The following is a 115343-nucleotide window of genomic DNA, read 5'->3' on the forward strand; positions in this document are numbered from 1 at the left end:
ATAATATGTAAACCGCCGGCCGCTAACACCGCGTCATGACGAACCTGCCAATCAGCTTTGATCTGGGCGATCTGTTCCGGAGTTGGGTCTTGCAGCTCGGCAACTTCCGCCTGCCAGCTACCACCCAGCACGATATCGGTACCACGACCCGCCATGTTTGTCGCAATAGTGACGGCTGACGGATAACCCGCCTGGGCGACGATATCCGCTTCGCTGGCGTGGAACTTGGCGTTCAGCACGTTGTGCTTAATGCCTGCTTTGGTCAGCTCGTTAGAGACCACTTCCGATTTTTCAATGGAGATAGTACCCACCAGCACCGGCTGGCCATTAGCGGTACGCTCTTTAATATCTTCAATAATCGCCTGAATTTTTTCCGCTTCGGTCATGTACACCAGATCCGGTAAATCCTTACGGATCATCGGACGGTTGGTCGGAACGACCACGGTATCCAGTTTGTAGATGGAGCTGAATTCAAACGCTTCAGTGTCTGCAGTACCGGTCATACCGGCCAGTTTTTCGTACAAACGGAAGTAGTTCTGGAAGGTAATGGATGCCAGCGTCTGGTTTTCGTTCTGGATCTCCACGCCTTCTTTCGCTTCAACAGCCTGGTGCAGGCCATCGGACCAGCGACGCCCCTGCATCGTACGACCAGTGTGTTCGTCGACGATGATAACTTCGCCATCTTTCACGATGTAGTCGACGTCACGGGTAAACAGCACGTGCGCGCGCAGTGCGGCAGTCACGTGGTGCATCAGCATAATGTTGCCCGGAGAGTACAGCGACTCGCCCTCATCCATAATGCCTTCGTTCACCAGCAGTTCTTCAATCAGCACCAGACCACGTTCGGTCAGGTTAACCTGGCGCGCTTTCTCATCAACGGAGAAGTGGCCTTCCCCCTGGAAAGTGTCGGAATCTTCCTTCTCCTGACGGATCAGGTGCGGAATGATTTTGTTCACTTTTTTATACATTTCCGAGCTGTCTTCAGCCGGACCGGAAATGATTAGCGGCGTACGCGCTTCATCGATCAAGATGGAGTCGACTTCATCGACCAACGCATAGTGCAGTTTACGCTGAACACGCTCTTCCGGGCTAAACGCCATGTTGTCACGCAAGTAGTCAAAGCCGTATTCGTTGTTGGTGCCGTAGGTAATATCGGCATTATAAGCTTCACGCTTAGCTGGCGCTGGCAGGCCAGACATGTTGATACCGACAGTCATACCGAGGAATTCAAACAGCGGGCGGTTATTTTCGGCGTCACGCTGGGCCAGGTAGTCGTTCACGGTAACCACGTGTACGCCTTTCCCGCTTAACGCGTTCAGGTACGCCGGCAGCGTTGCGGTCAGGGTTTTACCTTCACCGGTACGCATTTCCGCGATGCAGCGATCGTTAAGCACCATACCGCCCAGCAGTTGAACGTCGAAGTGGCGCATGCCGAACACACGCTTACTCGCTTCGCGAACCACCGCGAACGCTTCCGGGATCAGGCTCTCAACGCTGGCGCCTTTTTCCAGACGGGCGCGGAATTCCGCGGTCTTTGCTTTCAGCTCATCATCGGAGAGTTTTTCCATCTCCGGTTCCATGGCGTTGATGACATTGACCACTTTACGCATACGACGCAGCGTACGTTCGTTACGGCTACCGAATACTTTTGTTAATAATTTGATTAGCATAATAAAATCTCAAACGCCCCGCGGTGCGGAGTCAAAAATTATAAGTTGGAAGGTTCTTTTTTAGCTGAGGCGTTGAGGGCCAGCGCGGATACCCTGCAGCTGGCTGATCCAGACCGGAACGCTAAACGCGGCCTGAGAGGTAAAGTGGGAGTATGTCACGCGACTCACGGTCGCTGGCGGTCTGCCTTCTTGCGTCAGCATCGCGCTGAGCGTATTCAATAACGCAAGATGGTGCGCCTGGATTGGCAACGGCTCTTCGGCAACGGGCAGCGCCTGAGGAGCCATAGCAAAAGAAAGATGGCGAATAACCGTACGAATAGCATGCTGATGCCAGTAGTCGACGGTAAAATTCGGGCGGCGATTGGTCGCTTCCAGCAAAGCAAGCTGGTTAAAGTTAACTTTAGCGCCTTGATCGTGATTGCTGGCGGTCGCCTTCGCGGGGGTATTAGGTTCAGCAGCATTATCGAGCGCGGGCAGGCCAAAACTAGCCGCGACCATCCCCAACAGGAGATGCGGCCAGAAGTACCGTCTGCCTAACTGTCGCCAGCGCGTCAGTATTCCACTCACGTTATTGCCACCTGATATACCCTGCGTTTGGGGTTACATATGCAAAACCATTTTTTGCGCACAAATATTACCATTAATGCGTTCGCACCACAGCAGTAATGACGCAAGTCGCGGGTAAATATGCTTAAGAAAGCAGCGATCGAACGCTATTTTACTCTACCGGTGGGGAGAAAGTCGCTTCAGGGAAGGTGGTTTGCAATCGGAAAATAAAAAAACGACTGGTTCACCTGGCCGGAGAGAGTGCCAGATTAACCAGTCGAATTTATGCGACAGCGTATGTCGTTATGCCAGTACGGTCGAAGGTGCTTTGAACGCCAACGGCAGTTCTGCATCGTCCTGGAAGGTCACATATTCCCAGGCTTCCTGTTTCGCCAGGACCGCCTGCAATAGTTTATTATTCAATGCATGACCGGATTTATACGCGGTGAATGCACCAATAATGTTGTGACCACACATGAACAAGTCACCAATCGCGTCGAGCATTTTGTGACGAACGAATTCGTCTTCAAAACGCAGGCCGTCTTCGTTCAATACGCGATAATCGTCAACAACGATGGCACAATCGAAGCTGCCGCCCAGGCACAGGCCGCGGGACTGCAGATATTCGATATCACGCATGAAGCCGAAAGTACGCGCGCGGCTGATCTGGCGCATGAACGCATCCGCAGAGAAGTTCATCGCGTAGCGCTGCGTGCTGGAGTCGATTGCCGGATGGTTAAAGTCGATGGTGAAATCCAACGTGAAACCATTGTACGGCTTAAACTCAGCCCACTTATCGCCATCTTCGACACGAACGGTCTCTTTGATGCGAACAAATTTTTTGGCGCTGCTCAGTTCTTCAATACCCGCATCAAGCAGCAGATAAACGAACGGAGCGGCACTGCCATCCATAATCGGGATTTCCGGGGCGTTAACTTCAATAACGATGTTATCGATACCTAAGCCCGCCAGAGCAGCGTTAAGGTGCTCAACGGTTGAAATCCGTACATCATGCTCGTTGACCAGACACGTACAGAGCATGGTATCACGCACAGATTTGGCATCGGCCGGGAAATCTACCGGAGGATTCAAGTCGGTGCGACGATAGATGACCCCGGTGTTGGCCGGCGCAGGGCGTAATGTCAGGGTGACTTTTTTGCCGGTATGCAAACCGACGCCAGTCGCCTGAACGATACGTTTAAGAGTCCTTTGTTTGATCATCGTATAATCTCGCCAAATTACCTATCCAACCGAAGTGTACTATACATTCGGTGGGCCAGTTTAGCACAAAGAGCCACAATTCCCAAATTCCAGCTAATTCTTAATCAGCTTGCTTACGCAGGAACGCAGGGATATCCAGATAATCCGGCTCTTTGGTGGTTTGCGGCGTATTGTCGTTAACCACTTTCGCAACCGGTTTTTGCTCTTGCGTCAACGGCGCCATACCGTGCTGCTGGTAACGATCCATTACCGGCTGCTGGACCTGCTTGTTGGTTACCAGAGTGATTTCAGGACGCTTGTCCATACCAATTCCAGTCGCAACAACGGTCACGCGCAGTTCGTCGTTCATATCCGGGTCCAGAGAGGTACCGATAACCACGGTCGCGTTATCCGATGCAAAGGCACGGATGGTGTTACCGACGGTTTCGAATTCATCCAGACGCAGGTCGAAGCCCGCAGTAATGTTGACCAGCACGCCGCGCGCGCCAGACAGATCGATATCTTCCAGCAGCGGGGAAGAGATAGCCATTTCAGCCGCTTCTTCCGCACGGTCTTCACCGCTTGCCACGCCGGAGCCCATCATCGCATAGCCCATTTCGGACATCACGGTGCGCACGTCTGCAAAGTCGACGTTCATCAGGCCCGGACGCGTGATCAGTTCAGCGATACCCTGGACTGCGCCTTTCAGCACGTCGTTCGCTGCGCCAAACGCATCCAGCAGGGAGATACCACGGCCCAGCACTTTCAGCAGTTTATCGTTCGGGATAGTGATCAGAGAGTCCACGTGTTTGGACAGTTCGGTGATGCCCTGCTCCGCGAATGCCATACGCTTCTTGCCTTCAAAGTTGAAAGGCTTAGTCACGACAGCAACGGTCAGGATACCTAAATCTTTTGCCACTTCAGCAACCACTGGCGCTGCACCGGTTCCGGTACCGCCGCCCATACCTGCTGCGATAAACACCATGTCTGCACCGTCAAGCGCTGCACGCAGAGCTTCACGATCTTCGTCTGCCGCATTACGACCGACTTCCGGGTTTGCACCCGCGCCCAGACCTTTGGTGATGCCGCTACCAATTTGAATGGTCTGTCCAACCGCCGTTTTACGCAACGCCTGAGCGTCGGTATTCACCGCAAAGAATTCAACACCTTCGATGCGCTCGCGCACCATGTGTTCAACGGCATTACCGCCGCCGCCGCCGACGCCGATGACTTTAATCACCGCGTCATTGGTTAGTTCCATAGGTTCAAACATAGTTTCTCTCTCCGTTGTGCCTGTCGCCTGAGACCTTTAATGTGCGTCGGTCTCTTTAAAAATTAAAACTCTTTTCTCAGCCAGCTATTGAGTCGTTTAATCCACGAGCCAACTGACGCCGTTACGCGTTTTTCAACTTCAGCCTCACCACTCAAATGGGATTCTTTCCCGTAATGAAGCAGCCCCACTGCCGTTGAATAATACGGCTCCTGGGCATAATCCGTCAGACCGGTAATATTCAGCGGTGCGCCAATACGGACTTGCGTATGGAACACGCGCTGTGCGCAGGCTGCAAGACCTTCAATTTGCGCTGCGCCACCGGTTAACACAATCCCCGCCGCCAGATGATGTTTCACCCCCTGCTGGCGAAGCTGTTCTTGTAATTGCAAAATTTCTTCGTTGACCAGGTTGAGCAGCTCGGTATAACGCGGCTCAATGACCTCTGCCAAAGTCTGACGCTGCAGGCTACGCGGCGGACGACCGCCCACGCTTGGCACCTCAACGCTCTCGTCTTTACCGACGATGGAGCCCAGCGCGCAGCCATGACGTACTTTGATGGCTTCAGCATCGCTCGGCGGCGTACCAAAGGCATACGCGATATCGCTGGTCACCACATTCCCTGCATAAGGGATCACTTTGGTATGGCGCAACGCCCCGCCAGTATAAACGGCGATATCCATTGTACCACCACCAATATCTACCACGCAGACACCCAGTTCACGTTCATCTTCCGTCAACACGGAATAACTGGCTGCCAGTCCGGCGAAAATCAGTTGGTCAACTTTCAGACCACAACGTTCAACGGCTTTGACAATATTCTTCGCCATGTCGTTGTGGCAGGTAATAAGATGCACTTTTGCCTGCATACGTACGCCGGAAAGACCTACCGGATTTTTGATACCTTCCTGGTAGTCAATGGCGTATTCCTGCGGAATAACGTGCAGAACACGATGTTCATCGCGCACGCGTACGGATTTTGCCGTATGTACGACGTTTTCCACATCTTCTTGCGTCACTTCCTCTTCGGAAATGGGCACCATACCAATTTCATTCTGACAGCTAATGTGTTTGCCGGAAAGCGCCAGATACACCGAGGATATCTGGCAATCTGCCATCAGCTCAGCCTGGTCAATGGCGCGCTGTACGCATTTCACCACTGACTCAAGGTCATTCACCCCGCCTTTATCCATACCTCGCGATGGGCAACTGCCCACGCCAATGATATTGACCATACCGTCGGGCAGAACTTCCCCTACTAAAGCGGCTACCTTCGCGGTGCCAATCTCCAGTCCAACTACCAGTTTTCTGTCCGTCGCCTTGATCATTGTTGTTCTGCCTGTGCCTGATTCTGTTGCTGATTAGATTCCTCAGGAGGCAAGGGAACCCAGCCTACTGCCGCTCCTGAGTCATAACGCAAATCAACGTAGCTAATCCGTTTGCCATCGGTTTGCGCCTGCTGCTGTAAAACCGGGTAGAGTTCCACAAAGCGAGCCAAACGTTTTATCGTATCGCCCCTGCCCAGATTGAGCTTAATATCGTTATTTAGCGTCAACTGCCAGGAACGACGCGCGGTCATCGCCGCTTCCTTCAGGGTGAATCTATCCTTAGCCAGCACCTGCCCCATATCGCGGAACCCTTGCAGCACTTCACTTGCGCTGCCTTCCGGTCCATACAACATGGGTAATACCTGCTTATTGGCCCGACCGGATGGGACGCTGAACGTATTGCCTTCAGCATCCACCATGTGCTGGTCATTCCAACGCGCAATTGGCACATATTCAACCAGATGAATCTTCAATTCATCAGGCCATTGCTTTCTGACGCTCGCCTGTTTAATCCACGGGAGGCGTTCAATCTGACTCTGGATGATGTTCACATCCTGGGTCATAAAGGTTCCCGGCGCGCCCAGCGCCAGAATGGACTGACGGATATCATCATTGCGCGTGTAATGCCGTTCGCCGGTTAACACCAGTTTTGACAACGGCAAACGCTGCGCATCTTCCATCCATCCCAACACGACCCAGCCGCTAACAAACACGGTGCACAGCACTGTCAGCAGGAACAGTATTCCTGCAAGACGCGTTCCATTATTGCGGCGTGAGGAATTTACGTCTTCTTCATCACCGTTTCGCGTGTTCAGCGCAGCCTGCGACATATCAGTCCGCCAACTCCAGAATTCTTACCACCAACTGCGAGAAGCTCAGACCCGCCTGACGCGCCGCCATCGGCACCAGGCTGTGGCTGGTCATACCCGGAGAGGTATTGGCTTCCAGCAGATAAAACTGGCCATCGCTGTCCAGCATGACGTCAATGCGCCCCCAACCTTTACAGCCTAAGGCGGTCCACGCTTTCAGGACTAAATCCTGTAATTGGGCCTCTTGCTCGACTTCCAGACCTGCAGGGCAGAAATATTGTGTCTCATCAGAGAGATACTTCGCCTCATAATCATAGAAGGTTCCCGCGGGTTGGATACGTATTGACGGTAAAATTTCTTCGCCGAGTATCGCAACGGTAAATTCCGGGCCACTGAGCCATTTTTCAATCAGTACTTCTTCATCATGCTGAAAAGCCAATGCTAATGCACCCTGCAAAGCATTTTCTTCTTCAACTTTTGACATCCCTACGCTGGAACCTTCACGGCTTGGCTTAACAATCAGCGGCAAACCTAACGCAGAAATTTTTGCAACTACCTCATCGCTAAGACCTTTTTCGAACTCAGCGCGGGTCAACGCAACCCATGGCGCGACGGGTAAACCTGCGCCCTGCCACAGCAGCTTGCTGCGCAGTTTGTCCATCGAAATCGCGGAAGCCATGACGCCGCTGCCGGTATAAGGCAGGCCAATTTGCTCCAGCATGCCCTGCAACGTGCCATCTTCACCGCCACGGCCGTGCAGCGCAATAAACACCTTCTGAAAACCCATTGATTTCAGAAGAGTGACATCAACCTCTTTAGGGTCAACCGGATGGGCATCCACGCCGCCTTCACGCAACCCGGCGAGCACAGCCGCGCCAGAGTTCAGCGACACTTCTCGTTCTGCGGAGGTGCCCCCTAACAGGACCGCGATTTTATCAGCCATGTTGTTCTTCCTCCGGATTTTGCGGCTTCAGTTTGATTTCAGCTAAGGAACGCGCAATTTTGCCGATATTTCCAGCACCTTGCACCAAAATCAGATCATTGCCGGTTAATACCGGTGCCAACATTTCTGCCACCTGGGCCGGATCGGATACCAGAATAGGATCGATCTTACCGCGACCACGAATAGTACGGCACAGCGAGCGGCTGTCAGCGCCTGGAATGGCGGCTTCGCCCGCGGCGTATACATCCAGCATCAACAGCGCATCAACCTGAGTCAGCACGTTGGCAAAGTCATCGTACAAATCGCGCGTACGCGTATACCGATGCGGCTGGAACAGCATCACCAGATTTTTGTCCGGCCAGCCCGCGCGCGCGGCTTTAATCGTGGCATCCACTTCCGTTGGGTGATGGCCGTAATCATCAACCAGCATCGCGGTCCCAGCTTTACCGTTAACCGGCTCAAGCGGGAATTCGCCGAGGAAGTCAAAACGGCGTCCGGTACCCTGGAAACTTTCCAGCGCGCGCAGGATCGCGTCGTCTTCAATACCTTCTTCCGTTGCGACCGCTACCGCGGCAGCCGCGTTCAGCGCATTGTGGCGGCCCGGCGCGTTCAACGTTACGCGTAGTTCGGCCATCCCCTGACGCACCAGGGTGAAGTGACCCTGCGGGCCGATCTGCTGGTAATCTTCAACGCGCACATCGGCATCATCACTGAAACCATAGGTTGTGGTTTGACGGCCAACTCGCGGTAGCAGTTCGCGGATCACCGGATCGTCAACGCACATCACCGCACGACCATAAAACGGCAAGTTATGCAGGAAATTAATAAACGTCTGCTTTAAATTTTCGAAGTCGCCATGGTAGGTATCCATATGGTCGGCTTCGATATTGGTGACAATCGCCACCATCGGCTGCAAATGCAGGAACGACGCATCGCTCTCGTCCGCTTCGGCAATCAAATAACGGCTATGACCCAGACGTGCATGAACGCCTGCGGCCTTCACCAGACCACCGTTAACAAAGGTCGGATCCAGCCCCGCTTCCGCGTAAATACTGGAGACCATCGCCGTGGTCGTGGTTTTACCATGCGTCCCGGCAATGGCGATGCCGTGACGAAAACGCATTAACTCCGCCAGCATTTCAGCGCGACGGATCACAGGAATGCGCGCTTCATGCGCCGCAACAATTTCCGGGTTATCCGCAGAAATGGCGCTGGAGACCACTACCACGCTCGCATCGCGTACGTTTTCCGGACGATGGTTGAAGAAAATCGTGGCACCGAGATTCGTCAACTGCTGCGTCACCGGATTTGGCGCTAAGTCAGAACCGCTGATCTGATAACCTTCATTGGCCAAAACTTCGGCAATACCGCCCATACCAGCACCACCGATGCCGACAAAGTGAATGTGCCGAACGCGACGCATTTCGGGCACGATGGAACGCAGTTTTGCCAGTTGTTGTGTATTCATTCTTTAGCCATTAACTTCTTAGTTCATGCGATGCAAAAGGCATCACCACAATTACGCCCGGGCAGCCCGGCTCACTTCATTTGCAACGCGTTCGGTGGCATCCGGTATGGATGCGGCGCGCGCACGTTCTGCCATGGTTAATAAAGTTTCTCGCGACCACCCGGCAAGGGTGCTGGCGACGGCATCCACAGTAAACTGTGGTTGCTCTAAAATTTTGGCGGCGCCCGCTTTTTCCAGCGGCAACGCATTCCAATACTGCTGTCTGTCTTTGTGCTGGAACGGCACAAACAGCGCAGTTAAGCCTGCGGCGGCAATCTCACTCACCGTCAGCGCGCCGGAACGGCACACTACAACATCCGCCCATGCATAAGCGGCGGCCATATCATCAATAAACTCAGTGACCTTGTGCTGCGGTTGTCCGACCTCGGCATAAGCGTGTTCAACGGTTTGTTGCGCACCTTTACCGCTCTGGTGCCAGATAGTCACCGCCTCGCCAAGCTTTGCGGCAACCTGCGGCATCGTCTGGTTGAGAACGCGCGCGCCCTGAGAACCACCGACCACCAGCACACGAACCGGGCCTTCACGTCCAGCCAGACGCGCTTCGGGTAATGGCAGCGCCAGCACGTCCGTGCGTACCGGGTTCCCGACCACTTCCGCATTCGGGAAAGCGCCGGGGAAAGCCTGCATAACCTTCGTTGCAATTTTTGCCAGCCATTTATTGGTTAATCCCGCAATGCCGTTCTGCTCATGCAGTACGACCGGAATACCTAATGACCATGCGGCCAAGCCGCCAGGACCTGACACGTAGCCGCCCATACCGAGCACCACATCAGGCTTGAATTGCTTCATGATGGCGCGCGCCTGACGCCAGGCGTTAAAAATACGCACGGGTGCGGCAAGCAGTGCGTTAACGCCTTTGCCACGCAGACCGGAGATGCGAATAAAGTCAATTTCAATGCCATGCTTCGGCACTAAGTCCGCTTCCATACGATCGGCGGTGCCCAGCCAACGAACCTGCCAGCCCTGGGCCATTAAATGGTGCGCGACCGCCAGTCCCGGGAACACATGCCCGCCGGTACCGCCTGCCATCACCATTAACCGCTTCGGTTGACCACTCATCGTGCACCTCGTGTAAACGCCTGGGCTTTTTCCAGACGCGTTTCATAATCAATACGTAACAAAAACATGATGGCCGTCGACATTATCAACAAACTGGAACCACCATAACTAATAAGCGGCAGCGTCAGGCCTTTGGTTGGCAGCATACCTGCCGCCGCGCCGACGTTTACTAACGCCTGGAAGCTAAACCAGATCCCGATGGAGCAGGCTAAAAAGCCTGAAAAACGGTGGTCAATTTCCAGCGCTTTACGGCCAATCGACATCGCGCGAAAAGCGACGAAGAATACCATTAAAAGTGCCAATACCACACCGATATAACCCAGTTCTTCCCCAATGATGGCGAAGATGAAGTCGGTGTGCGCTTCCGGTAAATACTCCAGTTTTTGGACTGAGTTGCCTAACCCTTGCCCCCAAACCTCACCACGGCCAAACGCCATTAGCGATTGCGTCAACTGGTATCCGCTGCCGAACGGATCTTCCCATGGATTCCAGAAAGAGGTTACGCGACGAATACGATACGGTTCGGCAAGGATCAGCAGCACGACCGCCGATATCCCCATGCCGATAATCGCAATGAACTGCCACAATTTAGCCCCGGCAAGAAACAGCATCGCCAGCGTGGTGACAAACAGCACCACTACCGTACCGAGGTCAGGCTGCGCCAGCAGTAATACGGCCAGCACCAGGATCACGCCCATCGGTTTCAGGAAGCCGCGCAGGTTGTTTCGCACTTCATCCACCTTGCGTACCAGGTAGTTGGCGAGATAACAAAACAGCGACAGCTTGGTAAATTCCGCAGGCTGAATACGCAGCGGCCCCAGAGCAATCCAGCGCGATGCCCCGTTAACGGAGCTCCCCACCACCAACACGATCAGCAGCATGATGATCGAGGCGATGAGCATTGTAGTGCTGTACTTCTGCCAGAACGCCATCGGCAGACGCAGCGTGACCATCGCCAAACAGAACGCCAGGAAGATGTACAGCGCGTCACGTTTAGCAAACAGGAAGGGGTCGCCCGCCAGACGTTGTCCTACCGGCATTGATGCCGATGTCACCATGATGAAACCAATTGCCGCCAGACCGAAGGTCAGCCACAGCAGCATGCGGTCATACATGATCAGGCTGTCCGCGTCTTTATCGCGCGAAGCCATCACCCAGCCTTTGAGTGCCGCGAAGATCCACGCCAGGACACCCAGTCCCGGTAAGCGCGGCATTCTCAGACGAGGGAGAGATAAACGCATCAACCCAACTCCTTCGCCAGACGCGTAAAGACGTCACCGCGTTGCTCAAAGTTCTTGAACTGATCGAGGCTGGCACACGCTGGCGACAGCAGCACCATATCACCCGGCTTCACGCGCGGCGCGAGCAGACGCATTGCCTGCTCCATGGTTTCGGTTTGTTCGGCAACCTCAGGTCGCAGTGCCGCAAGCTGCGCGCCATCACGGCCAAAGCAGTACAGACGGATGTTGTCGCCGGTGAGGTAACGTTGCAGCGGCATAAAGTCAGCGGATTTCCCGTCGCCGCCCAGCAGCAGGTGCAGCGTACCTTCAACATGCAGGCCATTCAGCGCCGCTTCAGTACTGCCGACGTTGGTCGCTTTTGAATCGTTGATCCAACGCACACCGTTATGATTCAGTACCAACTGGAAACGATGCGCCAGTCCGGTAAAGGTGGTCAGCGCTTTCAGGCTTGACGCCCGCGGCAGACCCGCTGCATCAGCCAGCGCCAGCGCTGCCAGAGCGTTGGTATAGTTATGCTGGCCGGTAAGCATCATCTCTTTCACGTTGAGAACTTTTTCCCCCTTCACCCGCAGCCAGGTTTCGCCCTGCTGACGATTAAGGTGATAGTCCCCCATGTTGACACCGAAGCTCACGCAACGCTCATCTGCGCCACGAACCGGCATGGTCAGCGCATCATCCGCATTGACCACGCAGACTTTCGCATTCTCATAAACGCGCAGTTTGGCCGCACGATACTGCTGCAAACCAAACGGATACCGGTCCATATGATCTTCGGTGACATTCAAAATGGTGGCGGCTACGGCCTGTAAGCTGGAGGTCGTTTCAAGCTGAAAGCTGGATAGCTCAAGCACATATAGCTCACGCTCGGCGTCCAGTAACATCAGTGCTGGCAGGCCAATGTTACCGCCTACGCCGACGTTAGCGCCTGCTGCTTTTGCCATTTCGCCAACCAGTGTCGTAACCGTGCTCTTACCGTTAGAGCCGGTGATCGCGACGATCGGCGCCTGTGCTTCGCGACAGAACAGCTCGATGTCACCGACAATTTCAATCCCCGCATCGGCGGCGGCGCTCAGTGAAGGGTGCGCCAGGGCAATACCAGGGCTGGCGACGATGAGATCGGCGTCCAGCAGCCAGTCATCATTCAGGCTGCCAACATGACGCTCAACCGCTTCCGGTAATTTATCCAGGCCCGGCGGCGTCGCGCGGGTATCCATCACGCGCGGCGTCACGCCACGCGCCAGGAAGAAATCCACGCAGGATAGCCCGGTCAAACCCAGACCGATAATGACGACTTTTTTACCCTGGTAATCAGCCATGATTAACGTACCTTCAGCGTTGCCAGGCCAATCAGCACCAGCATCAGCGAAATAATCCAGAAGCGCACAATCACGCGCGGTTCCGGCCAGCCTTTCAGTTCATAGTGGTGGTGAATCGGCGCCATACGGAAGATGCGCTGTCCGCGCAGCTTAAAGGAACCGACCTGCAGAATGACCGACAGCGTTTCTACGACGAATACGCCGCCCATGATCACCAGCAGGAACTCCTGACGCAGCAGCACGGCAATAATGCCCAGCGCGCCGCCCAGCGCCAGCGATCCGACGTCGCCCATAAAGACCTGCGCCGGATAGGTGTTAAACCAAAGGAAGCCTAACCCCGCGCCGACAATCGCCGTACAGACGATCACCAGTTCGCCGGCATGGCGTAAATACGGAATGTGCAGATAGTTAGCGAAGTTCATGTTCCCGGTCGCCCATGCCACCAGCGCAAAACCCGCAGCCACGAACACGGTCGGCATAATCGCCAGGCCATCCAGACCATCGGTGAGATTGACCGCGTTACCGGTACCCACAATGACGAAGTACGCCAGCAGGACGTAGAACAGTCCCAGTTGCGGCATCACGTCTTTAAAGAACGGCACGACCAGTTCGGTCGCCGGGGTATCTTTCCCCGCCAGGTACAGCGCAAAGGCTACGCCCAGCGCAATCACCGACATCCAAAAATATTTCCAGCGCGCGATCAGACCTTTAGTGTCTTTGCGTACCACTTTGCGGTAGTCATCGACAAAACCAATAATCCCGTAACCGACCAATACCACCAGCACGCACCAGACGTACGGGTTCGACGGGTATGCCCACAGGAGCACGGAGATAACAATCGCGGTGAGGATCATGATCCCGCCCATGGTCGGCGTACCGCGTTTACTAAAGTGTGATTCCGGGCCGTCGTTACGTACGACCTGTCCAAAGGACATTTTTTGCAGGCGGGCGATCATGCGCGGGCCCATCCACAAAGAGATGAACAGCGCGGTCAGCAGGCTGACGATGGCGCGAAACGTCAGATAGGAAAAGACGTTAAAGCCGGAATAATATTTGACCAAATGTTCGGCCAGCCAAACTAACATGTCCCATTCTCCTGTAATGCGCGTACTACCTCTTCCATGGCGGCACTACGTGAACCCTTCACTAAAATCGTCATGATCTGATGTTCCGCAATCAGCGCCTTGAGATGAGCGACCAGCGCGGTTTTATCCGCAAAATGCTCGCCAACGCCGCTGGCGTCGCTAATTGCCTGACTCAGTTTCCCTGTACTCAGTACACGGTCGATGCCCGCGTTTTTCGCAGCAACACCTACCTGTACGTGACATGCTTCGCTTTCCGCGCCAAGCTCTGCCATATCGCCCACCACCAGCACACGGTAGCCCGGCATTTCGGACAGCACCTGTACCGCTGCGGTCATCGAGCCGACGTTAGCGTTGTAGGAGTCGTCCAGCAGCAGCTGATTTTCTGCCAGTTGAATCGGGAACAGACGCCCCGGTACCGCTTGCAGATCCTTCAGGCCCGCTTTGATCGCCTCAGGCGTCGCGCCTACCGCCATAGAGAGCGCAGCCGCCGCCAGGGCGTTGGCAATGTTGTGACGACCCGGCAACGGCAGCAGAACATCAATGCTTCCGGTTGGCGTGCGCAGCGAAAACTCCGTACCGTGCGAGGTCACGTGAACGTTAGCCGCCGAAAAATCGCTGTTGGCCGCATTCGGGGAGAAGCGCCAGACTTTGCGATCGCCAATGATGCTCTGCCAGTTCAGCCAGTCGTTGTTATCAGCGTTCATGATGGCGATGCCATTCGCTGACAGACCGCCAAAAATCTCACCTTTAGCCTTCGCAACGCCCGCAAGAGAGCCGAAACCCTCCAGATGCGCAGCAGCAAGATTGTTCACCAGCGCCGCTTCCGGACGCGTCAGGCCAACGGTCCAGGCGATTTCGCCCTGATGATTGGCGCCGAGCTCGATCACGGCATAGTCGTAATCGTTGTTTAAGCGCAGCAACGTCATCGGTACACCGATGTCGTTGTTCAGATTGCCCGCGGTGTATAGGGTGTTGCCACACTTGCTCAGAATGGATGCCGTCATCTCTTTAACAGACGTTTTGCCGGATGAGCCGGTCAGCGCGACCACGCGCGCCGGAACCTGGGCGCGAACCCACGCTGCCAGTTCGCCGAACGCCAGACGGGTGTCTTTTACAATAACCTGCGGTAAATCAATATTGAGTGGACGGCTGACTAACAGCGCGCCTGCTCCCCCGTCTTTCGCCTTGTCGGCAAAATCGTGGGCATCAAAGCGTTCGCCTTTCAGCGCCACAAACAGGCAGCCCGGCGTCACTTTACGCGTATCGGTTGTCACTGCATCGAGGGTCAGGTCGCCCCCTTTTAGTTCGCCACAGAGGATTTCCGCCAGTTGGCTGAGCGTTACGCTAATCATGCGATCACCCCCAGCAGACGCGCTGCCGTGACGCGGTCAGAATAGTCGAGACGCTGTGAACCAACGATCTGGTAGTCTTCGTGCCCTTTCCCGGCCACCAGCACCACGTCGTTTTCTTTCGCCTGCATGATGGCGTTAGTCACTGCTTCGGCGCGACCTTCCATCACCTTCGCCTGTCCGGCATCCAGCATCCCCGCCAGAATGTCGTTGATGATGGCGCGCGGTTCTTCGGTACGCGGGTTGTCATCGGTCACCACGACCACATCAGCAAATTGTTCGGCAATCGCGCCCATCAGCGGACGTTTGCCTTTGTCGCGATCGCCACCGCAGCCAAAGACGCACCACAGTTTGCCGGTACAGTGCAGACGCGCCGCCTGCAGCGCTTTTTCCAGCGCATCCGGCGTATGGGCATAATCAACCACCACGGTGGTTTTGCCCGGCGCGCTGAACACTTCCATGCGCCCGCAAACCGGTTGCAATTGTGTCGCTGTTTTTAGTAAATCAGCTAACGGATATCCCAGCGCCAGCAGCGTTGCCAGCGCCAGCAGCAGATTGCTGACGTTAAACGCGCCCATCAGGCAGCTTTCAATTTCGCCCTCCCCCCATGAGGAGGTAAAGCGAATCGTTGCCCCGCTGTCGTGATACTTCACCTCAACGGCTTTTAACCAACGACCATGACAGTTTGGGTTGATGTGGTCTTCCATCGAAACGGCCACCGCATCCGGAAGTTTGGCCAGCCAGCGACGACCGACCTCATCATCCGCATTGACGATGGCCTGACCGCAATGGTGCGTAGAGTACAGCAGCCATTTCGCGGCTTCGTAATGTTCCATGTCACCGTGGTAGTCGAGATGGTCACGGCTTAAGTTAGTAAACACTGATGCGGCAAACTTCAGCGCCGCGACGCGATGCTGAACCAGACCGTGGGAAGAGACTTCCATCGCGCCAACCGTGGCGCCCTGTGCAACCAGTCCCGCCAGCACATGCTGGACATCAACGGCTGAACCGGTGGTATTTTCCGTCGGGATCACTTTGCCCAACAGACCATTGCCAACGGTTCCCATCACCGCGCTGGTTTCACCCAGCAGTTGGCTCCACTGCGCCAGCAATTGAGTAGTGGTCGTTTTACCGTTGGTCCCGGTCACGCCAACCAGACGCATTTTTTCAGAAGGCTCGTGGTAAAAACGGCCCGCCAGTGCAGATAAACGCTCATTAAGCTGGCTGAGATAGATAACCGGAACGCCGTGCATTTCACGGATTTCACCATCAGTCGCTTCATCTTTTGCTTCTGCAATAATGGCAGCCACACCTTGCGCTATCGCCTGCGGGATATACCGACGCCCGTCCGCCTGATGACCCAATACTGCGACAAAGAGATCGCCCGATGCAGCCACACGGCTGTCGAGCGTCATCTCCCGCAGTGCTCGCTCCGGTGCACCCGGCACCCATGGAGCAAGAAGGTCGCGCAAATTACGATCTGCCACCTGTTGCCTCGCCTTGATTATTCACAAATTCACTTTTATCGCCCGTTGCCAGCGCATCCGGTTCGATGTTCATGGTGCGCAGTACGCCGCCCATGATGGCACCGAAGACCGGCGCGGAAACGGCGCCACCGTAGTATTTACCCGCCTGCGGATCGTTGATAACAACAACCAGCGCGAAGCGCGGCTGACTCGCAGGCGCAACGCCTGCGGTATAAGCAATGTATTTGTTGATGTAGCGACCATCCGGCCCTACTTTTTTCGCCGTACCGGTTTTGATGGCGATGCGATAGCCTTTAATCGCCGCCTTCACGCCGCCGCCTCCGGGCAGCGCTACGCTTTCCATCATGTGCACCACGGTACGAACGGTCGCTTCCGGGAAAATACGCTCGCCCGGAACAGGAGGGTCAACTTTGGTAATCGACAGCGGGCGATAAACGCCATAGCTGCCGATCGTTGCATAGACTCGCGCTAACTGTAACGGGGTTACCATTAGCCCATAGCCGAAAGAGAAGGTGGCCCTCTCTATGTCAGACCACCGTTGTTTTTGAGGATATAAGCCACTGCGTTCTCCGACCAACCCCAAATTGGTCGCTTTTCCCAGCCCAAAACGTGAGTAAGTATCTACTAACGCTGAGGACGGCATCGCTAACGCCAGCTTAGAAACACCGACGTTACTCGACTTCTGCAAAACCCCAGTAAGGGTCAATTCGCTATAACGCGCCACGTCTTTGATTTCGTGACCATTAATTCGGTAAGGAATCGTATTGAGTACGGTATTTTCGCGTACCACTCCACGCTGCAGCGCCGTCATTACCACCATTGGTTTGACGGTAGAACCCGGTTCAAACACGTCGGTAATGGTACGGTTACGCATGACATCTTTTTGCGTACCGGAGAGATTATTGGGGTTGTAGGACGGGCTGTTCGCCATCGCCAGCACTTCACCGGTGTTGACATCCACCAGCACGGCGCTGCCGGATTCCGCTTTGTTGAACGCGACGGCATTATTCAGTTCACGGTAGACCAACGCCTGTAAACGCTCATCAATGCTCAGCGCAAGGTTGTGCGCCGCCTGGCTGTCGGTAGAGGAGATATCTTCAATTACGCGGCCATAGCGGTCTTTACGTACGATACGTTCGCCCGGCTGTCCGGTGAGCCACTTATCGAAGCTCTTCTCAACGCCTTCAATCCCCTGGCTGTCAACGTTAGTAAAGCCAATGAGGTGAGCGGTCACTTCTCCGGAAGGATAGTAACGACGGGATTCTTCACGCAGGTGAATACCTGGCAGCTTGAGTTTTTTGATGTAGTCGGCCATGTCAGGGTTAACCTGACGCGCCAGATAGATAAAGCGCCCTTTCGGGTTGGCGTTAATACGGGAAGCCAGCTGGTCGAGCGGGAGATTAAGCGCGGTCGACAGCGCTCTCCAGCGTTCACCAACGCTCACGCCGCCTGCGTCATGCACCTCTTTCGGGTCGGCCCAAATCGCCTTCACCGGAACACTCACCGCCAGCGGACGGCCCGAACGGTCGGTAATCATCCCGCGCGATGTAGAGACTTCCTGTACGCGCAGGGAGCGCATGTCGCCCTGACGCACCAGCATATCCGGCGCGATGATTTGCAGCCAGGCGACGCGTCCCAGCAGGAAACCCAGTGCCAGCAAAATACAGCCGCACAGTAACGCAAAACGCCAACTGACAAAGTTGGCTTGTTCTTCCTGGCGTTTTGGTTTGTGCGTTTTTGCCGCTGCTTTCATGCGTCGCGTTTATCCTTATTTTTGTACTACAATATTTTCTTGTGAGGGATCAACATGCTGCATTTGCAGCTTTTCCGTTGCGATCCGTTCAACACGGCTATGGTCGCCGAGCGCGTTCTCCTCAAGGATCAAGTTGCGCCATTCGATATCCAACGCATCTCGCTCCAGAACCAACTGCTCACGCTGCGCGGTCAGTAACCGCGTATGGTGTGCGGTTGTCACGACGGTAACCGCCGTCAAAATAATGCAAATGAACAGGCAGAGTGGCAGCTTCCCATACCGCAAAAGATCGTCACCGATCACGCCAGGCAAGGCATGGCGCTCGTTGCTTCCTATCGATCCTTTAACTTTGCTAAGGGCTTCTGTCACTCTGCTGATCATGCGTTCGTCCTCTCTGCAATACGCAGAACTGAACTACGGGCACGAGGATTTTCAGCTACCTCTTCTTCACCCGGCATCATCTTGCCTAGTGCTCTTAACTCACGGCCGCCCAGCTTTTTGATCTGCGCTTCCGTCATCGGTATTCCAGCCGGAACCTGAGGACCACGGCTTTGTTCGCGCATAAAGCGTTTCACAATACGGTCTTCAAGCGAATGGAAACTGATAATCGAAAGGCGACCACCTGGTGCCAGCACGCTGAGCGAGCTTTTTAGCGCCTGCTCTATCTCCTCCAGTTCACTGTTCACCCAGATGCGCACCGCCTGGAAGGTACGGGTCGCGGGATGTTTGAATTTGTCTTTCACCGGCATTGCCGCCGCAATCACTTCCGCCAGCTCTTTGGTGCGGGTCATCGGTTCGATGCGATTGCGCTCGACGATGGCGCGAGCAATGCGTTTACCAAAGCGCTCCTCGCCAAAGGTTTTAATCACCCAGGCAATGTCCGCTTCATCGGCGGTTTGCAGCCATTCGGCTGCGGACTGACCGCGTGTTGGATCCATACGCATATCCAACGGACCGTCACGCATAAACGAGAAACCGCGCTCCGCATCATCAAGCTGCGGGGAAGAAACGCCAAGATCGAGAAGAATCCCGTCGATCTTACCGGTAAGTCCGCGCTCGGCGACATAGTCAGCCAGCGCAGAGAATGGTCCATGAACGATGGAGAAACGGGGATCGGTAATCGTCTGTGCAACGGCAATAGCCTGCGGATCGCGATCGATAGCCAGTAAACGTCCCTCTTCGCCAAGCTGGGAGAGGATCAGACGTGAATGACCACCGCGACCAAATGTCCCGTCAATGTAGATGCCGTCTGGACGAATATTCAGGCCGTTGACGGCTTCATCCAGCAACACCGTTGTATGTTTATAATTTTCCATCATTTTATAGAGACAAATCCTGCAATCGTTCCGACAGCGCGCCGGTAACAGACTGCTCAGCGTCGATATCTTCCTTGACCTGTTGATACCAGGTCGTTTCATCCCACAGCTCAAACTTATTGAACTGCCCAACCAGCATCACTTCTTTCGTTAGCCCCGCGTGTTGCCGCAGAATCGGCGCTATCAATAATCGGCCAGCGCTATCCATCTGACATTCGCTGGCATGCCCCAACAACAGGCGCTGTACGCGACGCTCAACTGGATTCATGCTCGACAGACGCGATAACTTCTGCTCGATAATTTCCCATTCAGGCAGGGGGTACAGCAGCAGGCACGGGTGATGGATGTCAATGGTGCAAACCATTTGACCGGTAGCGCACTCGAGCAGTTGATCCCGATAACGGGTGGGCACCGATAAGCGCCCTTTACTGTCGAGATTAACTAACGTTGCTCCCCGGAACATGCCAGTCTCACCCCCGATTACCACTTTATCCCACAAAATCCCACTTAAAGGAGTTTACGGAGCGGAGGAAAACCTTGTCAAGCAAGTCACGGCGCTAAGCGGAGCAAAAAACACATTGTTTACAGCTAATATCAGCGTTGAACAAATTCCGTACAGCAAACGAAGCAAATTAACGTCATGAATATTTGTAAGAAAAAAATCCAACAACTCATGATTGTTTAAAACAACCGAATATCATCAAAAGAAAATATAAAGTGTCAGTTTGCGACGCGAGCGGCATTTTAGGACAATATGCAGCGAGATAACAGTACCAGTTAATCAGTCTGTATGCCGTGCAGGAGCGAGGTAAGCGTGAGGTTGTCGGCATAGGGCAGCAAAGTGTTTGTTAATTCGGCAAATCCCTACAAGCATGTAACAAAATAATACAACCGTAACGCATCTTTACGCTTCAATAACCCAAAAATGGAGAGTTGCATTTTTAATTCGGCATAATTCAAGAATCAATTTCAGATAATTCTAAAGAATATTCTTAATTATAATGAGGTTATTTCTGAGAATAGAATATTTGATGACGTCAGAGGCTTATCCCGTTGACGTCACCAAATGAGGCAACTTAGTTACGGCTCAGAATACCGCGACGGTACAGATTACGCCGTATACGCGTTAACCCAGGTTTGGGTTTACGCGGCTCATCCAGACTTGCCAGCACAATCTCCAGCACACGTTCAGCTACATCACGATGGCGTTGCGCCACCGCGAGCACCGGACACTGCAGGAAGTCGAGCAGTTCGTGATCGCCAAAAGTCGCTATCGCCAAATCAGACGGCAACTGCCCATCGCGACGCAGGGTCACATCCATCACTCCCTGCAACAGAGCAAACGACGTGGTAAAAAGCGCCTGAGGCATGGGATGCGTTTCCAGCCATTTATCAAAGAGCTGCGCGGCCGCTTCCCGCTCATAACTGTTGGCGTAAAGGAAATGAACGTCACGCGGATCGTCTTTCCACGCGGTACGGAAGCCCTGCTCACGCAGGAAGCTGACGGATAATTCAGGCAGCGCGCCCAGATAAAGTACGGTTTCTGCAGGGAATTTACGTAACTCCTGCGCCAGCATTTCCGCATCATCCTGGTCCGCGCCCACGACGCTGGTGAAATGTTCGCGATCCAGCGCACGGTCCAGCGCCACAATCGGGAATGAACTGTTTGCCCAGCGCTGATAGAACGGATGTTCTGGCGGCAAGGAAGTCGACACAATGATGGCATCAACCTGGCGTTGTAAAAGATGCTCAATACAGCGCATTTCGTTATCAGGCTGATCTTCAGAGCAGGCAATCAACAGTTGATACCCGCGCTGACGCGCCTGGCGCTCCAGATAGTTTGCAATCCGGGTATAGCTTGTGTTCTCAAGATCCGGGATCACCAGCCCGATAGAGCGTGTGCGTCCAGCACGCAGCCCGGCCGCCACGGCATTCGGGTGGTAATTATGCTCACGCACCACCGCCATGACTTTTTCAACCGTTTTGTCGCTTACGCGATATTGCTTTGCTTTGCCATTAATAACGTAGCTTGCAGTCGTTCGCGAAACGCCGGCCAACCGAGCGATTTCATCCAGTTTCACAATTGCCCCTTGCGTAAAATGTACAAACCATAACCTTTGTGATGGCATGGGTTAAGTTTCTTAACATCTAAGCGCAGAATAATGACTGCGGCAACCGCTTTTGTCTCTGGTTACTGCTGATTTCGCAAAAAAAAGCGCAACAGATAGCATCAGCGAAAACCCTCCAGGCCGGATAAGGCATTTACGCCGTCATCCGGCATGGCCTCCGCGATGATGCCTGATGGCGCTGTGCTTATCAGGCCTACAGTCGACTATTAGCGCATGATTTTATCGCCGCGAGAAAGCCCCACCACGCCAGAACGGGCTACCTCTACAATTTTGGCGACTTCACGTAATGTTGCCAGGAACGCATCCAGCTTATCACTGGTGCCCGCCAACTGTACGGTGTAGATGGACGGCGTGACGTCGATGATTTGCCCGCGGAAAATCTCCGTGTTGCGTTTCACCTCCTCCCGACCATAGCCGCTGGCCTGGATTTTCACCAACATGATCTCGCGTTCAACATGGGCGCCCTGCCCCAGTTCGCTCACGCGCAGAACATCCACCAGTTTGTGTAGCTGCTTTTCGATCTGCTCCAGGACTTTCTCATCCCCTACCGTTTGAATCGTCATTCGCGATAAGGTTGGATCGTCAGTGGGCGCGACGGTCAGGCTTTCAATATTGTATCCACGCTGGGCGAAAAGGCCTATCACACGCGACAAGGCACCCGACTCATTTTCCAGCAATACCGATAATATCCGGCGCATAATCAGGTCCTCTCCGTTTTACTTAACCACATTTCATCCATACCGCCCCCACGAATCTGCATCGGGTAGACATGCTCGCTGCCATCAACGGTGACATCGACAAACACCAGACGACGGTTGCGCACATGCTCCAGCGCTTCACTCAGTTTGCTTTCCAGTTCTTCAGGATGGTTAATCTGGATACCAATATGCCCATAAGCCTCGGCAAGGCGCACAAAATCGGGCAGCGACTGCATATAAGATTGTGAATGACGTCCAGAGTAGATCATGTCCTGCCACTGTTTGACCATGCCGAGATAGCGGTTGTTCAGGTTGAGCACCAGTACCGGCAGCTCGTACTGCAGCGCCGTCGACAGTTCCTGGATGTTCATCTGAATGCTGCCATCCCCGGTCACGCACACCACCGTTTCCTCAGGCAATGCCATTTTTACGCCTAGCGCCGCAGGTAAACCAAATCCCATGGTGCCGAGGCCGCCAGAGTTAATCCAACGGCGTGGTTTATCGAACGGGTAGTAGAGTGCGGCAAACATCTGATGCTGACCAACGTCAGAGGTCACATACGCATCCCCTTTCGTCAGACGCCAGATGGTTTCAATCACCGCCTGTGGCTTAATGCTTTCACTTTGCGTGTCATATTTCAGGCACTGCCGGGCGCGCCAGTGTTCAATCTGTTGCCACCAGTCACGGTTATCATCCAGCGGCTGCTGAGATTTCTCCTGCTCCAGCAGTTCGAGCATCTGATCAAGTACCAGACGAGCATCGCCGACAATCGGAATATCCGCAGTGACGGTTTTCGAAATAGAGGTCGGATCGATGTCGATATGCAGCACGGTCGCATTTGGACAATATTTTGCCAGATTATTGGTTGTTCGATCGTCAAAGCGCACGCCGACGGCAAAGATCACATCGGAATGATGCATGGTCATGTTTGCTTCGTAAGTTCCATGCATGCCCAGCATTCCCAACGCCTGGCGATGTGTTGCCGGAAACGCGCCTAACCCCATCAGCGAGGAAACAACGGGCAGATTAAGAGCTTCAGCGATCTGGCCCAACTGCTCATGGCAGGCGGCATTAACGGCGCCACCACCCACGTACACAACCGGTTTTTTAGCCGCGACTAACGTCTGCAGAGCGCGTTTTATCTGCCCTTTATGTCCGGTAGTCGTCGGATTATACGAACGCATACTCACCGACTCCGGCCAGCTGTAAGGCAGTTTCCTGGCGGGATTCAGAATATCCTTCGGCAAATCGACCACAACAGGCCCCGGACGACCGCTTGCCGCCAACCAGAAGGCCTTTTTTAGCACCTGTGGGATGTCTTCTGTTTGTTTGACCAGGAAGCTGTGCTTCACCACCGGGCGGGATATGCCCACCATGTCGCACTCCTGGAAGGCATCGTAGCCAATCAGCGACGTTGCGACCTGCCCGGAGAGGATCACCAGCGGAATGGAATCCATGTAAGCCGTTGCAATCCCGGTAATCGCGTTGGTAGCGCCGGGTCCTGAAGTGACTAATACGACGCCCACCTCCCCCGTGGCGCGCGCAAGGCCATCAGCCATGTGTACCGCGGCCTGCTCATGACGAACCAGCACATGATCAATACCACCGACCGTATGCAACGCATCATAAATATCGAGGACGGCCCCCCCGGGATAACCGAATACCTGCTTTACACCCTGATCGATGAGCGATCGGACGACCATCTCGGCTCCAGACAACATCTCCATGGCTTGCCTCACTCTTATAATGAATAACGGTTTAACAACACATTAACCGCTGACGATGACGCATGGCAATTGACTCCGCTGGAGTAGCCTCAGAGCAAATAAGAATAAAACGGAGGAAAGCGTCGATTTAATGGAGAATTAAACCAGGATAAGTAAATGATATGATAAATAATCGCTTAAAAAGGGGGACTTACAGCTATTACTCTATTTTTTTACACTGTTAGCTAATCCTGGAAAGTGGATTTCAGCATAAAATTTTACATACAAATAAAAAAGCAGAACAAACCAGATGTATTATCCGGCTTGTTCTGCTGAATGCTATTGCTTACAGATGGAGACTAACAGCTCTTCCATCCATTGATGTCCTTTATCCCGGCCTGCAGCTTCATGCCAGGAAAGATAACATGTACGGCTGTTCAATTTTAAAGGTAAAGGTAATATCTGAAGTTCTAAAGAATCAGCGAACTCTTCTGCCAACCAACGTGGCGCAATAGCGACCAGATGCGTTTGCGACACAATATTAAGAACGCTAATTAATGCCATGCCCTGGTAAGCGACGCAGGATTGTTTATCCGGCGTGTCATACCACGGCTGACTGAAAGATGCGAAGCGATCCAGCGAAACCACCGCGTGTTGCTCATTATAAACATCGTTTTCCAATAATGGACTACTAATGCGCGGATGCTTTTTGCTTACCACTAATACCATTTCATCATTGAATAACGGAATACTTGAGAATTCTGGACGACGGAATTCTTCATAGCTAATAACAAACTCTGTTTCCTGATAACGCAGCTGATGCTCGGTATTTTGATTAAGTGAAGATTTAAATATGACATTAATGTTTGGCGCGACCTGTTCAACCCGATTATAAATCAACGATGTCAGGATATTATCTAATGGGCTGCATACGCAGAGATTGAAAACACGTTCACTGCTGGCTGGTTCAAAACCCGATCCAGGCAGTTCGTTTTGCACTAATTGCAATGCCTGACGAATGGAACCAAATAGCTGGAAAGCTCTTGCTGTCGGCTGGATCCCCCGACCATAACGAACAAAAAGCTCATCATTAAACATGACCTTGAGGCGCGCTACCGCATTACTGACCGCTGGTTGCGACATCCCCAGGGTATGCGCAGCGCGGGTAATATTCTGTTCCTGCATTACCGCATCAAAAACGGTTAAAAGATTAAGGTCAACCATGCGAAGTTGCGGTTTTCCTGGCTCTAAAAGATTGGGTTTATCTATTATTTTTACTTCTGGCATAGTTAACTCCACTGTCACTCTAAACTCCCTTTTCCCAGACGGAGTAAAGAAATAACCTCCGCTAATATGATTTACCATGCATATAAAATAAGAAAAAGGAAAAACATTAAAATTAGGAAAACATAAAGGTACAAACCTAAATGAACAAAACAGCAATGCGAGCGCAGTGTGGCAGAGGTCACTGCACGATGATTCATATGTTTAAATTTCAAAAACAATATAACCATAAGCATGGCGAATATACAATCATACACATCATGAATGTATATTTAAGTTTTAATTAAATGTTTATATTATTAATACATTAAAAGTTAACATTAATTTATCAATCATGTCCTTCCGCTGTGCCCCGATCTATTCAGTATTGCTATAAAAACAGACAAATCATAAAGATATAAAATCTTAATCGCGCCATCGACTTCAACGAACCGTTACAATAAATGCGAATAAATATGCTTAAATATGTCAAACCATGAAAATTATGTACAAGCATCAGCAGATTAATTTTATATACGCCAACAAATTCAGCACAATTCGCTTAAGTTTTGCCTAAACTTTTATCTGCTACAGGGGCATTTACAAGGGATGGGGTTGACATCGGAGTTCATATCCAGTACCACTAAAAGCATATCGCATTCGCCTGGAGCTTAATTGATGACTTACATTGCTCGTTTCAACGGTCTACTACTACTAAACGCATCTTCGTTGCGCGGTAGACTGGTGGACGACATTCAGCATTAAGTCAGCTCCAGTTAAGACAGAAACCCGCGCCGTTGCGCGGGTTTTTTTATGCTCGAAGCAAGGCGCCCTAAAGACCAAGGACCTAAACCATGAGCCAGCAAGTCATTATTTTCGATACCACCTTACGCGACGGAGAACAGGCGTTACAGGCAAGCCTGAGTGTGAAAGAAAAACTGCAGATTGCGCTGGCCCTTGAGCGCATGGGCGTTGACGTGATGGAAGTGGGTTTCCCGGTCTCTTCACCAGGTGACTTTGAATCAGTACAGACCATTGCTCGTCAGGTTAAGAACAGCCGTGTTTGCGCCTTAGCGCGCTGCGTTGAAAAAGATATCGATGTTGCAGCTGAATCCCTGAAGGTCGCTGAAGCTTTCCGCATTCATACGTTTATCGCCACCTCGCCGATGCATATCGCAACAAAATTACGCAGCACGCTGGATGAGGTGATCGAGCGAGCTGTCTATATGGTTAAGCGAGCGCGTAATTACACGGATGACGTGGAATTCTCCTGCGAAGACGCTGGCCGTACTCCTATCGCAGACCTGGCTCGCGTAGTAGAAGCCGCCATTAATGCGGGTGCCAAAACCATTAATATTCCCGATACCGTCGGTTACACCATGCCTTTCGAATTTGGCGCAATCATTTCCGGTCTGTATGAACGCGTACCGAATATCGATAAAGCCATCATCTCCGTACACACCCATGATGATTTAGGCCTGGGCGTCGGCAACGCGCTGGCTGCCGTTCACGCCGGAGCGCGCCAGGTGGAAGGCGCGATGAACGGTATCGGCGAACGCGCTGGTAACTGCTCCCTGGAAGAAGTGATCATGGCGATCAAAGTGCGCAAAGATATCCTGAACGTACAGACCCGCATTAATCATCAGGAGATCTGGCGTACCAGCCAGTTAGTGAGCCAAATCTGTAACATGCCCATTCCGGCTAACAAAGCGATTGTCGGTAGCGGCGCCTTTGCTCACTCCTCCGGCATTCATCAGGACGGCGTACTGAAAAATCGTGAAAACTACGAAATCATGACGCCTGAATCCATCGGCCTGAATCAGGTACAGTTGAACCTGACCTCCCGTTCCGGACGCGCCGCGGTGAAACACCGTATGGATGAGATGGGCTATAAAGAGAGTGAATATAATCTGGACAACCTGTACGACGCTTTCCTGAAGCTGGCGGATAAAAAAGGTCAGGTATTTGATTATGACCTGGAAGCGCTGGCCTTTATTAACAAACAGCAGGAGGAGCCAGAACATTACCGTCTGGATTACTTCAGCGTGCAATCCGGCTCAAATGACATTGCTACTGCCTCCGTCAAGCTGGCCTGCGGTGAAGACGTCAAAGCCGAAGCGGCGAACGGTAACGGCCCGGTTGATGCCATTTATCAGGCCATCAACCGCGTGACGGAATACAACGTTGAACTGGTGAAATACAGCCTGACCGCCAAAGGGCACGGTAAAGATGCGCTGGGTCAGGTGGATATCGTCGCCAACTATAACGGTCGCCGCTTCCACGGCGTCGGTCTGGCAACGGATATCGTCGAGTCTTCCGCCAAAGCGATGGTCCATGTGCTGAACAATATCTGGCGCGCCGAAGAAGTCGAAAAAGAATTGCAACGCAAAGCTCAGAACAACGAGAACAACAAGGAAACCGTGTGATGTCGAAGAATTACCATATTGCTGTTTTGCCGGGTGACGGTATTGGCCCGGAAGTGATGGCGCAAGCCTTGAAAGTACTGGACGCAATTCGCCACCGTTTTAACATGCGCATTACCACCAGCCACTACGACGTGGGTGGCGCCGCCATTGATAACCACGGTCAGCCGCTGCCGCCGGCTACGGTTGAAGGCTGTGAGCAAGCTGACGCCATTCTGTTTGGCTCCGTTGGCGGTCCGAAATGGGAAAACCTGCCGCCAAACCAGCAGCCTGAACGCGGTGCGCTGCTGCCATTGCGTAAGCACTTCAAATTATTCAGCAACCTGCGTCCGGCAAAGCTGTATCAGGGGCTGGAAGCGTTTTGTCCTCTGCGCGCCGATATCGCCGCTAACGGTTTCGACATCCTGTGCGTGCGTGAACTGACCGGCGGGATCTACTTCGGTCAGCCAAAAGGCCGCGAAGGCAGCGGGCAACATGAAAAAGCATTTGATACCGAGGTATATCACCGTTTCGAGATCGAACGTATTGCCCGTATCGCGTTTGAGTCAGCTCGCCAGCGTCGCCGTAAAGTCACGTCGATTGATAAAGCTAACGTGCTGCAAACCTCTATTCTGTGGCGTGAAATCGTCAATGAAATTGCCAATGAATACCCGGACGTTGAACTGGCGCATATGTACATCGACAACGCGACAATGCAGTTGATCAAAGATCCTTCCCAGTTCGACGTCCTGCTGTGCTCCAACCTGTTTGGCGACATTCTGTCTGACGAGTGCGCCATGATCACCGGTTCAATGGGGATGTTGCCATCCGCCAGCCTGAACGAGCAAGGTTTTGGTCTGTACGAGCCTGCTGGCGGCTCCGCCCCGGATATCGCCGGGAAAAACATTGCTAACCCTATCGCCCAGATCCTGTCGCTGGCGCTGCTGCTGCGCTACAGCCTGGATGCCAACGATGCGGCAACCGCAATTGAGAGCGCCATTAACCGCGCATTAGAAGAAGGCATTCGCACTGGTGATTTGGCCCGTGGCGCTGCCGCAGTCGGTACCGATGAAATGGGCGACATCATTGCCCGTTACGTCGCAGAAGGGGTGTAATCATGGCCAAAACGTTATACGAAAAATTATTTGATGCGCACGTAGTCTTTGAGGCGCAAAACGAAACCCCGCTGCTGTATATCGACCGCCATCTGGTGCATGAAGTCACCTCCCCGCAGGCGTTTGATGGTCTGCGCGCGCATGGCCGTCAGGTGCGCCAGCCGGGTAAAACCTTCGCCACCATGGACCACAACGTCTCAACGCAGACCAAAGACATTAACGCCTCCGGCGAAATGGCGCGTATTCAGATGCAGGAACTGATCAAAAACTGCAATGAATTTGGCGTTGAACTGTACGACCTGAATCACCCGTATCAGGGTATTGTCCACGTGATGGGGCCTGAGCAAGGCGTGACCTTGCCGGGAATGACCATCGTCTGTGGCGACTCCCACACCGCCACCCACGGCGCATTCGGCGCGCTGGCGTTCGGTATTGGCACTTCAGAAGTTGAACACGTGCTGGCAACGCAAACCCTGAAACAGGGTCGCGCCAAAACCATGAAGATTGAAGTCAACGGCCAGGCCGCGCCGGGCATCACGGCGAAAGATATCGTGCTGGCGATTATCGGTAAAACCGGTAGCGCGGGCGGTACCGGGCACGTGGTTGAATTTTGCGGCGAAGCCATCCGTGCGCTGAGCATGGAAGGCCGCATGACCCTGTGTAACATGGCCATTGAAATGGGGGCCAAAGCGGGTCTGGTCGCACCGGATGAAACCACCTTTAACTATGTGCAAGGTCGTTTACACGCACCGAAGGGCGAGGATTTTGCCCACGCGGTTGAGTACTGGAAAACGCTGCAAACCGACGACGGCGCAACGTTTGATACCGTCGTCACCTTGCAAGCAGAAGAGATCGCGCCGCAGGTAACCTGGGGAACGAATCCGGGTCAGGTGATCTCGGTGAACGATTATATTCCCGATCCGGCATCATTTACCGATCCCGTTGAGCGCGCATCGGCGGAAAAAGCGCTGGCGTATATGGGGCTGAAACCGGGCATTCCGTTAACAGAAGTGGCTATCGATAAAGTGTTTATCGGTTCCTGCACCAACTCGCGCATTGAAGATTTACGCGCCGCGGCGGAAATCGCCAAAGGGCGCAAAGTCGCGCCGGGCGTACAGGCACTGGTGGTGCCGGGTTCTGGTCCGGTGAAAGCGCAGGCGGAAGCGGAAGGTCTGGACAAGATCTTTATCGAAGCAGGATTTGAATGGCGCTTACCGGGCTGTTCCATGTGCCTGGCCATGAATAATGACCGCCTGAACCCAGGCGAGCGCTGCGCATCCACCAGCAACCGTAACTTTGAAGGTCGTCAGGGCCGCGGTGGCCGCACGCATTTAGTCAGCCCGGCGATGGCCGCCGCCGCCGCCGTTACCGGCCACTTCGCCGACATTCGCAGCATCAAATAAGGAAACTACCATGGCAGAGAAATTTACCCAGCATACCGGCCTGGTTGTCCCACTGGATGCCGCCAACGTCGATACCGATGCAATTATCCCGAAACAGTTTTTGCAGAAGGTCACACGCACCGGTTTTGGCGCCCATCTGTTTAACGACTGGCGTTTCCTGGACGAAAAGGGTCAACAGCCAAATCCAGAGTTTGTGCTGAACTTTCCGGAATATAAAGGCGCGTCGATTCTGCTGGCGCGGGAAAACTTTGGCTGCGGCTCTTCACGTGAACATGCGCCGTGGGCGCTGACCGACTACGGCTTTAAAGTAGTGATCGCGCCAAGCTTCGCCGACATCTTCTACGGCAACAGTTTCAACAACCAACTGCTGCCGGTAACCCTGAGCGACGCGCAGGTCGATGAAATGTTTACCCTGGTGAAAGCCAATCCGGGGATTACATTTGAAGTGGATCTGGTAGCGCAGGTCGTCAAAGCGGGCGATAAGTCCTACAGCTTTAAGATCGATGACTTCCGCCGCCACTGCATGCTGAACGGTCTGGACAGCATCGGGCTGACGCTGCAGCACGAAGCCGCCATCACCGAATACGAAGACAGGCAACCCGCGTTTATGCGCTAGTCATTGTGACGCCGGATGCGTTGCGCATCCGGCAACATGATTAGACGTCCTTCACCCGCCCGGTCATCACCAGCGTGACCACCGAAATCGCCGCAATCACCCAGTAAACGGCAAAATGCCCGTAGCTCTGCGCCACCGCTCCCTGAATCACTCCCGCCAGAATCACGCCCGTTGAAATACTGTTGGTAAACAATGTGGTCGCCGATCCCGCACGCCCCGGCATCAGATCCTGAAACCACAGCATTCCTATTCCGGCGATAATGCCGATAAATACCGCGTTAAACAGTTGCAGGACCAGCAGCGCCGTGCGGCTGTGAAAGAAGATCAGACCAAGATAAAACAGTACACCCGCCGCCACGGCCGCGATCATCATGCGCCGCTTACCAAAGCGTTTCACGTAGTAGCCCGCCAGAATCATCGCCGGAATTTCCAGCCCGGCCGCGGTGCCCATCAGGATCCCGGCCAGCTTGTCCGGCAAGCCTAGCTCAAGGCTAATCCACAGCGGCATATCGATGATGTACATGGTATTGCAGGTCCACATCAGCGTAGAGGCAATAAACAGCATGCGTACATTTTTGTCCTGCCAACCGCTGGCCTGTTCCAGCGGCACATCGACAGGTTGCTCCACCCGAGCCACAGATGGCAGTATCAGCGCGATCAGCACCAGGCTAATGGCAAAAATGCCTGCGGCAATGGAAAACATCGCCGTGAAGCCGTAATTCAGCGCCAGCATAAAAGCCAGCGGCGGCCCAATCACCCACGCCAACGAAAGCTGCGCACGCATCACCGAGCTAAACATCACCACTTCACGCGCCGAGCTATCGGCATATTCCCGCGCCAGCGCAAACAGCTGCGGCATGGCGGTATTTGCCAGCGAAGCCAGCAGCACACCGCAGGTGATCAGCGTGAGATAGTGGCGATTAAAGGCAAACAGCAGCGCGTTGCCGATTGCCATCAGACAACAGAACATGATCAGTTTTCGCCGATCGCCCTGACTATCGGATCGTTTCGCCAGACCAAGGCTGACCCCGATCCCGGCAATAGCGTTGACGGTATAAAACAGCCCGACCCAAAATGGCTGCGCCCCGACTTCACGGCTCAGAAACAGGCTCAGCGTGGGTGCCTGCAACGCCCCGGCCACACCCATCATAAAAGCGACCAGCATAAATGCCGCGTAAACGCCGTTAAGGCGCCGTCCCATGGTCATAATCCAGAGCATATCTTTCCTTTTAAGCGCAGCTGAAACGAAAAAAGCCAGCAGATAATACCTGCTGGCGCGGCGATTAACACCAATACTCAGTCACACATGATGTCTGCAACTCGCAATTCGGAGGTCAGGCTGTCACCTCCCACTGCATCAGTTCTTCAAGCATCTTTAAGCGCTGCGGTGCGCTCAGGCAAGCCAACCAGGACGATTTTTCCGTCGCAGTAAAGTACTTCAACCAGAACTGACGCATAGATGACCCCTTCGTTGTCTCATCGCTTCATCGGAATCTATTATTGGCTTAATATAGGGATAATAAAATTGCTGAGTTTTCCGCAGGAGTTCCCCTTTTATGTCTTCTGGTCGTTTGCAACAACAGTTCATCCGTCTGTGGCAATGCTGTGACGGCAAAACGCAAGACACGACGCTAAACGAACTGGCGGAGCTGCTGAGCTGCTCGCGCCGTCATATGCGCACCCTGCTTAATACCATGCAGGATCGCGGCTGGTTAACGTGGGAAGCCGAAGTTGGGCGGGGTAAACGCTCGCGCCTGACATTTCTCTATACCGGGCTGGCGCTTCAGCAGCAGCGGGCAGAAGACCTGCTGGAACAGGATCGTATCGATCAACTGGTGCAACTGGTCGGTGATAAAACGGCCGTCAGACAAATGCTGGTTTCCCACCTGGGACGCAGTTTTCGCCAGGGGCGGCACATCATGCGCGTCCTCTATTATCGCCCTATGCGCAATCTGCTCCCCGGCACGGCGTTACGCCGCTCCGAAACCCATATTGCCCGACAAATCTTCAGTTCCTTAATTCTGGTAAATGAGGAAAATGGGGAACTGGAAGCCGACATTGCGCATCATTGGCAGCAGATTTCGCCTTTACACTGGCGATTCTTCCTGCGCCCGGGGATCCATTTTCATCATGGCCGTGAGCTGGAAATGGAGGATGTCATTACCTCGCTACAGCGCATCAACGCGCTGCCGCTGTACTCGCACATTACGCAAATCGTCTCGCCCACCGCCTGGACGCTGGATATCCATCTTGCCCAACCGGACCGCTGGCTTCCCTGGCTACTGGGGCAAGTCCCCGCCATGATTCTGCCGCGAGAATGGGAAACGCTAAATAACTTTTCCAGCCATCCGATTGGCACCGGCCCATATGCCGTGATGCGCAATACTAATAACCAACTGAAAATTCGCGCATTTGATGATTACTTCGGCTACCGGGCGCTGATCGATGAAGTTAACGTTTGGGTATTACCTGACATCGGCGAAGAGCCGGGCGGCGGGTTGACGCTAAAAGGTCCCACGGAGGATGAAAAGGCGATTGAAAGTCGACTGGAAGAAGGCTGCTACTACCTGTTATTTGATACACGCGCCCACCGTGGTGCTAATCAGGAGGTTCGCGAGTGGGCAAGCCGCGTTCTCTCGCCAACCAATTTAATCTGTCACGCCGACGAACAGTACCAGAGACTGTGGTTTCCCGCCTATGGGTTACTCCCCCGCTGGCACCACGCCAAACCCGGGCATGGTGAAAAACCGGCCGGGCTGGAAACGCTAACGCTCACCTACTATCGCGATCACATCGAACATCGGATTATCGCGCAGATCATGAAAACGTTGCTGGCGCAGCATCAGGTACAGCTAAACATTCAGGAGATCGACTACGATCAGTGGCATGCAGGTGAAATAGTCAGTGATATCTGGCTCAACAGCGCCAACTTTACCCTCCCGCTGGATTTCTCGCTGTTCGCTCATTTGTGCGAAGTCCCGCTGCTGCAAAACTGTATCTCGCGCGACTGGGAAAACGATGCGGCCCGCTGGCGAACCGGTGAAATGAGCCTGGCGGCATGGTGCCAACAGCTGCTCGCCACAAAGGCCATTGTGCCGTTGATCCACCACTGGCTGATCATTCAGGGCCAGCGTAGTATGCGCGGGCTACGCATGAATACCCTCGGCTGGTTTGATTTTAAATCGGCATGGTTTGCGCCGCCGGATCCCTAAGAGCCAGCTCTTAATTGCTGCCCGGCAACAAAATCACTACACTAACGCCGTTCTCAACGGGGTGCTAAATAAAAAACATACACAAAATCATTCATGATGCCTCAAGGCGGCAAGCGAGTGAATCCCCAGGAGCATAGATAACTATGTGACTGGGGTGAGTGAGCGCAGCCCACACAGAGGCAGCGTGAATGATGAAGTGTATGGGCTGAGAGATACCCGTCGAACCTGATCCGGATAATGCCGGCGAAGGGATTTGAGGCTTATCTCAAGTCCTTTGCCACCCAACTCTTGAGGTGCAAAGTGTTTAAAAAATGTCTTCCGCTTTTGCTGCTGTGCGCAGCGCCTGCCTTCGCCAAACCGGTGCTGACCGTCTATACCTACGATTCGTTCGCTGCGGACTGGGGGCCTGGCCCGACAATCAAAAAAGCCTTTGAAGCTGACTGCAACTGCGAACTGAAGCTGGTCGCGTTGGAAGATGGCGTCTCGCTGCTTAACCGCCTGCGCATGGAAGGAAAAAACAGCAAAGCCGACGTCGTGCTGGGACTGGATAACAACCTGCTGGAAGCCGCCACGCAAACCAAACTGTTCGCCAAGAGCAATGTCGCAAACGACGCCGTTGACGTACCCGGCGGCTGGAAAAATGACACCTTTGTCCCGTTTGATTACGGCTACTTCGCTTTTGTCTATGATAAAAACAAGCTGAAAAATCCGCCAAAGAGCCTGAAAGAACTGGTCGAAAGCGATCAGAAATGGCGCGTCATTTATCAGGATCCACGCACCAGCACGCCAGGGCTGGGCCTGCTGTTATGGATGCAAAAAGTCTATGGCGACAAAGCACCGGAGGCGTGGCAGAAACTGGCAGCCAAAACCGTCACCGTCACCAAGGGCTGGAGCGAAGCCTACGGCCTGTTCCTGAAAGGTGAAAGCGATCTGGTACTGAGCTACACCACCTCTCCGGCCTATCACATCATTGACGAGAAAAAAGATAACTACGCCGCCGCCAACTTTAGTGAAGGTCACTATTTGCAGGTGGAAGTCGCCGCCCGCACCGCGGCCAGCAAGCAGCCGGAACTGGCTGAAAAGTTCCTCAAGTTTATGGTTTCTCCGGCATTCCAGAATGCCATTCCGACCGGCAACTGGATGTATCCGGTGACGCAGGTTGCTCTCCCATCAGGATTTGAGCAACTGAAGAAACCGGCCACCGCGCTGGAATTTACCCCGCAGCAGGTTGCGGCTCAGCGTCAGACATGGATTAGCGAATGGCAACGCGCCGTCAGCCGTTAATTCCCGGCTGGCTGGTTCCAGGGCTTTCTGCCGCCACGCTGATGGTCGCAGTAGCCCTGGCCGCGTTTCTGGCGCTATGGTTTAACGCCCCACAAGGAGAATGGCTCTCGCTGTGGCGAGACGACTACCTGTGGCACGTGGTGCGTTTTTCTTTCTGGCAGGCTTTTTTATCCGCAGTGTTGTCGGTTGTCCCGGCAATTTTCCTTGCCAGAGCACTTTATCGCCGCCGTTTCCCCGGACGTCTGGCGCTGCTACGCCTGTGCGCGATGACGTTAATCCTGCCGGTGTTGGTCGCGGTCTTTGGCATTCTCAGCGTGTATGGCCGTCAGGGCTGGTTAGCCTCACTCTGGCAGATATTCGGGCCGGAGTGGACGTTTTCGCCGTACGGTTTGCAGGGTATTCTGCTGGCGCACGTTTTTTTCAATCTGCCGATGGCCAGCCGTCTGCTGTTGCAGTCGCTGGAAAATATTCCCGGTGAACAGCGACAGTTAGCCGCTCAGTTGGGTATTCGCGGCTGGCATTTCTTCCGCTTTGTCGAATGGCCATGGTTACGCCGTCAGATCCTTCCCGTCGCCGCGCTCATCTTTATGCTGTGCTTCGCCAGCTTCGCCACCGTTTTGTCGCTGGGTGGCGGGCCGCAGGCCACCACCATTGAGCTGGCTATCTATCAGGCGCTGAATTTCGATTACGATCCCGCCCGTGCCGCTATGCTGGCGTTGATCCAGATGCTGTGTTGTTTAGCGCTGGTGCTCCTCAGTCAACGCCTGAGCCGCGCTATTGCGCCCGGCACCACGCTGGTTCAGGGCTGGCGCGATCCCGACGATCGTCTGCACAGCCGTCTGGCAGACTCGTTGCTGATTTTCCTGGCCCTGTTGTTGTTGCTGCCGCCGCTGTTGGCAGTGATTGTCGATGGTCTTAACCGCCAGGTTCTGGATGTGCTTATGCAGCCGGTTCTGTGGCAGGCGTTGGGAACTTCACTGCGCATCGCGCTGGCGGCAGGGGCATTGTGCGTGATACTCACCATGATGCTGTTATGGAGCAGTCGCGAACTGCGCGCCCGACAGCAGGTGCTGGCAGGCCAGGTACTGGAGCTTAGCGGCATGATGATCCTCGCCATGCCGGGCATCGTGTTGGCAACCGGCTTCTTTCTGCTGCTCAATAACACCGTTGGTCTCCCCGAATCCGCCGACGGCATTGTGATTTTCACCAACGCGCTGATGGCGATCCCTTACGCGCTGAAGGTACTGGAAAACCCAATGCGTGACGTGACCGCACGCTACAGTATGTTGTGCCAGTCGTTGGGAATTGAGGGATGGTCGCGGCTGAAAGTGGTTGAACTGCGGGCACTGAAACGTCCGCTGGCGCAGGCTATGGCTTTTGCCTGCGTACTGTCGATTGGCGATTTTGGCGTGGTGGCGTTATTTGGCAATGAGGATTTCCGCACCTTGCCGTTTTATCTATATCAGCAGATTGGATCTTATCGCAGTCAGGATGGCGCGGTTACGGCGCTCTTGCTGCTGATCCTGTGTTTTACGCTGTTTACCGTTATTGAGAAATTGCCGGGTAGAAATGTTAAAACTGATTGATATCACATGGCTTTATCACCATTTGCCCATGCGCTTTACGCTGTCGGTCTCGCGCGGTGAGCAGGTCGCAATACTCGGGCCCAGCGGCGCCGGGAAAAGTACGCTATTGAATCTGATTGCCGGCTTTCTTGCGCCTGCCAGCGGCACAATGATGATTGAAGGTGAAGATCACACCGCAACCCCCCCTTCGCGTCGTCCCGTCTCCATGCTGTTTCAGGAAAACAACCTGTTCAGCCATCTGAGCGTGTGGCAAAACATCGGTCTGGGTCTTAATCCGGGGTTGAAACTGAACGCATCGCAGCGGGAAAAAATGCGCCACATCGCCCGGCAAATGGGGCTCGATTCACTGCTGGAGCGACTCCCCGGTGAGCTTTCCGGCGGCCAGCGACAACGTGTGGCGCTGGCGCGTTGTCTGGTGCGCGAGCAACCCATTTTGCTGCTCGATGAACCGTTCTCTGCGCTCGATCCCGCGCTGCGTCAGGAGATGTTAACCCTGGTCGCCGAGGTCTGCCGTGATAAGCAGCTTACGCTGCTGATGGTTTCCCACAGCGTCGAAGATGCGGCGCGAATTGCGCCCCGGTCAATCGTGGTCGCCGACGGACGCATTGCGTGGCAAGGCAAAACAGACGAGCTACTAAGCGGTCAAGCCAGCGCCTCAGCGCTGTTAGGCATCAAGCCTCATATTTCGTAGGCCGGATAAGGCGAAGCCGTCATCCGGCAAGGGAATCGTTAGTAACCCACAACTTTGCGCAGAATATCGATATACACCGGCATCAGCGGGTGACGCAACAGCGCCGCCAGCGCGACCACGCCGATCCCGAGCGTCAACGGCGCCAGATACAGTAAACGGCTGCGGGGGAAATACGCGGTTAAACGATCGACTGCCGCTTTGCCGCTGCGCCACAGCCGCCAGCATAACCAGCCTCCAACCCACAGCAGCAACGCCGTCGCCAGCAGCAGCCATTTGAAATCTCCGCTCTGCATATCGGAAGGAATATCGATTGCCGCGCCCGCCAAAATACCCGGCAGGAAATAGAACGGCGGCCACAGCACGCAGCCAATAATATTCGGGACTATAAATTTTGCGACAGGCAGATCCAGCATACCCGCCACCATCGGCACCAGCGGACGCGTTGGGCCGACAAAACGGCCCACCAGAATGGTAAACATGCTGTGCTGATGCAGCGCATGCTCGGTTTTATCCAGCAGCGCCTTGTTCTTTTTCATGAACGACCAACGGTGCAGCGGCTTTTTAAAGCGCCAGCCCAACCAAAAGGAGATCCAATCCCCCAACAGGCAACCGACGATGCCCGCAAGCCAGGCATGCCAGAAATTCAGTTCGCCACTGCCAATCAGCGCCCCCAGCCCCGCCATCATCACGGTGCCAGGCAGAATCAGACCAACCAGCGCCAGCGACTCCAGAAAAGCCACCAAAAGTACGGCGATCAGAGAGTACAGGGCGGACTGGAGGATAAAGTGTTCCAGCAATGCTTGCATAATGTGTCCGTCAGATTTACGAAGCAGGGATTTTGATAACCCTTCTCAACTTCGTCAAGCCATCAATTGTCTGAATAGATTGCCAGTTATGACAACTTTCAGGACACATCATTCACTTTTTATTCACATCCAGCACGGAACTCGCTCGGACTGGCGCCGGTACATTTTTTGAAAACGCGAGAGAAATAGAGCTGGTCATCAAAGCCGACGTTGCGACCCACCGTGGCGATAGGCATTCGTGTGGTACTCAGCAGTAGCTTCGCCTGACTGATTCGCTGATCCTCACGCCAGCTTAATACGCTGATGCCCAATTGCTGGCGGAACAGGTGTGACAAACGGGAAGGCGACAGGCAGACATGCTGTGCGACGCTGGCAATATCAAAATTGCTGTCCGCCAGATGATCGCTAATGTACTGACAGGCATCACGAACGCGGTTGTCCATTGGCGGGTGCAGCGACTCATTAATGGCTTCCATACGTCGGAGTAACAATTGCTCCAGCAAATTAATCGCCAGCAGTTCGGAATAGCGTCCCTCTCCCTGCCCGGCATTGATGATCTGCCCAAACAGTTCGTTGAAATGCGGTTGATGCGCTTCATCAGGGCGAAAGAAACCGGTCTGGGCAAAAATGGCCGGCCAGGCCAGCCACTCCTGCCAGTAAGCGCGTGGCCGGAAGTAGACCCACTGGTGATACCACTCGCTGGCGTCCGGGTGGCGTCCGTAGTGGTGAATTTCGCCAGGCGGAAACAGCAAAATATCGCCAGGTCGGCAGACAAACTGCTTGCCCTGATTATTAATGACCCCTTCCCCACGAATAGTGAGATTGAGGATATAGCCTTTCATCCCCAGCGGCCTGTCGATAAAAAAATCCAGGTATCCGTTCGCCTCAATGGGGGTCAATCCAGCCACCAAATGTGCGTTAAACGAATAGCCCGGCAGGAGGGGATCGTTTTGCGTTTCAGCCATAATTTCAATACTCCCTGGGTTCTGCTAAGAAACAATTTGTCCATATTACGCCAGACATCATCGCCGTCGTCCCGGCGGGCCACAGTTGTTTGCGGTAATGGACCATCAACCCCGCTTGTGAAAAGCAATTTGTAAAAAACATGTACCACGACAACGTCAAAATCGGCTAACAAAAGTGTCTATAACTACGGCAGAAATGTCCACATTGATTATTTGCACGGCGTCACACTTTGTGATGCCACAGCATTTTAGTCCATAAGATTAGCGAATCCTGCCTGACGGTTTTTATCCCTGGTCACTACTGTTTATCCATACCCGTATTTTTGGATGGAGTAAGACGATGGCGATTGCAATTGGCCTCGATTTTGGTAGTGATTCGGTACGCGCTTTGGCGGTGGAATGTGCCACTGGTGAAGAAATCGCCACCAGCGTTGAGTGGTACCCACGTTGGCAGGAAGGGCAGTTTTGCGACGGCCCAAACAACCAGTTTCGCCATCATCCGCGCGACTACATTGAATCCATGGAAGCGGCGCTGAAAACCGTACTCGCCGAACTGAGCGCGGAACAACGCGCAGAAGTGGTCGGGATTGGCGTTGACAGTACCGGCTCAACCCCGGCGCCTATCGATGCCGACGGCAACGTACTGGCGCTGCGCCCGGAGTTCGCGGAAAACCCGAATGCGATGTTTGTTCTGTGGAAAGATCACACTGCGGTAGAAGAAGCCGAAGAAATTACTCGCCTGTGCCACACGCCAGGCAAGATCGATTACTCCCGCTATATTGGCGGTATTTATTCCAGCGAATGGTTCTGGGCAAAAATCCTGCACGTGACTCGCCAGGACCACGCGGTCGCCGAGGCGGCGGTCTCATGGATTGAGCTGTGTGACTGGGTTCCGGCCCTGCTCTCCAATACTGTGCGCCCCCAGGATATTCGTCGCGGTCGCTGCAGCGCCGGGCATAAATCCCTGTGGCATGAAAGCTGGGGGGGGCTGCCGCCAGCCAGTTTCTTTGACGAACTCGACCCCATCCTCAACCGCCATCTGCAATACCCAATGTTTAGCGACACCTTCACGGCGGACCTGCCGGTTGGCACTCTGTGTGCCGAGTGGGCGCAGCGCCTGGGTCTATCGGAAAGCGTGGTGATTTCAGGCGGCGCTTTTGACTGCCATATGGGCGCGGTCGGCGCAGGCGCACAGCCCAATACGCTGGTGAAAGTCATCGGCACCTCTACCTGCGACATTCTGATTGCCGATAAACACAGCGTTGGCGAACGCGCGGTGAAAGGCATTTGCGGGCAGGTTGATGGCAGCGTGGTGCCGCATTTTATCGGTCTGGAAGCGGGGCAATCTGCTTTCGGCGACATCTATGCCTGGTTTAGCCGCGTGTTGAGCTGGCCGCTGGAACAGCTTGCCGCGCAGCACCCGGAACTGAAAACCCAGATTAAAGCCAGCCAAAAACAGCTGCTGCCAGCGCTCACCGAAGCCTGGGCGAAAAATCCGTCGCTGGATCACCTGCCGGTGGTGCTCGACTGGTTTAATGGTCGTCGTACGCCGAATGCCAACCAGCGTCTGAAAGGCGTCATTACCGACCTGAATCTGGCAACCGATGCGCCAGCGCTGTTCGGTGGTCTGATCGCCGCCACGGCCTTTGGCGCGCGCGCCATCATGGAATGCTTCACCGAACAAGGCATTGCGGTTAACAACGTCATGGCGCTCGGCGGTATCGCGCGTAAAAACCCGGTCATCATGCAGGCCTGCTGCGACGTGCTAAACCGTCCGCTGCAGATTGTCGCTTCAGACCAGTGCTGCGCGCTCGGTGCGGCTATCTTCGCCGCCGTTGCCGCGCAGGTCCATGCAGACATTCCAGCCGCCCAGCAACACATGGCGAGCGCAGTAGAAAAGACGATGCAACCTCGTCCAGAACAGGCTCAACGTTTTGAACAACTTTACCGCCGCTACCAGCAGTGGGCGGTAAGCGCTGAACAACAATACCTTCCGACTGCCGCTCCGGCGCAACAAGCCCCGGTAGACCTGGCAACCCTGACTCATTAAGGACACGACAATGACAATTTTTAATAACTATGAAGTGTGGTTTGTGATTGGTAGCCAGCACTTGTATGGCCCGGAAACCCTGCGTCAGGTAACCCAACATGCCGAGCACGTTGTTAACGCACTGAATACGGAAGCTAACCTGCCCTGCAAACTGGTGTTAAAACCGCTGGGTACTTCACCTGACGAAATTACCGCTATCTGTCGTGATGCCAACTATGACGATCGCTGCGCAGGTCTGGTGGTCTGGCTGCACACCTTCTCTCCAGCCAAAATGTGGATTAACGGTCTGACTATCCTCAATAAGCCGCTGATGCAGTTCCACACCCAATTCAACGCCGCCCTGCCGTGGGACAGCATTGATATGGACTTTATGAACCTGAACCAGACCGCACACGGCGGTCGCGAATTCGGCTTCATCGGTGCGCGTATGCGTCAGCAGCACGCCGTGGTCACCGGCCATTGGCAGGATAAGCAGGCGCACGAGCGTATTGGCTCCTGGATGCGCCAGGCGGTGTCCAAACAGGATACCCGCCATCTGAAAGTCTGCCGTTTTGGCGACAACATGCGTGAAGTAGCGGTCACTGACGGCGATAAGGTTGCCGCACAGATCAAATTCGGCTTCTCGGTAAATACCTGGGCCGTGGGCGACCTGGTGCAGGTAGTAAACGCAATTAGTGACGGCGAAATCAACGCGCTGATCGACGAGTATGAAAGCACCTACACCATGACGGCGGCCACACAAGTCCATGGTGAGAAACGTCAGAACGTACTGGAAGCCGCCCGAATTGAACTGGGAATGAAGCGCTTCCTTGAGCAGGGCGGATTCCACGCCTTCACGACGACATTTGAAGATTTGCACGGCCTGAAACAACTTCCGGGTCTGGCCGTACAGCGTCTGATGCAGCAAGGCTACGGCTTTGCGGGCGAAGGCGACTGGAAAACCGCCGCTCTGCTTCGCATCATGAAGGTGATGTCAACCGGTCTGCAGGGCGGCACCTCATTTATGGAGGATTACACCTACCACTTCGAGAAAGGCAACGATCTGGTGCTCGGCTCACACATGCTGGAAGTGTGCCCGTCAATCGCTGTGGAAGAGAAACCGATCCTCGACGTTCAGCACCTCGGTATTGGCGGTAAAGACGATCCTGCCCGTCTGATCTTCAACACCAAAACCGGCCCGGCAGTGGTCGCCAGCCTGATCGATCTCGGCGATCGTTATCGCCTGCTGGTTAACTGCATCGACACGGTGCAAACGCCGCACGACCTGCCGAAACTGCCGGTGGCGAACGCATTGTGGAAGGCCCAGCCGGATCTACCAACCGCATCCGAGGCCTGGATCCTTGCCGGTGGCGCGCACCACACCGTCTTCAGCCATGCGCTGGATCTGAACGATATGCGCCAGTTCGCTGAAATGCACGATATCGAGATCGCAGTAATCGATAACGAGACCCGTCTGCCGGCCTTTAAGGACGCGCTGCGCTGGAACGAAGTGTATTACGGGTTCAAACGTTAATTGGTGAAACGGTTTGCCCGGTGGCATTTCATTTACCGGGCCTACAAATCACCGTAGGCCGGATAAGCGAAACGCCATCCGGCATTCAGGAGTTTACATGCTAGAAGATCTTAAACGTCAGGTACTGGAAGCGAATCTGGCACTGCCCAAGCACAACCTGGTGACGCTGACCTGGGGAAACGTTAGCGCCGTCGATCGCGAACGCGGCGTGTTTGTGATTAAACCTTCCGGTGTCGATTACAGCGTCATGACCGCAGACGATATGGTTGTTGTCAGTATCGCCACTGGGGAAGTCGTTGAAGGCACGAAAAAGCCCTCCTCCGATACCCCAACGCACCGTTTGTTATATCAGGCATTCCCGACCATTGGCGGCATTGTTCATACCCACTCGCGCCACGCGACAATCTGGGCGCAGGCGGGTCAGTCGATCCCGGCCACGGGTACCACCCATGCGGACTATTTCTACGGCGCCATTCCCTGCACACGTAAAATGACCGACAGCGAGATTAACGGGGAATACGAGTGGGAAACCGGGAATGTGATCGTCGAAACCTTTGAGAAACAAGGGATTGACGCAGCGCAGATGCCAGGCGTACTGGTGCACTCTCACGGTCCGTTCGCCTGGGGAAAAAATGCCGAAGATGCGGTGCATAACGCCATCGTGCTGGAAGAAGTCGCCTATATGGGGATATTCTGCCGCCAACTCGCGCCGCAGTTGCCGGATATGCAACAAACCCTGCTGGATAAACACTACCTGCGTAAGCATGGCGCAAAAGCCTATTACGGTCAGTGAAATGACGCCAGGCGCGTCCGGAAACAATGACGCGCCTTCTTATTATTGAGTTATATATTCCGCAAACGTACTTCGATACACACAATTATTAGCACAAACGTATTTAATCACATTATCATAATGTCCCAGCGCCTCTTCGCCATCCAGAGAATGAAAGAAAATATAATCTGCAATTGTTGACTGCCAGCGTTGGCCGTTCAACAGATAATTAATAACCGTATCACGATGCCCATTTATTCTGTCCTGTCCTTGCCAGTGAAAGAAGGCATTCCCACGATCAATAATCTCAGAGCGCCAGATTTGACCTGACCATGTTCTATACTCAATGTATTGACTTACCGACTTAATAGTCGGGTTAGATAGCTGAGTATTAACAAATAAATAGTGGTCATATCCTACCTGTAACGCCTGAGTATAAACATTCATAACACCTCTCCATTTCACAACACACCCAAGCTATTGATATAAAACACCCGAGCCGCCAGATGAATAAAAATTACATCAGGAGATAAAAATCAAATTATGCAGAGAGATATTCCCGACGAAATCGTACCGAAAATCTGTTTTTATCCAGACAATAGTAATCCAATAATATATATTATATTCAACCTGACAACCCGAATGCTTCAATTAAAATAGTTACACTAACCATGAATAAAAACAAATTAAAAAAAGTGTAATTTTTTCTGAACCGAGGGGTAAGTAGCAGAATGGGTTGAGCACTATTCTGAAAATGTGAAAAAACTCCTGAAGCAGACTATCAATTTATGGAAAACACATAATCAAAAAGTAGTAATTTAAATAAATAATCAAAACAGACTAATCAAATAATTTACGGAAGTATAACCAGAAACTGTATTCATAAATTAAATAGTTCGACACTGAAAATTTGTCCCCGAAAAGAATTTTACTGTCACTGCGACTGCATCTTACCGCGACTTTTATCTTACAACTGTACAAAATAACAGTACAATCGTGCAATCCAGGCTATAATCATGCTTGGTTTTTTAATGGATACACAGCGTGGCGCAGGCAGGCTTTATTTTAACCCGGCACTGGCGGGACACCCCGCAGGGAACTGAGGTCTCATTCTGGCTGGCGACAGACGACGGGCCGCTGCTGGTCACGCTCGCGCCTCAGGAATCCGTCGCGTTTATACCTGGCAGTCAGGTTCCGCGCGTTACATCATTATTACGTACAGAGAACGGCTATCGCCTGACGCCGCTTCAGCTACAAGATTTCCACCGCCAGCCCGTTTCGGGTCTGTATTGCCGCTCCCACCGCCAGCTTATGCGGCTGGAAAAACTCCTGCGCGAAAACGACATCACCGTTTATGAGGCTGACGTACGCCCGCCAGAGCGATATCTGATGGAGCGCTTTATCACGTCCCCGATCTGGGTCGAAGGCGACAAACATAACGGCACGCTGATTAATGCCCGCCTGAAGCCAAACCCGGACTATCGACCGCCGCTAAAATGGGTATCGCTGGATATCGAAACCACGCGGCATGGTGAACTCTACTGCATCGGTCTGGAAGGCTGCGGGCAGCGTATTGTCTACATGCTCGGCCCGGCAAACGGCGATGCCTCGGCGCTGGATTTTGAACTTGAGTACGTGGCTAGCCGACCGCAGTTGCTGGAAAAGCTCAACGACTGGATTGCCCGTCACGATCCCGATGTCATCATTGGCTGGAACGTGGTGCAATTCGATTTACGCGTCCTGCAAAAGCATGCCGAACGTTATCGCATTCCCCTGCGATTTGGTCGTGATAATAGCGAACTGGAGTGGCGCGAGCATGGCTTCAAAAACGGCGTGTTCTTCGCGCAGGCCAAAGGTCGACTGATCATAGACGGCATTGAAGCGCTCAAATCCGCATTCTGGAATTTCTCGTCATTCTCGCTGGAAACGGTGTCGCAAGAATTGCTGGGCGAAGGAAAATCGATTGATAACCCGTGGGACCGAATGGACGAAATTGACCGTCGGTTTGCCCAGGATAAACCCGCGCTCGCCACCTACAATCTCAAAGACTGTGAGCTGGTCACGCGCATTTTTCATAAAACCGAGATCATGCCTTTTCTGCTGGAGCGCTCGACGGTCAACGGTCTGCCGGTCGACCGTCACGGTGGTTCGGTTGCCGCCTTCGGCCACCTTTACCTTCCGCGCATGCACCGGGCGGGTTACGTGGCGCCAAATCTGGGGGAAGTTCCCGCGCACGCCAGCCCCGGCGGCTATGTGATGGACTCGCGCCCGGGATTGTACGACTCCGTTCTGGTGCTGGATTACAAAAGCCTGTACCCCTCAATTATTCGTACATTTTTGATCGATCCGGTGGGGCTTATCGAAGGGATGGCGTACCCGGATCGGGAGCACAGCACCGAAGGTTTTCTTGACGCCTGGTTCTCACGCGAAAAACACTGCCTGCCGGAGATCGTTACTCAGATCTGGCACGGGCGTGAAGAAGCAAAACGCCACGGGAATAAACCGCTCTCGCAGGCGCTGAAAATTATCATGAATGCGTTTTACGGCGTACTGGGTACTACCGCCTGTCGCTTTTTCGACCCGAGACTGGCCTCATCAATCACGATGCGCGGCCATGCGATCATGCGCCAGACCAAAGCATTAATTGAGGCTCAGGGTTACGACGTCATCTATGGTGATACCGACTCGACCTTTGTCTGGCTTAAAAAGGCGCACTCAGAAGATGATGCCGCCCGGATTGGCCGAGAACTGGTATGCCATGTCAACTCGTGGTGGGCGCAATCGCTAAAGCAACAAAATCTGACCAGCGCTCTGGAGCTGGAGTTTGAAACCCACTTTTGTCGCTTTCTGATGCCGACTATTCGCGGAGCGGATACCGGTAGTAAAAAGCGTTACGCCGGGATGATTCTGGAAGGGGCTGAACAACGCATGGTGTTTAAGGGGCTGGAAACGGTTCGCACCGACTGGACACCGCTGGCGCAACAATTCCAGCAGGAGCTGTACCTGCGAATTTTTCGTAACGAGCCGTATCAGGAGTTTGTCCGCGAGACCATCGACCGTCTGATGGCAGGTGAACTGGATGCACAACTGGTGTACCGCAAACGCCTGCGCCGCCCGTTAAGTGAATACCAGCGTAATGTTCCGCCACACGTCCGCGCGGCACGACTGGCTGATGAACAGAATATAAAACGAGGTCGCGCGCCACAGTACCAAAACCGTGGCACCATTAAATATGTCTGGACAGTAAACGGCCCTGAACCTGTGGATTATCAGCAATCTGCTCTCGATTATGAGCACTATCTGACCCGTCAGATACAACCGGTTGCCGAGGGAATACTTCCCTTTATCGATGATAACTTTGCTACACTACTCACAGGGCAACTGGGGTTATTTTGACGCGTGACGAAACCGCCGCCATCCAGTACCATAGCGCCCTTTCCATTCCTGGACCCATTTAACACCACTACCACTGATTTATTAGCCTGGTAGCGGGGTCGTATGCTCTCAAAAACCGGGTTAGCCCGGAAAATGACGAGTATTGCCTGCAATTAAAGATATAGAGCCGAACATATATGCCTTTTACACTTGGTCAACGCTGGATCAGCGATACAGAAAGCGAACTGGGACTTGGTACTGTTGTCGCCATGGATGCGCGAACCGTCACTTTACTTTTCTCATCGACGGGCGAAAACCGTCTGTATGCGCGCAGTGATTCTCCCGTGACCCGCGTGATGTTCAATCCTGGCGATACGATAACGAGCCATGAAGGCTGGCAACTGCATGTCGATGAAGTAAAAGAAGAAAACGGCCTGCTTGCCTATATCGGAACCCGCCTTGATACCGAAGAAACCGGTGTAACGCTGCGTGAAGTGTTGCTCGACAGTAAACTGGTATTCAGCAAACCACAGGATCGCCTGTTTGCCGGTCAGATTGACCGTATGGACCGCTTTGCGCTGCGCTATCGCGCGCGTAAATTTCAGAGCGAACAGTACCGTATGCCATGGAGTGGTTTGCGCGGCCAACGTACCAGCCTGATCCCCCACCAGCTCAACATTGCTCATGATGTTGGTCGTCGTCACGCCCCGCGCGTTTTGCTGGCTGACGAAGTGGGTTTAGGTAAAACCATTGAGGCCGGGATGATCCTGCATCAGCAACTGCTTTCCGGCGCCGCTGAACGCGTACTGATCATCGTCCCGGAGACGCTACAGCACCAGTGGCTGGTCGAAATGCTGCGCCGTTTCAACCTGCGTTTTGCGCTGTTCGATGATGAGCGTTATGCAGAAGCGCAACACGACGCCTACAACCCGTTTGAAACCGAACAGTTAGTTATCTGTTCGCTGGACTTTGCCCGTCGCAGTAAACAGCGTCTGGAGCACCTGTGTGACGCCGAATGGGATCTGCTGATTGTCGATGAAGCCCATCACCTGGTGTGGAGCGAAGATGCGCCCAGCCGCGAATATATGGCCATTGAACAGTTGGCTGAACGCGTACCGGGTATCCTGCTGCTGACCGCTACGCCAGAACAACTGGGTATGGAAAGCCACTTTGCACGTCTGCGCCTGCTGGATCCAAGCCGTTTCCACGATTTCGCCCAGTTTGTTGAAGAGCAAAAAAATTACCGTCCGGTCGCTGATGCCGTCGCCATGCTACTGGCTGGCAATAAGCTGAGTAACGATGAGCTGAACATGTTAGGCGACATGATTGGCGAGCAGGATATTGAGCCATTATTGCAGGCAGCAAACAGCGACAGCGAAGACGCCCAGAGCGCGCGTCAGGAACTGGTTTCGATGCTGATGGACCGCCATGGCACCAGCCGTGTGCTGTTCCGTAACACCCGTAACGGTGTGAAAGGCTTCCCGAAACGCGAACTGCATACCATCAAATTACCGTTGCCGACCCAATACCAGACCGCGATAAAAGTCTCCGGCATTATGGGCGCGCGTAAGAGTGCGGAAGACCGGGCTCGCGACATGCTCTACCCGGAACAGATTTATCAGGAATTCGAAGGCGACACCGGCACCTGGTGGAACTTTGATCCGCGCGTGGAATGGCTGATGGGCTACCTGACCAGCCACCGTTCGCAAAAAGTGCTGGTTATCTGCGCGAAAGCGACCACCGCGCTGCAACTGGAGCAGGTCCTGCGCGAACGCGAAGGGATCCGCGCCGCCGTGTTCCATGAAGGAATGTCGATTATTGAACGTGACCGCGCGGCGGCCTGGTTTAGCGAAGAAGATAGCGGCGCCCAGGTGATGCTGTGTTCTGAAATCGGCTCAGAAGGGCGTAACTTCCAGTTCGCCAGCAACCTGGTGATGTTCGACCTGCCGTTCAACCCGGACCTGCTGGAACAGCGTATTGGTCGTCTGGATCGTATCGGCCAGGCTCATGATATTCAGATCCACGTACCGTTCCTGGAAAAAACCGCGCAATCCGTGCTGGTGCGCTGGTACCACGAAGGTCTGGATGCGTTCGAACACACTTGCCCAACCGGACGTACTATCTATGACACGGTATACAACAATCTGATCGGCTTCCTGGCTGAGCCGGAAAATACCGATGGCTTTGATGACCTGATCAAAACCTGCCGTGAGCAGCACGAGGCGCTGAAAGCCCAACTGGAGCAAGGCCGCGATCGCCTGCTGGAAATTCACTCCAATGGCGGTGAAAAAGCTCAGCAACTTACCGAAAGTATTGAAGAGCAGGATGACGACACCAGCCTGATCGCCTTTGCCATGAACCTGTTTGATATCGTCGGTATTAATCAGGATGACCGCGGCGACAATTTAATCGTGCTGACGCCGTCCGATCATATGCTGGTACCGGATTTCCCTGGCCTGCCGGAAGATGGCTGCACCATTACGTTTGAACGTGATGTCGCCCTGTCGCGTGAAGACGCGCAGTTTATTACCTGGGAGCATCCGCTGATCCGCAATGGTCTGGATCTGATCCTGTCCGGCGACACCGGAAGCAGTACTATTTCTTTATTGAAAAACAAAGCGTTACCGGTCGGCACTCTGCTGGTTGAACTGGTTTACGTTGTAGAGGCGCAAGCGCCGAAACAGCTGCAGTTGAACCGCTTCCTGCCGCCAACGCCGGTACGCATGCTGCTGGATAAAAACGGCAATAACCTTGCCGCGCAGGTTGAATTCGAAACCTTTAACCGTCAGCTCAGCGCCGTTAACCGCCACACCGGCAGCAAACTGGTCAACGCCGTGCAGCAGGATGTTCATGCCATCCTGCAGTTGGGTGAGGCGCAGGTGGAAAAATCCGCCCGTGCGCTGATCGACGCGGCGCGCAAAGAAGCGGATGAGAAGCTGACAGCAGAACTGTCGCGTCTGGAAGCCCTACGTGCCGTTAACCCGAACATCCGTGATGACGAACTGAGCGCCATTGAAAGCAACCGCCAGCAGGTGTTGGAAAGCCTGGAGCAGGCGGGCTGGCGTCTGGATGCCCTGCGTCTGATCGTCGTGACGCACCAGTAACGGAGCCATACATGGGGATGGAAAACTACAATCCGCCGCAGGAACCCTGGCTGGTTATCCTGTATCAGGATGAGCACATTATAGTGGTCAACAAGCCGAGCGGCTTATTGTCCGTGCCGGGTCGTCTGGATGAGCACAAAGACAGCGTGATGACGCGTATTCAACGCGACTACCCACAGGCTGAATCCGTACATCGTCTGGATATGGCAACCAGCGGCGTGATTGTAGTCGCGCTAACCAAAGCGGCAGAGCGTGAACTCAAACGCCAGTTTCGCGAGCGCGAACCGAAAAAGCAGTATGCCGCACGCGTATGGGGACATCCGGCGCCTGCCGAGGGACTGGTTGATTTACCGCTGATTTGCGACTGGCCGAACCGACCAAAGCAGAAAGTGTGTTATGAGACCGGGAAATCCGCGCAGACCGAGTATGAAGTGGTCGAGTTCGCGGCGGATAACACCGCCCGGGTGGTGCTCAAACCCATAACCGGACGCTCCCACCAGTTGCGTGTGCATATGCTGGCATTAGGGCATCCGATCCTCGGCGACCGCTTCTACGCTCCGCCAGAAGCCCTGGCGTTAGCGCCACGCCTGCTGCTGCACGCAGAGATGTTAACCATCACCCATCCCGCATACGGCAACAGCATGACGTTTAAAGTCCCAGCGGATTTTTAAAACGTTGCTGGGGACGCATTTCGTTTTTGCTTTGTGTCTTTATTTATAGACACAAATCATTCGAGATGCATCGAGGCGGCAAACGAAGAAATCCCCAGGAGCATAGATAACTATGTGACTGGGGTTTCACAGTGCAGCCAACAAAGAGGCAGCTTGAAGGATGCCGTGTATATTTACTTGAAGCCTTTCTGTTCTTTGATTAGCTCATACGCCTTCTGAATTTCCTGCGCCTTCTGCTTAGCCATCTCCATCATTTCTGGCGGCAGCCCTTTCGCCACCAGTTTGTCCGGATGGTGTTCGCTCATCAGTTTACGATAAGCACGCTTAATGGTGGTCGCATCGTCGGTTGTTTTAACACCGAGAACATTACAGGCGTCTTCCAGCGTCGGGCCTCGTTGCGCCTGCTGCCAGCCGCCACCGCCGGACTGCTGCTGATATCCGCCGCCGAACTGTGCCCCGCCCTGCATCATGCGCAGAAACTGATCAAACTGGGTGCGCGAAATCCCCAACTCTTCAGCAATCACATACAGCACTTCACGCTCGTTAGGGTGCAATGACCCGTCGGCAAATGCCGCCTGGATCTGAATCTCCAGAAACATGCGGATCAGATCGAATCGACCAAAACAGACGCTGCGAAACTGACGCATCTTTTCACGTAACGGGTAATTGTCTGATTTTCCCACCCGGAAGGCGTGTTGCGCGGCAGTACGGGAATCACCGTGCAAATTCATCCGATCCATCAACTGGCTGGCGATATGAATATCGGCTTCCGTGACGCGACCTTTGGATTTTGTCAGATGACCCATCACCTCAAAAGTGGTGGCAAAAAAAAGCGCCTGGCGTTCACGTTGGTTGGCAAACCACGCCATTTTGCGCATGCGGGCTTTGTCGAACATGTGGCCGACTAACAGGCCCAGAACCACACCCCAGAAGCCGCCGCCCATCATTAAAGCCACGGCTACACCAATTATCTTTCCCCAATACTGCATAGACTCCCCAAATCTTTGTGCTCTCAGCCAGGCTATGTCCCACAATATAAGCTGCTTTTACCGTTTTACGGCTGCGGTCAATTGTGGGACATCGCCTATAATTTGCATTATCATACCTGTCATTCAATGCCGTGCCTAACACCACGGATGCCTAAATGGGCAGGATTAACACTAGCGCAGTGAAGATGAGATAAGTTAGGCTGTGACCGTTTGTCACGCGCGACGCTACCGATGATGGAACAATAAATACAACGTATGAAAAAACGTATTCCCACTCTTCTGGCCACCATGATTGCCAGCGCCCTTTATAGCCAACAGGGCCTGGCAGCCGATCTCGCCTCACAGTGTATGCTGGGCGTGCCGAGCTATAACCGTCCTCTGGTGAAGGGCGAAACCAATGAATTACCCGTCACCATTAATGCCGACAACGCGAAAGGGAATTACCCGGATGACGCGGTGTTTACCGGCAACGTGGATATTGCGCAGGGTAATAGCCGCCTGCAGGCCGACGAAGTTCAGCTTCACCAGAAGCAAGCAGAAGGCCAGCCGGAGCCAGTACGAACCGTCGATGCGTTGGGTAATGTTCATTACGATGACAATCAGGTGATTCTGAAGGGACCGAAGGGCTGGTCTAATCTGAATACCAAAGATACCAACATCTGGGAGGGGGATTACCAGATGGTAGGTCGTCAGGGACGCGGGAAAGCCGATCTGATGAAACAGCGTGGGGAAAACCGTTATACCATTCTGGAAAACGGTAGCTTTACCTCCTGTCTGCCCGGTTCCGATACCTGGAGCGTCGTCGGTAGCGAAGTCATCCACGATCGTGAAGAACAGGTCGCGGAAATCTGGAACGCCCGGTTTAAACTGGGTCCGGTTCCGGTCTTTTACAGCCCCTATTTACAGTTGCCCGTCGGCGATAAGCGCCGTTCCGGTTTCCTGATCCCGAACGCAAAATACTCTACTAATAACTATTTTGAGTTCTATCTCCCGTACTACTGGAACATTGCGCCCAATATGGACGCCACCATCACGCCGCATTATATGCACCGTCGTGGCGGCATCATGTGGGAGAACGAATTCCGCTACCTCACCCAGGCGGGCGCAGGCCTGATGGAGTTCGACTATCTGAACTCCGATAAAGTGTACGAAGATGATAATCCGAAGGACAGCAACTCACGCCGCTGGCTGTTCTACTGGCAGCACTCTGGCGTCATGGACCAGGTGTGGCGTTTCAACGTCGACTACACCAAGGTCAGCGACACCAGTTACTTTAATGATTTTGATAACAAATACGGCTCCAGTACCGACGGCTACGCCACGCAGAAATTCAGCGTCGGCTATGCGGTACAGAACTTTGACGCCACGGTTTCGACCAAGCAGTTCCAGGTCTTCGATTCCGCAAACAGTAACAGTTACTCTGCGCAGCCGCAGTTAGACGTCAACTATTACCAGAATGACGTCGGTCCGTTTGATACCCGTATTTATGGCCAGGCGGTCCATTTCGTTAACACCAATGACAACATGCCAGAAGCAACGCGTGTTCACCTTGAACCGACCATCAACCTGCCGTTGTCGAATAACTGGGGCAGTATCAATACCGAAGCGAAACTGCTGGCTACGCACTATCAGCAGACCAATCTGGATTGGTACAACAGTAACCCGCAAAACACCAAGCTGGATGATTCCGCCAACCGCGTCATGCCGCAGTTTAAAGTTGACGGCAAGATGGTATTCGAGCGTGATATGCAAATGCTGGCGCCGGGATATACCCAGACGCTGGAGCCGCGCGCCCAGTACCTGTACGTTCCGTATCGCGACCAAAGCCATATCTATAACTATGACTCATCCCTGCTGCAATCTGACTACAGCGGCCTGTTCCGCGACCGTACTTATGGCGGTCTGGACCGTATTGCCTCCGCTAACCAGGTAACGACCGGGGTCACATCTCGCGTTTATGATGACGCGGCCGTTGAACGTTTTAATATTTCTGTGGGTCAAATCTACTATTTCACTGAGTCTCGCACTGGCGATGACAACATTAAATGGGAGAATGACGACAAAACGGGTTCGCTGGTCTGGGCGGGAGACACCTACTGGCGCATCTCCGATCGCTGGGGTTTGCGTAGTGGGATTCAGTACGACACGCGTCTGGATAGCATCGCCACCAGCAGCAGCAGTATCGAATACCGCCGCGACGAAAACCGTATGCTGCAGTTGAACTACCGTTATGCCAGTTCAGAGTATATCCAGGCAACCCTGCCTTCTTACTACTCGACGGCCGATCAGTATAAGAACGGGATTTCGCAGGTGGGCGCAGTGGCAAGCTTCCCGATCGCCGATCGCTGGTCGATTGTCGGTGCTTACTACTTCGATACCAACGTGAACAAAGAAGCAGACTCCATGCTGGGCTTACAGTACAACTCCTGCTGTTACGCCATTCGCTTCGGCTACGAACGTAAGCTGAACGGTTGGGATGACACCCAGAAACACGCAGTTTATGACAACACGATCGGCTTTAATATCGAACTCCGCGGCCTGAGCTCCAACTACGGTCTCGGCACCAACCAAATGTTGCGTTCGAACATTTTGCCGTATCAAAGCTCTTTGTGATCTGATTAATTTACACGTAATCCGCATTGCGGTTAATTGAAATGGAAAAAGTATGAAGAACTGGAAAACGCTGCTTCTCGGTATCGCCATGATCGCGAATACCAGTTTCGCTGCCCCACAGGTAGTCGATAAAGTCGCAGCCGTCGTCAATAACGGCGTCGTTCTGGAAAGCGACGTCGATGGCTTAATGCAGTCAGTAAAACTTAATGCGGGTCAAGCTGGTCAGCAGTTACCAGACGACGCCACGCTGCGTCATCAGATCCTGGAACGTTTGATCATGGATCAAATCATCCTGCAGATGGGTCAGAAGATGGGGGTGAAAATTTCTGACGAGCAGTTGGATCAGGCTATCGCCAACATCGCCAAGCAGAACAACATGACGCTGGATCAGATGCGCAGCCGTCTGGCACAGGATGGCTTGAGCTATTCGACCTATCGTAGCCAGATCCGCAAAGAGATGACCATCTCCGAAGTGCGTAACAACGAAGTTCGCCGTCGCGTCACCATTCTGCCGCAGGAAGTGGATGCCCTGGCGCAGCAGGTTGGCAACCAAAACGATGCCAGCACCGAGCTGAACCTGAGCCACATTCTGATCCCATTACCGGAAAACCCAACGTCAGAGCAGGTAAACGCGGCTGAAAGCCAGGCACGCTCTGTTGTTGATGAAGCGCGTAACGGTAGCGATTTCGGCAAACTGGCCATCACTTACTCCGCCGATCAGCAGGCGCTGAAAGGCGGCCAGATGGGTTGGGGACGTATTCAGGAACTGCCGGGCATCTTTGCTCAGGCGTTAAGCACCGCGAAGAAAGGCGATATCATCGGCCCTATTCGTTCAGGCGTGGGTTTCCACATCCTGAAAGTCAACGACATGCGTGGTCAAAGCCAGAGCATCTCCGTGACTGAAGTGCACGCCCGCCATATTCTGCTGAAGCCATCGCCGATCATGACCGATCAACAGGCGCGTCTGAAGCTGGAACAAATCGCGGCAGATATTAAGAGTGGTAAAACCACCTTCGCGGCAGCAGCAAAAGAGTTTTCTCAGGATCCCGGTTCTGCCAACCAGGGCGGCGATCTGGGCTGGGCTGCAGCGGATATTTTCGATCCTGCTTTCCGCGATGCGCTGACCAAACTTAACAAAGGCCAGATGAGCGCCCCGGTGCATTCCTCTTTCGGTTGGCATCTGATCGAACTGCTGGACACGCGTAATGTCGATAAAACTGACGCAGCGCAGAAAGACCGTGCCTACCGTATGCTGATGAACCGTAAATTCTCGGAAGAAGCAGCGACCTGGATGCAGGAACAGCGCGCCAGCGCATACGTTAAAATTCTGAGCAACTAATGACTCGTATTCAACGCGTTGTCATCACTCCCGGCGAACCCGCCGGGATTGGCCCAGACCTCGTGGTTCAGCTCGCACAGCGTGAGTGGCCCGTAGAACTCGTCGTCTGTGCGGATGCCGCTCTTCTCAGTGACCGGGCAGCGATGCTCGGTTTACCGCTTTCACTCCTCCCCTACTCTTCAGATACTCCAGCCAGACCGCAATCAGCAGGTACGTTGACGCTGTTACCGATTGCGCTACGAGCACCTGTAGTCGCAGGTCAGTTGGCGGTAGAAAATGGGCAATATGTCGTGGATACGCTGGCTCGCGCCTGTGATGGTTGTCTGCAAGGTGAATTCGCGGCGCTGATTACCGGTCCGGTCCACAAGGGCGTAATCAATGACGCTGGCGTGCCGTTTACCGGGCATACCGAGTTTTTTGAAGAGCGCTCACAGGCGAAGAAAGTGGTGATGATGCTGGCGACGGAGGAGCTGCGCGTGGCGCTGGCCACCACGCATTTGCCGCTCAGAGCCGTTGCCGACGCCATTACGCCCGCCCTGTTGCAGGAAGTGATCGGCATTCTGCATCATGATTTACGCACCAGGTTCGGCATTGCCGATCCGCATATTCTGGTGTGTGGTCTTAACCCGCATGCTGGTGAAGGCGGACATATGGGGACGGAAGAGATAGACACCATCATTCCCGTCCTCGATGCACTGCGTACGCAGGGGATGAAACTAAACGGCCCACTGCCAGCAGATACGCTGTTTCAGCCCAAATATCTCGACCATGCGGATGCCGTATTGGCAATGTACCACGATCAGGGCCTCCCCGTGCTAAAATACCAGGGATTTGGTCGCGGGGTGAATATCACGCTGGGCCTGCCCTTTATTCGCACATCTGTCGATCACGGCACCGCGCTTGAACTTGCGGGTCGTGGGCAAGCAGATGTCGGCAGTTTTATTACGGCGCTTAATCTCGCCATCAAAATGATTGTTAATACTAATGAATAATCGAGTCCATCAGGGCCACTTAGCCCGTAAACGTTTCGGGCAAAACTTCCTTAACGATCAGTTTGTGATCGAAAGTATTGTCTCTGCTATCAATCCGCAGAAGGGTCAGGCAATGGTCGAAATCGGCCCGGGCCTGGCAGCATTGACCGAGCCAGTAGGCGAACGTCTGGACAAGCTCACGGTCATTGAACTGGACCGGGACCTTGCCGCGCGCCTGCAAACTCACCCGTTTTTAGGGCCAAAGCTGACGATTTATCAGCAAGATGCCATGACGATGAACTTCGGCGAACTCGCACAAACGATGGGCCAGCCGCTGCGCGTTTTCGGCAACCTGCCGTACAACATCTCTACGCCACTGATGTTCCATCTTTTTACCTATACTGATGCCATTGCCGACATGCATTTCATGTTGCAAAAAGAGGTGGTCAATCGTCTGGTTGCAGGGCCAAACAGTAAAGCGTATGGTCGATTAAGCGTCATGGCGCAATATTATTGCAATGTGATCCCGGTACTCGAAGTACCGCCATCCGCATTCACGCCTGCGCCTAAAGTCGATTCCGCCGTTGTGCGTCTGGTTCCTCATGCGACGATGCCGTACCCGGTTAAAGATGTCCGCGTGCTGAGCCGTATTACCACCGAAGCGTTTAATCAGCGCCGTAAAACGGTACGTAACAGCCTCGGCAACCTGTTTAGCGTTGAGGTCCTGACCGAGCTGGGTATTGATCCGGCGATGCGAGCGGAAAATATCTCTGTCGCGCAATACTGCCGGATGGCTAACTATCTGTCAGAAAACGCGCCATCGAAGGAGAGTTAAAGATGATCAATTCGCCCCGAGTGTGCATTCAGGTACAAAGCGTCTACATTGAGGCGCAATCCTCACCTGATGATGAACGTTACGTTTTTGCTTATACCGTGACTATCCGCAATTTGGGGCGAGCGCCTGTGCAGCTGTTGGGGCGTTATTGGTTGATCACTAATGGTCATGGCCGCGAAACCGAAGTTCAGGGCGAAGGTGTGGTTGGCGTTCAGCCCCACATCGCACCTGGCGAAGAGTATCAGTACACCAGCGGAGCGGTAATTGAAACACCGCTGGGCACCATGCAGGGTCATTACGAAATGATCGATGAACAAGGCATCGCCTTTACCATCGACATTCCCGTGTTTCGGCTCGCCGTTCCAACACTCATTCACTAAAACAATAACTATGGCGACATACCTTATTGGCGACGTTCACGGTTGTTACGATGAACTGATCGCCTTGCTGCACCAGGTAGACTTCAACCCCGAACAAGACACCCTATGGCTCACTGGCGATCTGGTCGCGCGTGGGCCGGGCTCTCTGGACGTTTTACGCTACGTGAAATCGCTGGGCGATAGCGTGCGGTTAGTCCTTGGCAATCACGATTTGCACCTGCTGGCCGTATTTGCCGGTATCAGTCGTAACAAACCGAAAGACCGGCTCACACCGCTGCTCGAAGCACCGGACGCGGATGAGTTACTTAATTGGCTACGCCGCCAGCCGCTCTTGCAGATTGATGAAGAGAAGAAGCTGGTGATGGCGCATGCCGGTATTACCCCACAATGGGATCTGCAGACAGCGAGGAATTGCGCCCGCGATGTTGAAGCCGTATTGTCGAGCGACTCTTATCCCTTCTTCCTCGACGCCATGTATGGCGACATGCCAAACAACTGGACACCGGAACTCACGGGACTGGCGCGCCTGCGTTTTATTACCAACGCATTTACCCGCATGCGCTACTGCTTCCCCAACGGTCAGTTGGATATGTACAGCAAAGAGTCGCCAGAAGATGCGCCAGCCCCACTGAAGCCCTGGTTTGCCATTCCCGGACCTGTCAGTGAAGCCTATAGCATTGCTTTCGGGCACTGGGCATCGCTGGAGGGGAAAGGCACGCCTGAAGGTATCTACGCGCTGGATACGGGATGTTGCTGGGGGGGAGACCTCACCTGTCTGCGCTGGGAAGACAAACGGTACTTTGTACAGCCATCAAATCGCCATCTGAATCTGGATCCCGGCGAGGCGGTCAACGCCTGATAGTCGTTTGCCGGATGCGGTGCTCGCACCTTATCCGGCCTACATTAGCTGGATGATAAGGCGTTTCGCCGCCATCCGGCGCTTACGGTATTAACGACGTTCCAGAATCTCGAAGCAGTAGCTGTGGGAGTTTTGTGCGTCGGCATCGTGAAATTCGCTAAACACCGATTCCCAGTCGTCCAGTTCGTAGTCCGGGAAATGCGTATCCCCTTCAACTTCCGCATCAATGTGTGTCAGATACAGTTTTTGCGCTTTCGGCAGGAACTGCTCATACACGCGTCCACCGCCAATCACCATAATTTCAGGTTCATCGCCGCAGGCCGCTATTGCTTCATCAACAGACTTCACCCACTGCACGCGATCGTCGGTGCCTGGCTTGCTGCTGATGACAATATTTTTACGCCCTGGCAACGGTCGCCCAATGGATTCCCAGGTATGGCGTCCCATGACAACCGGCTTGTTTAAGGTATTACGTTTAAACCAGGCGAGATCGGCAGGTAGGTTCCATGGCATGGCGTTTTCCATACCGATGACGCGATCTACCGCTAACGCCGCAATCAGACTGATCATTGAATGTTTCCCGGATACAAAAAAATTGTCGCCACTATACGGAAAGCGCAATCTTTCGTCGACTGGCGGAAAGAGGATGAGCATGAAAATTTTCCGTTCTGCTGGCGAACCGACCTATTTAAGGTGGTACGCCAGCATTACAGTAGTTCAAAAACAGCCAATTAGCAGTAAAGTTTGCAGAACATCACATTTTTTACTCTATGCTGACGGTTTCACTTCCGGCTCATCGGCGACGTCGCCCGTATGTTTACCTTCATCCGTGCCTTGCCAGCCATGGCGTTGAATTAACGATAAGTGTTGGCGATCTTCCGCAATAATTTCACTCAGCATTGCGCTGGTGCGTTTATAAACCGCTGCGCGGGAAATCGCGTCATTTTCCCCTTTCACCATCTCCTCAACCATGAGCATATTGAAGCGGCGGAATACGTCGGCCCGCTCACGCGCTTCATAGCGACCAAGCCCAAGACCTTCCAGCGCCAGACGCCCGGTCTTCAGCGCGCCTTCAAAGGTTTCACGTTCCGGCATTTCCACCCCTGCCTGGCGCAGGCGAATGTAATGATCCACATCGCGCGCGCGGGCAATAATTTGCAGATGAGGGAAATGCTCCTTCACCATTTCGGTTAATTGCAGGCTGGTTTGCGGATCGTCAATGGCGTTAATAATGACTTCAGCTTTAGCCGCCCCTGCAGACTCCAGCAGATCCATCCGGGTCGCATCGCCATAGAAAACCTTCATGCCGAATTTTCGTAGCGTTTCGATATGGTCCGGGTCATGATCAAGAACCACCATTTTGACGCCGCTCGACAACAGCAAACGACCGGTAATCTGACCAAATCGCCCAAACCCGGCGATGATCACTCGCGGTTGTTCTTCGTCGATTTCATCCGCTTCCCGCTCTTCACCGGTCGCTGATTTTTCCAGTCGTGTCAAAATCACCAGTAAAATCGGCGTCGCCGCCATCGACAACGCGACAGCCAGGGTCAGCGATTTCGCCCAATCAGGATCAAGCACGTCTGCCATTTGCGCCGCGCCAAACACCACGAAGGCAAATTCACTCCCCTGCCCTAATAATACGGCAAACCAGCGACGTTGCTTATTCGGCACCTGCAACGGTTTCGCTATCAGCCACAGCATGACGGTTTTGATAACCAGGAAACCGACCAGTAGAATAACGATGCGTAATGGGTTATCTACCAGCGTGCCAAAATCGATAGACATCCCCACGCCGATGAAGAACAGTCCCAGCAACAGTCCTTTGAACGGTTCAATATCGCTTTCCAGCGCGTGGCGATACTCAGAACTGGCCAGCAGCACACCGGCCAGGAACGCCCCCATCGCCATCGACAGTCCGACCTCTTCCAACAGCAGACCGAAGCCAAAAACGAGGAATAGCGCGACGGCGCTAAACACTTCCCGCAGGCCTGAACGGGCAACAAAACGTAAGGCGGGACGCGTCACATAGCGACCTAACAGCACCACCAGCACCAGTGCCCCCGCCACCTTAAGCGCAGAGAGCGCAAATGCCCCAAGCGTTGTCGATGCGCCGCTCGCCGCGAGTAATGGGATCATCGCGACCAGTGGAATAGCGGCGATATCCTGGAACAGCAGCACGGCAAATGTGCTGCGTCCGAGTTGCGACACCATCAGGTTACGTTCATTCATCGCCTGCATAGCGATGGCCGTTGAGGAAAGCGCCAGCGTCATGCCGATCAGTTCCGCTACCTGCCAGCGCAGGCCGAGGAACATACAGAACAGACCGATCAGCCCCCCGCAAACCACCATTTGTAATGCACCACCGCCAAACACCGAGGCTCGCAGCTTCCACAAACGTTGCGGATCCAGTTCCAGGCCGATGACAAACAGCATCAATACCACGCCGATCTCGGCAAAATGGAGGATTGATTCGGCATCTGTCACCAGCCTCAAGCCCCAAGGACCGATGATGCACCCGGCGATGAGATAGCCCAGCACTGACCCTAAGCCCAGCCGTACGGCGATGGGGACAATCAGCGCCGCCGAACCGAGGTAAATCAGCGCCTGTATTAGCGTATGACTATCCATGATGCACCTCCTGCCACTCCAGCAGACGCTGCTTATAGTGGCGCGCCTGCGCCTGCAGCGTTTCATCATCACAAATAAACGTACAGTGCATCGCAAACGGCGGCAGCCATTTGAGGCCGCAATATAAAGCCGTTGCCTGTAGGGGCTGAGAAAGTACATCAAAGCCAGGATGGGAGCCGATATCAAAGTGGTTTTCACCGCCGCCGGTCGTCACAGCCCACAGCAGATGTTTACCGTGCAGCGCTGTTCCGCCATGGCCATAGGCCCAGCCGTGAGAGAGGACTTTATCCATCCACAATTTGAGTAACGGAGGCGTGCTATACCACTGCATAGGATGCTGCCAGATAATTAAATCAGCGCGTGCCAACGCATCCTGTTCAGCGGCAATATCGATATTGAAATCGGGGTAGAGCTGGTAGAGCGAGCGGATCTCCACGCCCTCCAGCGTCCTTGCCTGATCAAGCATCCGCTTATTCGCATGCGAATGCTGCGGATAGGGATGCGCATAAATGATGAGAATCATGATTAGCCTGTGTCACTGCATTATTGTAATAACAGTGAGTTTAGTCAGTTAATCCACAGGCTAACAGTCAATATTATTGAGTAGATAAATGGAAAAATCTGAGTTAGTTGTCCAGCTCACTCATATCTTTAACCTGGTCGCGGTTAATCTGCTCCGTCTTACCTGTTTGCGCATTTTTATATGACACCAGGCCAGTATCATCATCCACTTGCGGTTTGCCGTCGGTAACGATGGTTTTGCCGTCGGTGGTTTTCACCGCCTGGTTTGAGGAACAACCGGCGACGGTAAACAGTGCTGCTGCGGTAAAAATAGAGGTGATCAGGATATGTTTTTGCATGGTGTTCTCCCTGCTTTTCAGTCGTTTTCAGTGAAATATAGATTAACTGTAGGCTAACTGACTGAGTTACAGGGAAAATACAGAACACTCCTAATAGCCTGCCCTGGTCACGGGCTTACTGCGAATCGTCATCTGACTGGTTTGAGACAACGTCAGGCCGCGTGTTTCTGGTGCAAAAGCAATGGACACGAGCAGGCCAATCAGCGAAATCCCGGCCCCCATCAGCATGACATTACTGATGCCGTATTTGCTAATGAACACCGGTAGCGCCCAGGTGGAAACAATGGTCCCGATGCGGCTTAACGACATAATCACCCCGACGGCAGACGCGCGAATATCGGTAGGAAACAGTTCGTTGGGATATAGCCACTGCAGATTCCCCGGACCACCAGAGAAAAATGCGTATACGGCAAAGGCCAGCACCACCAGCCACGCCCCCATATCAGGAATTAACCCCAGTACGGCCAGCGCCAGCGTCATCATAATAAAGCTGCCAATCAACAGCGGTCGCCGCCCCGCGCTATTGAGCCAAAACATCGGCGGAATACACCCCAGCATAAAGCACAAGCTAATCACCACGTTGCCCAACGCGGCGCTTTTCCCGGCACCCAGTCCCAGTAGCCCAACAATCTGCGGGCCAAAGGTATAGATGGCGAACATCGGGATCACCTGACAGGTCCAGATGGCGGCAACAAACAGCACAAACGGGAAATGACGACGATTAAACAGCTGGAGAAAACGCGTCTCCTGCGGCGCTTCTTCGTCGAACACCACCGGTTCGCCGAACAGCTTGATCATCATCGCCTCGCACTCTTTCACCCGCCCCTTACGCAGCAGCCAGCGTGGCGATTCAGGCAGGTCGAAGCGTCCAATCAGGATCAAAATACAGGGGATCACCGCGCTACCTAGCATCCAGCGCCATCCACCCTCAACATCATACAAACAGTAACCGACCAGATCGGCACAGGTTGCGCCGACATACCACATAGCCGCGATAAAACCGATAGAGAAGGCACGCTGGCGGGTATTGGAAAATTCGGTAATCATCGAGGTGGCGATCGGGTAATCGGCGCCAATCACAATGCCGATCAACACACGCATCACCAGGAGTTCAACGGGCGAGGTAACAAACATGGTCGCTGCCGATATCACGCCAATGGCGATGATATCGATAATAAACATTTTTCGCCGCCCGACCTTATCGGAAATGTAGCCAAACAACGACGTACCAACAAACAGTCCGGCCAGCGTGCCCGCACCCAGCAAGCCAATCCACTGAGCATCCAGTTTCAATGCTGGCGTGAGTTGTTCCAGCGCCACGCCAATCATTACCAGCACATAACCATCCAGAAACGGCCCACCGCTTCCCCATAGCATTATCCTGCGGTGAATAGAGGTAAATTTGATGTCATCAAAGTTCCTGGGCTGCTGCATGGTGATGTCCTGTTTCAACACGGGCAAAGCGTCATCTGTAGGCCGGATAAGGCGTTTACGCCGCCATCCGGCATTGGCACCACATGATTGCCGGATGGCGATGCTACCGCATCTTATCCGGCCTACGGGTGCACAACCTCGTACTTATTAGCCGTAGCGGAACTCCACGCCAAACGTCCCGCGTGGGTATTCCCATTTTTCCAGCGCCGTATCAAGGCCGAGGATCCGGCACGTTCCACACTCCAGGCACCCGGCGTAATCAAAACGAACGCTACCGTCGTCCTGCTTTTTATACAGTCCCGCCGGACAGGCCTTAATCAGCACCTCCAGCGCCTGTTTATCAGGATCGGCTTTGAGAATGATGTGTGGGCTATCTTCATCCACATTGAACTTATTGACGCCCAGTTTGACGTCCACATTGACGGGAGATGTCATAATACGGTCACTCCTTTCAGGCCATCTTTCATCAGGTTGATGAAGCCCACTTTCTTCGCATGGCGCAGGATTTTTTTACGCATTGGCACCGGAGCGGAGCCATCCACGGTGAACAGGTCGCGCGCGATACTGACCGCCATTTCGGGATAAGCGGTAAACATGCGGGGATTATCAAGAAAAGCCGGCAGTTTCTGATACATGCGCATATCGCGCATCGGACCTTCGTCCAGATGCTGACGGTATTCACCCAGCGACTGCTTGCTAAAATCGTCGCGCTTCATCGCCGAAAGCACCGTCTTCGCCGCCGCTTCGCCTGCGGATATGGCGAGATCCATACCACGGATGGTAAAACCGAGGTTCATACACATGCCGGCAGCGTCTCCGGCAATCAGTACGCCATCGCCCACCAGTTCAGGCTGCATATTCATTCCCGCCTCGGGTACAACGTGCGCGGCATATTCCACCAGCTTGCCACCAGCGATCAGCGGAGCGACTGCCGGATGCTGTTTGAAATCTTCCAGCATTTGCGGGACCGATTTTTTCGCGTCTTTCAGATGATGAAGACCGCAGACCAGCCCCAAAGAAAGGGTTGTTTCATTCGTATACAGAAAGCCACCGCCCATCAGACCATCGGTTGGCGCCCCGGCAAACAGACAGGCGGCGCCTTCGTTGCCCTGTAGCTGGAAACGATCTTCAATCACCGACTTCGGCAATTCGATCAGTTCCTTCACGCCGACGGCAACATGCGATGCCTCAACACGCTTGGCCATCCCCAGCTTTTCAGCCAGCAGAGAATTCACCCCGTCGGCGAGGATCACGACTTTGGCTTCCAGAATATCGCCATCGGCTTCCACGCCCACGACTTTACCCTCGCGCTGAACGACGTTATCGACGCGAATACCGGTGATCAGTTGCGCCCCCGCCTCTTCGGCCTGCTCCATCAGCCAGGCGTCAAATTTACTGCGCAAGACGGAATAAGAAACCTGCGACGCGGCGGCCTCCTCACCATTGCAGTAGTCGATAGTCATCGCCCCGTTGTCGGTCATAAAGGCGAGTTTTTCGTGGGTAATCATGCGTTCAATGGGGGCCAGATCCGCAAAGCCGGGAATGATGCGTTCCAGGCTATGCGCATACAGACGCCCACCGGTGACATTCTTCGCGCCAGCAGAATTGCCGCGCTCGATAACCAGCACCTGTGCACCTTCGCGAGCAAGCACCAGCGCCGCAACCGAACCGGCCAGACCTGCACCCACGATGATGGCATCAAAGATATCTTCGGACATACGTACTCCTGTCAGCGGCAGGACACCTTCGCATCCTGCCCGAAATGATTTATCGCGCTAAGGCAGCCGTCAGCGCAGGCAGGATCTTCAGCGCATCGCCAACGATGCCAAAATCCGCATACTGGAAGATCGGCGCATTTTTATCTTTATTGATGGCGAAAATCGTCTGCGCGCCGTTGGCGCCGACCATGTGTTGGATCTGCCCGGAGATCCCCACCGCCAGATACAGTTCAGGCTTGAGCATCAGGTTGGAGATACCGACGTAGCGCTCGTGCTCCATCCACTTCTCGTTTTCCGCTACCGGGCGAGAACAGGCCAGCTCAGCGCCAATCGTCTGGCACAGCGCTTCGGCCAGCGAGATATTCTCTTTGCTGCCTATACCGCGTCCCACACTGACCACCAGACGCGCTTTATCGAGATCGACGCTGTTGCTCTGACGTGCCTGGGTTGCGGTGCGGGTCACAGCATTGGCCGGAGCCTGCCACTGCACGGTGTGCATCTCACCGCTGCGAGAAGTGTCCGGGTCTTGTGCGTCAAACGTTCCGCTGCTGAGCGTGATCACGGCAAACGGCGAAGCAATGGTTTCTGCCCCTATCGCCAGACCGCCGTAGACCATATGCTTAACCGCCGCTTTTCCATCCTGCAGGGCGACTTCGCTGGCGTCGTTGGAAACCGCAGCCGACAAGCGAAAGCCCAGCTTTGCCGCCAACAGTTTGCCCCGGCGCGTATTCGGCAGCAGTACCGCGCCGCCCTCGCTATGCTGACGAACAGTCTCAGCCATCACATCAGCGTAGTCTTCGATCATGCGGTCTTCTGGTTTGCCGCTGAGCAGCCAGACATGATCCGCGCCCAAATGACATGCTGTCGCGCTATCCGCTTCGTTCAGTACGAACGCGTTAACTTTTTCACCTACAGCCTGCGCGCCACTCATCAGTTCGGGCAGACGAGAAGGGGTATCGCTGAATACCCAGACACTGGAAAATTTGTTCATAACATCCCCTGATAATTAAATGATTTTGCGCAGATTCTCGACAAACGCGGCGATTTGTTCTTCACCGTCACCTTCAATCACCACACGCTGACGCTCGCGCTGCTTCGGTGCGGCAACCTGTTGTACGGAATACGCGGGTACGCTGTTCAGCCCGATATCCGCAGGCGACCAGACCTGAACCGGTTTTTTCGCCGCGCCAAGAATGGCTTTCATCGAAGGGATTTGTGGAGTGTTGATGTCGGTGGAAACCGCGATCACCGCCGGGAGCGGGATGCTCAGCGTTTCAACTTCATCTTCCAGTTCGCGTTCTACCGTCAGCGTACTGTCAGTAAGAGAGAGGATCTTACTCACGCCGTTAATCGCCGGAACGTTCAGCGCTTCGCCTACCAGCAAACCAACCTGCTGAGCATAAAGATCGGAAGAACCGTCGCCGCAAATAAGCAGATCGAAACCTGATTTTTGCGCCGCGGCGGCCAGCGCGGTAGCGGTGTGTTGCGGCAGCGCCTGCTCAAATTGATCGTCAATCACCACAATCAGTTCATCAGGGCCACGAGAAAGAACATCTTTGCGCCCTTTTGCATTAGTCAGCGCTTTGCCGCCAACGCTCATGGCGACAACCTGAGCGTCTCCCACCTGCTGTTTTAACTGGCAAGCAGCTTCAATTGCATTCAGATCATATTGGCTGATTTTGCCATCCGCTTTGCTGAAATCGAGTGAACCATCAGCATTATTAATCGCAATATCCTGTTCATCAGGTACGCATTTGTAGCAAGTAATTATCTTCATTGCATCTCCAGAAATCATGAAGGAAACGTATTTATATCGGCGGTGTTAAATACAGATATCACGCTCTTTAATTCGGAAATAAAACCTTAATCACCAATATTGAAAATGTCACACATTGAAATTCGTAACTTTCAATAGTGTTACATGCCTCACCAATATTGAAAGAAACACGTCAAATATGAAAATTTTCAATATTGCTTGCTGGTTCAACAATATTGAACGCCAGACACTTAAAAAAGTTAAAAAACCAATACCAACTATATGATTTATAAATAAAAAACAGACATTTCAAGACAAAATAACCAGCACAAAAAAGTGTGACACAAGTAACAGAATCACGCGAAATGAATACCCATTATGAGTTACTCGTTGAGGTGTCCCAGAGGTTAATAAGTTATCAACAAACCATTAATAATAAATAAACAAACGTTCAAAAACGGGCACGCTAAATAAATTTCGTTTTCACACTGGAATTCACTTATGAAAAATGAAAAGAGAAAATCGGGAATTGAACCGAAGGTTTTTTTTCCGCCATTAATAATTGTCGGAATACTTTGCTGGCTAACAGTAAGAGATCTTGATGCCGCTAACGTCGTTATTAATGCGGTATTCAGTTATGTCACCAACGTCTGGGGATGGGCATTTGAATGGTATATGGTCATCATGTTATTCGGCTGGTTCTGGCTGGTTTTTGGCCCCTATGCTAAAAAGAGATTAGGTGACGAAAAACCGGAGTTTAGCACCGCCAGCTGGATTTTTATGATGTTCGCGTCCTGTACATCCGCTGCGGTGCTGTTCTGGGGCTCTATTGAGATCTACTACTATATCTCCACCCCGCCGTTCGGCCTGGAACCAAATTCCACGGGCGCGAAAGAGATAGGTCTGGCGTACAGCCTGTTCCACTGGGGGCCGCTGCCGTGGGCAACCTATAGCTTCCTTTCTGTAGCCTTCGCCTACTTCTTCTTTGTACGTAAGATGGATGTCATCCGTCCCAGCTCCACGCTGGTACCGCTCGTCGGTGAGAAACATGCGAAAGGGTTGTTCGGTACCATCGTTGATAACTTCTACCTGGTGGCGCTGATCTTCGCAATGGGCACCAGCCTCGGTCTGGCTACCCCGCTGGTCACCGAGTGTATGCAGTACCTGTTCGGTATTCCACATACGCTGCAACTCGACGCCATCATCATTACCTGCTGGATCATTCTGAACGCCATTTGCGTGGCCTGTGGCCTGCAAAAAGGGGTCAAGATCGCCAGTGACGTACGTAGTTATCTGAGCTTCCTGATGCTCGGCTGGGTGTTTATCGTCAGCGGTGCCAGCTTCATCATGAACTACTTCACCGACTCCGTCGGGATGTTGCTGATGCATCTGCCACGGATGCTGTTCTATACCGATGCCATTGGTAAAGGCGGCTTCCCGCAGGGCTGGACCGTTTTCTACTGGGCGTGGTGGGTAATTTACGCCATCCAGATGAGTATCTTCCTGGCCCGTATTTCTCGTGGTCGCACCGTACGCGAACTGTGCTTCGGGATGGTACTGGGTCTGACCGCGTCTACCTGGATCCTGTGGACTGTCCTTGGCAGCAACACGCTGCTGCTGATGGATAAAAACATCCTCAACATTCCGCAGTTGATTGAACAACACGGCGTGGCGCGCGCCATTATCGAAACCTGGGCCGCCTTACCGCTCAGCACCGCCACCATGTGGGGTTTCTTTATCCTCTGCTTTATCGCCACCGTAACGCTGATTAACGCCTGCTCTTACACCCTGGCGATGTCCACCTGTCGCGAAGTTCGCGATGGTGAAGAACCGCCTCTGTTAGTGCGTATCGGCTGGTCGGTGCTGGTCGGCATCATCGGTATCGTTCTGCTGGCGCTGGGTGGGTTGAAGCCGATTCAGACCGCAATTATCGCCGGAGGATGCCCGCTGTTCTTCGTCAACATTATGGTGACGCTGTCCTTTATTAAAGACGCCAAAGTGCACTGGAAAGACAAGTAATTCTTATTAACCCAATTGATCAAGAGGCTGAAAGATGGATTTCAACTTAAATGACGAGCAGGAACTGTTTGTCGCCGGTATTCGTGAACTGATGGCCAGTGAGAACTGGGAAGCTTATTTTGCCGAGTGCGATCGTGACAGCGTCTACCCTGAGCGTTTTGTAAAAGCGCTGGCGGATATGGGCATTGATAGCCTGCTGATCCCGGAAGAACATGGCGGTCTGGAAGCGGGTTTTGTTACCGTCGCCGCCGTCTGGATGGAGCTGGGACGTCTTGGCGCACCAACTTACGTGTTGTACCAATTGCCGGGAGGTTTTAACACTTTCCTGCGTGAAGGGACTCAGGAGCAAATTGATAAAATCATGGCGTTCCAGGGTACCGGTAAGCAGATGTGGAACTCTGCTATCACCGAACCGGGAGCGGGATCGGATGTCGGCAGTCTGAAAACCACTTATACACGCAAAAATGGTAAGGTTTATCTTAATGGCAGTAAGTGCTTTATCACCAGTAGCGCCTATACCCCGTACATCGTGGTCATGGCGAGAGACGGTGCATCGCCGGATAAGCCTGTTTACACCGAATGGTTTGTCGACATGAGCAAAGCGGGTATCAAGGTCAACAAACTGGAGAAACTCGGTCTGCGCATGGATAGCTGCTGTGAAATCACCTTTGACGACGTTGAACTGGACGAAAAAGACATGTTCGGTCGGGAAGGTAACGGCTTCAACCGCGTGAAAGAAGAGTTTGACCATGAGCGCTTCCTCGTCGCGCTGACCAACTACGGCACCGCAATGTGCGCTTTTGAAGATGCCGCGCGTTACGCTAATCAGCGCGTGCAGTTTGGTGAAACTATTGGCCGTTTCCAGCTGATTCAGGAGAAGTTTGCGCATATGGCGATCAAACTGAACTCCATGAAAAACATGCTGCTGGAAGCCGCGTGGAAAGCAGATAACGGCACTATTACCTCCGGCGACGCGGCAATGTGCAAATACTTCTGCGCCAACGCCGCGTTTGAAGTGGTAGACACCGCCATGCAGGTACTGGGAGGTGTTGGTATCGCTGGCAACCACCGCATCACGCGTTTCTGGCGTGACCTGCGTGTTGACCGCGTTTCTGGTGGTTCTGATGAAATGCAGATCCTGACGTTAGGCCGTGCGGTACTCAAGCAATACCGATAGAACGGCGCAACCTGTAGGCCTGATGAGACGCTCGCGTTGCCATCCGGCCTACATGGCCCCCATAAATGCCAGGAGAAAAATTATGAATCATTTACCAATGCCAACCTTTGGCCCTCTTGCTGGAGTACGCGTTGTTTTTTCAGGGATCGAAATCGCCGGTCCGTTCGCCGGACAGATGTTCGCCGAATGGGGCGCCGAGGTTATCTGGATTGAAAACGTCGCATGGGCCGATACCATCCGCGTACAGCCTAACTACCCGCAGCTCTCACGCCGCAACCTGCACGCCCTGTCGCTCAATATTTTCAAAGATGAAGGTCGGGAAGCGTTTCTGAAACTGATGGAAACCACCGATATTTTCATTGAAGCCAGTAAAGGCCCGGCCTTTGCACGCCGCGGTATTACTGATGAAGTGCTGTGGGAACATAACCCGAAACTGGTCATTGCCCACCTTTCCGGTTTTGGCCAGTTTGGTACGGAGGAGTACACCAATCTTCCGGCGTATAACACCATCGCGCAGGCGTTCAGTGGTTATCTGATCCAAAACGGCGACGTTGACCAACCGATGCCAGCCTTCCCGTATACCGCGGATTACTTCTCCGGAATGACCGCAACGACAGCGGCGCTGGCGGCCCTGCACAAAGTGCGCGAAACGGGTAAAGGTGAAAGCATCGATATCGCCATGTACGAAGTGATGCTGCGCATGGGTCAGTACTTCATGATGGACTACTTCAACGGCGGCGAAATCTGTCCACGTATGACGAAAGGGAAAGATCCCTACTACGCCGGTTGCGGCCTGTATAAATGCGCCGATGGTTACATCGTCATGGAGTTGGTCGGCATCACGCAAATCAACGAGTGTTTTAAAGATATAGGCCTGGCCCACATTCTCGGTACGCCGGAAGTTCCGGAAGGCACGCAGCTAATCCATCGCGTGGAATGCCCTTACGGCCCGCTCGTCGAAGAGAAACTGGACGCCTGGCTGGCAGCGCATACCATCGCCGAAGTCCAGGCGCGCTTTGCTGAGCTGAACATCGCCTGTGCGAAGGTGCTAACCATTCCGGAACTGGAAGGCAATCCGCAGTACGTTGCTCGCGAATCCATTACTCAGTGGCAAACAATGGACGGCCGCACCTGCAAAGGGCCGAACATCATGCCGAAATTTAAAAACAACCCGGGGAAAATCTGGCGTGGCATGCCATCACACGGCATGGATACCGCCGCCATTCTGAAAAACATTGGTTATAGCGAAGCAGACATAAATGAGCTGGTCGGCAAAGGCCTGGCCAGGGTTGAGGAATAAACGCGACGCGCTAACCCGCTCGTGGGTTAGCGCTCACGCCTGATTTCAGTGGATAAAGCAATATGGATATCGTTGGCGGACAAAACTTACGTCAGATGTGGGACGACCTGGCCGGGGTGTACGGAAATAAAACGGCGTTAATTTTCGAATCCTGTGAAGGAATCGTTCGGCAATTTAGCTATGCCTCGCTCAATGAAGAGATTAACCGCACGGCGAACCTTTTTCATTCCTTAGGGATCCGCAAGGGCGATAGGGTCGCACTGCATCTGGATAACTGTCCGGAATTCATCTTTTGCTGGTTTGGACTGGCAAAAATCGGCGCCATTATGGTGCCGATCAATGCTCGCTTACTGGGCGAAGAAAGTGCCTGGATCCTGCAAAACAGCCAGGTGAGCCTGCTGGTTACCAGCGCCCAGTTTTATCCTATGTACCGTGAAATACGCCAGGAAAATAGCACTCCGCTTAATCATATCTGTCTGATTGGCGAGCAGCTTCCGGCTGACGATGGCGTGAGCCACTTTACCCAACTGCAGGCTCGTCAGTCGACCACCCTGTGCTATACGCCTGCGTTATCCACTGACGATACGGCGGAAATTCTGTTTACCTCCGGTACCACCTCGCGTCCAAAAGGGGTGGTGATTACCCATTATAACCTGCGCTTTGCGGGCTATTACTCTGCCTGGCAAATCGCCCTGCGCGATGATGACGTATACATGACGGTGATGCCCGCTTTTCATATCGACTGTCAGTGTACCGCCGCAATGCCGGCCTTTTCCGCCGGCAGCACCTTTGTGCTCCTGGAGAAGTACAGCGCCCGGGCATTCTGGGATCAGGTACGTAAATATCAGGCGACGGTGACCGAGTGCATCCCGATGATGATCCGCACGCTGATGGTCCAGCCCGCCGCGCCAACGGACAGGCAGCATCATCTGCGCGAAGTGATGTTCTATCTCAATCTATCCGCGCAGGAAAAAGACGCCTTTATCGAACGCTTTGGCGTCAGGCTGCTGACCTCTTATGGTATGACTGAAACCATTGTCGGAATAATTGGCGACCGTCCCGGAGACAAACGACGCTGGCCTTCCATTGGTCGCGTGGGATTTAGCTATGAAGCTGAAATTCGCGACGATCAAAATCGCCCGCTCCCCGCCGGAGAAATTGGCGAAATCTGTATTAAAGGCGTCCCCGGCAAGACCATCTTCAAAGAGTATTACATGCAGCCGGAAGCAACTGCCAGGGCGCTGGAACCAGAGGGCTGGTTACATACCGGTGATTCGGGTTACCAGGATGAGGATGGGTATTTCTATTTTGTCGACAGACGCTGCAACATGATTAAACGCGGCGGGGAAAATGTCTCCTGCGTCGAGCTGGAAAATATTATTTCTGCGCATCCGAAAATTCAGGACATTGTGGTTGTTGGTATTAAAGACGCGATACGTGATGAAGCCATTAAAGCGTTTATTGTCCTTAATGAAGGTGAAACATTAAGCGAAGCCGAGTTTTTCAGCTTCTGCGAAAACAATATGGCGAAATTCAAGGTTCCCTCTTTTATGGAGATCAGAACCGACCTGCCGCGCAACTGTTCAGGAAAAATAATCAAAAAAAATCTGAAATAAACCTTCCGGCAGGAATCCCTCCCGCCGGGAAACTATTTATCTGGAGATGAACCATGAGTGAATCATTACATCTGACCCGTAATGGCCCGATCCTGGAAATTACCCTCGACCGACCTAAAGCCAATGCCATTGACGCCAAAACCAGCTTTGCAATGGGCCAGGCTTTTCTTAATTTCCGTGACGATCCGGAATTACGCGTAGCAATCATTACTGGCGGCGGGGAGAAATTCTTTTCTGCTGGCTGGGACTTAAAAGCGGCAGCGGAAGGTGAAGCGCCGGATGCCGATTTTGGTCCCGGCGGCTTTGCCGGTTTAACTGAAATATTTGATCTGGATAAGCCGGTCATCGCCGCGGTAAACGGCTATGCGTTTGGCGGCGGTTTTGAGCTGGCGCTGGCGGCGGACTTTATTGTCTGCGCGGAAAACGCCAGCTTCGCGCTACCGGAAGCCAAGCTCGGCATCGTGCCTGACAGCGGCGGCGTTTTGCGCCTGCCTAAGCTATTGCCACCGGCTATCGTCAACGAAATGGTGATGACCGGTAGGCGAATGAGCGCCGAAGAAGCGCTGCGTTGGGGGATCGTGAACCGCGTTGTCAGCCAGAGCGAACTGATGGATAGCGCGCGCGAACTGGCGCAACAACTGGTTAATAGCGCCCCGCTGGCGATCGCGGCCCTGAAAGAGATTTATCGTGCGACCAGCGAAATGCCGGTAGAAGAAGGCTACCGCTACATCCGCAGCGGCGTACTGAAGCATTATCCGTCGGTACTGCATTCGGAAGATGCGCTCGAAGGACCGCAGGCATTTGCCGAAAAACGCGATCCGGTGTGGAAAGGTCGTTAATGTGACTATGCCGGATAAGGTGTTTACGCCGTCGTCCGGCAAAAAAACCGAGGTACAACCATGAGCTATTACGCCTTTGAAGGACTGATCCCGGTGGTACACCCGGACGCGTTTGTCCATCCCAGCGCCGTGCTGATTGGCGATGTCATCGTGGGTGCTGGTGTTTATATTGGCCCACTCGCGTCATTGCGTGGGGATTATGGGCGCCTGATCCTTAAGGCAGGATCTAATCTGCAGGATGGCTGCATTATGCATGGCTACTGCGATACCGATACCATCGTGCATGAGAACGGCCATATCGGCCACGGCGCTATTTTGCATGGCTGCGTGGTGGGCCGGGACGCCCTGGTCGGCATGAACAGCGTGATTATGGACGGCGCAGTGATTGGCGAAGAGAGCATTGTCGCCGCCATGAGTTTCGTCAAAGCCGGATTTCAGGGTGAGGCAAGGCAACTGCTGGTGGGTTCACCTGCGCGAGTACTACGCCAGGTCACAGACCAGGAGCTGCACTGGAAACGCCTCAACACCAAAGAATATCAGGATCTTGCGGTCCGCTGTCGAACGGGGCTATCTGAAACGAAGCCGTTAACCCAGGTCGAAAAAAACCGGCCGCGCCTGAAAGGCACGACGGACGTGAAGCCAAAATCAGCCCAATAATTGATGCCGGATGCGCTGACGCTTATCCGGCCTACGCGTCAATCCCCGTTAACGCTGCCATCAGGCAAACTAACCATTAGCGACGCATACTTTTTGACAGCATCATCTGCCATTTCTGCTCACGGTTGAGCTCTGTTGGGGGAACGGCAGACAATCGTGGCGCTTTCGCCACACTCACTTTTCTTTCCTGTAAATTATGATTCAATCGGCGATAGAGATGAGAATCAATACTCACGACTTTCACCAGACGCTGGCACTGACAGCCTCGTCCTGCAATCTGGTTAGGGATCATCTTCACTTCACAAACAATTTCCCCAACTTCTGACAGAATATAGGAGAGCGTATTAATTGCTTTGCAGTGTTCAATATCAAATTGACGGGAAATCTCCTTGGCAGTGATCCATCGGTCCTCTGCCATCATCCAGTCAGCAATTAACAAATAAAGCGGTCTTTCAACATATTTTTCACACATAAGCACACCATTTCACAAATTAAAAATCTGGCTACGGCCTGTCCAAATTAATAAAAACTAAGCCATATTAAAATTGTGGATATAAAGATAGTATGCGACTTGAATGTTGATTAGTGTGAGCAATATCGTGCTTATTACATTGAAAATGTGGTTAAGGAAACGGACATCTCCAGGGATGACCTGATAGGGTAAAAAAAACGGCTCCTTCTCAGGAACCGTTTCAAATTTATATTGCAGATCCGATTAACGCAAATATCACCGGACCTTCTGTTTATTATTTATTGATCTGCGCGTGCATTTCCTGCACCGAGGTCACCTTCTCGGTGGCATCCGCATTCAGCGCCATAGCCGTTGCGAAACCGCCATTCAGGGTGGTGTCGTAATGCACTTTGTACTGCAAGGCGCTGCGGCGAATCAGCTTGGAGTCTTCAATCGCCTGACGACCTGCGGTGGTGTTGATAATGTAGGTATATTCGCCATTCTTGATACGGTCCTGAATGTGCGGACGACCTTCATGCACCTTGTTCACCAGACGCGGGTTGATACCGGCTTCACCCAGCACAATCGCGGTACCGTGAGTCGCATCCAGCTCGAAGCCCTGTTTTAGCAGCTTAGCGGCCAGGTCCACCACGCGCTCTTTGTCGCCTTCGCGAACCGAGAGCAGCGCACGGCCCTGTTTCTTCATCGTGGAGTTACTGCCCAGCTGTGCCTTGGCGAACGCTTCCGCGAAAGTACGGCCCACGCCCATCACTTCCCCGGTAGAGCGCATTTCTGGCCCTAACAGCGGGTCAACGCCCGGGAATTTGTTGAACGGCAGCACCACTTCTTTCACCGAGTAGTACGGCGGGATAATTTCTTTGGTCACGCCCTGCTCGGTCAGCGATTTGCCGGCCATCACGCGCGCCGCCACTTTCGCCAGCGGTACGCCGGTGGCTTTGGAGACGAACGGTACGGTACGCGCCGCACGCGGGTTGACTTCAATCAGGTAGACTTCGTTGTCTTTCACCGCAAACTGCACGTTCATCAGGCCGCGCACCTGCAGTTCGAAGGCCAGCTTCTGCACCTGCTGGCGCATCACATCCTGAATTTCCTTGCTCAGAGTGTAGGCTGGCAGAGAACAGGCGGAGTCGCCGGAGTGTACGCCCGCCTGCTCGATGTGCTCCATGATGCCGCCAATCAGCACCATTTCGCCGTCGCAGATGGCGTCAACGTCCACTTCGATGGCATCGTCGAGGAAGCGGTCCAGCAGCACCGGCGCGTCGTTGGAGACGCTAACCGCGGTCTGGAAGTAGCGACGCAGGTCGGCTTCGTCGTAGACGATTTCCATCGCGCGGCCGCCCAGTACGTAGGACGGGCGCACCACCAGCGGGTAGCCAATTTCTTTCGCCTTCTCAACCGCTTGTTCAATGGCGGTCACGGTGGCGTTGGCTGGCTGTTTCAGCTTCAGACGGTCAACCGCATGCTGGAAGCGTTCACGGTCTTCCGCGCGGTCAATCGCGTCCGGGCTGGTACCGATAACCGGTACGCCTGCGGCTTCCAGTTCACGCGCCAGTTTCAGCGGGGTCTGGCCGCCGTACTGCACGATGACGCCTTTCGGCTTCTCGATGCGCACGATTTCCAGTACGTCCTCCAGCGTTACCGGCTCGAAGTACAGACGGTCGGAGGTGTCGTAGTCGGTAGAGACAGTTTCCGGGTTACAGTTGACCATGATGGTCTCGTAACCGTCTTCGCGCAGCGCCAGCGAGGCATGGACGCAGCAGTAGTCAAATTCGATACCCTGGCCGATACGGTTCGGGCCGCCGCCGAGGACCATAATTTTGTCGCGGTCAACGGACGGGTTAGATTCGCACTCTTCTTCATAGGTGGAGTACATGTAAGCGGTATCGGTGGCGAATTCCGCCGCGCAGGTATCCACGCGCTTGTAGACCGGGTGCAGGTTGTACTGGTCGCGCAGCTTGCGGATTTCCGCTTCGCGCACACCCGCCAGTTTTGCCAGACGCGCATCGGCGAAGCCTTTGCGCTTCAGGTGACGCAGGAAGTCAGCGTCGAGGCCGTTGATGCCCACTTCCGCCACTTTCTCTTCCAGACGTACCAGCTCTTCAATCTGTACCAGGAACCAGCGGTCGATGTTGGTCAGGTTGAACACGCCGTCGACGGAGAGGCCCGCGCGGAAGGCATCGGCGATATACCAGATGCGCTCGGCGCCCGCGTCTTTCAGCTCGCGGCGGATTTTGGTCAGCGCTTCCGGGTCGTCGAGGCTCACTTTCGGGTCGAAACCGGTGGCGCCTACTTCCAGGCCGCGCAGCGCTTTCTGCAGGGATTCCTGCTGCGTGCGACCAATCGCCATCACTTCGCCGACGGATTTCATCTGGGTGGTCAGACGGTCGTTTGCACCGGCGAATTTCTCGAAGTTGAAGCGAGGAATCTTGGTGACAACGTAGTCGATAGACGGCTCGAAGGAGGCCGGAGTACGGCCACCGGTGATGTCGTTCATCAGTTCGTCGAGGGTGTAACCCACCGCCAGTTTGGCCGCCACTTTGGCAATCGGGAAGCCGGTGGCTTTCGACGCCAGCGCCGAAGAGCGGGAGACGCGCGGGTTCATTTCGATAACGATCAGGCGACCATCTTTCGGGTTCACCGAGAACTGAACGTTGGAACCGCCGGTTTCTACGCCGATTTCACGCAGTACCGCCATCGAGGCGTTACGCATGATTTGGTATTCTTTGTCGGTCAGGGTCTGCGCCGGAGCAACAGTGATCGAGTCACCGGTGTGAATGCCCATCGCATCGAAGTTTTCGATAGAGCAGACGATGATGCAGTTGTCGTTCTTATCACGCACCACTTCCATCTCGTACTCTTTCCAGCCGATCAGGGATTCATCAATCAGCAGCTCGTTGGTTGGCGAGAGGTCCAGGCCGCGTTCGCAGATTTCTTCGAACTCTTCACGGTTGTAGGCGATACCGCCGCCGGTGCCGCCCATGGTGAAAGATGGACGTATGATGCACGGGAAGCCCACGTCAGCGGCAACCGCCAGCGCTTCTTCCATGGTGTGCGCGATACCGGAACGCGCGGTGTCGAGGCCGATTTTCTTCATCGCCACGTCGAAACGACGGCGGTCTTCTGCTTTATCAATCGCATCAGCGGTCGCACCAATCATGGTTACACCGAACTCTTCCAGCACGCCCTGACGCTCCAGCTCCAGCGCGCAGTTCAGCGCGGTCTGGCCGCCCATGGTTGGCAGAACCGCATCCGGACGCTCTTTTTCGATGATTTTGCGTACCACTTCCCAGTTGATCGGCTCGATGTAGGTCGCATCGGCCATTTCCGGGTCGGTCATAATGGTTGCCGGGTTAGAGTTCACCAGAATAACGCGGTAACCCTCTTCGCGCAGCGCTTTACACGCCTGGGCACCGGAGTAGTCAAACTCACACGCCTGACCGATAACAATCGGGCCCGCGCCCAGAATCAGGATACTTTTTATGTCTGTACGTTTTGGCATGGCTCTTATTACTCCTGATTATTTCGCGGACTGACGGTATTGCTCAATAAGCTCGATAAAGTGGTCGAACAGCGGCGCCGCATCATGCGGGCCTGGGCTCGCCTCCGGGTGGCCCTGGAAGCTGAACGCCGGTTTATCGGTACGGTGAATCCCTTGCAGGGTACCGTCGAACAGGGACTTGTGGGTCACGCGCAGGTTGGCTGGCAGCGAGTCTTCATCCACCGCAAAGCCGTGGTTCTGCGCGGTAATCATCACCACATTCTTATCCATGTCTTTCACCGGGTGGTTACCACCGTGGTGACCAAACTTCATCTTGATGGTCTTCGCACCGCTCGCCAGCGCCAACAGTTGATGGCCGAGGCAGATGCCAAATACCGGAATATCGGTCTGGAGGAATTTCTCAATGGCTTCGATGGCGTAGTCGCATGGGGCCGGGTCACCTGGGCCGTTAGACAGGAAGATACCGTCCGGATTCATCTTCAGAACGTCTTCCGCAGAGGTTTTCGCCGGTACCACCGTCAGGCGGCAGCCGCGATCCACCAGCATACGCAGAATGTTGCGCTTGGCGCCAAAATCGTAGGCCACCACGTGAAACGGTAGCTCTTCTGCAGACTTCGCTTCCGGCAGGTCACCCGAAAGCGTCCAGCTACCCTGGGTCCAGCTGTAGGATTCAGCGGTGGTCACTTCTTTTGCCAGGTCCATCCCATTTAAGCCCGGGAACGCTTTGGCTTTTTCTAAGGCCAGCGCAGCATCCAGATTATCACCTGCAATGATGCAGCCGTTCTGAGCGCCCTTCTCGCGCAGCAGTCGCGTCAGCTTACGGGTATCGATATCGGCAATCGCCACAATATTATGGCGCTTGAGGTAAGAAGAGAGGTCTTCGGTGTTGCGGTAGTTGCTGGCAATCAGCGGCAGGTCGCGGATGACCAGGCCTTGCGCATGTACCTGAGAAGATTCTGCATCGGCTTCATTGGTGCCGACATTACCGATATGAGGATAAGTAAGAGTGACGATTTGGCGGGAATAGGAAGGATCAGTGAGGATTTCTTGATAACCGGTCATTGAAGTATTGAAAACGACTTCCCCAACCGCCGAACCTGTTGCCCCTATGGCCCGACCGTGAAACTGGGTTCCGTCTTCCAGAACCAATAGCGCTGACTTAATCAAAACACCCTCCAGAGAATATTCACTCACTTTATTTGCATATTAATTCATTAACACCTCATGAATCAATGCAAATTTGCTTACCTATGGATTTCTGGCAAACGGCGGCATTCTAGAGATAGCCCACGTAAAAGTCTACCCAAAAGGGCAATTTTTATTATTATTTTACGCCACTGGGATAAATCACTCGATTTAACAGGCAAAAAGATCAGCTAACTCAGGGTGGAAAACGCTTGCGGTAGATAAAGAGTGTAAAAAGGGGAGCAGCGAGAGAAAAAAGTGGACCACTTGGTCAAAATTTACATTCAGATAACAGAATGAAGCATAAAAACATATATAAAAACCAGCTTAGATAAAAAATAAAACCAAAAGCCAAAAAATTAAAGGGCAATAAAATATTGCCCCATGTAATCAAATAATTATGATTACCATAACCACATCGCGAAGGGTAATAAAATCTATAAACTGCGTAAATCAAGTACATCTTTCATATCAAAAAGACCATTTGACTTAGATTTCAGCCAAACCGCCGATCGCACTGCGCCATTGGCAAAAGTCATGCGGCTGGACGCTTTATGGGTGATTTCAATACGCTCGCCAATATCGGCAAACATCGCGGTATGTTCGCCGACAATGTCACCGGCGCGTACGGTCGCAAAACCAATAGTGCCCGGCACACGCTCGCCGGTATAACCTTCGCGCGAGTAGACAGCGCAGTCTTTCAGATCTTTATCCAACGCCCCGGCGATCGCCTCACCCATCGCCAGCGCGGTCCCCGATGGGGCGTCCACTTTGTGGCGGTGATGCGCTTCGATAATCTCAATATCGGTATAGTCCCCCATCACTTTTGCTGCTTTCTCAAGCAGTTTCAGCATGACGTTAACGCCGACGCTAAAATTCGCAGCGAAGACGATAGCAATCTCCTGCGCGGCATCGCGAATAGCCTGTTTACCGGCATCATCGAACCCGGTGGTACCAATCACCATTCCCTTACCGTGCTGGCGGCAAAACGCCAGATGCGTCAGCGTACCTTCCGGTCGCGTGAAATCGATGAAAACATCGAAATCATCTTTCACCGCCTCAAGGCTGCTTTGTACGGTAACCCCCGTTTTCCCGGCTCCCGCTAACTCTCCGGCATCGCTTCCCAGTAAGGAAGAGCCTTCGCGCTCCAGCGCCGCGCCAAGCTGTACGCCATCCATGCCAAGTGTGGCCTGAATCAACTGACGCCCCATGCGTCCTCCGGCTCCCGCGATGGCAACGCGGATTTGTGCATCATGCATAGCTATTCTCTTTTGTTAATTTTGCGTAAATCGTTTTCAGAGTAACCAGCGCATCGCTGCGCCGCCAGCCGAAAACGTCGATAATTAGAATTTAATGATAAACAGGCAGAGATATCAGTAAAAGGCATGACGATCAGCAAAAACCACATGATTCTCTGACTACCAGCGCCGGCGGCAGGATAATACGTTTCGGCGGTTCGTCATTTCCCTGAATACGGCTATAGAGCAGCTCTCCGGCCTTACGACCGATCTCTTTTGCCGCCACCGACACGGTGGTAAGCGCAGGTTGTACCAGCGCCGCTTCGGTGATGTCATCAAACCCCACCAGCGCAAAATCCCGCCCAGGTTCCCGCCCCATTTTACGTAGCGCCTGCATGACCCCAAGCGCAACAATATCCTGATAACATACGGCGGCGGTAATTTGCGGGTAACGCAGAAGAAGAGACTCCGCTACTTTTGCGCCATCAATTTGGCTGGCCTGCGTAGCCACAATCCATTCTGGACTCGGCGATATTCCGTGCTCCAGCAATGTGCTGGTGAAACCACCGATACGCTGTGTCCGACTGCCGGAACCAGGCGTCCCCCCAATAAACGCAATATTCTTGTGCCCCATTTTGACTAAATGGGTGGTGGCCATTTGCGTACCGAGAAAGTTATCGGTTCCGACAAAATCAAAATCAGGATCGCTTAGGGGACGGACGACCATAATGGCGGGAATATTGCGCCTTTTCAGCGCTTCAAAGAAGGATGACGGCGTCTCGCGCGCCGCGCAGAGCACCATGCCGCAAGCATTATTGCGCATCAACGAGTCGACAAATTTTTGCTGCCGTTCTCCTGACTCTTCGCTATTTGCCAGAAACAACAACAGGTCATGCCGTTCCATCTCATGGCTTAGCCCTGCCGTCATCTCGCCGTAAAAAGGGTTGGTGATATCGTGGAGCAACAATCCAACCTGATTACTGCTCCGGTTACGCAGATTAGCGGCGGTTTGATTATATACATAGCCAGCATCATCCAGCGCTTTAAGCACCCGTTCGCGTGTAGCCTGAGAAATTCGCCCCCGGTTACGCAATACCATCGACACGGTCGCCGTGGAGACTCCCGCGCGCTCAGCTACCTGCGCCAACGTGACTGTGGTCATACCTGCTCCTGATTTTTATCGAAGGTTAATCGAATAACCGAAATATTGCTTTTATACATGTGATTCACATCACGCTAACGCGCTTTTCACCGCTTTTGATTCTGAATATGCCGGGTTAATCGCGTTAACCACACTATGAAAATAAGGTTAATCGATTAATCTTAAATTAGCCAACACGGAGAAAGAAAATGACGACAACCTATAATAAATTCCCTGAGGTTAACGTTCAGGGCTACGACGAGCACGCCTGGCAGGGTTGGGCGGCGATCCATTCTGTGCTTAACACCAGGGTTTCTGCAGCAGCCAAAACCGTATTGATCGTGGATTGCTATCCGGGCGTGCGGCTTGAAGAACTGGAACAACAGCTTGTCACGACGTTAGATACCGCGCTGGTGCTGAATATTGAATCCGCCCGCAGAGATGAGCAGGCTCTGCATGAGTTACTGGCGCGAAACCTTACCGACGATCGCGTATTCGGCGTCCTTTCCTGCCATCACCTGAATGAGTTTTTTGATAGTGACAAGCTCAGTCAGCTCCGCCAACAGATTGATGCCGTTGCCGAAGGTCTGGTCGTGGTGTACGGACCCGGCGCGACGCTGGCACACCCGGGTGACGTACTGGTTTATGCCGATCTTCCGCGTTGGGAAATTCAACAGCGTATGCGCCATGACGGGTTGGGGAACTGGGGGGCGAAAAACCAGGATGAAGATATTCTTCGTCGGTACAAACGCGCTTTCTTCATTGAATGGCGAGTCTTCGACCGGCACAAAACGCCGTTACTCAAACGCGCCGATTATTTGCTTGATACCACGGTAGAAAATCATCCCGCAATGGTCAGCGGCGACGCGTTGCGCGCCGGTTTGCAACAAACGACTAAACAACCGTTTCGCGTTGCCCCTTTCTTCGACCCAGGCGTTTGGGGTGGGCAATGGATGAAACAACACTTCGATCTCGATCCCTCAGCCCCCAATTACGCGTGGTGTTTTGATTGCGTGCCCGAGGAAAACAGCCTGTTACTGCGTTTTGGCAACGTGCGGATCGAGATCCCCTCTCAGGATCTGGTGCTAACCTATCCCCGCCCCCTGCTGGGCGAGAAAGTTCACGCACGTTTTGGTGCGGAATTCCCGATTCGTTTTGACTTCCTCGATACCATTGGCGGCCAGAATTTGAGCTTTCAGGTTCATCCGCTCACTGAGTACATTCAGCAACAGTTTGGTATGCACTATACCCAGGACGAGAGCTATTACATTCTCGAAGCCGAGCCGGACGCCGTGGTGTATCTCGGCACTAAAACCGGGATCGCGCCACAGGACATGCTCGACGATCTCCGAGCCGCGGGCCGTGGTGAAAAAACCTTTGATGATACGCGGTTCGTTAATCAGATCCCTGCGCATAAACACGATCACTTTCTGATCCCCGCAGGAACCGTCCACTGCTCGGGTGCAGGAACCATGGTGCTGGAGATCAGCGCAACGCCCTATATCTTCACCTTTAAACTGTGGGATTGGGGACGTTTAGGGTTAGACGGCTTACCGCGCCCGGTCCATCTGGATCACGGTCAGCAGGTGATTGACTGGCAGCGCGACACGCAATGGGTACATGACAACCTGGTCAACCGTATTGAACCTATCGCCGAAGGGGAAGGTTGGCGGGAAGAAAGAACCGGAATGCACGAGCGCGAGTTTATTGAAACGCGCCGCCATTGGTTTACGGCACCGGTCACACACCATACCCATGGCGGCGTAAACGTCCTGAACCTGGTCGAAGGTGCGCAGGCCGTTGTTGAAAGCCCGAGCGGCGCATTTGCCCCGTTTGTCGTCAACTATGCAGAAACCTTTATTATCCCGGCCGCCGTTGGAGAGTACCGCATTTCGCCGTTTGGCAAGGGTATCGGCCAACAGCTTGCCACGATTAAAGCCTGGGTTAGAGGATAAGCGCATGATTAACGTTATTGTTGCCACCCATGGTCCCCTGGCAGAAGCGCTTCTCGCCAGCGGTCGTATGGTTTACGGAGAATTACCGCATGTTTACCCCGTCACGCTGAGTGAACAGGCGGGTATCGAAGGGTTTAAACAGACGTTCTCTCATGTTCTCGCAAGTGCCGGGAAAGACGCTGACGGCGTTCTGGTGCTATGTGACATGCAAAGCGGTACGCCGTGGAATGTCGCCTGCCACCATGCGTTTTCTGCACAAACGGTTCCTCCCGTTGCCGTTGTCGCGGGTGTCAACTTCCCGATGCTGTTACAAAGCGAGGAGATCTGCCATTTAACGGATGTTCACGCCGCAGCCGTCGAGCTGTTGGCGCTGACGGTACCTACGCTGATTAAAGCCGCCCCGGTTTTATCCGTTCAGTCCGACGATTTTTAAAGGAAACCACTATGAGTATTTCTTTTGTACGTATCGATGACCGCGTAATCCATGGGCAGCTCGTGACACGTTGGGCCAAAGAGCTGCCCTGTGACGGGATTGTCGCGATAGACGACGCCGTCGCGGCCGACCCTCTGCTCTCTTCGGTGATGAAAGGCGCCGTGCAGGACACCAAAGTCTGGTTGTTTGATACCGCCACGGCGATTGAAAAACTGCCGAAAGTCATTGCCAGCGAGAAGCGTTATTTCGTCATTGGTAAATCGCCCGTCACGCTAAAACGCATTGAAGAAGCTGGCATCAGCCTGAAAAATGCCAACGGCAAGATTAATGTAGGTCCGATGAGCGCCCGTGCCGATACCACTACCATCGGCCCGAATCAGTCGGTGAATGGCGAGGAAATAGCCGCCTTTGACTGGTTGACGCAACATGGGCACCTGGTAGAGTTTCGCCTGGTCCCTGACGCCAGTTGCTACAGCTGGCAGGACGCACGTCAGAAGCTGAAATAAGGAGCGCACGATGATTATCGAAGCTACGTTGATTGGCATACTTTGCTATCTCGGCGCCCTCAGCAGCCCCTGGATGCTGGGACTGACTGGCGGCTGGTATCTGATCACCCGTCCGCTGATTTCCGGAATGTTGGTCGGGATTATCCTTGGCGACATTAAAACCGGGATCATGATTGGCGTCGCGGTTCAGGCGGTCTATATCGCGATGGTAACGCCCGGCGGCTCCATGCCGGCTGACCTCAACTTTGTTGCTTACCCGGCAATTGCTTTAGGGATCCTTTCGGGAAAAGGCCCAGAGGTGGCGGTCGCGCTGGCGGCAACCATCGGTATTGCCGGGACCATTTTATTTAACGCGATGATGGTACTGAACTCCTTCTGGAATCACCGGGCCGACGTGGCGCTGGAACGGGGCGATGAACGCGGCATTTACCTGAACAGCGCTATCTGGCCGCAGGTGACAAACTTTGTCCTGCGTTTTGTACCAACCTTCATTGCGGTCTACTTTGGAGCGCAGTACATCAGCGGTTTCATGGACAGTTTACCGAAAATTGTCCTGTCGACGATGAACGTACTGGGCGGCATTTTACCCGCCGTCGGGATCGCAATTTTGCTTAAGCAGATCATCAAAAACTACACCATGCTGATCTACTTTCTCGTCGGTTTTGTCTGCATCGTCTTTTTAAAACTCAACATGGTCGCGCTGGTGATCGTCGGTTCGCTGTTGGCGTTGATCCATTACAACTACAAACCAGAACCGCCACAGACTACGCATGCACAGTCGGTCGTTGATGATGAGGATGAATTCTGATGGAAGAACGTACACTTACGCGTAAAGATCTTCGCCGCTGCTGGCGTGCATGGATGATGCACAACTTGTCATCCATGAGCTTTGAACGTCTGGAATCTTTTGGCTTTTGCCTGAGTATGCTCCCGGTGGCGAAAAAGCTCTATCCCGACGCCGCCCAACGTACTGAAATGCTGCGCCGTCACGCCTCGTTTTATAATACGGAGCCGCAGATAGGCGCGATCGTAAATGGCATGGTGCTGGGGCTGGAAGAGAAAAAAGCGAACGGTGAGCCGATCGATGGGGAAACGATCAATACCCTGAAGGTTGGACTGATGGGCCCTATAGCCGGGATCGGCGATTCGATGATCCCGGGCATGCTGATCCCAATCCTGCTCAGTATCGGTATGGCCCTGGCGGCTGGCGGTAACATTCTGGGACCGCTGTTTTATACCGTCGCCTGGCTGGCAATCATTATTCCTGGCTCATGGTTTTTGTTCCTCAAAGGCTACAAAATGGGGTCCGGTTCGGTGGAAATGCTGGTGAGCAGTAAATCTGCCCGCCTGCGTGAAGCGTTATCATTGTTGGGTGTGTTTGTTATGGGTGGCGTAGCGGCGAGCTACGTTAAACTTGGCACCGGGCTGGAATTTATCACCAAGGATGGGGTAAATATTCATGTGCAACAGATGCTGGACGGAATCTTCCCGCAGCTATTGCCGCTGATTGTTGTATTGGGCACCTGGTATCTGATGGCCAAGCGTGGTGTGTCGCCAGTAAAAGCGATGATTTTACTGTTGATACTGGCGGCGCTCGGCGTTGCGACAGGCCTGTTTGCAGGGTAGTGCCTGTCATTTGCCGGATGGCGCATACGCTTATCCGGCCTACTGCACTGTACCGAGTTTTTCAGTTTGTAGGCCAGGCAAAACCAGTACCGGGGCTATGGCCCCGGCTCTTTATGGATGGAAGTTTTGCCACAACTCAGCACATTTATCCGGGCGTGAGATAAATTGAAAACGCGCCGGGTCCTCGATAAATTGCTGGTAAACAGGGGCGGAAGTAATCGAGAATTCCGTATATTGTCGGGGCGTAACGGCGTGTAATCTTCCGGGAATGTACCGCGAATTATGCTGCCAGATAACATGGTTGCCCTGTAATAACGGGTACCACGCCAACCCTTTATGCGCACGAACGGCCTCGTACTCAAAACCATATTCACGATCGCACCACGCGCCAAAAGTTAACGGTACATTCGGGTCTGCGGATATAGTCGCATGCCCCCAACCGGGCGGAACCAGCACTTTTTCACCGGGGCCGGCAATCACAGCAAAACAACGCCCGGGATCGTCCTCGACATACTCCTGCATATAGATTATCGCTTTTCCCTGCCAGATTTCGTAAAGCTCCGGCGGGGACCAGCCGCTGTGCTGGCTGATACGATGAATATGCCCCTGGCTACGCACCGGCTCTTCCCCCAACTGCCCCGCCGCATAAGTCACCACGCCAAACAACAACATCCGCTTTTTCAGCTCTTCGCGATCCTGCATTCGTGCCACATCCATTGCAATGGCATACACTTCTTCCGGCCCGTCACAATGCGGATCGCGCAGTGAGGGGCGAATGTGATCGAGTCGGCGAATCTCCGGCATCGGCCCTGTGACCTCATCCCCATAGCTAAAGCCAAGCGGATGGTGATGAACCCTCATATCCAGGCCGTAAGAATGTGCTAAATCAGCCATTCTGTACCTCCTTCGCCTGAATCGTCTTATTTTCCTCAAAGACTCTTATTCTGAACCCCCTGGACAGCGCCGCATAATCATGGCCTGCAATCCCAGGCCATACGGCGAGCGCCGACAGAATTTCTTCCCCAGTATTAATTAACCGGTGTGCGGTAAAGCCGGGGATAATGTGGACGGATCCGGCAAATACCTTTTCCAGTCGCGCCTCGCCCTGCTCAGGTTGCAACAGCAGTAAACCCGTGCCGCGCAGACCAAAATAAACCTCACCCTGTTCGCGACGCGCATGGAAATGCCCACGGGTCATAAAATACTCGCAGCCGATCCGGCCAGGATAAAGATGGGTAACGCCGGTGTAGAGTTCGCCTTCTGCGGGGGACGAATCCAGCATCTCAACGTCATATACGACCTGCTCGCCTGACAGTTGCTGGCGGGCCTTTTCATCGGCAAAAACGTCAGTAAGATCCTGAATGCGGGTGGATTTACGCAATAATGGGCCATCGGCTAATGCGCCGCTTGCCCACGCCACCTGCGGTGGCTGGATAAAAGAAAGGTTCATATGTGTCTCCGGCCCGAGGAGAACAACAGAATAAGATTAGCAGATTAATCGATTAACCTGCTAATTCTGTCTGCATATTGCGGGCCGGATCACAGCCTCAAGGCGCCAGCGCCAGCACCTCTGCCACCCACTGCTGGAACCCCTCAACGTCAAGATCCAGTGCAACCTGGGCATTTGCCGGATGCCCCAAACGCCCTTCAATATCCACCACCGTGGTACCCGAGGTATATTCCCCCTGAGTTTCCACCGCCACGAAGCACGGCTGCAGGGTAAAGAGTTCCGGGCGCACCAGCCAGGCAATCGCGCACAGATCATGCATCCGCAGTCCTGTATTCATACTGCCGCTGCGGTAATGGCTAAATAGTGCGTGCAGCATGCTGCCGGTCTTATTGAGCGCGGGAAGCGTCGCCAGATACTCCGGCGTCAGCATGGCCTGATTAGTGACATCCAGCCCACACATCACGATCTCCAGCCCGCTCTGGAAAACTTTCGCGGCGGCCTCGGGATCGATAGCAATATTAAATTCGGCATTTGGCGTAAAGTTCCCGCGCCCGGCTGAGCCGCCCATAATCACCAGACGGTGAATATTGAATATGCATTCAGGATAATGGGTCAGCAGCAGCGCAATGTTGGTCAGCGGACCAATCGCCACCAGCGTCACGGGCTGTGGGGCATGCATCAGCGCATCGCGAATCGCCTGGAAGGCAGGTTTTGCCATTACCTGACGGTCATGTTCGACAAATTCATACCCCTCCATACCGGACTCACCGTGGACGGAAGCGGCGTCACGCAGCGGTCGCACCAGCGGCATGGATGCCCCCTGCGCCAGCGGAATATCCGCGCTCCAGAAGTGCAGCAGTTGCAACGCATTGCGGGTGGTTTTTTCCACCGAAACATTGCCTGCTACCGTGGTCATGAGTTGCAGATCCAGCTCAGGGGCAAACAGCGCGGCGGCAATAGCGGCGGCATCATCAATGCCGGGATCGGTATCAAGAATGATCGGTAAGCGCATGGTTTCTCCATAAAAAATGCCAGACGTTAAGTCTGGCATCTTCTCATAATCGTATCGTGAAAGACTTACTCTACTTCACGAACATCCACACGCAGCTCTTTAGGCACTTCGAAAACAATATTTTCTTCACGGCCTTCCAGTGGGATAGCCTCTCCACCGCCAAGTTCCTGCAGACGAGCGATCACGTTTTGCACCAGGATATCCGGCGCCGAGGCTCCGGCCGTCACGCCTACGCACTTAGCGTCTTTTACCCACGCTTCCTGGATGTCGGTCGCATCGTCAATCAAATACGCCGCTTTCCCCATTCGCTGGGCCAGTTCAGCCAGACGGTTAGAGTTAGAGGAGTTTTTCGAGCCGACCACCAGCACCACATCAGCCTGTTCCGCCAGCGCGCGAACCGCTTCCTGACGGTTGGTGGTGGCATAACAGATATCGTCTTTGCGCGGCCCGACAATTTTCGGGAAGCGTTGGCGCAGCGCGTCAATGACGTCAGAAGTGTCGTCAACGGAAAGCGTGGTCTGTGTCATGAAGGACAATTTACCTTCATTCTTCACAGTCAGTTTCAGTACATCTTCCGGTGATTCAACCAGATACATCCCCCCCTGTGGGTTACTGTACTGGCCCATCGTGCCTTCGACTTCCGGGTGCCCGGCGTGACCAATCAGAATTGACTCTTCACCGCGACGGCTGGCGCGCGCCACTTCCATATGCACTTTGGTGACTAACGGACAGGTGGCGTCGAAAACCGTGAGATCACGACCTTTGGCTTCGTTACGTACCGCCTGAGAGACACCGTGGGCGGAGAAGATCAGGATCGCGCCGTCAGGCACTTCACTGATTTGCTCAATAAAAATAGCGCCGCGCTCGCGCAGGCTATCCACCACATAGCGGTTATGCACCACCTCATGACGGACATAAATCGGCGCGCCATAAATAGCCAGCGCGTTTTCTACAATGCTGATAGCGCGGTCTACGCCAGCGCAAAAACCGCGCGGGTTAGCCAACAGGATCTGCATTTTACGCCTCCAGTACTGGTTCGACTTCCAGCACTTCAATATCAAAATGAACGGTATGCCCGGCCAGCGGATGGTTGAAATCAACCGTGATCGAGTCACCGTTGATTTCACGAATCACGCCAGGCATCTCACTGCCGTCCATTGCGGTAAAGAGCATGATAGCGCCAATTTCTGGCTCGCCCGCGTCCATAAATTCCCGACGCGAGAAATACTGAATCAAGTCCGGGCTTGGCACGCCAAAGGCGGCATCCGGCTCCAGGGAAAAAGTGGTTTTATCACCCTCTTTTAGCCCCAGCAGGTGTTGTTCCAGTCCTTCAGACAGAGAACCATCGCCCAGGCGAAACAGCGCAGGCTTGCCGTTATTGCGGGTTGACTCTGCGGTGGAGCCATCGTCGAGCTTAAGGGTGAAGTGCACCAGCACCGCACTGTTACTCTGTACTGATTTAGACATGCAGGTTGCTCTTTAAAATTGCTGTCGCCTGTTTGCCCGGTGGCGCTACGCTTACCGGGCCTACAAGGTTCGCGATAGATTGTAAGCCGGATCAGCATAGCGCCATCCGGCATTTTTTTATGCGGCTTTTTTCTCTTTCGACGGTAAGAAGCCTTCGAGAACAATCAATGCCGCGCCGATACAGATTGCCGTATCAGCCAGGTTGAATGTCGCGAAATGCCAGTCGCCAACGTAAAAGTCAATCATATCAACCACGAAGCCGTGCCACAGGCGATCGAACAGATTGCCCAGCGCACCGCCAATGATTAACGCATACGCGATGTTGTTCAGCTTCTGCGTCGCCTTCGAGCGATACATCATCACCATCAGGATGACGCAGATACCAATAGCGATACCGGCAAAAAACCAACGTTGCCAGCCGCCGCTGTCGGCTAAGAAGCTAAACGCCGCGCCATAGTTTCGCGCGTAGTGCAGATTAAGCGACGGGAACAGCGATACCGTATCCCCCAGAGCAAAATTCTGGAGGATCAGGTACTTGCTGCCTAAATCGATAATCAGCACGACTACCACCAGCCATAGCCAGCGTAGTCCTGTTGAACAAAGAGGCTTACTCATCAGGCAAACTTACGTTGTTCGCCATCACCGGCGATGTTGCTGACACAGCGTCCGCAGATATCTGCATGTTCCGCCACCTGGCCGACGTCGGTAGTGTAATGCCAGCAGCGCGGGCACTTCTCACCTTCGGCTTTGCTCAGTACGATTTTCAGACCTTTAAGCAATTCGCTCTGCTGAGCATCAGCTGGCGCCTCAGCAAACTCCGCAACGCTCGCACCAGAGGTCAGCAGCACAAAGCGCAACTCTTCGCCGAGCGCGGTCAATTTCGCCGCCAGTTCGGGTTCAGCGTACAGGGTGACTGCCGCTTCCAGAGAACCACCGACTTTCTTATCCGCACGCGCCTGCTCGATGACCTTGTTCACTTCGCCGCGTACTTTCAGCAGCTCGTCCCAGAAGGTATCGTTCATCGCTTCGGTTTCACCTAAGCCAAACAGGCCTTCGTACCATTCACCGGTAAAGACGTATTTTTCACGTTCGCCCGGCAGGTAACCCCAGATTTCATCCGCGGTGAAGGACATGATCGGCGCCATCCAGCGAACCAGCGCTTCTGCGATATGGAACAGCGCAGTCTGGCAGCTACGACGCGCCCGGCTTTCCGCTTTCGCGGTGTACTGGCGGTCTTTGATGATGTCGAGGTAGAACGAACCCATTTCGACGGAGCAGAAACGCATCAGGCGCTGCACTACTTCGTGGAAGTCATAGGCTTCGTAAGCTTTCAGGATCTCTTCCTGTGCCGCTTGCGCACAGCCAACAGCCCACCTGTCCAGCACCACCATCTCTTCCGGTTTCACCATGTCTTTTACCGGATCGAACCCGTTCAGGTTCGCCAGCAGGAAGCGCGCGGTGTTACGGATACGACGATAGCTGTCGGCAGCACGTTTCAGAATTTCGTCAGAAACCGCCATTTCACCAGTGTAGTCGGTAGACGCCACCCACAGACGCAAAATATCCGCGCCGAGTTTGTTCATCACGTCCTGCGGAGAAACGGTGTTACCGATAGACTTGGACATCTTACGGCCCTGACCATCCACGGTGAAACCGTGAGTCAGTACCTGGCGATACGGCGCTTTGCCTTTCATCGCGGTGGAGATCATCAGAGATGACATGAACCAGCCACGGTGCTGGTCAGAGCCTTCCAGATACATATCCGCTGCGTGACCGGCAAATTCAGGACGCACGTCTACGACAGATGAGTGGGTGGAACCAGAGTCAAACCAAACGTCCAGCGTATCCGGGACTTTGACATATTGGTCAGCTTCGTCGCCGAGGATATCTTTCGGATCGAGATCCCACCACGCCTGGATGCCGTCAATTTCAACGCGTTTAGCCACTTCTTCCATCAGTTCGATAGCGCGCGGATGCAACTCTTCGGTGTCTTTGTGAACGAACAGAGACATCGGCACACCCCACGTACGCTGACGGGAGATACACCAGTCAGGACGGTTGGCAACCATGGATTCGATACGCGCCTGGCCCCAGTCAGGGATCCACTGCACGCCTTTGATCTCTTTCAGGGACTGCGCGCGCAGGCCTTTCTGATCCATGCTCACGAACCACTGCGGGGTCGCCCGGAAGATGATCGGCGTTTTGTGGCGCCAGCAGCACGGATAGCTATGCTGCATCTTCTCGACGTGCAGCAACGCGCCTTTTTCGCTCAGCAGAGCGACAACAATATCGTTGGCTTTAAAGACGTTCACACCGTCCAGGGTCGGGTAGGTGCCCGCCAGATAAGCGCCGTCCGGACCCACCGGGTTCGCCACTTCCAGGCCGTATTTTTGACCGATGACATAGTCGTCCGGGCCGTGGCCAGGCGCGGTATGTACCGCCCCGGTACCCGCATCCAACGTGACGTGATCGCCCAGAATCGCCGGTACGTCAAAACCCATAAACGGGTGGGTAAAGCGCAACAGTTCCAGCTCTGCGCCTTTAACGGTGCCCAGAATGGTGTAGTCAGCCGCGCCAATGCGCTGCATGACGCTTTCAACCAGATCTTTCGCCAGAATCACGGCCTGGCCGTCGATCTGCACCAGCGCATAGTCAAAATCAGGCGCCAGGGAGATCGCGCGGTTCGCCGGCAACGTCCACGGGGTGGTGGTCCAGATAACCAGCGAGATCGGGCCGTTAACGTCAGAAACGGCAAATTTCGCTTTCACCGCGTCCTGATCGGCGGCGTGGAACGCCACGTCGATGGACGGGGAGGTTTTGTCATAATACTCAACTTCCGCTTCCGCCAGCGCGGAACGGCAGTCAACGCACCAGTGCACCGGCTTCGCACCCTTATGCAGGTGACCGTTGCCGATGATTTTACCCAGCGCGCGAATGATGTTGGCTTCGGTTTTGAAGTCCATGGTCAGGTACGGATGCGACCAGTCGCCCAGCACGCCAAGACGGATAAAGTCTTTACGCTGACCGTCAACCTGTGTAGCAGCGTATTCACGGCATTTAGCGCGGAACTCAGCGGCGGTGAACTTCTCGCCCGGTTTGCCATATTCCTGCTCTACTTTCAACTCGATCGGCAGACCGTGGCAGTCCCAGCCCGGAACGTAAGGCGAGTCATAGCCCGTGAGTCCTTTGGACTTCACGATAATGTCTTTCAGAATCTTGTTAACCGAGTGACCAATATGAATGCTGCCATTCGCATAAGGAGGGCCATCATGCAGAATGAAGGTTTTTTTGCCTTTTTTGGCCGCACGAATGATGCCGTACAGGTCATCATCAGTCCAACGCGCCAGCATTCCCGGTTCACGCTTGGCGAGATCGCCGCGCATCGGGAACCCTGTTTCCGGCAAATTCAGGGTTGATTTATAGTCACTCATCAGATTCTCGGTTCCGTATTTAAAACTCGTATAGGCATTAAGCCGGTTTTGTTAGCCCAAAAAAATCGCGGGCAGTCAACTCATCACGCGCAATCTGCGCTTTTAGTTCATCCAGCGAAGCAAATCGCTGCTCGCTGCGAATTTTTTTACGCAGCACTACATCTATATGGCGACCATAGAGGTCCATTACAACGTCCAGTAGATGCACTTCCAACTGCTGACGTACGCCGGCTACCGTCGGGCGAGTGCCGATGTTGGCAACACCGGGAAAAGGTTTGTCACCCAGCCCCATAACTTCAACCGCATAAACCCCTTTCACCGGAGAAACCTGGCGACGAAGCGGTAAGTTTGCCGTCGGAAAGCCAATGGTGCGTCCTAACTCGTCACCATGCACCACCCGTCCTGAGATGGTAAAAGGGTGCCCAAGCAGGCTTTCGGCCAACTGCAGGTTATCTTCAGCCAGCGCCTGACGTACCGCGGTGCTGCTGATACGAACACCGCCTTCACAGAAGGTTTGGGTACTGGTGATATCAAAACCATACTCAGCGCCCGCTTCCTGTAATAACAAGAAATCGCCCGCACGGCTAGCGCCAAAGCGGAAATCATCGCCCACGGCAAGAAATTGTACACCAAGGCGCTTAACCAGCAGATCGCTGATAAAAGTCTGCGCCGTTAATGCCGCGAAGCGCCTGTCAAAACGCACGCACAATACGTAATCTACGCCACACTCCGCCAGATAACGCAGTTTTTCTCGCAGGCGAGTAAGGCGCGCAGGTGATTTGTCCGTTGCAAACAGCTCTAATGGCTGTGGCTCGAAAATCATCACCATCACCGGCAAATTGCGTTTGCGCCCTTCTTCCCGTAAGCCCTGCAGCAACGCACGGTGACCACGGTGCACGCCGTCGAAATTACCAATAGTCAGCACACACCCATGCGGGGCCTGGCTGAGATTATGTATGCCTCGTATCAGCTTCATGTCTGGCTCAAAACAGTGAAAATCGTGAAAGTATACCCTGTACCGCGGTCAAGGTTAACCGGCGATTGTTTCTCCGAAACAGAAAGAGGATGGTTTTCATTGTTATGAAACAAATTGCAGACCTTAACGGGCAATCCAATGCAATTTTTCTCGTGGAAAAGCTGTATTCACGCCACGCAAGCTGGTAGAATCCTGCGCCATCACTACGCAACGAGTGCTGCAATTTAAACGGCGCTTATTTGCACAAATCCATTGACAAAAGAAGGCTAAAAGGGCATATTCCTCGGCCTTTGAATTGTCCATATAGAACACATTTGGGAGTTGGACCTTGGCTAATATCAAATCAGCTAAGAAGCGCGCCGTTCAGTCTGAAAAGGCCCGCAAGCACAACGCTAGCCGTCGCTCTATGATGCGTACTTTCATCAAGAAAGTATACGCAGCTATCGAAGCTGGCGACAAAGCTACTGCACTGAAAGCATTTAACGAAATGCAACCACTCGTGGACCGTCAGGCTGCTAAAGGTCTGATCCACAAAAACAAAGCTGCACGTCATAAAGCAAACCTGACTGCACAGATCAACAAACTGGCTTAATCGCCTGCTTGTTGTCGCTTTGTGAAAAAACCCGCGCAAGCGGGTTTTTTTATGGCTGTCATTTGTTCATTGGCGTAAAGAGCGCCGAGTAGTCCGCATTACAAATACGCTGCACCGCCGGATGCTGGATCATTCTTTCCGCAAATATAGCGTGATATTCCTCCATCACATTCTCCACGCGCCCAATCTCCACAATTGAATCGTCGGCATAGAAATTGTTCGAATAGAGCGTCGGAGCAACGAAAATAGCGTTATGCGTTGCACCAAAAGCTTTCATCAGTGCTGCGTCATCAAATTCGCCGAGGATTTCAACATTCAAGCCTTGTGAGTTAATCCAGTTCAACAGCTTACGACCGAGCATCGAACGACGTCCAGGGATCAGCAATCTGCGCTCTTCCAGACAGGCCGGAAACGGCTTCTCAGGCAAAGGCTGGGTGCACCAAAAACTTACGCCGCATTCGCCTATGCGCACCGAGAACAACCCTTCCTGTTGCGTAGAATCAATCGGACAGTCAGAGATAATCATATCCAGCTTATGCTGACTGAGTTGATCCAGCAGCATCTCGTGCGTTGATTCAAAACAGCGCAGATGGATTTGTTCATCTTCCACCACCGCGGCATTCAACACACGGCTGACCAACTGTTTGGATAGCGCATCCGCCACGCCGACATCAAACAGCAAGTTAGACTCTTTGCGGTAGTTCACGATATCCAGCATTTCCTGGCTTAACGTGAACATTTTATCCGCATAACGAAAGACTAACTCGCCTAACTCGCTTGGCTCCAGCCCACGCCCCTTCCGCTTGAACAACTTTCCTTGTAAACGTTCTTCAAGCGCTTTGATCTGCCCGGTAATGGTCTGCGGTGTCAGATAAAGCGCTTCTGCTGCACCAACCACCGAACCTTCTTTATAGACATGCCAAAAGTAATACAGGTGGTTGTAATTTATATGAGACATACTCTCTCCCTGAAAATTGTCACGAAAGGGTTATCCTGTCAGGCGGATGCGTTTAACCGGGTGCGTAACCAGCAATAACCAATTACCGCCGACAGCAAGGAGCCAATCAGGATCCCCAGTTTCGCCCAGTTAATCAGCTCAGGATCGACATTACCAAACGCCAGGCTGGCGATGAAAATCGACATCGTAAAGCCAATACCGCACAGAATCCCGACCGCCATGATCTGCTGGAAATTCGTTCCTTCAGGTAATTGCGCCAGCTTTAAGCGTAACGCCAGCCAGCAAAACAGGCTGATACCCAGCGGTTTACCGATCAACAGACCTGCAATAATCCCCAGCGGTAATACGGAGGTCAGCCCATCAATGGTGACACCCTGCAGTGAAACACCCGCGTTAGCGAAGGCAAACAGCGGCAGGATCAGGTATGCCACCCACGGATGCAAAACATGCTCCAGACGCTTTGCCGGTGAACTTCCGTGTTTTTCCTTTAACGGAATGAAGAAACCGACGATCACGCCCGCCAGCGTCGCATGCACGCCGGACTTCAGGACTGCCGTCCACAGCACCACACCCACCAGAATATAAATCCCGGTACGTCTCACGCCACACAGATTCAAGGCCGCCAGGACGAGAATGGCACACGCGGCAACGCCCAGCGACAGCAGCGAGAGATCGCTGGTGTAGAACAGCGCGATGATCACGATAGCGCCAAGATCATCGATAATCGCCAACGCCATGAGGAAGATTTTCAGCGCCAATGGAACACGACTGCCCAACAGTGCCAGCACGCCTAATGCAAAAGCGATATCCGTTGCAGCCGGGATCGCCCACCCTTCACGGGTAATAGGGTCAGCATAGTTGAATGCCAGATACAGCAGCGCCGGGACAATCATCCCCCCGATAGCGGCAATGATCGGAAATGCCGCCTGACGCAGACTGGCCAGCGAGCCTTGCATTAACTCGCGTTTTACCTCCAGACCAATCAACAAGAAGAACACCGCCATCAACGCGTCGTTGATCCACAGCAGCATATTTTTGTTGATCTCAAGCGCGCCAACCCGCAGTTGAACGGGCGTTTCCAGAAAGGCATGGTACCATCCACTGGTGACCCCGATATTTGCCATCAACATAGCGATGACGGCTGCGATGATCAGGATGATGCCCCCCGAGGCGTCACTACTAAAAAAACGATGCAGATGTTTCACTTTTATTCTCTCTATTGGGTGAATACTTCGTAAATACTATCTTACACCCTCAAAAAGCTCGTTAAAATTAGATTATTCATGATAGATAGATCGGTTTTTACGAACAAACAGACTGAAATTAAAAAAGATTTTCCGAACGGAAAACAGAAATAAAAAAGCCTGAAACTTTTCAGTCCCAGGCTTTTTATCAAATATTGAGTCGAGAGAATCAGCGCGTCAAATCGTCAAAGAACTTCTTCACGCCGTCGAAGAAGCTTTTGGAGCGCGGGCTGTTTTGCTCGCCGGTCGGGCCGCCAAAACTGTCCTGCAGGTCTTTCAGCAACTGCTTCTGCTTGTCGTTCAGACCCACTGGGGTTTCAACAACGACACGACACAGCAGATCGCCCTGAGCGCCACCGCGTACAGACTTGACGCCCTTTCCACGCATGCGGAACAGTTTGCCGGTCTGCGTCTCGCCCGGAATCTTCAACTTCACGCGACCGTCCAGCGTCGGGACTTCAATCTCGCCGCCCAGCGCTGCCATCGCAAAGTTAATCGGTACTTCGCAGTACAGGTTATTGCCTTCACGCTCAAAAATTGGGTGCTGTTTTACCTGCACCTGAACGTATAAATCGCCTGCTGGCGCGCCATGCTCACCGGCTTCACCTTCACCTGCTAAACGAATACGGTCGCCGGTATCAACGCCTGCCGGGATTTTGACGGACAGCGTTTTGCTTTTCTCAACGCGACCATGACCGTGACATTTGTTGCACGGATCTTTGATCAGCGTACCGCGCCCCTGACAATGTGGACAGGTCTGCTGTACGGCAAAAAAGCCCTGGCGCATCTGCACCTGGCCGGAACCGTGACAGGTTGGACAGGTTTGCGGCTGAGTACCTGACTTCGCGCCGCTGCCATGGCAGACGTCACACTCTTCCAGCGTCGGAATACGGATCTCTTTGGTGACGCCACGCACGGCTTCTTCCAGAGTGAGATCCATGTTGTAACGTAAATCAGCACCACGTGAGGCGCGCTGACGACCACGACCGCCGCCAAAGATATCGCCAAACACGTCACCAAAGATATCGCTGAAGTCAGCCCCGCCGCCAAAACCGCCGCCGCCCATGCCGCCTTGCTCAAACGCGGCATGACCGTACTGATCGTAAGCCGCGCGTTTTTGCGCATCGGTCAGGATCTCGTACGCTTCTTTGATCTCTTTAAACTTGGCTTCAGCCTCTTTATCACCCTGGTTGCGATCCGGGTGATATTTCATGGCCAGGCGCTTGTAGGCCTTTTTGATTTCACGCTCTTCCGCTGATTTGGAAACGCCTAAAATCTCGTAATAGTCTTGCTTTGCCATTGGTTTTTTTAAGCCCCTTAACATACAAGCACGGGCGAAGAGGAAACCTCTACGCCCGTGCCGATTAACTACCCTGCATCAGGGCGATTATTTTTTGTCTTTCACTTCTTCAAACTCAGCGTCGACAACGTCGTCATCTTTCGCATTGTTTGCAGAAGCATCAGCGCCTGCTGCACCAGCCTGCTGCTGTGCGTGCTGCTGCTGAGCGATTTCCATCAGTTTCTGGGAAACCTGAGCCAGCGCCTGCATTTTCGCTTCGATATCCGCTTTGTCTTCGCCTTTCAGAGACGTTTCCAGCGCGGTCAGTGCAGACTCAATGGCAGTTTTGTCGTCAGCCGGCAGCTTGTCGCCTGCTTCTTCAACCTGCTTACGAGTGCTGTGCAGCAGATGGTCGCCCTGGTTACGAGTCTGAACCAGCTCTTCGAACTTACGGTCAGATTCTGCGTTCGCTTCTGCTTCGCGAACCATTTTCTGGATTTCTTCTTCGTTCAGACCAGAAGAAGCCTTGATGGTGATCTTCTGCTCTTTACCGCTGTTTTTGTCTTTCGCGGAAACGTGCAGGATACCGTCGGCATCGATATCAAAGGTAACTTCGATCTGCGGCATACCGCGCGGAGCCGGGCTGATACCATCCAGGTTAAACTGACCCAGATCTTTGTTATCGGCAGCACGTTTACGTTCACCCTGCAGCACATGGATGGTTACCGCAGACTGGTTGTCTTCAGCGGTAGAGAACACCTGGCTGTGCTTGGTCGGGATGGTGGTGTTTTTCGCGATCAGTGGCGTCATCACGCCGCCCATGGTTTCGATACCCAGAGACAGCGGGGTAACGTCCAGCAGCAGTACGTCTTTCACATCACCCGTCAATACACCACCCTGAACGGCAGCACCGATTGCCACGGCTTCGTCCGGGTTAACGTCTTTACGCGGCTCTTTACCGAAGAATTCAGCAACTTTCTTCTGCACCATCGGCATACGCGTCTGACCACCAACGAGAATAACGTCGTTGATATCAGAAACAGACAGGCCAGCGTCCTGCAGAGCAACTTTCAGCGGCTCGATAGAACGGTTAACCAGGTCTTCAACCAGGCTTTCCAGTTTCGCACGGGTCACTTTGATGTTCATGTGTTTCGGACCAGTCGCGTCTGCAGTGATGTACGGCAGGTTCACGTCGGTCTGTTGAGCGGAAGACAGCTCGATCTTCGCTTTCTCAGCGGCTTCTTTCAGACGCTGCATCGCCAGCGGGTCATTACGCAGGTCGATACCCTGATCTTTCTTAAACTCGTCAACCAGGTAGTTGATCATACGGCTGTCGAAGTCTTCACCACCCAGGTGGGTATCACCGTTGGTTGCCAGAACTTCGAAGGTTTTTTCGCCGTCAACTTCGTCGATTTCGATAATAGAGATATCGAAAGTACCACCACCGAGGTCATATACCGCGATAGTGCGGTTGCCGACTTCTTTATCCAGACCGTAAGCCAGTGCAGCTGCGGTTGGTTCGTTGATGATACGTTTTACTTCCAGACCTGCGATACGGCCGGCGTCTTTGGTTGCCTGACGCTGAGCATCGTTAAAGTATGCAGGTACGGTGATAACCGCTTCAGTTACCGGTTCACCCAGGTAATCTTCAGCCGTTTTCTTCATTTTCTTCAGCACTTCTGCAGAGATCTGCGGCGGTGCCATTTTCTGACCTTTTACGTCAATCCAGGCATCACCGTTGTCAGCACCGATGATTTTGTACGGCATGATGGCTTCATCACGCTGTACTTCTTCGTCCTGGAAGCGGCGGCCAATCAGGCGTTTAATCGCAAACAGGGTGTTTTGCGGGTTTGTCACTGCCTGACGTTTAGCCGGCTGACCAACCAGAGTTTCACCATCCTGGGTATAAGCAATGATAGAAGGCGTGGTGCGATCGCCCTCGGCGTTCTCCAGCACACGTGCAGTAGTGCCATCCATAATCGCTACACAAGAGTTGGTAGTACCCAGGTCGATACCAATAATTTTACCCATCTAAACGTCTCCACTAAAAATTCGGTCATCATGTGGTTGTGAATCTGTAATAAGGGCGAAACGTGCGGTTTCAACTACCCTGAATCGTTTTTTTTCAGACTCACCACTGCGGTTGACTACTAAGTGGGGTCGTAACCCACTTCATCAAGGGGGGCATGAAAAATTTTTTTAGCGCAGAAGCAATAAATTTGCCGAAAAAAGGCACAAAACTACAAAAAATGAATAATCGCCATTCAAAATTAATTCATAAAGCCAATTAATAAAGCGCTGTTATTCACATAAAAATTGTAATAAAAAGAAAAGATTACGTGAATGAATCGTTTTTGTGTCGGCGGTAAACTAGCGCAAAGCCACGCACTTTTGCAGCCGTCAAAGAGAAATTTCATGAAATCCGTTTTAACCCTTTCCGCCACCCTGCTTATGGGCCTGCTGTTGAGCAGCGCCGCTCACGCTAACGATCATAAAGTTCTGGGGATGATTGCGATGCCCCGCAACGCAACTAACGATCTCACGCTCAAAATTCCCGTTTGTCGGGTGGTGAAGCGTATTCAACTCACCGCCGATCGAGGCGATATTAACCTTAACGGCGCATCCGTTTACTTCAAAGCTGCGCGCACCTCCAGCCAAAGCCTGAACGTCCCGTCATCCATTAAAGAGGGACAAACCACTAATTGGATCAATATTAATAGCGACAACGACAATAAACGCTGCGTATCCAAAATCACTTTTTCAGGCCAGTCGGTAAACTCCTCTGACATGGCGACGCTTAAAGTCATCGGCGACGACTAATTCCGCCCTTTTATTCAGAAGCCATAGAAAACATGAATGTCACGTATTTGCATGACGACGACCTCGACTTTCTGCAGCATTGCAGTGAGGAACAACTCGCCACGATTACTCGCCTGTTAACGCATAATGAAAAAGGGAAAGCCCGTCTGTCGAGCGTTCTGAGCCACAACGAATTATTTAAATCGATGGAAGGACACCCGGAACAGCACCGCCGCAACTGGCAACTGATCGCCGGCGAACTTCAGCATTATGGTGGCGACAGCATTGCCAATAAACTTCGTGGCCATGGAAAACTGTATCGGGCGATTTTGCTGGATGTTTCGAAGCGCCTGAAGCTTAAAGCCGACAAAGCGATGCCCACGTATGAAATTGAACAGTATTTGCTGGAACACTTTCTACGGAATGCCTGGCAAAAAATGGATGCGGACCATAAGCAGGAATTTTTGCAGGCCGTTGAGGCAAAAGTCTCTGAACTGGAAGAGTTACTGCCGCTATTAATGAAGGATCGCCATCTGGCGACTGGCGTTGCTCATTTGCTCTCCGGTCAGCTCACGCAGATCCTGCGTACCCATGCCGCAGTTAGCGTCATCGGGCATGGATTGCTACGCGGCGCAGGGCTTGGCGGCCCGGTCGGCGCGGCTTTAAACGGGGTTAAAGCGGTGAGCGGCAGCGCCTATCGCGTGACGATTCCGGCGGTGCTGCAAATCGCCTGTCTGCGCAGAATGATCAACAACACACAAGCGTGATGTCCATCACAGGGAAAATAATTCATTTTCCCTTTGTTAGATCATAGACAGTCCGCTCTCCCCTGATTATCATGCCGCGCCCCGAAGACAGTGATCGTTATTCGGGGAAACTATTTCACCATTCAATCAATGATGATTTTGAGGAATTATGGGCAACACTAAGTTGGCTAATCCGGCACCGCTGGGCCTGATGGGCTTTGGCATGACCACCATTCTGCTTAACCTGCATAACGCGGGTTTCTTCGCCTTTGACGTTATTATTCTGGCGATGGGCATTTTCTACGGCGGTATCGCGCAAATTTTTGCCGGGCTGCTGGAATATAAAAAAGGCAACACCTTCGGTTTAACCGCCTTTACCTCCTACGGCTCGTTCTGGCTGACGCTGGTTGCGATCCTGATCATGCCGAAAATGGGCCTGGCGGATGCAACCAACGGCCAGTTCCTGGGCGTATACCTGGGTCTGTGGGGCGTGTTCACACTGTTCATGTTCTTCGGCACGCTGAAAGCTGCGCGTGCGCTGCAGTTTGTCTTCCTGAGCCTGACGGTGCTGTTCGCGCTACTGGCCGTGGGCAACATTGCAGGTAACGAAGCGATCATCCATGTTGCCGGCTGGGTTGGCTTAGTGTGTGGTGCAAGCGCCATTTACCTGGCGATGGGCGAAGTGCTGAACGAACAGTTTGGCCGTACCATCCTGCCGATTGGTGAAGCGCACTAATCTGACGCTATCCCCCCGGACGGGGGGATATTCCTTACAAGCGCTGTAACTCTCCCTGCACGCTGGTATCGCGATGATAAATATCCTGTCGCAGCCAAATCCCCAGCCCTAACCCCACCAGCGATAACGCCAGTACATACCAGGCTGGAGCCATTGGCGACACGCTCATTAACATCGTCACAGCGATTGGCGTCAGACCACCAAAAATGGCGTACGAAACGTTGTAAGAAAACGAGATGCCGGTAAAGCGGACTTCCGCTGGAAACGCTCGTACCATGACATAAGGCACAGCCCCCACCACGCCAACGCACAAGCCCACCAGCCCATACAACAAGAACAAATGCTGAGGATGGCTACCGGTCAGATGATAGAAAAGCCAGCTCGAACAGGCCAGCAGCAGGCTACCGACAATAAAGGTTTTGCTGGCGCCAACCCGGTCGACAATAAACCCGGCCAGCAGACAACCGACGCACAGCATAATGGTCGCGACACTGTTGGCTTGTAATGTCAATGCTGGCGCAAAGCCATACTGTTTCTGCAGCCAGACTGGCGACATCAGGATCACCACCACGATCCCGGCCGATAACAGCCAGGTCAGCAGCATGGAAATGACCACCGCTTTTTTATGTTTTCTCACCACCGACTTTACCGGTAGCTCTTGCGCCAACGCTTTACGCTGCTGCATTTCGAGGAAGATGGGCGTTTCCTGCAGCCAGCGGCGCAGATACATCGCCACCAGCCCAAACACGCCGCCCAGCAGGAAAGGAATACGCCAGCCGTAGTCATGCACCGCTTGCTGCGTCAGGCTGGTGTTCACCAGCGTTGCAACAACCGACCCCAACAGAATCCCCACAGTAAGCCCGGCAGTCAGCGTGCCGCAGGCGATACCGATGCGACGCTCCGGTACGTGTTCCGCCACGAACACCCACGCCCCCGGCACTTCGCCCCCAATGGCTGCGCCCTGCAAAATGCGCATCAGTAATAACAGTAACGGCGCGAGGATCCCCATTGAGGCATAGGTAGGCAACAAGCCAATCGCCAGCGTCGGTATCGCCATCAACAAAATGCTCAGGGTAAACATTTTCTTGCGTCCGACCAGGTCGCCAAAATGCGCCATAATGATGCCGCCCAATGGACGCGCCAGGTATCCGGCGGCAAAAATGCCGAAGGTTTGAACCTGTCGTAGCCATTCAGGGATATCGGCCGGGAAGAAAAGTTCGCCAACAACCGCGGCAAAGAAGACGAAGATAATGAAATCATAAAACTCAAGCGCCCCGCCGAGGGCAGCAAGCGTAAGGGTTTTATAATCCTGGCGATTCAGGGGTCGAGTGTGTTGTGACATAGCAAACCATGAGTCAGTGGAGTAATTGAATATGTCTGTCGATATATGTAAATCAAAAATTACTATATCGTAAACAATTCAATACTCCACCTTCATTGTTACTTATATCACGACCAGGCTACTTTCAGGCATTTGTATCGCGAATCGCGCTTTTAGGGCGAAAAGATGCTACTACTTCCGGTGCAGTCTCGACATAAGGTCCATCTAACAGCTGTATACAATACGGTACACTTGCAAAAATGCCTGGCACGATGACCTTACCATCGGCATCTTTCACGCCTTCCAGCGTTTCTTTGATCGATTTCGGCTGCCCAGGCAGATTCAGGATCAGCGCCTGTTTGCGAATCACGCCAACCTGACGGGAAAGGATTGCGGTTGGCACAAAGTGCAGACTTATCTGGCGCATTTGCTCACCAAAACCAGGCATCTGGCGGTCGGCTACGGCCAGCGTAGCGTCTGGCGTTACGTCGCGACGTGCCGGCCCCGTTCCGCCGGTCGTCAGTACCAGATGACAGCTCATTTCATCAACCAGCTCGCATAAGGTTTGTTCGATGATCGCCTGTTCATCCGGGATCAGCCGTGTTTGCAGCTCAAAAGGGGTTGTTAGGGCTGATGCCAGCCACTCTTCAAGGGCCGGGATACCTTTATCCTGGTAAACGCCGCTGGAAGCACGATCAGAAATGGACACCAGGCCAATGCGTAAAGTATTCATGATTATTCCGTTTAAACAGTCTCGTTAAACAGAATGATACACTGCGAAAGGAAGGACAGACAGGTTTCAGAAGAGGTAGCGTGACCCCTGTCAGGGCCACGCCGAAATGATTACAGCAGATCGCCGATCATTTTTTCCAGTTTGCCCTGGTCTACAGCAAACTTACGGATACCGTCCGCCAGTTTGTCTACAGCCATTGGATCCTGGTTGTGCTGCCACAGGAACTCAGCTTCAGTGATACGTGCAGGACGCGCTTTCACTTCGCCAGAGAAGGACAGTTTACGTTCGATAGCGCCTTCGCTTTCCGCCAGCTCTTTCAGCAGCGCCGGTGCAATCGTCAGACGATCGCAGCCCGCCAGCTCGATGATTTCACCGATGTTACGGAAGCTCGCGCCCATAACTACGGTTTCGTAACCGTGCTGTTTGTAGTACTCGTAGATTTCCGTTACGGAAACCACGCCCGGATCTTCTGCCGGTGCATACTCTTTCTTGTCGGTGTTGGCTTTGTACCAGTCAAGAATACGACCAACGAACGGAGAAATCAGGTATACGCCAGCTTCTGCACATGCGCGCGCCTGCGCGAAAGAGAACAGCAGAGTCAGGTTACAGTTGATGCCTTCTTTTTCCAGCTGCTCAGCGGCACGAATGCCCTGCCAGGTTGAAGCCAGTTTGATCAGAATGCGATCGTTGCTGATGCCAGCATCGTTGTACAGTTTAATCAGACGTTTTGCTTTCGCGATGGATGCGTCGGTGTCGTAGGACAGGCGAGCGTCAACTTCTGTGGAAATGCGACCCGGGACCAGTTTCAGGATCTCCAGACCAATGTTTACCGCCAGTTTGTCGGTCGCGTCGACGACCTGCTGCGCGCGGTCGTTGCTCTGCTGCTTAGCCCAGGCTACAGCGTCATCAATCAGCTTGCGATATTCCGGGATCTGCGCTGCGTTAAGAATGAGAGAAGGGTTAGTTGTGGCATCCTGAGGCTGATACAGCTTCATTGCCGCGATGTCTCCGGTGTCGGCCACTACTGTGGTGAACTGACGAAGGGAGGTCAATTTGTCCGTCATGATAGTGATTCTCTTTAAACAGCTTGTTAGGGGGATGTAACCGATCTTCCCTGATGATAGCACGACGCACTCTCAGCGCAACCGCCTGTATTGTCCGACCTGCCGCTCAGCCCTGATTACGCAGCTCAAAGCCTGAGATGCGCAATTAAGGGATATACCTGTTGTTATGATAAACTCCCGTAATCAATCTACTTAGAAGGTATATACTGGTCGATAATTGGTAGCGCTTACATGGGATTATTCGCGCTTACCGGCATCAACAAGAGGGATGTTAATGCCTGATTTTTTCGCATTTATTAATGAAATACTCTGGGGCTCGGTAATGATCTACCTCCTGCTTGGCGCAGGATGTTGGTTCACCTGGCGTACGGGGTTCATCCAGTTTCGCTACATTCGCCAGTTTGGCAGAAGTCTTAAAAACAGCATCAGCCCGCAACCGGGCGGTTTAACTTCCTTTCAGGCTTTATGCACCAGTCTTGCCGCGCGGATCGGCAGCGGAAATCTGGCGGGCGTGGCGTTGGCAATCGCCGCAGGCGGCGCGGGAGCCGTTTTCTGGATGTGGGTCTCGGCAGTCATTGGGATGGCAACCTCGTTTGCCGAATGCTCACTTGCGCAACTGTATAAAGAACGCGACAGCAAGGGACAGTTTCGCGGCGGTCCTGCGTGGTATATGGCGCGTGGACTGGGTATGCGCTGGATGGGCGTGCTTTTTGCCATCTTTTTACTCATCGCATATGGACTGATTTTTAACAGCGTGCAGGCAAACTCGGTCTCGCGCGCACTTGCTTTTGCTTTCGATATCCCTCCCCTCTTCTCCGGTATCGCCCTGGCTATCACATCATTACTGGTCATCGTCGGCGGTATTAAAGGCGTTGCCCGTCTGATGCAATGGTTTGTTCCGGTGATGGCTCTGTTGTGGGTCGGTTGTAGCCTCGTCATCTGCCTTTGGCATTTCGCTCAGCTTCCCGACATTATCATAACCATCGTTAAAAGTGCCTTTGGCTGGCAGGAAGCCGCCGCCGGCGCCGCCGGGTATACGCTAAGCCAGGCCATTGCCAGCGGCTTTCAACGCGGTATGTTCTCGAATGAGGCCGGAATGGGCTCAACCCCGAACGCCGCCGCCTCGGCTGCGTCATGGCCTCCGCATCCTGCGGCACAAGGCATTGTGCAAATGATCGGTGTTTTAGGCGATACGCTGATTCTTTGTACGGCCAGTGCGATGATCGTTCTGCTGGCGGGTAATGGCACCAGTTCTATCCCCATTGAAGGCATCCAGTTGCTGCAGAGAGCGATGGTCTCGCTGACGGGTGAATGGGGCGCCGGATTCGTCGCCTTTATTGTGATCCTGTTTGCCTTTAGCTCTATCGTCGCCAACTACATCTATGCGGAAAACAACCTTATTTTCCTGAAGCTGGACAATTTCCGGGTAATTTGGCTATTACGTATCGCGACCGTGAGCACCGTTGTCGGCGGCACATTACTCAGCTTCCCGCTGCTTTGGCAACTTGCCGACATCATCATGGCCTGTATGGCCATCACTAACCTGACGGCGATTTTACTGCTCTCGCCGGTTGTCCATACCCTCGCCAGCGACTATCTGCGCCAGCGTAAACTCGGGGTGCGCCCGGAATTTGATCCGCGCCGTTATCCTGATATCAGGCAGCAGCTTGCGCCCGAAAGCTGGGATGAAACGCCGCGTGATTAGCGCGGCAATCGCAACCATCGATCAATTCTGTCCATTTTTTTGCTAAAGTCGCAGTAAATTTCCTGCAAGGACTGGATATGCTGATTCTGATTTCACCTGCAAAAACGCTCGACTACCAAAGTCCGCTGGCAACCACACGCCACACGCTGCCCGAACTGCTGGATCACTCGCAGCAGCTTATTCACGTGGCGCGACAACTCTCCGCGCCGCAGATTGGCAAGCTGATGGGAATTAGCGACAAGCTGGCGGATCTGAACGCCACCCGTTTCCATGACTGGCAGCCCGATTTCACATCGGAGAATGCGCGTCAGGCTATTCTGGCGTTTAAAGGTGACGTTTATACCGGGCTGCAGGCTGAAACCTTCAGCGAAGCGGATTTTGACTTCGCTCAGCAGCATTTACGCATGTTGTCCGGGCTGTACGGCGTGTTGCGTCCGCTGGATTTGATGCAGCCTTACCGTCTGGAGATGGGCATTCGTCTGGCCAATCCAAAGGGGAAAGATCTTTACCAGTTCTGGGGCGATACCATCACCGACAAACTTAACGAAGCGCTGGAAGCACAAGGCAACAGCGTGGTGATTAACCTCGCATCAGATGAATATTTTAAATCCGTGAAGCCGAAAAAACTGAACGCCGAACTTATCAAACCGGTCTTCCTCGATGAGAAGAACGGTAAGTTCAAAGTCATCAGCTTTTATGCCAAAAAAGCGCGTGGCCTGATGAGCCGCTACATCATTGAAAATCGCTTAACTCAGCCAGAGCAACTGACGGCATTTAACAGTGAAGGCTATTTCTTTGATGAAGAAGCGTCAGGGAATGGCGAACTGGTGTTTAAACGCCACGAGCAGTAGTGTACATGCCGGATGGCGGCTAACGCCTTATCCGGCCTACAGGTTTTGCAGGCCCGCTAAGCACAACGCCAGCGGGCACTACCGTTAACCGCGGGTCATCATCAGCTTACGCAGCGCAGCAAAATCAGCAGGCAGGTGATGAGAGAGCAGCGGCAAATCAGCGCGCTCCGCCAGCTCTTTTGGCAGAGCCAGCGTAAGCTCAAGAATCTCTTCAACGCTTTCCTTAAACTTCGCCGGATGCGCGGTGCCGAGGAACAAGCCATACTCGCCAGGATTCAACTGGTCACGCAGCGCACGGTAAGCCACCGCCGCATGCGGTTCTGAGGTGTACCCCATTTCATGCAACTCGCGCATCGTATCCTGAGTGGTAGCATCGTCAACGGCGGCATACCCCAGCTCATTCAGACGCCAGATTTTACGGCGGAACAGTTCTTCCACACGCGGCCAGTTGTTCGGCTGGCTGACATCCATCGCGTTGGATAACGTCGCCTGCGTCGCCTTCGGCGCCCACTCGCCTTCTGCAAGGAAGCGTGGAACCGTATCGTTGACGTTGGTCGCCGCAATAAAGCGCTTCACCGGCAAGCCCAGCGATTTCGCCAGCAGTCCGGCGGTCAGATCGCCAAAGTTGCCGCTGGGAACGGAAATAACCAGCTGGTTGCGCGCTTCTTGCGGCAGTTGAGCCACAGCTTCAAAGTAGTAACAGATTTGCGCCAGCAGACGGCTGATGTTGATCGAGTTAGCCGAGTTCAGCCCCAGCGCCACCTTCAGTTCTTCGTCATCAAACGCCTGTTTCACCAACGCCTGGCAAGCATCAAAATCACCATCAATAGCGACGGTTTCAATGTTACCGCCCAGCGTACAGAACAGTTTTTCCTGTAATGGGCTGATCTTGCCGTTCGGGTAGAGGATCACCACGCGAACGTTCGGCAGACCATAAAACGCATGCGCCACCGCAGCACCGGTATCGCCGGAGGTCGCCGTCAGAATCGTTACCGGTTTGTCGCCGCTGATGTGCGTCAGCATCTGCGCCATAAAGCGCCCGCCAAAGTCTTTAAATGCCAGTGTAGGACCGTGGAACAGCTCCAGACAGCCAATGTCCGCTGCAACCTGAGCAACCGGCGCCGGGAATGCAAACGCCGCGCGTACGCGCTCTTCCAGGATCTCCTGCGAGATCTCGTCGCCAATAAATGCGGAAAGGATCTTAGCGCTGCGGCTAACGAAGTCCTGGTTCAGCATCTCATCCACTTCTGTCAGATTGAATTCCGGCAGATCGTGCGGAAAAAACAACCCCTGATTCTTGCCAAGCCCTTGCGTGACGGCCTGCGCAAAGCTGACCTGTTCGTTATGATCTTTCAGATTATAGAGTTTCATTGATTATCCCAGTACCCGTGCGCCTGCCGTGTCCAACCGGCAAATATGAACAAAGCCTTCCTGATTTTGCAGATAATGTTTAGCCAGCCAGTCTGCAACACGCTGCGCCGTATCCGGCTTATCGCACAAGGCGAACAGCGTCGGTCCTGACCCGGAGATCCCGCTGGCCAACGCGCCGATTTCCGCTACCGCCTGACGCGCCTGGCTGAAGCCTGGCAGCAAGCGGGTACGATACGGCTCAGCGATGACATCTTTCATCAGCTTCGCGGCCAGAAGAGGCTGACGGGAATAGCAGGCATGGATAAACCCTGCCAGATGCCGCCCGTGGGCGATGCAGTCCTGACGGCGATACTGCGCAGGTAAAATGGCCCGCGCTTCCGCCGTCGACACTTTAATCCCCGGATACGCCAGTACCCACAGCCACTCATCAAAGCCTGGCACCTGCTGGCTGATAATGCCGTTTTCTTCGATCATTAACTGCATACCGCCCAAAAAGCACGGGGCAACATTATCGTAATGAATACTGCCGGAGATACGTCCTTCCAGCTCTCCCATGATCGCCAACAGGCGCGTGTCGTTGAGCGGTTTCCCACAGTGCTCGTTCATGGCGACTAACGCCGCCACAACGGAACAGGCGCTGGAACCTAACCCGGAGCCAATCGGCATATTTTTTTCCAGCGTCATTGCCACCGGAACGGTTTTACCCAGCTCCTGACAGAATCGCTCCCAGCACTGATAGACGATATTTTCTCGCGGCTCAGAAGGCAGTTTGTCAGCAAAGCGCCCAAGATTATTCAGACTGAACTGGTCGGCTGGCTCAACAGAGACCACATCCCCCAATAGCGAACCGTCTACGGGGGTTACCGCCGCCCCGAGCACATCAAATCCGACGCTCATATTGGCGCTGGAAGCCGGGGCATAAACTCTTACCATGTCAGACTCCTAACTTCCATGAAAGGGTACGTAGCAGGTCGGCAAATACGCCCGCCGCCGTTACGTCATTACCTGCGCCGTATCCGCGCAGCACCAACGGTAACGGCTGATAGTAATGGCTATAGAACGCCAGCGCGTTTTCACCGTTTTTCACTTTGAACAGCGGATCGTTGCCGTCTACTGCATCAATTTTCACGCGACAGACGCCGTCCTCTTCAATATTGCCAACATAGCGCAATACTTTCCCCTCATCACGAGCTTTCGCCACGCGCGCGGCAAAGGCGTCATCCAGTTGCGACAACTTCGCCATAAACGCGGGAACATCACCGGAATCATCAAATTCTGTTGGCAGGACCGGTTCAATGACAATGTCAGACAGCTCCAGCTCACGGCCGGTTTCACGGGCCAGGATCAGCAGCTTACGCGCCACATCTGTACCGGAAAGATCATCACGCGGATCGGGCTCGGTATAGCCCAGCTCACGCGCCATGGTGGTCGCCTGCGAGAAGCTCATGCCTTCATCCAGCTTGCCAAAAATAAACGACAGCGAACCGGAAAGGATGCCGGAGAATCGTTGCAGTTCATCGCCTGCGCTGAGCAGGTTTTGCAGGTTTTCAATAACCGGCAAGCCCGCGCCCACGTTGGTGTCGTACAGGAATTTACGTCGCGACTTCGCCGCAGCAAAACGCAGTTGATGGTAGTAATCCATCGACGACGTATTGGCCTTTTTGTTCGGGGTGACCACATGGAAGCCTTCGCGCAGGAAGTCGGCATACTGATCCGCCACCGCCTGGCTTGAGGTACAGTCGACAATCACCGGATTGAGCAGATGATATTCTTTCACCAGACGAATTAAACGCCCAAGGTTGAAAGGCTCTTTCGCACACTCCAGCTCAGACTGCCAGTTTTCCAGATTCAGACCGTGGACGTTGGTCAGCAGGGCCTTCGAGTTCGCCACGCCGCACACGCGCAAATCGATATGCTTGTTTTTCAGCCAGGTTTGCTGACGTTTAAGCTGCTCCAGCAGCGCACCGCCCACCCCACCGACGCCAATCACAAACACTTCGATCACCTGATCGGTATTGAACAGCATCTGATGGGTCACGCGTACGCCGGTGGTGGCGTCGTCGTTGTTCACCACCACCGAAATAGAACGCTCAGAAGACCCCTGGGCGATCGCCACGATATTGATGTTCGCACGAGCCAGCGCGGCAAAGAATTTCGCCGAGATGCCGCGCAACGTGCGCATACCGTCGCCAACCACCGAGATGATAGCCAGACGCTCAGTCACCGCCAGCGGCTCCAGCAGACCTTCTTTCAGCTCGAGATAGAATTCATCCTGCATCGCGCGCTGCGCACGCGCGCAGTCGCCCTGCGGGACACAGAAGCTGATGCTGTATTCAGAAGAGGATTGCGTGATCAGCACCACCGAGATGCCTGCACGCGACATCGCGGCGAAAACGCGCGCCGCCATGCCCACCATACCTTTCATTCCAGGGCCGGAGACGCTAAACATCGCCATGTTATTGAGGTTAGAAATGCCTTTTACCGGCAAGTCGTCGTCATCACTGCTGGCACCGATCAGCGTACCGGGCGCTTGCGGATTGCCGGTATTTTTAATCAGGCACGGGATCTGGAACTGGGCAATAGGGGTAATGGTGCGCGGATGTAGTACTTTAGCGCCGAAGTAAGAAAGCTCCATCGCTTCCTGATAAGACATCGACTTCAGCAGTCGGGCATCGGGTACCTGACGCGGATCGCAGGTATATACGCCGTCGACATCGGTCCAGATCTCGCAACAGTCCGCACGCAAACAGGCGGCCAGTACGGCGGCGGAGTAGTCAGAGCCATTACGCCCCAGCACCACTAACTCACCTTTTTCATTCCCGGCGGTAAATCCGGCCATCAGAATCATATGGTCCGCTGGAATACGGCTGGCGGCAATGCGGCGCGTAGACTCGGCGATATCAACAGTAGATTCGAGGTAATGGCCAACCGCCAGCAGTTTCTCAACCGGGTCGATGACCGTCACGTTGTGCCCGCGCGCTTCCAGCAGGCCAGCCATGATGGCGATCGACATTTTTTCGCCACGGCAGATAAGCGCGGCATTGATGCTGTCCGGGCACTGCCCCAACAGGCTGATACCGTGCAGGACGTGCTTAATCTGAGCAAACTCTTGTTCAACCAAGGCTTTGAGCGGAGCCAGCGGGAAACCCGCCTGCGCGGCGGCAAGACCAGCTAAAAGCTCTGAGAAAATGCGTTCGGCATCGCTGATGTTGGCTAAAGCATCCTGACCACCGATGGTCTTTTCAATCATCGCCACCAGATGGTTGGTAATTTTGGCGGGGGCAGAGAGAACGGTCGCGACCTGCCCCTGTCTGGCATTGCTTTCCAGAATGTCGGCAACCCGCAGAAATCGCTCTGCATTTGCCACTGATGTACCGCCGAACTTCAACACTCGCATGGTTTACCTCATTGCCTTTGGTCGAAAAAAAAGCCCGCACTGTTTAGGTGCGGGCTTTTTCTTGTGTTTCCTGTACGCGTCAGCCCGCACCGTTACCTGTGGTAATGGTGATGGTTGTGGTAATGGTGATGCTGATGCGTTTCATGATGTTGTGTGCTCTGTAATTATTATCTGTCTGTCTTGTATTCTTTTAGGGTTAAAGTATCTGCTGACCTAAGTCAATAAATTTTTAAATTGATCACATTCCGAAACTTGTTCATGAGCCACTGCTTGCCCTTTTACTTTCAACCAATACAGTATGTCCGACCCACTTGAAACCAAAACAAAACGCCAATGATAAAACATTAACCAGCATTTTATTTTGTTATGTTTTTTTCTATATCATGTAAAAAACGGTGCAGCATTGCCGTGTCTCGCTGCCCTAATAAGCCCATTCGCTGTTGCAGCCAGTCGGTGAGTTTGATGTCGTCAGAAACGTTCAGCGTGGCTAATAAACGTAAAACGCGCGCGCGCAACGCCTGCAACTGAAGTTCATCCGTCACCTCATTATTTTTGACCGGTTGTTGTATTAAACCTGCTAATTGATAGCAATACACCATCACCGCCTGCCCCAGATTGAGTGAAGGGTAGTCAGCCACCATTGGTACCCCAGTAAGGATATCCGCCAGCGCTAATTCTTCGTTGGTCAGCCCGGAATCTTCGCGCCCAAACACCAGCGCGGCGTGATCCATCCACGCGGATTTTTCCTGCAACAGAGGAACGAGTTCGACCGGCGTGGCGTAATAATGAAACTTCGCCCGACTGCGCGCCGTGGTCGCAACGGTAAAATCAACATCGTGCAACGCTTCGGCTAGCGTTGGAAAAACGCTAATATTATCAATAATGTCGCCCGATCCATGTGC

Annotated in this window: 101 protein-coding genes and 1 other annotated feature (2 of these 102 cut by a window edge); of the genes, 38 read left to right on the plus strand and 63 right to left on the minus strand. The window is 53.5% G+C overall.

The features are described from left to right. The 22 genes from secA to leuO all read right to left on the minus strand — a co-directional run. Nucleotides 1-1670: the 5' portion of a preprotein translocase subunit SecA gene (secA, locus tag OOJ59_RS08610; RefSeq protein ID WP_038637231.1), read on the minus strand. It extends 1036 nt beyond the left edge of the window; 1670 of the gene's 2706 nt are visible here — the first part of the coding sequence; the start codon lies at nucleotides 1668-1670; its stop codon lies beyond the left edge, outside the window. 60 nt (nucleotides 1671-1730) lie between these two features. Then, nucleotides 1731-2237: a secA translation cis-regulator SecM gene (secM, locus tag OOJ59_RS08615; protein WP_159121698.1), complete on the minus strand. Its 507-nt coding sequence runs from the start codon at nucleotides 2235-2237 to the stop codon at nucleotides 1731-1733. A 282-nt stretch (nucleotides 2238-2519) separates the two neighbouring features. After that, the gene (lpxC, locus tag OOJ59_RS08620) at nucleotides 2520-3437 is read right to left on the minus strand and encodes a UDP-3-O-acyl-N-acetylglucosamine deacetylase (RefSeq protein ID WP_006686706.1); all 918 of its coding nucleotides are present in this window, start codon (nucleotides 3435-3437) and stop codon (nucleotides 2520-2522) included. Between the two features lie 100 nt (nucleotides 3438-3537). Then, a complete protein-coding gene (gene ftsZ, locus OOJ59_RS08625) occupies nucleotides 3538-4689 on the minus strand; it encodes a cell division protein FtsZ (protein ID WP_003018753.1) in 1152 nt (383 codons plus the stop codon). Between the two features lie 62 nt (nucleotides 4690-4751). Further along, nucleotides 4752-6014 (minus strand): cell division protein FtsA, encoded by a 1263-nt coding sequence (gene ftsA / locus OOJ59_RS08630; protein WP_003018755.1) that lies wholly within the window; start codon nucleotides 6012-6014, stop codon nucleotides 4752-4754. Next, on the minus strand, nucleotides 6011-6844 hold the full coding sequence (gene ftsQ / locus OOJ59_RS08635; RefSeq protein ID WP_038637223.1) for a cell division protein FtsQ: 834 nt from the start codon (nucleotides 6842-6844) through the stop codon (nucleotides 6011-6013). Before ftsQ ends, ftsA begins: the two co-directional genes overlap by 4 nt. Nucleotide 6845: 1 nt before the next feature. Further along, on the minus strand, nucleotides 6846-7766 hold the full coding sequence (locus OOJ59_RS08640; RefSeq protein WP_121528583.1) for a D-alanine--D-alanine ligase: 921 nt from the start codon (nucleotides 7764-7766) through the stop codon (nucleotides 6846-6848). Continuing rightward, entirely contained in the window at nucleotides 7759-9234 is a 1476-nt protein-coding gene (gene murC / locus OOJ59_RS08645) for a UDP-N-acetylmuramate--L-alanine ligase (protein ID WP_085048311.1), read from the minus strand. The genes OOJ59_RS08640 and murC overlap by 8 nt, the downstream gene beginning before the upstream one ends. A gap of 51 nt (nucleotides 9235-9285) precedes the next feature. Then, nucleotides 9286-10353, minus strand: a complete 1068-nt coding sequence (gene murG / locus OOJ59_RS08650) for an undecaprenyldiphospho-muramoylpentapeptide beta-N-acetylglucosaminyltransferase (RefSeq protein ID WP_160955679.1) — start codon at nucleotides 10351-10353, stop codon at nucleotides 9286-9288. Continuing rightward, nucleotides 10350-11594: a cell division protein FtsW gene (gene ftsW / locus OOJ59_RS08655; RefSeq protein WP_038637214.1), complete on the minus strand. Its 1245-nt coding sequence runs from the start codon at nucleotides 11592-11594 to the stop codon at nucleotides 10350-10352. Before ftsW ends, murG begins: the two co-directional genes overlap by 4 nt. Continuing rightward, nucleotides 11594-12910: a UDP-N-acetylmuramoyl-L-alanine--D-glutamate ligase gene (gene murD, locus OOJ59_RS08660; protein WP_160955678.1), complete on the minus strand. Its 1317-nt coding sequence runs from the start codon at nucleotides 12908-12910 to the stop codon at nucleotides 11594-11596. The genes ftsW and murD overlap by 1 nt, the downstream gene beginning before the upstream one ends. A gap of 2 nt (nucleotides 12911-12912) precedes the next feature. Continuing rightward, nucleotides 12913-13995, minus strand: a complete 1083-nt coding sequence (gene mraY / locus OOJ59_RS08665) for a phospho-N-acetylmuramoyl-pentapeptide-transferase (protein WP_016151694.1) — start codon at nucleotides 13993-13995, stop codon at nucleotides 12913-12915. Next, nucleotides 13989-15347 carry a UDP-N-acetylmuramoyl-tripeptide--D-alanyl-D-alanine ligase gene (murF, locus tag OOJ59_RS08670; protein ID WP_160955677.1) on the minus strand — a complete coding sequence of 453 codons (1359 nt, stop codon included), beginning with the start codon at nucleotides 15345-15347 and terminating at the stop codon, nucleotides 13989-13991. The genes mraY and murF overlap by 7 nt, the downstream gene beginning before the upstream one ends. Further along, nucleotides 15344-16831: a UDP-N-acetylmuramoyl-L-alanyl-D-glutamate--2,6-diaminopimelate ligase gene (gene murE / locus OOJ59_RS08675; RefSeq protein WP_160955676.1), complete on the minus strand. Its 1488-nt coding sequence runs from the start codon at nucleotides 16829-16831 to the stop codon at nucleotides 15344-15346. The genes murF and murE overlap by 4 nt, the downstream gene beginning before the upstream one ends. Then, entirely contained in the window at nucleotides 16818-18584 is a 1767-nt protein-coding gene (gene ftsI, locus OOJ59_RS08680) for a peptidoglycan glycosyltransferase FtsI (protein WP_038637202.1), read from the minus strand. Before ftsI ends, murE begins: the two co-directional genes overlap by 14 nt. A 15-nt stretch (nucleotides 18585-18599) precedes the next feature. After that, the gene (gene ftsL / locus OOJ59_RS08685; RefSeq protein ID WP_006686695.1) at nucleotides 18600-18965 is read right to left on the minus strand and encodes a cell division protein FtsL; all 366 of its coding nucleotides are present in this window, start codon (nucleotides 18963-18965) and stop codon (nucleotides 18600-18602) included. Next, entirely contained in the window at nucleotides 18962-19903 is a 942-nt protein-coding gene (gene rsmH / locus OOJ59_RS08690; protein WP_042312345.1) for a 16S rRNA (cytosine(1402)-N(4))-methyltransferase RsmH, read from the minus strand. The genes ftsL and rsmH overlap by 4 nt, the downstream gene beginning before the upstream one ends. A gap of 1 nt (nucleotide 19904) precedes the next feature. After that, nucleotides 19905-20363 (minus strand): division/cell wall cluster transcriptional repressor MraZ, encoded by a 459-nt coding sequence (gene mraZ, locus OOJ59_RS08695; RefSeq protein WP_038637194.1) that lies wholly within the window; start codon nucleotides 20361-20363, stop codon nucleotides 19905-19907. A 613-nt stretch (nucleotides 20364-20976) separates the two neighbouring features. Further along, nucleotides 20977-21981: a catabolite repressor/activator gene (gene cra, locus OOJ59_RS08700; RefSeq protein ID WP_038637189.1), complete on the minus strand. Its 1005-nt coding sequence runs from the start codon at nucleotides 21979-21981 to the stop codon at nucleotides 20977-20979. Nucleotides 21982-22235: 254 nt separating this feature from the next. Beyond that, a complete protein-coding gene (gene ilvN, locus OOJ59_RS08705) occupies nucleotides 22236-22727 on the minus strand; it encodes an acetolactate synthase small subunit (RefSeq protein WP_003829566.1) in 492 nt (163 codons plus the stop codon). Between the two features lie 2 nt (nucleotides 22728-22729). After that, nucleotides 22730-24454 carry an acetolactate synthase 3 large subunit gene (gene ilvI / locus OOJ59_RS08710; protein ID WP_110498747.1) on the minus strand — a complete coding sequence of 575 codons (1725 nt, stop codon included), beginning with the start codon at nucleotides 24452-24454 and terminating at the stop codon, nucleotides 22730-22732. Nucleotides 24455-24772: 318 nt separating this feature from the next. After that, nucleotides 24773-25720: a transcriptional regulator LeuO gene (leuO, locus tag OOJ59_RS08715; protein WP_160955675.1), complete on the minus strand. Its 948-nt coding sequence runs from the start codon at nucleotides 25718-25720 to the stop codon at nucleotides 24773-24775. Between the two features lie 654 nt (nucleotides 25721-26374). Between leuO and leuL the strand changes: the two genes are divergently transcribed. The 5 genes from leuL (at nucleotide 26375) to leuD (ending at nucleotide 31232) form a co-directional block, all read left to right on the plus strand. After that, complete coding sequence (gene leuL / locus OOJ59_RS08720) at nucleotides 26375-26461, plus strand: leu operon leader peptide (RefSeq protein WP_048998978.1); 87 nt, start codon at nucleotides 26375-26377, stop codon at nucleotides 26459-26461. Nucleotides 26462-26550: 89 nt separating this feature from the next. Further along, the gene (gene leuA, locus OOJ59_RS08725; RefSeq protein ID WP_160955674.1) at nucleotides 26551-28122 is read left to right on the plus strand and encodes a 2-isopropylmalate synthase; all 1572 of its coding nucleotides are present in this window, start codon (nucleotides 26551-26553) and stop codon (nucleotides 28120-28122) included. After that, complete coding sequence (gene leuB / locus OOJ59_RS08730) at nucleotides 28122-29213, plus strand: 3-isopropylmalate dehydrogenase (RefSeq protein WP_006686687.1); 1092 nt, start codon at nucleotides 28122-28124, stop codon at nucleotides 29211-29213. The genes leuA and leuB overlap by 1 nt, the downstream gene beginning before the upstream one ends. Before the next feature lie 2 nt (nucleotides 29214-29215). Continuing rightward, nucleotides 29216-30616 (plus strand): 3-isopropylmalate dehydratase large subunit, encoded by a 1401-nt coding sequence (gene leuC / locus OOJ59_RS08735; RefSeq protein WP_085048316.1) that lies wholly within the window; start codon nucleotides 29216-29218, stop codon nucleotides 30614-30616. 10 nt (nucleotides 30617-30626) lie between these two features. Next, complete coding sequence (leuD, locus tag OOJ59_RS08740; protein ID WP_085048317.1) at nucleotides 30627-31232, plus strand: 3-isopropylmalate dehydratase small subunit; 606 nt, start codon at nucleotides 30627-30629, stop codon at nucleotides 31230-31232. A gap of 40 nt (nucleotides 31233-31272) precedes the next feature. Here leuD and OOJ59_RS08745 read toward each other — a convergent pair whose 3' ends face one another. Both OOJ59_RS08745 and sgrT read right to left on the minus strand, forming a co-directional pair. Further along, a complete protein-coding gene (locus OOJ59_RS08745; protein WP_085048318.1) occupies nucleotides 31273-32451 on the minus strand; it encodes a sugar efflux transporter in 1179 nt (392 codons plus the stop codon). Nucleotides 32452-32566: 115 nt separating this feature from the next. Beyond that, complete coding sequence (gene sgrT / locus OOJ59_RS08750; RefSeq protein ID WP_016151681.1) at nucleotides 32567-32689, minus strand: glucose uptake inhibitor SgrT; 123 nt, start codon at nucleotides 32687-32689, stop codon at nucleotides 32567-32569. 99 nt (nucleotides 32690-32788) lie between these two features. Here sgrT and sgrR point away from each other — a divergent pair, with 99 nt between their 5' ends. The 4 genes from sgrR to thiQ all read left to right on the plus strand — a co-directional run bounded on the left by sgrR (nucleotide 32789) and on the right by thiQ (nucleotide 38005). Then, on the plus strand, nucleotides 32789-34444 hold the full coding sequence (gene sgrR / locus OOJ59_RS08755; RefSeq protein ID WP_160955673.1) for an HTH-type transcriptional regulator SgrR: 1656 nt from the start codon (nucleotides 32789-32791) through the stop codon (nucleotides 34442-34444). Nucleotides 34445-34744: 300 nt separating this feature from the next. Next, complete coding sequence (gene thiB, locus OOJ59_RS08760; RefSeq protein WP_069324065.1) at nucleotides 34745-35728, plus strand: thiamine ABC transporter substrate binding subunit; 984 nt, start codon at nucleotides 34745-34747, stop codon at nucleotides 35726-35728. Then, entirely contained in the window at nucleotides 35704-37314 is a 1611-nt protein-coding gene (thiP, locus tag OOJ59_RS08765; RefSeq protein WP_160955672.1) for a thiamine/thiamine pyrophosphate ABC transporter permease ThiP, read from the plus strand. The genes thiB and thiP overlap by 25 nt, the downstream gene beginning before the upstream one ends. Next, the gene (gene thiQ, locus OOJ59_RS08770) at nucleotides 37298-38005 is read left to right on the plus strand and encodes a thiamine ABC transporter ATP-binding protein ThiQ (RefSeq protein WP_160955671.1); all 708 of its coding nucleotides are present in this window, start codon (nucleotides 37298-37300) and stop codon (nucleotides 38003-38005) included. Before thiP ends, thiQ begins: the two co-directional genes overlap by 17 nt. Nucleotides 38006-38043: 38 nt before the next feature. Here thiQ and OOJ59_RS08775 read toward each other — a convergent pair whose 3' ends face one another. Both OOJ59_RS08775 and araC read right to left on the minus strand, forming a co-directional pair. Beyond that, nucleotides 38044-38811: a DedA family protein gene (locus OOJ59_RS08775; protein WP_085048321.1), complete on the minus strand. Its 768-nt coding sequence runs from the start codon at nucleotides 38809-38811 to the stop codon at nucleotides 38044-38046. A gap of 119 nt (nucleotides 38812-38930) precedes the next feature. Then, nucleotides 38931-39776, minus strand: a complete 846-nt coding sequence (gene araC / locus OOJ59_RS08780) for an arabinose operon transcriptional regulator AraC (RefSeq protein WP_006686679.1) — start codon at nucleotides 39774-39776, stop codon at nucleotides 38931-38933. A gap of 340 nt (nucleotides 39777-40116) precedes the next feature. Between araC and araB the strand changes: the two genes are divergently transcribed. From araB to araD, 3 genes are all read left to right on the plus strand, one after another. Further along, the gene (araB, locus tag OOJ59_RS08785) at nucleotides 40117-41826 is read left to right on the plus strand and encodes a ribulokinase (protein ID WP_069324067.1); all 1710 of its coding nucleotides are present in this window, start codon (nucleotides 40117-40119) and stop codon (nucleotides 41824-41826) included. 10 nt (nucleotides 41827-41836) lie between these two features. Next, on the plus strand, nucleotides 41837-43339 hold the full coding sequence (araA, locus tag OOJ59_RS08790; protein ID WP_069324068.1) for an L-arabinose isomerase: 1503 nt from the start codon (nucleotides 41837-41839) through the stop codon (nucleotides 43337-43339). Between the two features lie 97 nt (nucleotides 43340-43436). Next, entirely contained in the window at nucleotides 43437-44132 is a 696-nt protein-coding gene (gene araD, locus OOJ59_RS08795) for an L-ribulose-5-phosphate 4-epimerase (protein WP_121528574.1), read from the plus strand. Nucleotides 44133-44174: 42 nt separating this feature from the next. Here araD and OOJ59_RS08800 read toward each other — a convergent pair whose 3' ends face one another. Continuing rightward, complete coding sequence (locus OOJ59_RS08800; RefSeq protein ID WP_038637140.1) at nucleotides 44175-44558, minus strand: DUF4751 family protein; 384 nt, start codon at nucleotides 44556-44558, stop codon at nucleotides 44175-44177. Between the two features lie 597 nt (nucleotides 44559-45155). Here OOJ59_RS08800 and polB point away from each other — a divergent pair. From polB to rluA, 3 genes are all read left to right on the plus strand, one after another. Then, nucleotides 45156-47507 carry a DNA polymerase II gene (gene polB, locus OOJ59_RS08805; RefSeq protein ID WP_160955429.1) on the plus strand — a complete coding sequence of 784 codons (2352 nt, stop codon included), beginning with the start codon at nucleotides 45156-45158 and terminating at the stop codon, nucleotides 47505-47507. Nucleotides 47508-47683: 176 nt separating this feature from the next. Further along, complete coding sequence (gene rapA / locus OOJ59_RS08810; protein ID WP_038637132.1) at nucleotides 47684-50590, plus strand: RNA polymerase-associated protein RapA; 2907 nt, start codon at nucleotides 47684-47686, stop codon at nucleotides 50588-50590. Between the two features lie 11 nt (nucleotides 50591-50601). Beyond that, nucleotides 50602-51261: a bifunctional tRNA pseudouridine(32) synthase/23S rRNA pseudouridine(746) synthase RluA gene (gene rluA / locus OOJ59_RS08815; protein ID WP_160955428.1), complete on the plus strand. Its 660-nt coding sequence runs from the start codon at nucleotides 50602-50604 to the stop codon at nucleotides 51259-51261. A gap of 173 nt (nucleotides 51262-51434) precedes the next feature. On the opposite strand, the gene djlA is transcribed toward rluA, so the two are convergent. Further along, entirely contained in the window at nucleotides 51435-52250 is an 816-nt protein-coding gene (gene djlA / locus OOJ59_RS08820; protein ID WP_003845702.1) for a co-chaperone DjlA, read from the minus strand. Between the two features lie 255 nt (nucleotides 52251-52505). Here djlA and lptD point away from each other — a divergent pair, with 255 nt between their 5' ends. From lptD to apaH, 6 genes are read left to right on the plus strand one after another with little or no spacing between them, the layout of a single operon-like run. Further along, entirely contained in the window at nucleotides 52506-54863 is a 2358-nt protein-coding gene (gene lptD, locus OOJ59_RS08825; RefSeq protein ID WP_160955427.1) for an LPS assembly protein LptD, read from the plus strand. A 52-nt stretch (nucleotides 54864-54915) separates the two neighbouring features. Then, nucleotides 54916-56202, plus strand: a complete 1287-nt coding sequence (gene surA, locus OOJ59_RS08830) for a peptidylprolyl isomerase SurA (protein ID WP_038637121.1) — start codon at nucleotides 54916-54918, stop codon at nucleotides 56200-56202. Beyond that, nucleotides 56202-57194: a 4-hydroxythreonine-4-phosphate dehydrogenase PdxA gene (pdxA, locus tag OOJ59_RS08835; RefSeq protein ID WP_110498758.1), complete on the plus strand. Its 993-nt coding sequence runs from the start codon at nucleotides 56202-56204 to the stop codon at nucleotides 57192-57194. Before surA ends, pdxA begins: the two co-directional genes overlap by 1 nt. Further along, nucleotides 57187-58008 (plus strand): 16S rRNA (adenine(1518)-N(6)/adenine(1519)-N(6))-dimethyltransferase RsmA, encoded by an 822-nt coding sequence (gene rsmA, locus OOJ59_RS08840; RefSeq protein ID WP_005124503.1) that lies wholly within the window; start codon nucleotides 57187-57189, stop codon nucleotides 58006-58008. The genes pdxA and rsmA overlap by 8 nt, the downstream gene beginning before the upstream one ends. A gap of 2 nt (nucleotides 58009-58010) precedes the next feature. Further along, a complete protein-coding gene (gene apaG / locus OOJ59_RS08845; protein ID WP_038637116.1) occupies nucleotides 58011-58388 on the plus strand; it encodes a Co2+/Mg2+ efflux protein ApaG in 378 nt (125 codons plus the stop codon). A 10-nt stretch (nucleotides 58389-58398) separates the two neighbouring features. Further along, complete coding sequence (gene apaH / locus OOJ59_RS08850; protein WP_038637114.1) at nucleotides 58399-59247, plus strand: bis(5'-nucleosyl)-tetraphosphatase (symmetrical) ApaH; 849 nt, start codon at nucleotides 58399-58401, stop codon at nucleotides 59245-59247. A 90-nt stretch (nucleotides 59248-59337) separates the two neighbouring features. Here the strand turns inward: apaH and folA are convergent, their stop codons facing one another. The 9 genes from folA to OOJ59_RS08895 form a co-directional block, all read right to left on the minus strand. Beyond that, nucleotides 59338-59817 carry a type 3 dihydrofolate reductase gene (gene folA / locus OOJ59_RS08855; RefSeq protein WP_268063371.1) on the minus strand — a complete coding sequence of 160 codons (480 nt, stop codon included), beginning with the start codon at nucleotides 59815-59817 and terminating at the stop codon, nucleotides 59338-59340. 198 nt (nucleotides 59818-60015) lie between these two features. Next, on the minus strand, nucleotides 60016-61878 hold the full coding sequence (gene kefC / locus OOJ59_RS08860; protein ID WP_085048327.1) for a glutathione-regulated potassium-efflux system protein KefC: 1863 nt from the start codon (nucleotides 61876-61878) through the stop codon (nucleotides 60016-60018). Further along, nucleotides 61871-62401 (minus strand): glutathione-regulated potassium-efflux system oxidoreductase KefF, encoded by a 531-nt coding sequence (kefF, locus tag OOJ59_RS08865; RefSeq protein WP_038637110.1) that lies wholly within the window; start codon nucleotides 62399-62401, stop codon nucleotides 61871-61873. Before kefF ends, kefC begins: the two co-directional genes overlap by 8 nt. Nucleotides 62402-62504: 103 nt before the next feature. Then, a complete protein-coding gene (locus OOJ59_RS08870) occupies nucleotides 62505-62738 on the minus strand; it encodes a YgdI/YgdR family lipoprotein (RefSeq protein ID WP_003018880.1) in 234 nt (77 codons plus the stop codon). 90 nt (nucleotides 62739-62828) lie between these two features. Further along, nucleotides 62829-64172 (minus strand): MFS transporter, encoded by a 1344-nt coding sequence (locus tag OOJ59_RS08875; protein WP_085048328.1) that lies wholly within the window; start codon nucleotides 64170-64172, stop codon nucleotides 62829-62831. Nucleotides 64173-64319: 147 nt separating this feature from the next. Next, entirely contained in the window at nucleotides 64320-64607 is a 288-nt protein-coding gene (gene fixX / locus OOJ59_RS08880) for a ferredoxin-like protein FixX (protein ID WP_000203731.1), read from the minus strand. Continuing rightward, entirely contained in the window at nucleotides 64604-65890 is a 1287-nt protein-coding gene (locus OOJ59_RS08885; protein WP_087857647.1) for an FAD-dependent oxidoreductase, read from the minus strand. The genes fixX and OOJ59_RS08885 overlap by 4 nt, the downstream gene beginning before the upstream one ends. A gap of 49 nt (nucleotides 65891-65939) precedes the next feature. Further along, nucleotides 65940-66881 carry an electron transfer flavoprotein subunit alpha/FixB family protein gene (locus tag OOJ59_RS08890; RefSeq protein WP_085048329.1) on the minus strand — a complete coding sequence of 314 codons (942 nt, stop codon included), beginning with the start codon at nucleotides 66879-66881 and terminating at the stop codon, nucleotides 65940-65942. A gap of 15 nt (nucleotides 66882-66896) precedes the next feature. Further along, nucleotides 66897-67667 (minus strand): electron transfer flavoprotein FixA, encoded by a 771-nt coding sequence (locus OOJ59_RS08895; RefSeq protein WP_110498760.1) that lies wholly within the window; start codon nucleotides 67665-67667, stop codon nucleotides 66897-66899. 480 nt (nucleotides 67668-68147) lie between these two features. Here OOJ59_RS08895 and caiT point away from each other — a divergent pair, with 480 nt between their 5' ends. From caiT to caiE, 6 genes are all read left to right on the plus strand, one after another. Beyond that, the gene (gene caiT, locus OOJ59_RS08900) at nucleotides 68148-69665 is read left to right on the plus strand and encodes an L-carnitine/gamma-butyrobetaine antiporter (RefSeq protein ID WP_038637104.1); all 1518 of its coding nucleotides are present in this window, start codon (nucleotides 68148-68150) and stop codon (nucleotides 69663-69665) included. A 34-nt stretch (nucleotides 69666-69699) separates the two neighbouring features. Beyond that, nucleotides 69700-70842: a crotonobetainyl-CoA dehydrogenase gene (gene caiA / locus OOJ59_RS08905; RefSeq protein ID WP_003018898.1), complete on the plus strand. Its 1143-nt coding sequence runs from the start codon at nucleotides 69700-69702 to the stop codon at nucleotides 70840-70842. Nucleotides 70843-70924: 82 nt separating this feature from the next. Beyond that, complete coding sequence (gene caiB, locus OOJ59_RS08910) at nucleotides 70925-72142, plus strand: L-carnitine CoA-transferase (RefSeq protein ID WP_038637101.1); 1218 nt, start codon at nucleotides 70925-70927, stop codon at nucleotides 72140-72142. A gap of 62 nt (nucleotides 72143-72204) precedes the next feature. Beyond that, nucleotides 72205-73758: a crotonobetaine/carnitine-CoA ligase gene (caiC, locus tag OOJ59_RS08915; RefSeq protein WP_038637099.1), complete on the plus strand. Its 1554-nt coding sequence runs from the start codon at nucleotides 72205-72207 to the stop codon at nucleotides 73756-73758. Nucleotides 73759-73811: 53 nt separating this feature from the next. Next, the gene (gene caiD, locus OOJ59_RS08920; protein WP_038637097.1) at nucleotides 73812-74597 is read left to right on the plus strand and encodes a crotonobetainyl-CoA hydratase; all 786 of its coding nucleotides are present in this window, start codon (nucleotides 73812-73814) and stop codon (nucleotides 74595-74597) included. Between the two features lie 60 nt (nucleotides 74598-74657). Further along, nucleotides 74658-75254, plus strand: coding sequence for a carnitine operon protein CaiE (caiE, locus tag OOJ59_RS08925; protein ID WP_038637095.1), 597 nt, complete (start codon nucleotides 74658-74660; stop codon nucleotides 75252-75254). Nucleotides 75255-75330: 76 nt separating this feature from the next. Here the strand turns inward: caiE and caiF are convergent, their stop codons facing one another. The 5 genes from caiF to OOJ59_RS08950 form a co-directional block, all read right to left on the minus strand. Further along, on the minus strand, nucleotides 75331-75726 hold the full coding sequence (gene caiF / locus OOJ59_RS08930; protein ID WP_038637093.1) for a carnitine metabolism transcriptional regulator CaiF: 396 nt from the start codon (nucleotides 75724-75726) through the stop codon (nucleotides 75331-75333). A 274-nt stretch (nucleotides 75727-76000) separates the two neighbouring features. Further along, the gene (gene carB, locus OOJ59_RS08935; protein WP_038637091.1) at nucleotides 76001-79225 is read right to left on the minus strand and encodes a carbamoyl-phosphate synthase large subunit; all 3225 of its coding nucleotides are present in this window, start codon (nucleotides 79223-79225) and stop codon (nucleotides 76001-76003) included. Between the two features lie 18 nt (nucleotides 79226-79243). Next, complete coding sequence (carA, locus tag OOJ59_RS08940; protein WP_038637089.1) at nucleotides 79244-80392, minus strand: glutamine-hydrolyzing carbamoyl-phosphate synthase small subunit; 1149 nt, start codon at nucleotides 80390-80392, stop codon at nucleotides 79244-79246. Nucleotides 80393-80847: 455 nt separating this feature from the next. Next, the gene (gene dapB / locus OOJ59_RS08945; RefSeq protein ID WP_038637087.1) at nucleotides 80848-81669 is read right to left on the minus strand and encodes a 4-hydroxy-tetrahydrodipicolinate reductase; all 822 of its coding nucleotides are present in this window, start codon (nucleotides 81667-81669) and stop codon (nucleotides 80848-80850) included. A gap of 133 nt (nucleotides 81670-81802) precedes the next feature. Next, nucleotides 81803-82810, minus strand: coding sequence for a LacI family DNA-binding transcriptional regulator (locus OOJ59_RS08950; RefSeq protein WP_160955426.1), 1008 nt, complete (start codon nucleotides 82808-82810; stop codon nucleotides 81803-81805). A 188-nt stretch (nucleotides 82811-82998) separates the two neighbouring features. On the opposite strand from OOJ59_RS08950, the gene OOJ59_RS08955 reads away from it, so the two are divergent. Genes OOJ59_RS08955 through OOJ59_RS08975 form a run of 5 tightly spaced genes read left to right on the plus strand, consistent with a single transcriptional unit; the run spans nucleotide 82999 to nucleotide 87309 of the window. Continuing rightward, nucleotides 82999-84744 (plus strand): class I mannose-6-phosphate isomerase, encoded by a 1746-nt coding sequence (locus tag OOJ59_RS08955; RefSeq protein WP_160955425.1) that lies wholly within the window; start codon nucleotides 82999-83001, stop codon nucleotides 84742-84744. Between the two features lie 4 nt (nucleotides 84745-84748). Beyond that, a complete protein-coding gene (locus OOJ59_RS08960; RefSeq protein ID WP_085048337.1) occupies nucleotides 84749-85177 on the plus strand; it encodes a PTS sugar transporter subunit IIA in 429 nt (142 codons plus the stop codon). Nucleotides 85178-85188: 11 nt separating this feature from the next. Then, nucleotides 85189-85683 (plus strand): PTS system mannose/fructose/N-acetylgalactosamine-transporter subunit IIB, encoded by a 495-nt coding sequence (locus OOJ59_RS08965; protein WP_042312435.1) that lies wholly within the window; start codon nucleotides 85189-85191, stop codon nucleotides 85681-85683. Between the two features lie 10 nt (nucleotides 85684-85693). Next, nucleotides 85694-86491: a PTS mannose/fructose/sorbose/N-acetylgalactosamine transporter subunit IIC gene (locus tag OOJ59_RS08970; protein ID WP_085048338.1), complete on the plus strand. Its 798-nt coding sequence runs from the start codon at nucleotides 85694-85696 to the stop codon at nucleotides 86489-86491. Next, nucleotides 86491-87309, plus strand: coding sequence for a PTS system mannose/fructose/sorbose family transporter subunit IID (locus OOJ59_RS08975; RefSeq protein ID WP_016151643.1), 819 nt, complete (start codon nucleotides 86491-86493; stop codon nucleotides 87307-87309). Before OOJ59_RS08970 ends, OOJ59_RS08975 begins: the two co-directional genes overlap by 1 nt. 111 nt (nucleotides 87310-87420) lie before the next feature. Here the strand turns inward: OOJ59_RS08975 and OOJ59_RS08980 are convergent, their stop codons facing one another. From OOJ59_RS08980 to OOJ59_RS09020, 9 genes are all read right to left on the minus strand, one after another. Beyond that, on the minus strand, nucleotides 87421-88203 hold the full coding sequence (locus OOJ59_RS08980; protein WP_085048339.1) for a glucose-6-phosphate isomerase family protein: 783 nt from the start codon (nucleotides 88201-88203) through the stop codon (nucleotides 87421-87423). Then, nucleotides 88196-88759: a glucose-6-phosphate isomerase family protein gene (locus tag OOJ59_RS08985; protein ID WP_137346822.1), complete on the minus strand. Its 564-nt coding sequence runs from the start codon at nucleotides 88757-88759 to the stop codon at nucleotides 88196-88198. The genes OOJ59_RS08980 and OOJ59_RS08985 overlap by 8 nt, the downstream gene beginning before the upstream one ends. Before the next feature lie 97 nt (nucleotides 88760-88856). Then, nucleotides 88857-89771, minus strand: coding sequence for a ribonucleoside hydrolase RihC (rihC, locus tag OOJ59_RS08990; RefSeq protein WP_137346821.1), 915 nt, complete (start codon nucleotides 89769-89771; stop codon nucleotides 88857-88859). 65 nt (nucleotides 89772-89836) lie between these two features. Beyond that, the gene (gene ispH / locus OOJ59_RS08995) at nucleotides 89837-90787 is read right to left on the minus strand and encodes a 4-hydroxy-3-methylbut-2-enyl diphosphate reductase (RefSeq protein WP_038637079.1); all 951 of its coding nucleotides are present in this window, start codon (nucleotides 90785-90787) and stop codon (nucleotides 89837-89839) included. 1 nt (nucleotide 90788) lies between these two features. Then, nucleotides 90789-91238 (minus strand): FKBP-type peptidyl-prolyl cis-trans isomerase, encoded by a 450-nt coding sequence (gene fkpB / locus OOJ59_RS09000; protein ID WP_038637078.1) that lies wholly within the window; start codon nucleotides 91236-91238, stop codon nucleotides 90789-90791. A 117-nt stretch (nucleotides 91239-91355) separates the two neighbouring features. Continuing rightward, entirely contained in the window at nucleotides 91356-91853 is a 498-nt protein-coding gene (lspA, locus tag OOJ59_RS09005; RefSeq protein WP_003018932.1) for a signal peptidase II, read from the minus strand. Next, the gene (ileS, locus tag OOJ59_RS09010) at nucleotides 91853-94669 is read right to left on the minus strand and encodes an isoleucine--tRNA ligase (protein ID WP_069324086.1); all 2817 of its coding nucleotides are present in this window, start codon (nucleotides 94667-94669) and stop codon (nucleotides 91853-91855) included. Before ileS ends, lspA begins: the two co-directional genes overlap by 1 nt. A 37-nt stretch (nucleotides 94670-94706) precedes the next feature. Next, entirely contained in the window at nucleotides 94707-95645 is a 939-nt protein-coding gene (gene ribF, locus OOJ59_RS09015) for a bifunctional riboflavin kinase/FAD synthetase (RefSeq protein ID WP_038637072.1), read from the minus strand. A gap of 7 nt (nucleotides 95646-95652) precedes the next feature. Continuing rightward, a complete protein-coding gene (locus OOJ59_RS09020; RefSeq protein WP_071888087.1) occupies nucleotides 95653-95868 on the minus strand; it encodes a DUF2575 family protein in 216 nt (71 codons plus the stop codon). Between the two features lie 105 nt (nucleotides 95869-95973). On the opposite strand from OOJ59_RS09020, the gene rpsT reads away from it, so the two are divergent. Next, a complete protein-coding gene (gene rpsT, locus OOJ59_RS09025; protein WP_038637070.1) occupies nucleotides 95974-96237 on the plus strand; it encodes a 30S ribosomal protein S20 in 264 nt (87 codons plus the stop codon). Between the two features lie 58 nt (nucleotides 96238-96295). Here rpsT and nhaR read toward each other — a convergent pair whose 3' ends face one another. The 4 genes from nhaR to dnaK all read right to left on the minus strand — a co-directional run bounded on the left by nhaR (nucleotide 96296) and on the right by dnaK (nucleotide 101749). After that, nucleotides 96296-97195, minus strand: coding sequence for a transcriptional activator NhaR (nhaR, locus tag OOJ59_RS09030; RefSeq protein WP_038637068.1), 900 nt, complete (start codon nucleotides 97193-97195; stop codon nucleotides 96296-96298). A gap of 38 nt (nucleotides 97196-97233) precedes the next feature. Continuing rightward, nucleotides 97234-98400 (minus strand): Na+/H+ antiporter NhaA, encoded by a 1167-nt coding sequence (gene nhaA, locus OOJ59_RS09035; RefSeq protein ID WP_268063373.1) that lies wholly within the window; start codon nucleotides 98398-98400, stop codon nucleotides 97234-97236. Between the two features lie 208 nt (nucleotides 98401-98608). After that, complete coding sequence (dnaJ, locus tag OOJ59_RS09040; protein WP_137346819.1) at nucleotides 98609-99739, minus strand: molecular chaperone DnaJ; 1131 nt, start codon at nucleotides 99737-99739, stop codon at nucleotides 98609-98611. 87 nt (nucleotides 99740-99826) lie between these two features. Further along, nucleotides 99827-101749: a molecular chaperone DnaK gene (dnaK, locus tag OOJ59_RS09045; RefSeq protein WP_038637064.1), complete on the minus strand. Its 1923-nt coding sequence runs from the start codon at nucleotides 101747-101749 to the stop codon at nucleotides 99827-99829. Nucleotides 101750-102133: 384 nt separating this feature from the next. Here dnaK and OOJ59_RS09050 point away from each other — a divergent pair, with 384 nt between their 5' ends. The 3 genes from OOJ59_RS09050 to satP all read left to right on the plus strand — a co-directional run bounded on the left by OOJ59_RS09050 (nucleotide 102134) and on the right by satP (nucleotide 103999). After that, nucleotides 102134-102538 (plus strand): DUF2541 family protein, encoded by a 405-nt coding sequence (locus OOJ59_RS09050; RefSeq protein ID WP_085048343.1) that lies wholly within the window; start codon nucleotides 102134-102136, stop codon nucleotides 102536-102538. A 32-nt stretch (nucleotides 102539-102570) separates the two neighbouring features. Further along, on the plus strand, nucleotides 102571-103284 hold the full coding sequence (gene msyB, locus OOJ59_RS09055; protein WP_038637060.1) for an acidic protein MsyB: 714 nt from the start codon (nucleotides 102571-102573) through the stop codon (nucleotides 103282-103284). A gap of 148 nt (nucleotides 103285-103432) precedes the next feature. Continuing rightward, complete coding sequence (satP, locus tag OOJ59_RS09060) at nucleotides 103433-103999, plus strand: acetate uptake transporter (protein ID WP_006686623.1); 567 nt, start codon at nucleotides 103433-103435, stop codon at nucleotides 103997-103999. 34 nt (nucleotides 104000-104033) lie between these two features. Here satP and OOJ59_RS09065 read toward each other — a convergent pair whose 3' ends face one another. The 3 genes from OOJ59_RS09065 to tal form a co-directional block, all read right to left on the minus strand. Beyond that, the gene (locus OOJ59_RS09065; protein WP_087857633.1) at nucleotides 104034-105341 is read right to left on the minus strand and encodes an MFS transporter; all 1308 of its coding nucleotides are present in this window, start codon (nucleotides 105339-105341) and stop codon (nucleotides 104034-104036) included. Between the two features lie 124 nt (nucleotides 105342-105465). Next, nucleotides 105466-106053: a molybdopterin adenylyltransferase gene (gene mog, locus OOJ59_RS09070; RefSeq protein ID WP_160955424.1), complete on the minus strand. Its 588-nt coding sequence runs from the start codon at nucleotides 106051-106053 to the stop codon at nucleotides 105466-105468. A 110-nt stretch (nucleotides 106054-106163) separates the two neighbouring features. Further along, entirely contained in the window at nucleotides 106164-107117 is a 954-nt protein-coding gene (tal, locus tag OOJ59_RS09075) for a transaldolase (RefSeq protein ID WP_005124064.1), read from the minus strand. A 274-nt stretch (nucleotides 107118-107391) separates the two neighbouring features. Here tal and OOJ59_RS09080 point away from each other — a divergent pair, with 274 nt between their 5' ends. Then, nucleotides 107392-108822, plus strand: a complete 1431-nt coding sequence (locus OOJ59_RS09080) for an alanine/glycine:cation symporter family protein (protein WP_160955423.1) — start codon at nucleotides 107392-107394, stop codon at nucleotides 108820-108822. A gap of 77 nt (nucleotides 108823-108899) precedes the next feature. Continuing rightward, complete coding sequence (yaaA, locus tag OOJ59_RS09085) at nucleotides 108900-109673, plus strand: peroxide stress protein YaaA (protein WP_160955422.1); 774 nt, start codon at nucleotides 108900-108902, stop codon at nucleotides 109671-109673. An 84-nt stretch (nucleotides 109674-109757) separates the two neighbouring features. On the opposite strand, the gene thrC is transcribed toward yaaA, so the two are convergent. From thrC to OOJ59_RS09110, 5 genes are all read right to left on the minus strand, one after another. Continuing rightward, nucleotides 109758-111044 (minus strand): threonine synthase, encoded by a 1287-nt coding sequence (thrC, locus tag OOJ59_RS09090; RefSeq protein ID WP_069324092.1) that lies wholly within the window; start codon nucleotides 111042-111044, stop codon nucleotides 109758-109760. A 3-nt stretch (nucleotides 111045-111047) separates the two neighbouring features. Then, on the minus strand, nucleotides 111048-111977 hold the full coding sequence (gene thrB / locus OOJ59_RS09095) for a homoserine kinase (protein WP_038637046.1): 930 nt from the start codon (nucleotides 111975-111977) through the stop codon (nucleotides 111048-111050). Nucleotide 111978: 1 nt separating this feature from the next. Continuing rightward, a complete protein-coding gene (thrA, locus tag OOJ59_RS09100) occupies nucleotides 111979-114441 on the minus strand; it encodes a bifunctional aspartate kinase/homoserine dehydrogenase I (protein WP_069324093.1) in 2463 nt (820 codons plus the stop codon). A 23-nt stretch (nucleotides 114442-114464) separates the two neighbouring features. Beyond that, nucleotides 114465-114591: a sequence feature (Thr leader region), on the minus strand. Then, nucleotides 114521-114586 carry a thr operon leader peptide gene (gene thrL, locus OOJ59_RS09105; protein ID WP_032337689.1) on the minus strand — a complete coding sequence of 22 codons (66 nt, stop codon included), beginning with the start codon at nucleotides 114584-114586 and terminating at the stop codon, nucleotides 114521-114523. (Overlaps the previous feature by 66 nt.) A 206-nt stretch (nucleotides 114592-114797) precedes the next feature. Next, a protein-coding gene (locus OOJ59_RS09110) for a tRNA/rRNA methyltransferase (protein ID WP_087857630.1) crosses the window boundary here: on the minus strand, nucleotides 114798-115343 show its 3' portion. Its footprint extends 141 nt past the window's final position; 546 of the gene's 687 nt are visible here — the last part of the coding sequence; the start codon falls outside the window, past its right edge; it ends in the stop codon at nucleotides 114798-114800.

It is taken from the genome of Citrobacter sp. W9, assembly GCF_026719375.1.
Lineage (GTDB): Bacteria > Pseudomonadota > Gammaproteobacteria > Enterobacterales > Enterobacteriaceae > Citrobacter > Citrobacter werkmanii.

Bases quoted from the DNA above. Each gene is read 5' to 3' on its own strand.
- rluA (WP_160955428.1), top strand. From the start codon at position 50,602: ATGGGGATGGAAAACTACAATCCGCCGCAGGAACCCTGGCTGGTTATC.
- araA (WP_069324068.1), top strand. From the start codon at position 41,837: ATGACAATTTTTAATAACTATGAAGTGTGGTTTGTGATTGGTAGCCAG.
- thrC (WP_069324092.1), bottom strand. From the start codon at position 111,044: ATGAAACTCTATAATCTGAAAGATCATAACGAACAGGTCAGCTTTGCG.
- ilvN (WP_003829566.1), bottom strand. From the start codon at position 22,727: ATGCGCCGGATATTATCGGTATTGCTGGAAAATGAGTCGGGTGCCTTG.
- rapA (WP_038637132.1), top strand. From the start codon at position 47,684: ATGCCTTTTACACTTGGTCAACGCTGGATCAGCGATACAGAAAGCGAA.
- leuO (WP_160955675.1), bottom strand. From the start codon at position 25,720: ATGCCAGAAGTAAAAATAATAGATAAACCCAATCTTTTAGAGCCAGGA.
- OOJ59_RS08885 (WP_087857647.1), bottom strand. From the start codon at position 65,890: ATGTCCGAAGATATCTTTGATGCCATCATCGTGGGTGCAGGTCTGGCC.
- OOJ59_RS08970 (WP_085048338.1), top strand. From the start codon at position 85,694: ATGATTATCGAAGCTACGTTGATTGGCATACTTTGCTATCTCGGCGCC.
- OOJ59_RS08950 (WP_160955426.1), bottom strand. From the start codon at position 82,810: ATGACCACAGTCACGTTGGCGCAGGTAGCTGAGCGCGCGGGAGTCTCC.
- dapB (WP_038637087.1), bottom strand. From the start codon at position 81,669: ATGCATGATGCACAAATCCGCGTTGCCATCGCGGGAGCCGGAGGACGC.
- ispH (WP_038637079.1), bottom strand. From the start codon at position 90,787: ATGCAGATCCTGTTGGCTAACCCGCGCGGTTTTTGCGCTGGCGTAGAC.
- mraY (WP_016151694.1), bottom strand. From the start codon at position 13,995: ATGTTAGTTTGGCTGGCCGAACATTTGGTCAAATATTATTCCGGCTTT.
- caiF (WP_038637093.1), bottom strand. From the start codon at position 75,726: ATGTGTGAAAAATATGTTGAAAGACCGCTTTATTTGTTAATTGCTGAC.
- thiP (WP_160955672.1), top strand. From the start codon at position 35,704: ATGGCAACGCGCCGTCAGCCGTTAATTCCCGGCTGGCTGGTTCCAGGG.
- OOJ59_RS08640 (WP_121528583.1), bottom strand. From the start codon at position 7,766: ATGGCTGATAAAATCGCGGTCCTGTTAGGGGGCACCTCCGCAGAACGA.
- satP (WP_006686623.1), top strand. From the start codon at position 103,433: ATGGGCAACACTAAGTTGGCTAATCCGGCACCGCTGGGCCTGATGGGC.
- lpxC (WP_006686706.1), bottom strand. From the start codon at position 3,437: ATGATCAAACAAAGGACTCTTAAACGTATCGTTCAGGCGACTGGCGTC.
- thrB (WP_038637046.1), bottom strand. From the start codon at position 111,977: ATGGTAAGAGTTTATGCCCCGGCTTCCAGCGCCAATATGAGCGTCGGA.
- OOJ59_RS09065 (WP_087857633.1), bottom strand. From the start codon at position 105,341: ATGTCACAACACACTCGACCCCTGAATCGCCAGGATTATAAAACCCTT.
- fkpB (WP_038637078.1), bottom strand. From the start codon at position 91,238: ATGTCTAAATCAGTACAGAGTAACAGTGCGGTGCTGGTGCACTTCACC.
- caiA (WP_003018898.1), top strand. From the start codon at position 69,700: ATGGATTTCAACTTAAATGACGAGCAGGAACTGTTTGTCGCCGGTATT.
- dnaJ (WP_137346819.1), bottom strand. From the start codon at position 99,739: ATGGCAAAGCAAGACTATTACGAGATTTTAGGCGTTTCCAAATCAGCG.
- araD (WP_121528574.1), top strand. From the start codon at position 43,437: ATGCTAGAAGATCTTAAACGTCAGGTACTGGAAGCGAATCTGGCACTG.
- surA (WP_038637121.1), top strand. From the start codon at position 54,916: ATGAAGAACTGGAAAACGCTGCTTCTCGGTATCGCCATGATCGCGAAT.
- ribF (WP_038637072.1), bottom strand. From the start codon at position 95,645: ATGAAGCTGATACGAGGCATACATAATCTCAGCCAGGCCCCGCATGGG.
- fixX (WP_000203731.1), bottom strand. From the start codon at position 64,607: ATGACATCTCCCGTCAATGTGGACGTCAAACTGGGCGTCAATAAGTTC.
- murD (WP_160955678.1), bottom strand. From the start codon at position 12,910: ATGGCTGATTACCAGGGTAAAAAAGTCGTCATTATCGGTCTGGGTTTG.
- kefF (WP_038637110.1), bottom strand. From the start codon at position 62,401: ATGATTCTCATCATTTATGCGCATCCCTATCCGCAGCATTCGCATGCG.
- yaaA (WP_160955422.1), top strand. From the start codon at position 108,900: ATGCTGATTCTGATTTCACCTGCAAAAACGCTCGACTACCAAAGTCCG.
- folA (WP_268063371.1), bottom strand. From the start codon at position 59,817: ATGATCAGTCTGATTGCGGCGTTAGCGGTAGATCGCGTCATCGGTATG.
- sgrR (WP_160955673.1), top strand. From the start codon at position 32,789: ATGTCTTCTGGTCGTTTGCAACAACAGTTCATCCGTCTGTGGCAATGC.
- tal (WP_005124064.1), bottom strand. From the start codon at position 107,117: ATGACGGACAAATTGACCTCCCTTCGTCAGTTCACCACAGTAGTGGCC.
- OOJ59_RS08890 (WP_085048329.1), bottom strand. From the start codon at position 66,881: ATGAACAAATTTTCCAGTGTCTGGGTATTCAGCGATACCCCTTCTCGT.
- thiQ (WP_160955671.1), top strand. From the start codon at position 37,298: ATGTTAAAACTGATTGATATCACATGGCTTTATCACCATTTGCCCATG.
- dnaK (WP_038637064.1), bottom strand. From the start codon at position 101,749: ATGGGTAAAATTATTGGTATCGACCTGGGTACTACCAACTCTTGTGTA.
- ftsQ (WP_038637223.1), bottom strand. From the start codon at position 6,844: ATGTCGCAGGCTGCGCTGAACACGCGAAACGGTGATGAAGAAGACGTA.
- thrA (WP_069324093.1), bottom strand. From the start codon at position 114,441: ATGCGAGTGTTGAAGTTCGGCGGTACATCAGTGGCAAATGCAGAGCGA.
- OOJ59_RS08955 (WP_160955425.1), top strand. From the start codon at position 82,999: ATGACGACAACCTATAATAAATTCCCTGAGGTTAACGTTCAGGGCTAC.
- djlA (WP_003845702.1), bottom strand. From the start codon at position 52,250: ATGCAGTATTGGGGAAAGATAATTGGTGTAGCCGTGGCTTTAATGATG.
- mog (WP_160955424.1), bottom strand. From the start codon at position 106,053: ATGAATACTTTACGCATTGGCCTGGTGTCCATTTCTGATCGTGCTTCC.
- leuL (WP_048998978.1), top strand. From the start codon at position 26,375: ATGACTTACATTGCTCGTTTCAACGGTCTACTACTACTAAACGCATCT.
- OOJ59_RS08975 (WP_016151643.1), top strand. From the start codon at position 86,491: ATGGAAGAACGTACACTTACGCGTAAAGATCTTCGCCGCTGCTGGCGT.
- pdxA (WP_110498758.1), top strand. From the start codon at position 56,202: ATGACTCGTATTCAACGCGTTGTCATCACTCCCGGCGAACCCGCCGGG.
- murC (WP_085048311.1), bottom strand. From the start codon at position 9,234: ATGAATACACAACAACTGGCAAAACTGCGTTCCATCGTGCCCGAAATG.
- caiE (WP_038637095.1), top strand. From the start codon at position 74,658: ATGAGCTATTACGCCTTTGAAGGACTGATCCCGGTGGTACACCCGGAC.
- caiB (WP_038637101.1), top strand. From the start codon at position 70,925: ATGAATCATTTACCAATGCCAACCTTTGGCCCTCTTGCTGGAGTACGC.
- OOJ59_RS09080 (WP_160955423.1), top strand. From the start codon at position 107,392: ATGCCTGATTTTTTCGCATTTATTAATGAAATACTCTGGGGCTCGGTA.
- murF (WP_160955677.1), bottom strand. From the start codon at position 15,347: ATGATTAGCGTAACGCTCAGCCAACTGGCGGAAATCCTCTGTGGCGAA.
- apaH (WP_038637114.1), top strand. From the start codon at position 58,399: ATGGCGACATACCTTATTGGCGACGTTCACGGTTGTTACGATGAACTG.
- ftsZ (WP_003018753.1), bottom strand. From the start codon at position 4,689: ATGTTTGAACCTATGGAACTAACCAATGACGCGGTGATTAAAGTCATC.
- OOJ59_RS08980 (WP_085048339.1), bottom strand. From the start codon at position 88,203: ATGGCTGATTTAGCACATTCTTACGGCCTGGATATGAGGGTTCATCAC.
- ftsI (WP_038637202.1), bottom strand. From the start codon at position 18,584: ATGAAAGCAGCGGCAAAAACGCACAAACCAAAACGCCAGGAAGAACAA.
- msyB (WP_038637060.1), top strand. From the start codon at position 102,571: ATGAATGTCACGTATTTGCATGACGACGACCTCGACTTTCTGCAGCAT.
- ftsL (WP_006686695.1), bottom strand. From the start codon at position 18,965: ATGATCAGCAGAGTGACAGAAGCCCTTAGCAAAGTTAAAGGATCGATA.
- OOJ59_RS09050 (WP_085048343.1), top strand. From the start codon at position 102,134: ATGAAATCCGTTTTAACCCTTTCCGCCACCCTGCTTATGGGCCTGCTG.
- carB (WP_038637091.1), bottom strand. From the start codon at position 79,225: ATGCCAAAACGTACAGACATAAAAAGTATCCTGATTCTGGGCGCGGGC.
- sgrT (WP_016151681.1), bottom strand. From the start codon at position 32,689: ATGCGTCAGTTCTGGTTGAAGTACTTTACTGCGACGGAAAAATCGTCC.
- nhaR (WP_038637068.1), bottom strand. From the start codon at position 97,195: ATGTCTCATATAAATTACAACCACCTGTATTACTTTTGGCATGTCTAT.
- leuA (WP_160955674.1), top strand. From the start codon at position 26,551: ATGAGCCAGCAAGTCATTATTTTCGATACCACCTTACGCGACGGAGAA.
- OOJ59_RS08870 (WP_003018880.1), bottom strand. From the start codon at position 62,738: ATGCAAAAACATATCCTGATCACCTCTATTTTTACCGCAGCAGCACTG.
- leuD (WP_085048317.1), top strand. From the start codon at position 30,627: ATGGCAGAGAAATTTACCCAGCATACCGGCCTGGTTGTCCCACTGGAT.
- caiD (WP_038637097.1), top strand. From the start codon at position 73,812: ATGAGTGAATCATTACATCTGACCCGTAATGGCCCGATCCTGGAAATT.
- murG (WP_160955679.1), bottom strand. From the start codon at position 10,353: ATGAGTGGTCAACCGAAGCGGTTAATGGTGATGGCAGGCGGTACCGGC.
- caiC (WP_038637099.1), top strand. From the start codon at position 72,205: ATGGATATCGTTGGCGGACAAAACTTACGTCAGATGTGGGACGACCTG.
- OOJ59_RS08960 (WP_085048337.1), top strand. From the start codon at position 84,749: ATGATTAACGTTATTGTTGCCACCCATGGTCCCCTGGCAGAAGCGCTT.
- apaG (WP_038637116.1), top strand. From the start codon at position 58,011: ATGATCAATTCGCCCCGAGTGTGCATTCAGGTACAAAGCGTCTACATT.
- OOJ59_RS08875 (WP_085048328.1), bottom strand. From the start codon at position 64,172: ATGCAGCAGCCCAGGAACTTTGATGACATCAAATTTACCTCTATTCAC.
- leuB (WP_006686687.1), top strand. From the start codon at position 28,122: ATGTCGAAGAATTACCATATTGCTGTTTTGCCGGGTGACGGTATTGGC.
- rsmH (WP_042312345.1), bottom strand. From the start codon at position 19,903: ATGATGGAAAATTATAAACATACAACGGTGTTGCTGGATGAAGCCGTC.
- OOJ59_RS08985 (WP_137346822.1), bottom strand. From the start codon at position 88,759: ATGAACCTTTCTTTTATCCAGCCACCGCAGGTGGCGTGGGCAAGCGGC.
- mraZ (WP_038637194.1), bottom strand. From the start codon at position 20,363: ATGTTCCGGGGAGCAACGTTAGTTAATCTCGACAGTAAAGGGCGCTTA.
- ftsA (WP_003018755.1), bottom strand. From the start codon at position 6,014: ATGATCAAGGCGACGGACAGAAAACTGGTAGTTGGACTGGAGATTGGC.
- araC (WP_006686679.1), bottom strand. From the start codon at position 39,776: ATGGCTGAAACGCAAAACGATCCCCTCCTGCCGGGCTATTCGTTTAAC.
- kefC (WP_085048327.1), bottom strand. From the start codon at position 61,878: ATGGATAGTCATACGCTAATACAGGCGCTGATTTACCTCGGTTCGGCG.
- leuC (WP_085048316.1), top strand. From the start codon at position 29,216: ATGGCCAAAACGTTATACGAAAAATTATTTGATGCGCACGTAGTCTTT.
- caiT (WP_038637104.1), top strand. From the start codon at position 68,148: ATGAAAAATGAAAAGAGAAAATCGGGAATTGAACCGAAGGTTTTTTTT.
- lspA (WP_003018932.1), bottom strand. From the start codon at position 91,853: ATGAGTAAGCCTCTTTGTTCAACAGGACTACGCTGGCTATGGCTGGTG.
- OOJ59_RS08775 (WP_085048321.1), bottom strand. From the start codon at position 38,811: ATGCAAGCATTGCTGGAACACTTTATCCTCCAGTCCGCCCTGTACTCT.
- ileS (WP_069324086.1), bottom strand. From the start codon at position 94,669: ATGAGTGACTATAAATCAACCCTGAATTTGCCGGAAACAGGGTTCCCG.
- rsmA (WP_005124503.1), top strand. From the start codon at position 57,187: ATGAATAATCGAGTCCATCAGGGCCACTTAGCCCGTAAACGTTTCGGG.
- OOJ59_RS08965 (WP_042312435.1), top strand. From the start codon at position 85,189: ATGAGTATTTCTTTTGTACGTATCGATGACCGCGTAATCCATGGGCAG.
- OOJ59_RS08895 (WP_110498760.1), bottom strand. From the start codon at position 67,667: ATGAAGATAATTACTTGCTACAAATGCGTACCTGATGAACAGGATATT.
- ftsW (WP_038637214.1), bottom strand. From the start codon at position 11,594: ATGCGTTTATCTCTCCCTCGTCTGAGAATGCCGCGCTTACCGGGACTG.
- lptD (WP_160955427.1), top strand. From the start codon at position 52,506: ATGAAAAAACGTATTCCCACTCTTCTGGCCACCATGATTGCCAGCGCC.
- OOJ59_RS08800 (WP_038637140.1), bottom strand. From the start codon at position 44,558: ATGAATGTTTATACTCAGGCGTTACAGGTAGGATATGACCACTATTTA.
- araB (WP_069324067.1), top strand. From the start codon at position 40,117: ATGGCGATTGCAATTGGCCTCGATTTTGGTAGTGATTCGGTACGCGCT.
- rihC (WP_137346821.1), bottom strand. From the start codon at position 89,771: ATGCGCTTACCGATCATTCTTGATACCGATCCCGGCATTGATGATGCC.
- ilvI (WP_110498747.1), bottom strand. From the start codon at position 24,454: ATGGAGATGTTGTCTGGAGCCGAGATGGTCGTCCGATCGCTCATCGAT.
- OOJ59_RS08745 (WP_085048318.1), bottom strand. From the start codon at position 32,451: ATGCTCTGGATTATGACCATGGGACGGCGCCTTAACGGCGTTTACGCG.